This window comes from Inquilinus limosus, assembly GCF_051487185.1.
Taxonomy (GTDB): Bacteria; Pseudomonadota; Alphaproteobacteria; order DSM-16000; family Inquilinaceae; genus Inquilinus; species Inquilinus limosus_F.
The window spans coordinates 1-110,445 of the sequence record NZ_JAHVDK010000029.1 but is presented as its reverse complement, the minus strand read 5'-3'; the positions used below and the strand labels follow the sequence as shown (position 1 = coordinate 110,445).

Sequence of the window (110,445 nt, the reverse complement as noted above, 5' to 3'; positions counted from 1 at the left end):
GAACCGGCCGCGCCCGCCGGCGCCGAGCCGACCCGCCCAGCCGGTCGACCATGCCCATGCGCCCGCCGGGCAGGTCCCGGCCCAGCCGAGCCGTCCGMCGCTGCCCACCCCCGGCCAGCACGGCCCGGCGGCCGCAGTCCAGGCCACGGCACGACCAGGCCATCCGCCGCTGCCCGAGCGCGGTCAGCGGCCGGGCGGCGCACCGGCGACGGCAACCGCTTCCAGGCTGCCCGCGGCCGCGGCGCATCCACCGGCGGCCGGGCAGCACCTGGCCGTCATCCCGCCCCCGGCGCAGCAGCCCCAGCACGAGGCCCCAGCCGCACCGCATCCCGCGCCGCACACCGCCCGGCCGCCGGTCCATGCGGCGCCGCAGGCCCAGCACCGGCCGCCGCCGATACCGCGGCACCCACCACCCGAGAAGCGGCCGCAGCAGGACCAGCCACAGAACTGACGCCGTTCCCGGACCATCACCGCCGGTTATGAGGTCCCGGCGCCGCGGTCCTGGCCTGTCCTTCGATTCCCGCTACACTCGCCGCGACCGTTGGTGAGGAGCCCGCATCGTGGACATCAGGCGCCCGTATCTCCTGTTCCTCGGGGATGCCCCCGACCAGCTCGCGGCCAAGACCGCCTATGGCGTGGCGCAATGGCGCCGCGAGATCTGCGTCGGCCAGCTGCGGCTGGACGGCTGCCGCGCCACCTGCGGCCTGCCCGACCTGACGCTGGAAGAGGCTGCGGCGAATGGGGCGCAGACGCTGATCATCGGCGTCGCCAACCGCGGTGGCCGGATCTCCGAGGCCTGGCAGGACACGATGCTGCGGGCGCTGGAGCTCGGCATGGACATCGCGTCCGGCCTGCACAACCGCATCGCCGATCTGCCGGCGGTGGCGGAGCGGGCGAAGGCGCTGGGCCGCAGCCTGTTCGACGTGCGCCACCCGGACCGCGAGTTCGAGGTCGCCACCGGCGCGCCGCGCAGCGGCCGGCGCCTGCTGACCGTCGGCACCGACTGCTCGGTCGGCAAGATGTTCACGTCACTGGCGCTGGAGCGCGAGATGCGCGCCCGCGGTCTGAAGGCGGATTTCCGCGCCACCGGCCAGACCGGGATCCTGATCGCGGGCGGCGGCGTCTCGGTCGACGCCGTGGTCGCCGACTTCATCTCCGGCGCCACCGAATGGCTGTCGCCGGAGGCCGAGCCGGACCATTGGGACCTGATCGAAGGCCAGGGCTCGCTGTTCCACGCCTCCTATGCCGGGGTGTCGCTGGGCCTGCTGCACGGCGCCCAGGCCGAGGCGCTGGTGATGTGCCACGAGCCCGGGCGGCCGCATATGCGCGGCCTGCCGCATTTCCCCCTGCCCGACCTGGCCGAGTGCATCGCGCTGAACGAGCGCTGCGCCCGCCTGACCAACCCCGACGCCAAGGTGGTCGGCCTCGCCTTCAACACCTCGGCGCTCGACCCGCAGGCGGCGGAGCGGGCGCTGAAGGAGGCCGAGGACCGCTTCGGCCTGCCCGCGGTCGACCCGGTCCGCACCGGCGTCGGCGCCATCGTCGACCGGCTGGTCTGATTGATGACCGGCCGGCAGCTTTCGGTCCGCGAGGCGGTGTGGCCGATCCGCGGAGTCTTCACCATCTCGCGCGGCAGCCGCACCGAGGCGCGGACGCTGATCGCGGAGATCGCCGCCGGCGGCGCGGTCGGCCGCGGCGAATGCACGCCCTATGCCCGCTATGGCGAGAGCCTGGAGAGCGTGCGGGCGCAGATCGAGAGCGTGGCCAATGCTGTCGCCGACGGCGCCGACCGGCCGGGGCTGCAGGCGCTGCTGCCGCCCGGTGCCGCGCGCAACGCGGTCGACTGCGCGCTGTGGGATCTGGAGGCCAAGCTGGCCGGGATCCCGGCCTGGGCCCTGGCCGGGATCCCCGAGCCGGGGCCGGTCGTCACCGCCTACACGCTGAGTCTCAACACGGTCGAACGGATGGGCGAGGCGGCGCGGCAGTCGGCGCACCGGCCGCTGCTGAAGCTGAAGCTGACCGGCGACGGCGACCTGGAGCGGGTGCGGGCGGTGCGCGAGAACGCGCCGGACAGCCGCCTGGTGGTCGACGCCAACGAGGCCTGGTCGATCGGCCATCTGGAGCGCTTCGGCCCGGCCTTGGCCGCGCTCGGCGTCGAGCTGATCGAGCAGCCGCTGAAAGCGTCGGACGACGAGGCGCTGCAGGGCTTCGAGAGCCCGATCCCGCTCTGCGCCGACGAGAGCTGCCACGATACCGCCAGCCTGGACCGCTGCGCCGGGAAATACGCCATGGTCAACATCAAGCTGGACAAGGCCGGCGGGCTGACCGAGGCGCTGCGGCTGCGCGCCGGGGCGCGCGAGCGCGGCTTTGCCGTGATGGTCGGCTGCATGGTCGCCTCCTCCCTCGCCATGGCGCCGGCGACGCTGGTGGCCCAAGGGGCGGAGGTGGTGGATCTTGACGGGCCGCTGCTGCTGGCGCAGGACCACGATCCTGCCCTGCGCTATGATGGCGCCACGGTCTGGCCGCCCGATCCGACGCTCTGGGGCTGAGCAGGTCTGTCGAACGGGCGGCGCGCCCGGCCCTCGAAATCCGGAGACGCCGCACCTAGATGAAGGAGGCTTGCGCTGAGCGAGGGGCGGGACCATGGGCGTCGTGATCGAGAAAGACCACCCGATGACGAGCTGTACCGGCTCACCCACCCTCGACTGGCTGCTCTATGAAGCGCCGACGATCCGCGACACCAGCCAGCTGCTCGAGGAATTCTGCAACCGCCTGGTGGCCGAGGACGTTCCGGTCGCCCGCGTGCTGGCGGTCGTCCCGGCCCTCCACCCGCTCTATTTCGGCACTGCCTATATCTGGCGCGGCACCGGCGCGATCGAGCGCCGCCGCGGCCTGTGGGAGAACCGGAACTCGCCGGAATACCAGGAGAGCCCGATCCGCGCAGTGATCGAGGAGGGGGCGGACGCGCTGCGCCGCCGCCTGGTCGGCCCGAAGGCGCAGCTGGACTTCCCGGTGCTGGTCGAGTTCCGTGACGAGGGGCTGACCGACTACGCCCTGTTCGGCCTCGGCTTCACCGGAGGCCGCCGCTCCGCCATCTCCTTCGCCACGCGGGAGGAGGAAGGCTTCTCCGAGCCGGCGCTGGAAAAGCTCGACCGGCTGATGCCGATCCTGACCCGGCTGGTCGAGATCCACACCCTGCGCGCCACCGCGGTCGACCTCTTGGACACCTATGTCGGTCACGACGCCGGCGCCCGCATCCTGAACGGCCAGATCCGCCGGGGCATGTCGGAATCGCTGCACGCCGCGATCTGGTACTGCGACCTGCGCGACTTCACGGCGATGAGCGAGAGCGTCGGGCGCGAGGAGATCGTCGCCACGCTCGACAGCTATTTCGAGACGATGGCGGCGTCGGTGCAGGAAGCCGGCGGCGAGATCCTGAAGTTCATCGGCGACGCCATGCTGGCGATCTTCCCGGTGGACGAGGAGCAGGGCGTTCGCGACGCCGCGGCCAAGGCCCTGGCTGCGGCGGCGATGGCGGAGCACGGCATGGCCGCGCTCAACGCCAAACGCGTCGAAGCGGGCCGGCCGGCGCTGGACTACGGCCTGTCGTTGCATATCGGCGAGGTGATGTACGGCAATATCGGCGCCGCCGACCGGCTGGACTTCACCGTCATCGGCCCCGCGGTCAACCTGGCCAGCCGGGTCGAGGCGCTGTGCCGGATCACCGGCCGCCGGCCGCTGATGACCGAGGCCTTCCGCCAGGCCGCCGGGGTGGAGGCCGAGCCGATGGGCCGGTTCAGCCTGCGCGGCGTGTCGGAGGAGCAGGAGGTGTTCAGTCCGCTGCGCCTGCCGCTTCCGGCCGAGGCGGCCTAGCCACCCCCTTCCGATCCTGTTTCAGCCCCCGGTCGAGGCCTGCAGCTCGGAGGCCGGAGCCGCCTCGTCGGCCAGGGCGCGCCGGGCTTGGCCGCGCAGCTCCGCGCCCGAGGGCAGGCCGGGCCCGGGATGCAGCAGCCAGTCGGCGATGTCGCGCTGCGGCGTGCGCCGGCCGAGGTCGCGCAGCAGCCAGTGCCAGCCGCGGCTGTAGGAGGCGATGACGACATCCGGCCGCCGCGGCAGGCGGCGCAGCAGCCGGTCGACCGAGGCCGGCGCCAGCACTTGCTCATGCTCGCCCAGCAGCACCAGGGTCGGCTCCGGGATCTCCGCCGCCGCGTCGGAGGCGCGGCCCATCAGGTCGACCAGCCCGTCGATCGCATCGACCCGCGTCGCCCGGATGTAGAGCGGGTCGCGGCCGAGCGCGACCAGCATCGGGATGTTGTCGCTGGCCTGGACGCCGAGGTTGCGCCCGGTGAAGGTCATCGCCGGGATCAGCCGGCGGGTCAGCCACAGCGCCACCCGGGGGATGGCGTCCATGCTCTGCCGCCCCCAGGTGGCCGGGGCGGACAGGATCAGCCCGGCCATCGGCGGATGCTCCGGCCGGGTCGCGGTCAGGATGGCAACGGCGCCGCCCATGCTTTCGCCCAGGAGATAGACCGGCACGCCGGGATAGCGCGCTTCCAGCAGCCGCAGCGCCGTGGCGGCGTCGTCGGCCAGGGTTTCCGCCCCCGGCCAGATGCCGCGCCCGGTCGTGGCGCCGAAGCCGCGCTGGTCGTAGGCGTAGGTGGCGATGCCGAGCTGGCCCCAGAACCGCGCCGGGTCGTCGAACGCCTTGCCGTATTCATTGAAGCCGTGCAGCGCCAGGACCACTGCGCGCGGCTGCTCCGCCGGCCCCCAATGCCGCAGCGGCAGGCGGTATCCGTCGCTGGCGATCACCGCATCGGCGTCCAGCCGCGGGGTTCCATTGAGGGCTCCCATCGGCTGGATCTCCGCCCCGCAGGCGGCGACCAGGAGGAGGGTGAGGCAGGCTAAGAGCCGGGCAAAAGGCCGGTGGAGGAGTAGTCGCCGGCCTGTCCCCCTATCCTCCCCCTCCCCTTGTGGGAGGGGGTAGGGGGAGGGGTTGGTGCCGCCAGGCCCCATGTCGGAAGATCGTCGCAACCTGGCAGCGCTCCCGGATCCCCACACGCCGTCCCCCGTCATCGACACCCCCTCCCCCTGCCCCCTCCCGCGAGGGGAGGGGGAGAATGAAAACCATGGGCGAGCCTGAGCGGAGCGGCTGTCACAGATCGGGTACTCACCAGCATGGCCTCATTTCAGCCGCCGGCCGCGGCGCGATCAAGCCGCCGCGGCCTCCTGCGGCAGACGGCCCTCCAGGACATCGCGGCGCTCGCGGAACAGCGCGACCAGGGAATCCATTACCCGGCGCACCCGCGACAGCGCCCTCAGGTCGCGATGCACCAGCAGCCACTGGTCGACCCCGACCTCCGCCACCACCGGTCCCAGCCGGCGCAGCCCGGGATCCGGGTCGCCGGCATAACAGGGCAGCAGGCCGATCGCCTCGCCGCTGCGCACCACATGCTGCAGCACCAGCCAGTTGTTGACCCGCACCGCCGGCCGGGCGCCCTGCAGCAGCTCCGCCACCCAGGCCTGGCCGGGCATGTAGGCATGCTCCTCGTCGAAGCCGGCCCAGGTGACGCCGCGCAGCCCCTCCGGCGTCGTGTCGGCGACCTCGCGGTCCCGGGCGGCGTAGATCGCATACTCCACCCGGCCCAGCCGCCGCGCCACCAGGCTCGGGATGTCCGGCACCTGCTCGCGGATCAAGAGGTCGGCCTCGCGCCGCGAGAGATTGGCCAGCATGTGGCTCGCCGCCAGCTCGATCTCGATGCATTGCAGTCCGCGCCGCAGCCGCGGCAGATGGTCGGCCAGGAAGCCCGTCATCGCCTCGCCGGCCGAGATCCGGACCGTGCCGTGCGCCGTGTCGCCGAGTCCGGCGCTGCGGCGCTGGATCGACTCGGCCGCGCGCTCCATCGCCTCGGTGTCGGCCAGCAGCTCCTCGCCCGCCGCGGTCAGCACGAAGCGGTCGGGCAGCCGGTCGAACAGCCGGGCGCCGATCGACTCCTCCAGGCTGCGCACCCGGCGGGCCACGGTCGGGTGGCTGACCTGCAGCCGCCGCGCCGCCGCGGTCAGGTTGCCCTCGCGCGCGAGGGTCAGGAACACGCGCAGATCGTCCCAATCGGCGGTCATGGCCGGCGACTCCCGAACGGATATGCCTGAACAGAAACGTACAGCCCCTCCTCGAATTTGTCGAATTCCGTTCACCTGCGTTCACACTATCGTCTGGTCTGGGCCGGCCCGACCCATCCGACGACAGGCGACCGGCGGCGTCTTTTCACCAAAGGGAACACGCGCGATGCATTTCGAACCGCGCCTGTGGCGCTTCACCGAAGGGGTCCGTCTCCGCATCGTCTGGGCCGTGGCGATCGGCGTGGTCTCGGTCGCGCTCGGCGTCGCGCGGCTGGCCCTGCTGGGCTGGCTGATCGGCCAGGTCTTCGCCGGCCGGCCGCTGGCCGAGCTGGTGCCCTCCATCGCCCTGATCGCCGGCGTCATGATGCTGCGCGGCGTCGCCGAATACGCCCGGGTGATGGTGGCGCACGAGACCGCGTCGCGCGTCCAGGCCCGGCTGCGCCGCACCATCTTCGACCGGATCGCGGCGCTGGGGCCCGGCACCGTCGCCCGCCGCCGCTCCGGCGCCCTGACCCTGTCGCTGATCGACGGGGTGGAGCAGCTGGAGGTCTATTTCGGCCAGTTCCTGCCGCAGTTCCTGATCGCACTGCTGACGCCGATCCTGATCTTCGCCGCCATCGCCTTCGTCGACCTGCCGGTGGCGGCGGTGATGCTGGCCTTCGCGCTGATCGCCCTGTTCGGCCCGGCGCTGTGGCACCGGCACGAGACCGGCAGCTCGCTGCAGCTGCGCCAGGTCTATGCCGATTTCGCCGCCGAGTTCCTGGATTCGGTCCAGGGCCTGGCGACGCTGAAAGCCTTCGGCCAGAGCAAGGCCCGCGCCGCGGTGCTGGAGACCAAGGCGCGGTCGCTGTTCCGCAGCACCATGCGGGTGCTGGCGACCAATGTGCTGGCCCGCGGCATCACCGACAGCGCCATCGCCTGCGGCGCCGCCGCGGCCCTGGCGCTGGGCGCCTGGCGGGTCGAATCCGGCGCCATGGCTCTCTCCGCGCTGCTGGTCATCCTGATGCTGGGGGTCGAGATCTTCCGGCCCATGCGCGAGCTGCGGTCGGTGCTGCACCAGGGCATGGTCGGCCTGTCCGCCGCCCAGGGCATCTACCAGGTGCTGGACGACCGGCCGGAAGTGGCGGATGCGACCCCGGCGGCGCTGGACCGGCCGCTGGAGCCGACCATCGCCTTCGACGGCGTGCGCTTCCGCTATCCCGGCACGCGCCGCACCATCCATGAGGCGCTGAGCTTCGAGGCCAAGGCCGGCGAGCGCATCGGCCTGGTCGGCCCGTCCGGCGGCGGCAAGTCGTCGATCGTGCGCCTGCTGCTGCGCTTCTACGATCCGGAGGCCGGGGCCATCCGTCTGGGCGGGCACGACCTGCGCGGCCTGTCCTTCGACCAGATCCGGTCGATGATCTCGGTGGTGAACCAGGACACCTTCCTGTTCCACGGCACGGTCGAGGACAACATCCGCATGGGCCGGCCGGGCGCGACCGAGGCGGAGGTCGAGGCCGCCGCCCGCGCCGCCAATATCCACAGCTTCATCCAGTCGCTGCCGCAGGGCTACCGCACCGTGGTCGGCGAGAAGGGCGTGAAGCTGTCCGGCGGCCAGCGCCAGCGCGTCGCCATCGCCCGGGCGCTCCTGCGCGACACCCCGATCCTGGTGCTGGACGAGGCGCTGTCCGCGGTCGACGCCGAGAACGAGGCGGTGATCCAGGAGGCGCTGGACCGGCTGATGCAGGGCCGCACCACCGTGGTGCTGGCGCATCGTCTGTCGAGCGTGATCGGCTGCGACCGCATCCTGGTGCTGGACCGCGGCCGGGTGGTGGAGAGCGGCACGCACGCCGCGCTGATGCGGCAGGGCGGCGTCTATGCCGGGCTGATGGCCGAGCAGGCGCGCGAATCCGCCGCCGCCACTGTGATCGACGCTCCCATCGCCTCCCGCACCGCCGAGCCGGCCCCGGCCGCGCCGGCCGCCGCGACCAAGGTGGAGACCGAGGGCATCCTCAAGGCCGAAGGGCTGGGCTGGGGCCGGCTGGTGGCCGAGTTGATGAATCTCGCCATGCCCTGGAAGGGCAAGCTGGCCCTGACCTTCGGCTTCGGCGTGCTGCGCGTTGTCGCCTTCATCGGCGTCGGGGTGCTGAGCGCCCTCGTCCTCTTGGCGCTGAAGAACGGCGAGCCCTATGGCGGGCTGCTCTGGGCTCTGGCTGTGGTGGCGCCCCTGTCGGGCGTTCTGCACTGGCTGGAATCCTGGATCGCGCACGACATGGCCTTCCGCCTGCTGGCCGACATGCGCATGGACGTGTTCCGCAAGCTCGACGCCCTGGCCCCGGCCTATCTGGTGCGGCGGCGCACCGGCGACCTGATGGCGCTGGTGACCCACGACATCGAGCTGGTGGAGTATTTCTTCGCCCACACCGTGGCGCCGGCCTTCGTCGCCGTGCTGGTGCCGGCCGCGGTGCTGGCGGTGCTGGTCTGGGCCAGCCCATGGATCGCGCTGGCGCTGCTGCCCTTCCTGCTGGCGGTGGCCGTCAGCCCATTCCTGATGCGCGGCTGGGTCGACCGGCTCGGCTCCGAGTCGCGCGAGGCGGCGGGTGAGCTGGGCGCCTTCGCGGTCGATTCGGTACAGGGTCTGGGCGAGATTGTCGCCTTCCAGCAGGAGAAGGCGCGCGGCGACCGGCTGGACGCGCTGTCGCAGCGCTTCATCCGGCTGCGCCTGCCCTTCTTCGCCGAGCTGACCCGGCAGCAGAGCCTGCTGGAGATCCTGACCGGCCTGGGCGGACTGGCCGTGGTGGTGACCGGCGCTGCCCTTTCCACTGAGGGTGCGATCGATCCGGGCCTGCTGCCGCTGCTGACCATCCTGGCCATGGCCGCCTTCCTGCCGGTGTCGGAGATCGCGCAGATCGGCCGCCAGCTGGCCGACACGCTGGGCGCCACCCGCCGCATCTACGGGTTGAAGGCCGAGCCGGTGCCGGTCACCGACGGGCCGGGCGTGCCGGACCATGCCGGCCCGGCAGCGCTGGCGCTGCAGGGCGTCGGCTTCACCTACCCCGGCCAGGGCCGGCGTGCTTTGGCCGGGGTGACGGTCGAGATCCCCGCCGGCAAGACCGCGGCGCTGGTCGGCACCTCCGGCGCCGGCAAGACCACCACGGCGCAGCTGCTGATGCGGTTCTGGGACCCGGACGAGGGCCGGATCACCCTGAACGGCGCCGATCTGCGCGACTACAATCTCGACGACCTGCGCCGGCGCATCGCGCTGGTGGCGCAGAACACCTACCTGTTCAACGACACGCTGCGCGCCAACATCCGGATCGCCCGGCCGGAGGCGAGCGAAGAGGAGCTAGCGGCGGCGATCGAGCATGCGTCGCTGGCCGAGCTGGTCGAGACCCTGCCCGAGGGGCTCGATTCGCCCGTCGGGGAGCGCGGCACGGCGCTGTCCGGCGGCCAGCGCCAGCGCGTCGCCATCGCCCGCGCCTTCCTGAAGAACGCACCGGTGCTGATCCTGGACGAGGCAACGTCGCATCTCGACACGGTGAACGAGCAGGCGGTGCGCCGGGCGCTGGACCGGCTGCAGGCCGACCGCACCACCATCGTCATCGCCCACCGCCTGTCGACGGTGCGCGACGCCGACTTGATCGTGGTGCTGGACGAGGGACGGGTGGCCGAGACCGGCACCCATGCGGCGCTGCTGGCCCGCGGCGGGCTCTACACCCAACTGGTCTCCCGCCAGCTCGCCTCGGCCCAGGCGGCGCAGTAGATATGAACGGCTGTACCAGCGGCCCTTGAGATCTGCTCTCCGGCCCCTTTCCCGTCAGGGCGAGGCGCGCAGCGCCGTGGCCATCCAGAAGTCGGTGCGGCTGGATGGCCACGCCCCTTCGGGGCTCGCCATGACGGGTCTATATTTCGGCGCCGGTAATGAGATCGTCGCGCCTGCAGAGCTGCTGAGGAGAATCGGATGAGCAAGGCCAACTATGCGCTGCGGCTTCAGCCTTCGCTCAAGAGCGCGGCAGAACGCTTGGCGGCAGCCGAAGGCACCAGCCTGAATCAATTCATCAATGTCGCCGTGGCCGAAAAGCTCTCGGCGCTCGAAACGGAAGAGTTCTTCCGGAAGCGGGCGGCTGCGGGAGACCGGGCAGCGTTTCTGCGCTTTCTCGACGAGGCCGGCGACGAACCCCCGGCCGACGAGGACGCCGGCTGAGACCTACTCCCCTGCCGCCCTCCTTGCCGCCGCGGCGCCCTCGCCAGTGAGCTGCAGGAAGATGTCCTCGAGGTCGGTCTCCTCTGTGGTCAGGTCGGCGATGCGCACGCCGTTCTGGTCCATCAGGTTCAGGAGGTCGCCCAGCCGGGTCTCACTGGGCCGGTACCGCACCACCAGCCGGGTCGCGCCCGCCAGCTCCATGCCGCGCGCGGCGAGGGCCGGCGGCAGCGCCGGCAGGGGCTCGCTCAGCGTCACCACCAGGGTCTTGCTGTCGACGCTGGACAGCAGGTTGGCGGTGCTGTCGCAGGCGACGATGCGGCCGTGATCGATGATCGCGATCCGGTCGCACAGCTCCTCCGCCTCCTCCAGATAATGCGTGGTCAGGACGATGGTGGTGCCGGCCCGGTTCAGGGCCCGGACATGCGCCCACAGGCTGCGCCGGAGCTCGATGTCCACGCCGGCGGTCGGCTCGTCCAGCACCAGCACCGGCGGCGAATGCACCATCGCCTTGGCCACCATCAGCCGCCGCCGCATGCCGCCGGAGAGGGTGCGGGCATAGGCGTCGGCCTTGTCGGCCAGCCCGACCGCCTCAAGCAGCGCCTCGGTGATCCGCTCCGCCTTCGGCACGCCGTAGAGCCCCGCTTGCAGATCCAGGAGCTCGCGCGGGGTGAAGAACGGGTCGATGTTCAGCTCCTGCGGCACCACCCCGATCGCGGCCCGGGCCCGGCGCGGCGACCGGCCGATGTCGAAGCCCCAGACCCAGGCGTCGCCCGCGGTCTTGGTGACCAGCCCGGCCAGGATGTTGATCAGGGTCGACTTGCCGGCGCCGTTCGGGCCCAGCAGGCCGAAGATCGAGCCGGCGGGGATGTCGAGGTCGATCGGGTGCAGGGCCAGCTTGTCCGGCTGCTTGTTGCGCCCGCGATAGGTCTTGGTCAGGCCGCGCAGCCGGATAGCGCTCTCCGGTGCGGCGTTCGGCAACGGCTCGGCGGCCATGATCCTGTGCGAAGTAGTTGATCAGCTGGGCGCCATGGGTATCATCCGGCCGGAATGCGGGCAATCTTTGCCCGCCGATGCCTTTTGCCGCCAGGAACCCCGAGCCATGCAGCCCGCCGCCACCCTTCAGCCGTCCGAAGTGATCGAGGTCGACCGCGATGTCGAGACGGTTGGGTGCGACGGCGGCGGCGGGCCGCTGGGCCACCCGATGGTCTACTACCCGATCGGGCATCAGTCCGAGGTGGTGTGCAACTATTGCGGCCGCCGCTTCGTGCGCAAGGGCAACCGCCACGGCCACTGACCGCCCGGCGCGGGGGATGACGCCCGAGGCGGTCGAGGCCTTCTGCCTGTCGCTGCCCGGCGCGACCTTGAGTGTGCAATGGGGCGGCGCCCATGTGTTCAAGATCGGCGGCAAGATCTTCGCCCTCCTGGCCGGGATGTCGCGCGGCGAACCCGAGGCCTGGTTCAAGGCGTCGGAGTTCTCCTACATCCTGCTGATCGAGCAGCCGGGCATCCGCCCGGCGCCCTATCTGGCCCGCGCCAAATGGGTGGCGGCGGCGCTGGACGCCCTGCCCGAGACGGATCTGCAGGCCTATCTGCGCGAGGCGCATCGCCTGGTGCTGGCCAAGCTGACCCGGGCGGCGCGGGCCGAGATCCTGGGGCCGGGGTGACGGATCCGAGCCCCGGCCCGCATCGCGGCACGACCGCGCGGGGAAGCGCGGCGGGCTTCCGATCGCCGTCCCGCTCCTGTATGAGGCCCGGACCCGCATCCGAGCGCCCGAGGGGCCATGCCGCGCCAGCCGATCTTCAACGTCCCGCCGATCACGCTGTGGCTGAGCGGCGCGATGATCGCGGTCTTCGCCGCCATCCACCTGCTGCCGCAGCAGGTTTGGGCGCCGGTCGTCTACCGCATGGCCGTGGTTCCGGCCTTCTTCCAGTATCTCGGCCAGCTGTCGCCGCTCGATGCGCTGACGGTGATCGCGTCGCTGGTGTTCTACGCCCTGGTGCACTCCGCGCCGATCCACCTGATCGCCAATCTCGGCTTTTTCCTGGCCTTCGGCAGCGTCTGCGAGCGGCAATACGGCCCCCGCCGCTACACCGTGCTGCTGCTGGTGACGACCGTGGTCGCGGCACTGGTCCAGATCGCCGCCACCTGGGGCGAGGAGACCACGCTGATCGGCGCCTCCGGCGCGGTGTCGGGCTGCATCGGCGCCTTCTGCCGGCTGGCGCTGGCGCGGCACGATCCGGCCGGGCGGCGGCTGGCCCTGAACCTGATCGGCTTCACCATCGTCGTGAACGCCGTGTTCGCGCTGCTGGGCGGCGGCCTCATGGGCGTGGACGCCCAGATCGCCTGGCAGGCCCATATCGGCGGCTTCCTGGCCGGCTTCGTCCTGGGCGCGCCCCGGCGAGCGTGACGGGCCGGGCGTGACCCGGCGGCCACAACCTTCCGGGCCGTCACAATCCTGAAGACTCGACGTTGCAGCCCGAGGACGCGCCGCCTATATGACCGGGGAAGCAAAAGCCGCCCCGCGCGGCATGAGATCGATTGGGGGTCCCGGCGGTGCCTCACCGAGGGCCAGCCGCGACCTGCTGAAGGAATGAGGAAGAGATGAGCAAAGTCATCGGTATCGACCTCGGCACCACCAATTCCTGCGTCGCTATCATGGATGGGACGCAGGCGCGGGTGATCGAGAATGCGGAAGGCGCGCGCACCACGCCGTCGATCGTCGCCTTCACCGAGTCGGGTGAGCGGCTGGTCGGCCAGGCGGCGAAGCGCCAGGCGGTGACCAACCCCGAGAACACGATTTTCGCGGTCAAGCGCCTGATCGGCCGCCGCTACGACGACCCGATGACCCAGAAGGACAAGGGCCTCGTCCCCTACCAGATCGTCTCCGGCGACAACGGCGACGCCTGGGTCGAGTCGCGCGGCCAGAAATACGCGCCCAGCCAGATCTCCGCCTTCACCCTGCAGAAGATGAAGGAGACGGCCGAGGCGTTCCTGGGCGAGAAGGTGACGCAGGCCGTCATCACCGTCCCGGCCTATTTCAACGACAGCCAGCGCCAGGCCACCAAGGATGCCGGCAAGATCGCCGGGCTCGAGGTGCTGCGCATCATCAACGAGCCGACGGCGGCCGCCCTGGCCTACGGCCTGGACAAGAAGGCGTCGGGCACGATCGCGGTCTACGACCTCGGCGGCGGCACCTTCGACATCTCGATCCTCGAGATCGGCGACGGCGTGTTCGAGGTGAAGTCGACCAACGGCGACACCTTCCTGGGCGGTGAGGACTTCGACGCCAAGATCATCGACTACCTGGCCGAGGAGTTCAAAAAGGAGCAGGGCATCGATCTGCGCCGCGACCGCCTGGCCCTGCAGCGCCTGAAGGAAGCAGCCGAGAAGGCGAAGATCGAGCTGTCCTCCTCGGTCCAGACCGAGGTGAACCTGCCCTTCATCACCGCCGACGCGTCCGGCCCGAAGCACCTGAACATCAAACTGACCCGGGCGAAGCTCGAGGCGCTGGTCGACGACCTGATCCAGCGCACGGTCGAGCCGTGCCGCGCCGCGCTGCGCGACGCCGGCCTGAAGGCCAGCGAGATCGACGAGGTGATCCTGGTCGGCGGCATGACCCGCATGCCCAAGGTCATCGACACGGTGAAGCAGTTCTTCGGCAAGGACCCGCATCGCGGCGTCAACCCGGATGAGGTCGTGGCCGTCGGCGCCGCGATCCAGGGCGGCGTGCTGCGCGGCGAGGTCAAGGACGTGCTGCTGCTTGACGTCACCCCGCTGTCGCTGGGCATCGAGACGCTGGGTGGCGTGTTCACCCGGCTGATCGAGCGCAACACCACGATCCCGACCAAGAAGAGCCAGACCTTCTCGACCGCCGAGGACAACCAGACCGCGGTGACCATCCGCGTGTTCCAGGGCGAGCGCGAGATGGCGGCCGACAACAAGCTGCTGGGTCAGTTCGACCTGGTCGGCATCCCGCCTGCCCCGCGCGGCATGCCGCAGATCGAGGTGACCTTCGACATCGACGCCAACGGCATCGTCAATGTCGGCGCCAAGGACAAGGCGACGGGCAAGGAGCAGGCGATCCGCATCCAGGCTTCGGGCGGCCTGTCCGATGCCGACATCGACAAGATGGTCAAGGACGCCGAGGCCAACGCCGCCGCCGACAAGAAGCGGCGCGAGACGGTCGAGGCCCGCAACCACGCCGATGCGCTGATCCATTCGACCGAGAAGCAGCTGGCCGAGTTCGGCGACAAGGCCGAAGCGGCCGACAAGGCGGCGGTCGAGAGCGCGATCGCCGATCTGAAGTCGGTCCTGACCAGCGAGGACGCCGAGCAGATCAAGGCCAAGACCCAGGCCCTGGCCCAGGCGGCGATGAAGATCGGCGAGGCCATGTACAAGGCCAGCCAGGAGTCGGGCGCCGCCCCGGGTGGCGAGCAGGCTTCGGCGAAGCCGGATGACGGCGTGGTCGACGCCGATTTCGAGGAAGTCGACGACGACAAGAAGAAGAAGTCGGCGTGATCGCGGGCGCATGACCGCGGTACGACGATAAGGGGCAGACGCCGCCCCCGCGAGGTCCGTGAGGGGCCGCGCGGGGGCGGTTTCATCCGGGCCGGGGCCATCGAGGGCTCTCCCGGTTCGGCACGAGGATCCGCATGGCGAAGCAGGACTTTTACGATCTGTTGGGGGTAGCGCGCGGCGCCGGCGCGGACGAGATCAAGAAGGCCTATCGCAAGCTCGCGATGCAGTACCACCCGGACCGCAATCCGGGCGACAAGACCGCCGAGCAGAAGTTCAAGGAAATCAACGAGGCCTATGACGTCCTGAAGGACGACCAGAAGCGCGCCGCCTATGACCGCTTCGGCCACGCCGCCTTCGACGGCGCCGGGCCGCGCGGCCCGGGCGGGGCAGACTTCTCGGGCGGCTTCGCCGACATCTTCGAGGAGATGTTCGGCGACTTCATGGGCGGCCGCCGCGGCCCGCGCGCCCAGGCCGGGCGCGGCGCCGATGTCCGCTTCAATCTCGAGATCACGCTCGAGGAGGCGTTCCAGGGCAAGCAGGCGACGATCAAGGTGCCGTCCTCGGTCGCCTGCGAGGTCTGCGACGGCTCGGGTGCCGAGCCCGGCAGCCAGCCGGTGACCTGCCCGACCTGCGGCGGCGCCGGCCGGGTCCGCGCCTCCCAGGGCTTCTTCACGGTCGAGCGCACCTGCCCGAGCTGCGGCGGCCAGGGCCGGGTGATCAAAAACCCCTGCCGGAACTGCGGCGGCTCCGGCCGCACGCGCAAGGACAAGACGCTGAAGGTCGACATCCCGCCTGGGGTCGACGACGGCACCCGCATCCGCCTGGCCAATGAGGGCGAGAGCGGCATGCGCGGCGCACCGCCCGGCGACCTCTACATCTTCCTGTCGGTGCGGCCGCACCCGCTGTTCCAGCGCGACGGCGCCGACCTGTTCTGCAAGGCGCCGATCCCGATGACCACGGCGGCGCTGGGCGGGCCGATCGAGATCCCGGCGATCGACGGCGGCCGTGCCAAGATCACGGTGCCGGCCGGCACCCAGTCCGGCGCCCGCTTCCGCCTGCGCGGCAAGGGCATGACGATGCTGCGCTCGGCCGGCCGCGGCGACATGTATGTCGAGCTGCAGGTCGAGACCCCGGTCAACCTGACCAAGCGCCAGCGCGAGCTGCTTGAGGAGTTCGAGCGCGAAGGCGGCGGCGGCACCAGCCCCGAGAGCCAGGGCTTCTTCGCCAAGGTGAAGGAGTTCTTCAAGGAGTAGCGGCGGCCTCTTCGGGTTTCGTCATTGCAGGCCCCGAAGGGGCGTGGCAATCCAGAGGACCTAACCCGTGGATCGGCACGCGCCGCGACCATCTTGGAAGGACCCTGCCGCATGACCGCCGGCGACACCCCCCGCCCCGTGCAAGGCCCCCTCAAGCTTGGCATCACCGGCGTTGCCGGCCGGATGGGCCGGATGCTGGTGCAGACGGTGCTGGACATCGCCGACGGCTCGGTGGTGCTGCACGGCGCGGTCGAGCACGAGGGCAGCGCCGCGGTCGGCCAGGATGCCGGGCTCGTGGCCGGGCGGCCGGCCTGCGGCGTCATCGTCGGCGACGACCCGGTGCAGCTCTTCGCCACCGCCGACGCGGTGGTCGACTTCACCCGGCCCGAGGCCTCGGTCCGCTTCGCCGCGCTGGCGGCGCAGGGCAAGGCGGTGCATGTCGTCGGCACCACCGGCTTCTCCGCCGAGGATCTGGCGGCGCTGGGCCGGGCCGCGCGCCACACCCCGATCATCCAATCCTACAATATGAGCCTGGGCGTGAACCTGCTGGCGGCGCTGGTGCGCCAAGCCGCCCGTGCGCTCGACGCCGCCGGCTGGGACATCGAGGTGGTGGAGATGCACCATCGCCACAAGATCGACGCCCCCTCCGGCACCGCGATCCTGCTGGGCCGCGCCGCCGCCGAGGGCCGCGGAGTCGATTTCGACGCGGCCAAGGCGATCGACCGCGACGGCAAGCGCCCGGACGCCGCCATCGGCTTCGCCACGCTGCGCGGCGGCGACGTGGTCGGCGAGCATACGGTGATCCTGGCCGGCACGGGCGAGCGCATCGAGCTGGCACACCGGGCGACCGACCGCGGCATCTTCGCCCGCGGCGCGGTCAAGGCGGCGCTGTGGGGCCGCGGCCGCGCCCCCGGCCTCTACACCATGGCCGACGTGCTGGGGCTGGGCTGAGATCGTGCAGGTTGGGCTCGCCGGAAGCGAGCCCAACCTGCATCCGATCGGAACAGACGGGCGGCCGGCAACGGACTCTCTCCGCAGACGGTGATGCCACGGCCGGATGGTACGCTGCAGTATGACTTCGACACCGGACGATATTACCGACAGGGCACGCGGCGCGCTGGTCGGCCTCGCGGTTGGTGACGCGCTGGGCACCACGCTCGAATTCAGCGCCCGGGACTCCCAGCCCCACCATCGGGAAATGACCGGCGGCGGACCGTTCGGGCTGGAACCCGGTCAGTGGACCGACGACACCAGCATGGCGCTCGCCTTGGCCGACAGCCTGATTGCGCGCGGCGGATTCGATGCAAACGATGTGATGGACCGCTTTGTCTCGTGGTGGCGGGAGGGCGCCTATTCCTGCACCGGTGCGTGTTTCGATATCGGCATCGCAACGCGACAGGCCCTGGACCACTATCTGCACGGCGGCGGCCCCTTCGCCGGCTCGACCGACCCGACCACAGCCGGGAACGGGTCGCTGATGCGCCTGGCACCTGCTGTCCTCTTTACCCTGCGAGACGCCGAGGCCGGGCGACGTATCGCCGCGGACCAGAGCCGGACCACCCATGGCGCCCGGGAGGCGACGGAAGCCTGCGTCTTCTTCAGTGAGCGCTTGCGATCGGCGATCCTCGGCGCCACCAAACCCGAGGTTCTGGCACCCCGTGTCTGGAACGGTGCGGAGAAGATTCAGGCCATCGCCCGCGGCGATTGGCATGGCCTGCCGCGCCCCCTGATCCAGTCGTCGGGCTACGTCATCCACACGCTGGAAGCGGCGTTATGGGCAGTGGACAGCACGGACAGCTTTGAGGATGCCCTGGTCCTCGCGGTCAATCTCGGGGACGACGCCGATTCGGTGGGTGCCGTCACCGGCCAGCTCGCCGGCGCGCTGTACGGGATGTCCGGCATTCCCCAGCGATGGCTGGATCCACTGGCATGGCGGCAGCGCATCGTGGAGACTGCGGACAGGCTGATTGCCCGAGGCTAGGCCCCGCGCAGCCGGTCGAGCGCCGCCGACAGGTCGCGCGCCAGGTCGGCGCGGTCGGACGGCGCCAGGAAGCCGCCGATGGCGACGCGCTGGCCGTGGCTGGTCAGGGTGACCCGGTTCTGGCCGATCTCGCTGCGGTCGACCTCGACCCGCAGCCAGTAGGGCTGCAGCTCGATCCGGTGCAGCACGCCGCGATGGTCGCCATGCTCGATCACCAGCCGGTCCGCGGTCACGCGCAGGCTTTCCCAGCTGCGCCCCGCCCGGCGCAGATTCGACCGCATCAGGCAATAGAGAAGCACCGCGTCGAGGCCGTAGAAACCGAGCACCGGCCAGGCGCCGAGGATCAGGAACAGGACGCCGTTGAACAGGCTGGTGACGCCGACCACACCGATCACCAGCCAGAAGCCGAAGGGGCCCAGGCTGCGCTTCGGCCGCAGCAGCCGCTCGAACAGGACCGGCGCGCGATCGTCGGCAGCCCCGTGGGCGCCGATCCGGGTGATGCTGCTGCTGCGCATGGAACAAGCATAGGCCGCGGCAGCCGCATGGCAAAGGCCGATGGCGCGCCTCCGTTCGCCCCGCTAGGCTGCGGCGCATGACGCCCGCCGCCATCGATACCTTCTATGCTCGCCTCGCCGCCCGCATGCCAGAGCCCAAGAGCGAGCTGAGCTACCACAACCCCTACACCCTGCTGGTCGCCGTGGTGCTGTCGGCGCAGGCCACCGATGTCGGGGTGAACAAGGCGACCGGGCCGCTTTTCGCCGTCGCCGACACGCCGCAGAAGATGGTGGCGCTGGGGGTGGAGGGGCTGTCGCGCTACATCCGCACCATCGGCCTCTACAACATGAAGGCGAAGAACGTCATCGCCCTGTCGGAGATCCTGCTGCGCGAGCACGGCGGCGAGGTGCCGCGCGACCGGGCGGCGCTGGAGGCGCTGCCGGGAGTCGGCCGAAAGACCGCCAATGTCGTGCTGAACGTCGCCTTCGGCGAGCCGACCATCGCCGTCGACACCCACATCTTCCGGGTCGGGAACCGCACCGGCCTGGCCCCGGGCAAGACGCCGGACGCGGTGGAGCGGGTGCTGGAGCGGGTGACGCCGGACCGCTGGAAGCGGCACGCGCATCACTGGCTGATCCTGCACGGCCGCTACACCTGCAAGGCGCGCAAGCCGCTGTGCCCGGCCTGCCCCGTCGCCGATCTGTGCGAATGGCCGGAGAAGACCGCGTCGGTTCCGGCCTAAACGGTCTGCTTCGCCCGCTCGCCGGCCCGCCGGCTTGGCCCGGCCAGCACCGCGAGATGGGCCCGGGCGATCCCGAGCTTCTTCTCGAAGGACGTGCCGGATTCGATGCGGTGGAACAGGTCCTGCCGGTCCGCCAGGGAGTCGATCATGCGGTCGATGAAGGGATGCCGTGGCCGGGACCGGGCGGTCGCCCGCAGATGGGCCAGCCCGTCCGGGTCGGCCAGGTCGGCGCCGAAGCTGTCCCTGATCTCACCGGCAAGCGCGGCCTCGAACCACGGCAGCAGCCTGGGATGGGTCAGCAGGACACCGAACAGCGAATCCTCGCGATAGCCGTGCCAGCGCGTCGTCAGGCGCCGGGCCTCGTCATCGCCGACGCTGGCGAGATCCTTGAACGAGCTGCCGCCTCCGTGCCGCGTGACGGCGGTGACGCGCTCGCTCGACCGCAGCCCGAGCCGATCCGCTACCCGCTGGCGATAGGCCGCATCCGTCAGCCAGGCGTTGTAGCCGATCAGGGAGAGGCCGGGCACGGCACCTTCGGCATAGGCTTCGAGCCAGTCGCGCTCGGCGAAGAGCTGGCGCAGGATCATCACCAGGTCGAGCCGGACGAGCCGCTTGCGGTGAAGGAGGCTGGCGCAGAGGTTCAGCGGGTCGCGCAGGAACAGCAGGTCCACCATCCGGCCGTCCGCCACGCGCTGTAGCCGCCAGGCGACCTCGAGCCCCAGCCGCGTCACCCCTTCATAGTTGAAGATCACGGCGTCGGGCGCGCTCTTGCCCGGCGCCGGGGGACGGTCGAGGCGCAGCAGGCGCGACCGGATCGGCTCGCCGATCACCAGGTTGTTGGCGAAGGCGGTCGGCGTGTCCCGGTGCTGCCGCAGCCAGCGGACGAAGGCGTGATGGCCGGACCGCTTGGTGGAAATGACGTTGATGAATTCGCGGGTCATCCTTCGCCCTGCTCTCCCGGATTGGACGGATGAAGCTCCCTGCCCTGCGCGTCGTGGGCGGGCGGCGGGGCCGCCGCCGGCGGCGCGGCTCTGTCCGCGGGCTATCCTTTACAGGAAAGTAAGGAGGGACAGAACCGTTCTCTCGTCCGTCGAGGGAGAAGGCGCTCGCCGGTCAGGCCGGGCGGTCGGCGATCTCGTTGTAGCCGCGGTTGAGGAACTCGATCAGGCACAGGCCATGGCCGAAGGGATCGGCCAGCCCGGCCAGCCTGCCCCAGACCGCGGTGCGGATCTCGCCCTCGGCCACGGCGCCGGCCGCGACCGCGCGCTGCAGCGCCGCCGCGATATCGTCCACCACCACGTCGAGATGCACCGGCGTCCAGTGCCGGGCGTAGCTGCGGCGGCTGTCGCCGGCGCCGACCGTGCCGGCCGGTTTGCGCAGCAGGTAGACCGGGGCCGGCCAGCCGGTCAGCTCCACCGCCTCGCCGGCGAAACGGCGCCCGACCGTGAGGCGGAAGGCCGCGGTGTAGAAGGCGACCGCGACGTCGAGATCGGGCACGTCGATATTGACCAAGAGGCTCATGGCGATCCCCTCCCTCTCCCGGCGGTTCCCCTATCCCGACAGCGCCTCCTGCCCGATCGCGCCGAGGGCGGCGGCGAAATCGGTCATGTCGGCGGTCAGCCGGGCCAGGCCCCGGGTCGGCGACAGCGTCGCCTCGTCCATGTACAGCGCCCGGTTCAGCTCAATCTGCAGGGCGTGGATACCGGCGCGCGGCCGGCCGTAATGCCGGGTGGTGAAGCCGCCGGCATAGGGGGTGTTGCGGGTGACGGCATAGCCGCGGCCGGCCAGCCACTGCTCCGCCGCCTCGGTCACCGCCGCGGCGCAGGAGCTGCCGTAGCAGTCGCCCAGCACCACGTCGACCGCGCGGCCACCCGGGGTGCGCGAGGCGCCCTGCGAGGGCATCGAATGGGCGTCGACCAGGATGGCGTGGCCGAACTGGGCACGGGTCTCGTCGATCAGCCGGCGCAGCGCCGCGTGATAGGGGGTGTAATAACGCTCGACCCGCTCCACCGCCTCGGCGAATCTGAGCTTGCCGCGATAGATGTCCTTCCCCTGGGCGACAATGCGGGCGATGGTGCCGAGCCCGGCGACGACCCGCGGCGAACGGGTATTGACCCAGCCCGGCAACGCGTCGTCGAACATCTCGGGGTCGAGCTCGTAGGCCTCGCGGTTGACGTCGAGGAAGGCGCGCGGGAACAGCGCCCGCAACAGCGGCACCCCCCGCCCCGGTACCCCGCCGAAGATCTCGTCGACGAAGCCGTCCTCGGAGCGGCGCAGCGTATGGGGGTCGAGCCGTGCCGCGGCCAGGAACGATGGCGGGTATTCGCGGCCGCTGTGCGGCGACGCGACCACGACCGGGAGGCGCCGACCCGGCGGCAGGGCGATCGCCACCGCGTCGGACGCCGGCGACTGCGAGGCGACTTGACCATCCATGTCACCGTCATATCGCAGCCTCCGGGGGCTGTCGACGGGGCCGATGGGCGTGCTGGCCGGCAGGCTTGGTTTGACGCTTGCGCACCCCGGTCGATGATGCTACATGGGCGCTCCCCGCGGACGACCGGCCTCGGCCGTCCTTCCCGGTAACGGGCGCGTAGCTCAGCGGGAGAGCACTACGTTGACATCGTAGGGGTCACTGGTTCAATCCCAGTCGCGCCCACCACCGGTTTCCAAGAACTTGGCGACGCCGGCGGCTTCTGTCGTGGACAGCCCCGGAGGTGCAGGCATGCCCCGCGGAGCAGTTCGTCAGTGTATGGCGGTGGTACAGCATACCGCCCCTACAGCAGCGCCTCATAGTCGCGCGCCCCGTGCAAAACACGCACCACATGGACCTGCTCCCCATCGACACGGTAGAAAATCTGGTAGTTTCCGTGCACGCGCCGACGGATGCCCTGCTTCTCATAGCGTAGGACAAGCGGGTAGCCCATCGGCATGTCGGCGAGGCTCCGGCAGCTTGCCCGCAGTTCTTGCACGAAGCTCAGGGCTCGAGCCGGATTGTCCTTCGCAATGAAATCGGCAATGGCCTCGAGGTCGCTTTCCGCTTCTACGGAAAGCGCAACGATCATTCCGTTTTCCCCACCATGGCCCGGTACTTGCGCTCAAGCCGCTCGAAGACCTCGTCGGCAGGCGTGGTTCGGCCGGCCTCGATATCGGCCAGGCCGCGTTCAATGGCGGCGTCCAGCAGGGCAAGGCGCTTCTCGCGTTCCTCGACCAAGCGCACGCCTTCGCGCAGCACTTCGCTCTTCGAGCCGTAGCGGCCGGATTCGACCAACTTCTTGACGACGCTTTCGAGCTGCGGCCCAAGATCAGCACTGATCATCGGTCATCCTCCGACACATCAGGCTTTAATAATAGTTATTAGGGCAGGAATTTCCAGTCCCTGGCGCAAAGGGAGATCTAGCCTCCGGCAGCGCTTCACCCCTCCTTCGCCGCCGCCTCCACCTCGACGATCCCCACCCGCGATTCGATCTCCACGGCCGACACCACCGCAGCCGCCTGCTCGATCTCGCGGAAGCAGCGGTACATGCCGTCGTTGAAGCGGATGTCGTCGAAGGCGATGATCCAGCGGCCGGCCAGCCGCGGGATCAGCAGCTCGGCCTGGGCCTGAACGATCTCGCCGACATGGATGCCGTCGATGAAGGCGATGCCCGGCCGGTCGAAGCGGATGTCCGCCGCCTCGAGCCCCGCCTCGAAGGTGTCGGCGACGGCGGTGAAGCGGGGGCTGATCGCGGCCAGGTTGGCCCGGGCGATCTCCTGCCACTGCCGGTTGGGGTCGAAGGTGACCAGCCGGCCGCGGCGGTTGGCCGAGAGCCCGGCCAGCCAGTACATGCCCGAGACGCCGAAGGCGGTGCCGATCTCGACCACCGTCCACGGCCGGAACCGGCGGACCAGCTGGTAGTAGACCCGGCCGTATTTGTGGCTGGTGCGGACGGCGTTGCTGGACCGTTTGAAGCTGTCGTCGGGCGCGGTGAAGTCGCGATAGCCCTCCCACAGATCGAGCGGGCCGATCTCCTGCGTCATCCGGGCGCGCTCGGCGATCAGCCGCTCCTTGGCGAAGCGGCGGGGGCGGACCAGATCCGCCACCCGCGTCTCGTTCAGGAACGCCGTGTCCCGCCTGCGGCGGACCACGGCCTGCGGCATCGCCTGTGCAGGTTCCCCCATCAGGCCGCGAGCGGGAACGGGCAGGCCTCGCGCAGCGCCGCCAGGTCGGGCATCCGCTCCGGCACGTATTGGCACAGCCGCGCGTGGTCGGGCGTGACCGTCCCGATCTCGGCCAGGTCGAAGGGCTCGACATCCTTCAGCCCGACCGAGGCGAAATAGTCCTCGAACTTGGTGTTGCCGCCCGGGATCTGGGTCTCGCTGGTCGACATCACCGCCCAGCCGACCGGGATGCCGTAGGCCTGGGACACGATCAGCCCGTGCAGCGAGGTCGAGATGATGTGCTCGCATTCCGACACCTCGTCGAGGAACGCCTCGATGTCGGCGTAGGAGCTGCGCATGATGTCGATCACCTTGACGTCCGGATGCACCTCGAGCGGCGCCGCCACATGGGTGAAGTGGCGGATCAGGCCGAGCTTATGCTTCTTGGTGCCCTTCGGCTGGTACAGCTGCGGCAGCAGCAGCGCGGCGTCGCCGTAGACCTGCGGGCATTTGCCGCCGCTGTCGAGCACCAGGCGCCGCGTCAGCGGGCCGCGCACCGCCTTGTACACCGCCTGCGGGTGCAGCTTGTCGGTCAGGCGCGGGCTGCCGGTGCCCCAGACCGGCGTGCCCTTCTTGGCGAATTTGATCACCGAACCGATCACGAGGGCGCCGCTGCCCGCGGCCACCCAGCGCGGCGGGCGCCCGGTCAGCTTCTCGACGATGTAGGGGTTCAGGATATCGCCGAAATTGCCGGGATAGGGCTGCTCCATCCACCACAGCTGCGGCCGCTGCTTCGGCTCCAGCCCCCCGGCCTTGGCGCGCTCCTCCAGCCCCAGCCGCAGCATCCGGCCCTGGGCGAAGGCCTTCGCCTTGGCGGTGCCGTGCTGCAGCAGCTCGCCGGCATAGCGCTGGCCCTCCTCCGGCAGGTGGAACTCGATGCAGAAATCGACCACCCGCTGCAACAGCGTGGACAGGCGCTCGCTGTACTCGCCCTCCTGCCGCAGCTGCGAGATCCGCCCCTCATAGAGCGCCAGCGCGGCCTGCTCGCCCTCCTGCCGCCGGGCGACGCGGGCGAGGGTGTTGAGCGGGTCGTCCTGCGACGGGTCGAGGTCGGTCATCTTCTTCAGATAGACCGCGGCGTTCTGCAGCTTGCCGGCCTTCAGCTCCTGCTCGGAGATGGCCTTGAGCACGCGGTACTGGCGCGACGGCTCCAGGATCGGCGCGTCGTGCTGCGCCACCTCCTTGACGAAGTCGCGCACATTGCCGCTGTCGCCGAAGGCGAACCAGGCATCCGCCGCGCCCAGCTTGTCGCCCCAGGCGATCCGCTTCGGCGGCAGCAGCGTGACCTGCAGCTGCTCGGAATGCGCCCGCCAGGCTTCCTCGAAGAAGTAGTCGTCGGTGCCGCGCTCCTTGCTGGTCTTCTCCAGCTCCACCAGCTGCTCCAGCAGCCGCCGCGTCGCCGAGGTGTAGTTGAAGAACAGGAACCCGGGGTGGAACGTCCGCGCGAAGATGAACGGATCATATTCCCGGAAATATTTGAAGTTCCGCAGGAAGGCCGCGAAGTCGCTCTCGCAGCGCAGGAACGGGTCCGGCCGCTTGATGATGCGGGTGTCGATGTCGACCCAGATGATCGGCCGCTTATACTCCTCCAGCTTGCGGGAGTAGTAGTTGACCTTGTAGCGGCAGATGTCGGCCCAGTTGGCGTCCGGGCCGAGCTTCACCTCCTCGAAGTCGTGCTCGATGTCGAGCTTCTTGCAGTCCTCGGCGAGGTTGTAGGCGGAGTCGTAGTAGTACTGCTTTCCGCCGTAGAAGCTGACGACAACGGCTTCCTTATCCATGATTCGCCTCTTCGAGCTGGAGAAGCAGGGTGGTCTCGTCGAGCTGGGCGATCTCGTAGATCGGGCGTTCGACCAGGTCGGAGTCGCCGAAGGTGAAGATGCGCCGGCCTTCGCGGGCGATCTCGGAGCCCAGGAAGGCCTCGATCGCGGCCCTGACCGCCGGCAGGTCGGGCGCCTCGAGGATGACATGCGGCGAGCGCGACCGGATCGCGCGGATGCACTCCGCCCGGTCGCGGGCGATCTGGCCGGACAGGCGCAGCCGCACCAGCTTGGCGTCGTCGCAGGCCTTCGCGACCTGCTTCGGGTCGGTGGCATCGCAGAGCCGGATCGTCGCCCGGTCGGTCTTCTTGCCGTTGAGGGCCTGGTACTGCTTCAGGACCGGCTCGCCCTTGCTCTTCTCATAGGCGACCGACACCGATCCCGCCTTGGAGACGAGGTTGCCGAAGGCGGAGGCGAAATAGAGGAAGCCCGGGTCGAGATCGACCACCTTGTCGCCCGGCTTCAGGATCTTGGCGGCGCAGGCCAGCGTGCTGTTCCGCCAGCGCCGGGCCTCGATCTCCTGCAGCTCGGCCTCGGCGCCGTCGACCGGCACGGCGAGCCGGATGGAGTCGGCCGTGGTGACCACGACGTGGTCCGGCAGCACGATCTCCCGGTTCTCCGGCCGCGCATCGGCCGCGGCGGGGGCGGCGGGCGGCGCGGCGGCAGGCTCCGGCGTCTTCGCCGCGGGCGGGGCCTTTGCGGATGCCGGGGCCGGTTCGGCCGCGACGGCCTCGACCATGATGGCCCCCTTGCGGTCGAACACGGTCGCGAGCAGCGGGATGTTCTCGCGCGCGCCCTCGATCGCCGCCGCCCGCTCCTCCTCGCCGACCGGCTGGACGAACTCGACCGCGTCCGCGATCCGCAGGTTCCGGTTGGCGTTGTCCAAGAGGATCGCGGCGCGGGTCAGCGACGGGAACCGCTCCGCCAGCGCCCGGCCGCTCTTGCTGGTCGGGCCGCAGACCTGGATCAGCGGCGTCCGCCCGATCACCGAGAAGAGCAGCCCGTGGAACCGCGAGCTGACCACGAGGCCGGCGGAGGCGTAGAGGTCCATGATCGCCGAGACGTCGAAATCGGCCGCCTTGACGACCTGGATCTCGCGCCGCTGCCGCAGCCTTTCGTAGATCGCCTCGTCATCGACGGAATGGACCACGCCGACCACCGAGGAATAGGATTTGCCGAGGCCGTCGAGCGTCTCGTCGAGATAGGCGTCGATCGTGCTGTCCCGCTTGGCCAGCCAGCTTTCCAGGCTGTGGCTGAGCGACAGCACGGCGAGGTTCGGGTCGCGCCGGAGGGAGATCCTATCCGGCCCGTCCGCCAGCAGCAGGGCCAGGTCGCCGGTGGTGTGGACGTTCTTCAGCCCCACCGTCTCGGTCAGCAGGGTGGCGTCGCTGCGCTCGCGCACCGTGACCAGCCGCGCCAGGGACAGCGCGTCCTTGTAGGCGGCGGCGCCGAGCGTCGTCCGGATGCCCTGGGTGCCGACGCCGAGGACGGCGCTGGGGATGCCGCGCTCATAGGCGTAGCGGATCGGCGCGGTGTAGTTCGAGACGTTGCTGAAGCTGCTGTCGTAGAGCAGCCCGCCGCCGCCGACCACGAGCATGTCCGCCGTGTCGATGACACCGTAGTCAGGGTTCGGGCCGACCAGATCGACCTCGTCGAAGCCGTTGCGATACAGGACCTCGCGGGCGCCGAAGCTGACCGCGTCGTCGCCGACATTGCCGACGCCGAAGGCCGAGACCACCACCGCCCGCTTCCCCGTCGACGACCGGAGCCGGACGCGGGTGTCGCGCTTGACATATTCGAGAACGGGCTGGCTGTGGCGGCGACGGGTGACGTCGAGCACCGACGGCTTCGCGCCGGCGGCGTGCCTGGCGAACACGACGAACACCTCGTTGGCGTGCTGGATATCGCCATGGATCACCAGCGCCTGCAGGATCTGCCGCGGCAGGCGGGGCATCAGCCCCTTGTGCACGATCGCGCAATCGGGAACCAGCGACTTGAGCTGCGCCGCCGCGCTGTATGGGATGACCCGGGCATTGGTCAAAGCGTTCGACAAGGTCTCGAACAGATAATCCGGAACGAGGACCTCCTCTCCCGACGCGGCCTTCAGCGACGAGATCATGTCCTTGTGGTGCTTATCCACTTTCCCCTCCAAGAGTGGGTTTGAGGGGGGATGACGCGACCGGCCTCCCGCGCTTCCGGAAGGGCCTCTTCCGGAAACGCGGACGCGATTAGCTGCCGACCGCCGGCGCCATGGCCGGGCGGAGAGTGGCTGTCATCGTCGAGAGGCGCGAATCTTCGGCGCTAACGGGCGTCGGGTGTCCGTCTGAGACGCCGGTGGTCGCTGGATTCCATCTGATCCCCCTTCGTCCAAGTCACGCAGCCCGAAATCAGCCATCCGTCAAACGCAGGAACAGCCGATGATCGCGACCTCCTGTCCAGGTTGGCCCCAGATCAGGCACAATGGCGTCGAAGCGCCATTCCCTTCGCAGGCTGCACGCCTGGCGATAGGGTTAGTCGGCCGCAGGCCACCTCTTCTTTTTGGCATCGTTTACGGTGCAGTGCAATAAGTAATTGATCGACTAACTATATTACCAATATACAATCATATTTATAGGATTGTCTGATAATTGTCACTGTATGTATCGAAATTTTTACCTATTGTTGGGTCTCAGCACTGCTCAAGCGTATCAAAGTACCTCTACATGGCAGACGGTTCAACCCCGCGTCAGGCCGTTCCTTCAGCAAAAGCGATTAATGCTGTCTATATTTGTTGAAACATCTTTGTAATAGATGGCCGATGTCCGAGCCGCCCCGGGCCCGGTCGGGCCGGACGGCGGCCCTCGGCCCGTCGCCCGACCGGAACCCCGGCCCGCTGCGCCCCATTGTCCAGGCAGCTTCGAACCAGCCTCGAGGTCGAGATGCGGATCGCCCCCGCCCTGCTGCTCGCGGCCGTGCTGGTCCTTCCCTTCGGCCGCGCCGCCCAGGCCCAGGAAGGCGGCGTGCTGACCGGCACGGAGGGCCAGCATGCGGCCTTCTTCGTGCAGCAGGCGGGGCGCAGCGACATGTTCGAGATCGAGGCCGCGAAGATCGCCCTGCAGCGGACGCAGTCCCCGGAAATCCGCGCTTTCGCCGAGACCATGGCGGCCGACCACGCCCGATCGCGGGAGCAGATCACCAAGGCGGTGAAGGACCACGACCTGTCGACCCCGCTGCCGAAGCGGATCGACCTGCGGCACCAGCAGATCCTCGACCAGCTCCGACGCGCGACCGACGCGGATTTCGACCGTCTCTACGTCAACGGCCAGGTCACCGCCCATCAGGAGGCCCTGAAGGTCTATCAGCATTACGCGCCCACGGCCGAGGAGCCGTCGCTGCGGGCCATCGCGGAGGCCGGCCTGCCGATGACCCAGCACCACCTGGACCGGGCCCTGCAGCTGCAGAAGGGCCTGCAGGCCGCCCGTTGACGCCGGAACCCGCTGCAACGCGACAGGAGGCAACCCGGCGCGGTCCGCTGCGGGTGCTGGGGCTCGGCCTGATCACCGGGGCGGCGGACGACGACCCTTCGGCGATCGGCACCTATGCCAGCGCCGGCGCCGCGCTGGGGCCGTCCTTCCTGTGGACCGCCCCGGCGACGCTGCCGATGATGTTCGCGGTGGTCTATCTCTCCGCCAAGCTCGGCCAGGTCTCGGGCCGCGGCCTGTTCCACGTCATCCGCGACCACTTCCCGCGCTGGGTGCTGTATCCGGCGCTGATCGGCGTGCTGATCGGCAACACCATCGAGGCCGCCGCCGATATCGGCGGCATGGCGGCGGCGATCGGCATCCTGCTGCCGGTCCCCTTCGCCGGGATCGTGGTGACGATCACGGCGGCGATCCTGGCGCTGCAGATCTGGGGCTCCTACGCGCTGATCCGCAACGTGTTCCGCTGGCTGGCCCTGGCGCTGCTGGCCTATGTCGGGGCGGCGATCCTGGCCCGGCCGGACCTGGCGGCGACCCTGGCCGGCACGGTGGTGCCGCGGATCGAGTTCAGCGCCGAGTTCCTGTCGCTGCTGGTGGCCGTGATCGGCACCACGCTTTCCGCCTATCTCTACACCTGGCAGTCGAACGAGGAGGTGGAGGAGGAGATCCAGATGGGCCGCCGCAGCCTGGCCCAGCGCCGGGGGGCGACCGATGCCGAGCTGCGCCGGACCCGCGCCGATGTGCTGGTCGGCATGATCTTCTCGAACCTGATCATGTACTTCATCATCCTGTCGACCGGGGCGACGCTGCACGTGGCCGGGCAGACCGAGATCAGCACCGCCGCCCAGGCGGCGGAAGCGCTGCGCCCCCTGGCCGGCGAGGCCGCCGGCATCCTGTTCGCCGCCGGCGTCATCGGCGTCGGCTTCCTGGCGGTGCCGGTGATGACCACGGGCGCCGCCTACGACCTGGCCCAGACCTTCGGGTGGAAGCACAGCCTGCACGCCCGCCCGGGCGAGGCGAAGGCGTTCTACTTGGCGATCATCGGCTTCACCCTCGTGGCGATGGGGCTGAACTTCCTCGGCTTCAACCCGATGAAGGCGCTGGTCTGGTCCGGAATCGTCCAGGGCTTCTCCACCCCGCCCCTGATGCTGCTGATCATGCTGATGACCGGCAGCCGCCGGATCATGGGCGACCAGGTGAACAGCCGCGGCATCGCCATCCTGGGCTGGGCGACGACCGGGGTGATCTTCGCCGCCAGCGCGGGACTGGTGGCGACCTGGTTCCTCTGAGGCGCCGCCGCATGTTCGTGTTCGGCGACGGGGCACGGATGGAGGAGCCACTGCAGCAGCTCGGCCGTGTCGCGGCGGCGCTGGACCGGGCCCGCGACGCGCGTTCCGGAATCGATCGCCACGATCATCTGGTCGAGGCCCTGATCGAGGCCGGGGAGTTCGCGCAGGGCGCGATCGATGCCGAGTTTGACGCCCTCGGCCGGGATGCACCCTCGCCCCTGCGCGCCGCAGCGACCGCGCTGCTGGTCGCCCTGGCAGCGGCCGTCCGTCGGTCCTGGGCAGCGGGGTTCCCGATCGGTCCGGAGGACCCGGCCCCGCGCCACTGCATCGATGTCCTGACCGCGCTGCCGCTGCCGGCCGCGATCCGCTGCCGTCTGGCCGAGGGCTTCGCCTTCTACGCCCTGTATCCAGAGGCCTATCTGGAGGCGGCGTCCGCCCTGGCCGGGGTCCGGCCGCTCAAGGTGATCGGTATCCGCAGCATCGGCTTGCCGCTCGCCGCCGTGGTGGCGGAAGCCTGCGGCGCGGACGATCTGGTTTCGGTGCGGCCGGTTGGCCACCCGTTCCGGCGCGAGCTCGCCCTCGATCCCGCCCTGACGGCCGAACTGCTGCGCGCCCCCCATGGGGTCTTCGCAATCGTCGACGAGGGGCCGGGCCTGTCCGGCAGCTCCTTCGGCGCGGCTGCGGATCATCTCGAGGCCCACGGCGTCGACCGCGGCCGCATCCGGTTCTTCCCGAGCCACGGCGGCGAACCCGGGCCGCAGGCCTCGCCGGCCCATCGCGAGCGATGGCGGAGCGCGGTCCGGCACTGGGTCGATTTCGACATGCTGGCGCTGAGCCCGCGGCAGCCGTGGCATGCGCTCGGCGCCTGGGTCGAGGATCTCGCCGGCGGTGCGGGCCGGCTGGAGGATTTTTCCGCCGGCAGCTGGCGGGCCGGCCACGGGCAGCCGCCGGCGCACTGGCCACCGGCCCATCGCCAGCAGGAGCGGCGCAAGTTCCGCCTGGACACCGGCGGCGGCCGCTTCCTGCTGAAATTCGCCGGGCTGGGCCGCCACGGGCGCGACAAGCTGCGGCGGGCGCAGGCGCTGCACGCAGCCGGCTTCAGCCCGGAGCCGATCGGCTGCCGGCGCGGTTTCCTGGTGGAGCGCTGGGTCGAAGGCGCCCGGCCGCTCGATCCGGGCGCCCGCGACCACCCGGCCCTGCTGCGGCGGATCGCTGCCTATCTCGGCTTCCGCGCCCGCCGCTTCCCGGCGCCGGCACACAGCGGCGCCAGCCTGGCCACCCTGGCCGAGATGCTGTGCGAGAACACCTCCGAGGCGCTCGGGGAGGAGGCCGGCCGCGCCTTCGATCGCTTCGCCCGCGCCGCCGGCCACCTGGAGGCCCGGATCCGCAGGATCGAGACAGACAATCGGCTGCACCGCTGGGAATGGCTGGTCGACCGGACCGGCACCCTGCTCAAGACCGACGCCCTCGACCATTGCGCGGCGCACGACCTGGTCGGCTGCCAGGACCTGGCGTGGGACGTCGCTGGCGCCGCGATCGAGTTCGACCTCGCCCCCGACGAGGAGGCCGAGTTGCGGGCCCGGGTCCAGCATGAGGCCGGGCGCCCGGTCGACCCTGAGCTGCTGTGCCTCCTCCGCCCCTGTTACGCCGCCTTCCAGCTCGGATCCTGGAGCATGGCGCGCAATGCCGAGGACGACCTGGACGAGGCGGGGCGGCTGGATCGCGAGGTGTCGCGCTACGCCCGGCACCTGCATGGATTTTTGTCCGGTCTGTGAGGCGGCACGGGCCGCAGCGCGGCCAGGGCCCGAAAGTGGAACCGGGTAAGTACCCATCCCGTTGGCCCCTGAGAAGAGCGCCGATTGCGCGCTCGAAACGCCGCAGCGACAGCAGCAGCAACGGGTCCGGATGCAGCATCTCGCACCAGCCCCGGCCGGGCATCCGCGTTCGACATCCGAAAGGAAGGCCGACCCATGGCAGAGACCATCCTGATCACCGGCGGCAAAGGCTTCATCGGCAGCCATGTGGCCGACGCCCTGCTGCGGCGCGGCCACCGGATCCGCATCCTCGACAATCTGCTGGAGCAGGTGCACGGCAGCGCCGGCGGATCCGTCGTGCTGCCGGACGTCGAGCTGCAGGTCGGCGACGTGCGGGACGAGGTCGCCGTCGCCCGGGCGCTGAAGGGCGTCGACGCCGTCGTCCATCTCGCCGCCGAGGTCGGGGTGGGGCAGAGCATGTATGCGGTCGACCGTTACGTCTCGGTCAACGACCTGGGCACCGCGACCCTGCTGCAGCGGCTGATCGCGCATCCGGTGCGCCGGATCGTCGTCGCCTCCTCGATGAGCGTCTATGGCGAGGGGCTGTACCGCACCGTCGAGGGCGAGCCGGTCGAGGACGTGATGCGGCCGGAGCGCCAGCCGGGCGGCTCCTGGGACCCGCTGGACCGGCAGGGCCGGCCGCTGATCCCGGTGCCGACGCCGGAGTGGAAGCGGCAGATGCTGGCCTCGGTCTACGCCCTGACCAAGTACTGCCAGGAGCGGCTGGTGCTGACTGTCGCCGGCGCCTACGGCATCGAGGCCGCGGCGCTGCGCATGTTCAACGTCTATGGTCCTGGCCAGGCGCTGTCCAACCCCTATACCGGCGTGCTGGCGATCTTCGCCTCGCGCATCCTGAACGGCCAGCGGCCGCTGGTGTTCGAGGACGGGCAGCAGCGCCGCGACCTGGTGCATGTCTCCGACGTCGCCAAAGCCTTTGCCCTGGCGCTGGAGCAGCCGAAGGCGGCGGGCGGCGTGTTCAATGTCGGCAGCGGGCGCGAGCGGACGGTGCTGGAGACGGCAAAGGCGTTGGCCGAGGCGATGGGCCGGCCGGAGCTGGAGCCGGAGCTGGTCGGCAAGGCGCGGGCCGGCGATGTGCGGCACTGCTTCGCCGATATCGGCAAGGCGCGGGCGGAGCTGGGCTTCGCCGCGACCAAGGATTTCGCCGAGGGCCTGGCCGAGCTGGCCGAATGGGTCGCCGCCCAACAGGCGGAAGACCGGGTGCCGGAGGCCCGCCAAGAGCTCGAATCGCGGGGGCTGGTGGCATGAGACGATCCCTGTCCGCCCCCGCCAGGATCGGCCTGCGGCCCGTGCTGGTCACCGGCGGGGCCGGCTTCATCGGCTGCAACCTGGCCGACCGTCTGGCCCGCGACGGCCACCCTGTGCTGGTGCTGGACGCGCTGGCGCGGCCGGGGGTGGAGCGCAACCTGGACTGGCTGCGCCGGACCCATCCCGGCCGGATCTCCGTCGTGATCGAAGACCTGCGCGACGGCGATGCCGTAAGCGCCGCGGTGCGGCAGGCGCAGGCGGTGTTTCACCTGGCCGGCCAGGTGGCCGTGACCACCAGTCTGGCCGATCCCCGGACCGATTTCACGGTCAATGTGGAGGGCACGCTGCGCCTGCTGGAGGCGCTGCGCCGGCACAATCCCCGCGCGCCGCTGGTCTTCGCCAGCACCAACAAGGTCTATGGCGACCTGGCCGACATCGGGCTGGAGCGGACCGAGGACGCCTATCGCCCGGCCGACGCGGATCTCCGCGGCCGCGGCATCGGCGAGGACCGTCGCCTCGACTTCCACACGCCCTATGGCTGCTCCAAGGGCGCGGCCGACCAGTATGTGCTGGACTACGCCCGCAGCTTCGGCCTGCCCACGGCGGTGCTGCGCATGAGCTGCATCTACGGCCCGCACCAGATGGGCACCGAGGACCAGGGCTGGGTCGCGCATTTCCTGATCCGCACCTTGGCGGGCGAGCCCATCACCATCTTCGGCGACGGCCGCCAGGTGCGCGACATCCTGTTCGTCGACGATGCGGTCGAGGCCTATGTCGCCGCCTGGAACCGGATCGAAGCGGTGCGCGGCCAGGCCTTCAACCTGGGCGGGGGCCCGGCCAACGCCGTCAGCCTGCTGCAGCTGATCCGCCGGATCGAAACGCTGACCGGTCGTTCGGTCAATGTCGAGTTCCGCGACTGGCGGGCCGGCGACCAGCGCTACTACGTCTCCGACATCGGCCGCGCCCATCGGGATCTCGGCCTGCCGGCGCCCCTGCCGTGGCGCGAGGGGCTGCGGCGCCTGGCCGACTGGCTGCGCCGCAACCCCCTGCCGGCCGACATCCCGTTCACCGCCCATCCCCGCGAACAGCGAGCGGAGGCCGTCCCGTGAAGATCGCCCTGATCAATCCGCCCTGGCGCTACGAGCACAGCATCTATTTCGGGTGCCGGGAACCGCATCTGCCGCTCGAGCTCGGCTATTCCAAGGCGATGCTGGAGGCCGCCGGCCACGAGGTGCTGATGCTGGACGGCCATCTCTGCGGCACGGAGATGCAGGCCCTGGCCGACCAGGCCGCGGCCTTCGGGCCGGAGATGACCGTGGTGACCACCGCGCCGACCTATCTGTTCTGGCGCTGCGCCCCTCCCGAGCTGCGCATCCCGCGCGAGTTCATCCTGGCGCTGGACGGGCGCGGCGGCCGCACCGTCGCGGTCGGCCCGCATGGCTCGGTGACGCCGGACACGACGCTGCGCAAGCTCGATGTCGACATCGTCGTCCGCGGCGAATGCGAGGAGGTGGTGGCGGCGCTGGCCGAAGACCCGGACCTGCGCCGGGTGCCGTCGATCGCCTTCCGCCACGGCGACGCGGTCACCGTGAACGGCGGTCTGAACGCCAGCCGCTTCACCGACCATCCGGCGCTGCGCTGGCCCGACGAGTGGGTCCGGCGCCACGGCCACCACCATCACCGCTTCGGCACCGAGGCGCGCGGCCCCGGCGCCGAGGTCGAGGCATCGCGCGGCTGCCCCTATCACTGCAGCTTCTGCGCCAAGAACGAGTACCGCGACGCCTATCGACGCCGCGAGCTGGCGTTCCTGCTGGAGGAGATCGACGGGCTGATCGCCCAGGGCGTGACCTATCTCTACTTCGTCGACGAGATCTTCCTGCCGCAGAAGCCGCTGCTGGAGGCCCTGGTCGATCGCCCGATCGAGTTCGGCGTGCAGATGCGCATCGACCTGTGGAAGCCGGAGATGCTGGACCTGCTGGGCCGGGCCGGCTGCGTGTCGATCGAGGCCGGGGTCGAGAGCCTGACTCGCGAGGGCCGCGACCTCTTGACCAAGAACTGCAGGATGTCGACCGACGAGCTGGCCGACCGGCTGCTCTACGCCCGCCGCAGCGTGCCCTTCGTCCAGGCCAATCTGATCAAGACCGCCGATGACGACCCCGACATGATCGCCGCCTGGCGCGACCGGCTGCAGCGCCACGGCGTCTGGGCCAACGACCCGGTGCCGCTGTACCCCTATCCCAGCTCGCCCGACTACCGGCGCCTGTGGGGCCAGCCCGACGACCGGGCCTGGGAGCGGGCGCATGAGCACTATCTGCGCCAGTTCGACCATTTCAGCGACATCCAGGACGAACGGCCCCTGCCCCTGAGAGACTTGGAGGCAGCGTGCGGCCCGGCGTGAGCATCCCCCGCCGGCTGCTGATGACGGCGGACGCGGTCGGCGGGGTCTGGTGCTATGCGCTGGACCTCGCTGCGGCCCTCGCCCGCCGGCACGGCATCGAGACCACGCTGGCGGTTCTGGGGCCCCTGCCGGACGAGGACCAGCGCTGGTCCGCCGGCCTGGTGCCGGGGCTGACGCTGGTGGAGACGGCGCTGCCGCTGGACTGGCTGGCCGGGCGGCCGGAGGAGGTCGAGGCAGCCGGCCGCCGGATCGCCGCGCTGGCGGTCGAGACCGGCGCCGAGATCGTGCAGTTGAACAGCCCCGCCCTGGCCGCCCGAGCGGTGTTCCCGGTGCCGACCATCGCCGTCCACCATTCCTGCGTCGCCACTTGGTGGGACACCGTGCGGACCGGGCCGCTGCCCGAGGATTTCGCCTGGCGGGCCGGGCTGGTCCGCCGCGGCCTGCACGCGGCCGATGCGGTGGTGGCGCCCAGCCGCGCCTTTGCCCGAGCAACGCAGTCGGTGTACCGCCTGCCGGCCCTGCCCCATGCGGTCTGGAACGGCCGCACCACCCCGCCCGAGCCGGAGGCGGCCGGGCCGGCGGAGTTCGTGTTCAGCGCCGGCCGGCTGTGGGACGAAGGCAAGAACGTCCGGGCCTTGGACGGCGCCGCGGCGCGTCTGGGCGTCAGACTGCTGCTGGCCGGCCCGCTGACCGGTCCGAACGGCGCCAGCGTCACGCCGCGCCACGCGCTGTGCCTGGGTACGCTGGGCGTCGAGGCGGTGCGCGACTGCCTGGCCCGCCGGCCGGTCTTCGCCTCGACCGCCTTGTTCGAGCCCTTCGGCCTGGCGGTGCTGGAGGCGGCCCAGGCCGGTTGCGCCCTGGTGCTGTCCGACATCCCGACCTTCCGCGAGCTGTGGGCCGACGCCGCGGTGTTCGTGCCGCCGCGCGACGAGGCGGCGATCGCCGCCGCGCTTGACCGGCTGCTGCGCGACCGCGGCCTGCGGGAGCATCTGGGCGAGGCCGCGCGCCGGCGCGCGGCGCGCTACACCATCGCCGCCATGGCCGACCGGATGGCCGGCCTCTATCGCGGCCTGACTGCCAGTGCGGCGCGGCGGCCCGCGCGGGAGGCGGCGGAATGAAGCTGGTCTACTTCACCCATTCCCTGCGCTCCTGCTGGAACCACGGCAACGCCCATTTTCTGCGCGGCGTGCTGCGCGAGCTGGTCCATGCCGGGCACATGGTCGCGGTCTACGAGCCGGCCGGCGCCTGGAGCCTGGCCAATCTGCTGCACGACCATGGCGAGCAGGCCCTCGCCGCCTACCAGGCCGCCTATCCCGAGCTGTCCTCGATCGCCTACGGGTCGGACATCGACCTGGACCGCGCGCTGGACGGCGCCGATGCGGTCATCGTCCACGAATGGAACGACCCCTGGCTGGTCGCCGCCGTCGGCCGCCGGCGCGGCCGGGGGGCGCGGTTCACCGCCCTGTTCCACGACACCCACCACCGCGCCGTCAGCGACCCGGAGGCGATCCATCGCTTCGATCTTGACGGCTATGACGGCGTGCTGGCCTTCGGCGCCGCCCTGGCCGAAGTCTACCGGCGCTGGGGCTGGGGCCGGCGCGCCTTCATCTGGCACGAGGCCGCCGACACCCGGCTGTTCCGGCCCCCGGCCGGGGATGGGCCGCGCGCCGGGCTGGTCTGGATCGGCAACTGGGGCGACGACGAGCGCAGCGCGGAGCTGGAGACCTTCCTGATCCGCCCCGCCCGTGCCGCCGGGCTGCCGCTCGACATCCACGGCGTGCGCTATCCGCCAGAAGCGCTGGCCTGCCTCGCTGCGGAGGGTGCGCGCTATCGCGGCTGGCTGGCCAATGCCGAGGTGCCGGCGGTCTTCGCCCGATCCCTGGCCACGGTGCATGTGCCGCGCCGCTTCTATGTCGAGCGGCTGCCGGGCATCCCGACGATCCGCGTGTTCGAGGCGCTGGCCTGCGGCGTCCCGCTGGTCTGCTCGCCATGGCCCGACACCGAGGGCCTGTTCCGGCCGGGCGAGGACTATCTGGTCGCGCGCGACGGCGCCGAGATGACCCGCCACCTGGCCGCCCTGCGCGACGACCTGGAGCTGCGCCGCAGCCTGGCGGCAAGCGGGCTGGAGACGATCCGCGCCCGGCACGGCTGCGCCCACCGCATGCGCGAGCTGCTGGCGATCCTGGCCCGGCTGCGCACCGATATCCCGATGGAGAGCGTCGCATGAGGATCGCCTTCTACGGATCCAGCCTCTTGTCCTCCTACTGGAACGGCGCCGCCACCTATTACCGCGGCCTGCTGCGCGACCTGGCCGGCCGCGGCCACCGGATCACCTTCTACGAGCCCGACGCCTTCGACCGGCAGGCGCATCGCGACATCGACCCGCCGGGCTGGGCCGAGGTCTGCGTCTATCCGGCGAGCGAGGACGCCGCGCGCGACGTGATCGCCGAGGCCGCCCTGGCCGACGTTGTGGTGAAGGCGAGCGGCGTCGGCGTGTTCGACGAGCTGCTGCTGGACGGCACCATGGCGGCAGCGCGGCCCGATGCGATCCGGATCTTCTGGGATGTCGACGCGCCGGCGACGCTGGCCGAGATGCAGCGCGGCGGCCCCGACTATCCGCTGCGCCGGGCCCTGCCCGGGCTGGACCTGGTCCTGACCTATGGCGGCGGCCCGCCGGTCATCGCGGCCTATGAGGAGTTCGGCGCCCGGCGCTGCGTGCCGATCTACAACGCGCTGGACCCTGAGACGCATTTTCCGGCGCCGCCCGACCCACGCTTCGCCTGCGACCTGGCCTTCCTGGGCAACCGGCTGCCGGACCGCGAGGCGCGGGTGGCCGCCTTCTTCCTGGCCTCGGCGGCGCGGCTGCCCGAACGCCGTTTCCTGATCGGCGGCGCCGGCTGGGAGGGGCGCGCCATGCCGCGGAACGTGCGCTGGATCGGCCATGTCGGCACCGGCGACCACAACGCCTTCAATGCCACGCCGCTGGCGGTGCTGAACATCGCCCGCGACAGCATGGCCGCGACCGGCTTCTCGCCCGCCACCCGGGTGTTCGAGGCCGCCGGCGCCGGCGGCTGCCTGATCACCGACGCCTGGGAAGGCATCGAGCTGTTCCTGACGCCCGACGCCGAGGTGCTGGTCGCCCGCGACGGCGCCGAGGTTGCGGCCCATCTGCAGGCGCTGGACCGCGGGCGGTCGCAGGCCATCGGCGCCGCCGCCCGGGCGCGGATCCTGGCCGAGCACACATATGCTCATCGCGGCGCCCAGGTCGACGCGCTGCTGCGCGAGGCCGCCGCGGCAAAGCGCGAGAGGACCGCCGCATGAACCGCCCGCTCCGCCTCGTCGTCATCGGTCTCAGCCTCTCCTCCTCCTGGGGCAACGGCCACGCCACCACCTACCGGGCCCTGCTGCGCGCCCTGGCGCGGCGCGGCCACGACATCCTGTTCCTGGAGCACGATCAGCCCTGGTACGCCGAGAACCGCGACCTGCCGGAGCCAGATTTCTGCCGGCTGGAGCTGTATTCCGGCCCGGAAGGGCTGACCGCCCATCACGCGGAGGTGGCCGAGGCCGATGTCGTGATCGTCGGATCCTACGTCACGGACGGCGTCGCCGCGGCGGCCTGGGTGCAGAGCGTCGCCACCGGGGTGACCGCCTTCTACGACATCGACACGCCGGTGACGCTGGCCAAGCTGGAGCGCGGCGATTTCGAGTATCTGTCACCGCATCTCATCCCCGGCTTCGACCTGTACCTGTCCTTCACCGGCGGCCCGACTCTGGAGCATCTGGTGCATCGCTACGGCGCCGCGGCGACGCATCCGCTGTACTGTTCCGTCGACCCGGCGGATTACCGGCCCGAGCAGGAACCGGCGCGCTACGACCTGGGCTATCTCGGAACCTACAGCGCCGACCGCCAGCCGGCGCTGGAGAGGCTGCTACTGCAGCCGGCCCGGGCCCTGCCGCAGCTGCACTTCGTCGTCGCCGGCGCGCAGTTCCCGCGCAGCATCCGCTGGCCGGCCAATGTCGTCCACATCGACCATGTGCCGGGGCGCGACCATATCCACTTCTACAACGCCTGCCGTTTTACCCTGAACGTCACCCGCGCCGACATGGTCCGCGCCGGCTACAGCCCGAGCGTGCGGCTGTTCGAAGCGGCCGCCTGCGGCACGCCGGTCATCTCCGATCATTGGGACGGCATCGACACCTTCTTCACCCCCGGGGTCGAGATCTACCTCGCCCGCGACAGTGGCGACGTCGTCGAGCTGCTGACCCGGTGCCCCGAGCCGCAGCGGCTGCGCATCGGCGAGGCGGCGCGCCGGCGCGTGCTGGCCGAGCATTCCTCCGACCGCCGTGCGGCGGAGCTGGAGGAGGTGGTGCGGCGACGGGTGGACGAGCTGGCGGGTCAGCGCCGCAGCCGCGCCGCCGCGACCGGCGGCGGCCGGGGCCGAGATCGCGGGGCCCGCCCGCATCTCCGGCTGGTGAGGTAGCAGCGGGCGTCAAGAAGAGAGGATGGTCATGAGGAACGGCAAACAGCGCACCGCCATCGTCGCCGGAGGTGCCGGCTTCATCGGATCCCATCTCTGCGACGCCCTGCTCGCGGACGGTTACCGGGTGCTCTGCCTCGACAATTTCCGGACCGGACGGCGGGAGAATCTGCGGCATCTGGCGCGCGACCCGCGCTTCGACATCGTCGACGCGGATGTGATCGCGCCGCCGCCCGCCCCGGTCGCGCGAGGGGCGGTCGACCTGGTCTTCAACCTCGCCTGCGCCGCCTCGCCGCCGCAGTACCAGTCCGACCCCGAGCACACGCTGCTGACCAGCGTGCTGGGCACCCGCAACCTGCTGGCCCTCGCCGAGCGCAAGGGGGCGCGCTTCCTGCTGGCCTCGACCAGCGAGGTCTACGGCGACCCGGAGATCCATCCGCAGGTCGAGAGCTACTGGGGCCATGTCAACCCGACCGGTCCGCGCGCCTGCTACGACGAGGGCAAGCGGGCGGCGGAAAGCCTGGCCTTCGATTTCGAGCGCGCCGGCCGCGCCGAGGTGCGGGTGGCGCGGATCTTCAACACCTACGGGCCTCGGATGCGGGCCGATGACGGGCGGGTGGTGTCGAACGTCATCACCCAGGCGCTGGCCGGCGACGACATCACCGTCTACGGCAGCGGCGAGCAGACCCGCTCCTTCTGCTATGTCGACGACCTCGTCGACGGGCTGATCCGGCTGATGGCCTGCCGGGCGTCGCCGGGAGGTCCGGTCAATCTAGGCAATCCGACCGAGCTGACGGTGCGCGAGCTGGTGACGCGGGTGCTGGCCCTGACCGGCTCGCGGTCCCGCATCGTGCGGCGGCCACTGCCGGTGGATGATCCGCAGCGGCGCCGGCCGGACATCGGGCGGGCGAGGAGCCTTCTCGGCTGGTCGCCCCGGGTGGCGCTGGAGGAGGGCCTGTGCCGGACCATCGCCCATTTCGCCGAGGCCGCGGAGCCGCGCCCCGCGATGGCGATCGGCTTCCGGGCCGTCCGGGAGGGCACGAGGCTGCCGGCCAAGGCGGATGTGGTCACGCCGTGAGCCTCACCGGCCCCTGACCAGATGAAAAACAAGCCCGTCCCACAGGGCGAAGGGGCGGGTTCCCGCACGGCGCAGGCGGAAGCCGGTCGCCGCCGCCAGCTCGGCCAGCTCGCGGCGGTCCGCCACCTCATCGCCGCGATAGGAGTGGTTGAGGATGAGGAGATGGCCGCCGGGCCGCAGCACCCGCGCCGCCTCCTCGACATGGCGCCGCACCAGCGCCGGCCCCGCGAGCACGAGATAGGGGAAGCTGTCGGCGGCCAGGATCGTGTCGATGGTCCCGTCGGCAATGCCGGCCAGGTCCCGCCCCGAGCTGCGGCGGATCTCAACATTCGCCCACCCGGCGCAGCGCCGCTGCGCCTCCTCGACCATGCGGGCCGAGATGTCGAGGCCGACGACCCGCCGAACGCATCCGGCGATCGCCGCGGCGAAACGGCCGATGCCGCAGCCGAGATCCAGCACCGTGTGCTCGGGCTGCAGCAGGCCCCATTCGGCCATCCGCCGCACCACCTCGGCCGTCGCCAGCTCCAGCCGGCCGGCATCGCCGAAGGAATGCAGGGCGACGCTGGCCTCGGGCGAGATCCCAGCTGCGCGATCGAAGGCGCGGGCACAGGCCGCCACGGCCTGGGCCTCGTCTCCCGACACCGCGTCGTGCCGGACCTCGCGCAGCACCGCCTGGATCGTCTCCCAGGCCCGGGGGTGCTCGGCCTGCATCCGCCGCAGCGCCTGCAGGCGCCGCCGGGCCGCGATCTCCCCCGCGGCGAGTGCTTTGTCGACCGCCCCCAGCAGCCGCGCCAGCGCCGGGCCGCTTTCGGCCTGGATCAGCAGCCGGGTCAGCGCCGAGGCGACCGGAAGCTCGCCCGCCAGGCAGTCCCGCAGGGCCGGCCGGAGGGCGTCGGGACAGCCCGCCGCCCGGATCGCGTTGTCGACCGTCACGTCGGAGCCCTTCGGAAGCTGCGGCGGCGGTTCCAGCGATCGACCGCGCCCCAGGCGTATTTGTACGCTTCGCGGCCGCGCAGGAAGTGGAACTCGCGCCTGCCCTCGCGAATCGCCTCCGCGATGGCGTGGCCGATCAGGATCGACCCCGGGCTCTCATAGGCGTAATCCGGATCGAAACCGCCGAGGTAGGCATAGGTCCGGTCACGGCCGAGAAGGCCGTAGAACGCACCGACCACCCGTCCCGCGATCCGCAGCCGGGTAAGCCGGGCCAGATCCGCCCGGATGAGACGGGGCAGCGCCTCTCGGTGGAAGCGCTGCACCGCCCCGCCCCGCAGCAGCCCGGGCTGGCCCTGATCGGCCCAGCGGGCGCCGTGCAGCCGCAGCAGATCGTCGAGGAAGCCGTCCGCCGCCTCCGCGACCGGCTCGACCTCGGCGGCGCCGCGCTTCGCGGCCAGCGTCAGCGCCCGCCGCAGCTGCTTCCGGCGGCGGGTCGGGACGCAGCCCGACAGGTCGTCCGGCCCGGCCAGGTCGAGGGTCGGGCAGGCGCTGTGGCCCGCCGCGGTCTCAGTACAATTACATGGGCAGGGCAGCCGCAGCGCCGCGGCGTCGGGCGGCAGCTCCTCCAGCTCCCACGCCTCCCAGTCGATATCCCCGGCCGCCGCCTCGATCGCCGCAGCCGCCGGTTCGGCGTGGTCCGGGTCGAGCAGGACGTCCAGGTAGTCGGTGGTGCCGAGCCCGAGCAGCAGCAGGCGCCGGCCGAGTGCGCCTTCCTCGACATAGAGCGGCGCCAGGCCGACCAAACGCCCGTCACGCCGGACCGCAATCGCCCGCAGCCGCCCCGGCGCGAAACTGTGCCACCAGGGCAACAGCCAGGCCGGGGACTGGAACGGCGTCGCCGCCGGGCAGCGGGACCACAGCTCCCACCATTCCGGCTCGATCGCGGCCAGGGCCGGTTCCTCCGCCAGCAGCTCGGTGCTCATCCCGAGGCTCGCAGCGCCGGGGCCGGGTCCGCATGCGCCGCCAGCCGGCGGTAGGCCGCGAAGTAGCGCCGCACCATCCGCGCCAGCGAGAAGCGGCGTGTGGCCTCGGCCCGGCATTCCGCCGGGTCGAGATCCGCGGCGGCGCGGATCGCCCGCGCCATCTCCTCCGCGTCGCGGACCAGGAAGCCGGTGCGCCCGTGATCAACGATCTCGGGCAGGGCGCCGTTCGGAAAGGCGACGACCGGCGTGCCGCAGGACAGCGCCTCCATCGCCACCAGCGAGCTGGTCTCCGGGCACAGGCTGGGCACCAGCAGGCAGCGGGCCGCCGCCAGGAAGCGCCGCTTGCGCTGGAGGCCGAGCGGCCCGACGAAACGGTGCCGCGCATCGAGCCGCGGCACCACCTCCTCCTCGAAATAGCGCTCATGTGCCTCATAGCGGAACAGCCGCCCGGCGACGATCAGCGGCATGTCCGCCAGCCGGGTGGCGTCGAGGGCGAAATGGATGCCTTTCTCCGGGCAGATCCGGCCGAGCATCAAGGCGAAGCCGCGCTTGGCGTGCGACAGGTGGCCGTCGCCGATCGAAACGCCGTTCGGGATCGGCGGCAGCAGCCGGGCGCCGGGCGGGGCGTCGCGTCCCTGCGCCTCCGACACGCCGTGCAGCCACAGATCGGGGCGCGACGGCCGCAGCGCCTCGGGGCGATACCAGCCGAGCGGCAGATGCAGGGTGACGAGGGTCGGCCCGTCGGCCGGCAGATAGGCGTCGAAATCGATGCCGTGCAGATGCACGACGTCGACCGGCCAGCGGGACCGGCACTCGGCGATGGCCTGGCGATGCGCCGCCCAGGCGCGCTGCCGCGACGCGTCGTCGAGCGGCCCCAGCTCCGCCGGAATCGGGCACAGCGTGCCGGCGACCTCGGAGCCCTCGCACGCCACCACCAGCGACCGGTGCCCGGCCTCGACCAGGGCGCGGTCGAGCGCGGACAGCACCTGCTCGGCCCCGCCGACCGCATCGGGGCCGACCGGCGCCAGCGGATAGGCGACGTTGAGCACGGTCAGGGCCATGGCGGCGGATCCAGCCCCAGCTCGGCAACGGCAGCGGCGGTGAGGCCGGGCCACTCCGCCCCGGCCAGACCCCAGGGATAGGCATCGTAGTGCAGCCGGCCGCCATTCGGCAGGCGCGAGAAGTCGTAGGCGGGCGCCCGCCGGAACCGTTCGACCCAGTCGGTGAAAGGCGCCAGGGTCCGGCGCTGGGTCTCGTGGCAGGCGATCGTCCGCCGCTTGGCCTCCCAATCCGCCTCCTCCAGCTCGAGGACGACCTCCGGCGACGGCCCGTCCGGCGGGAAGCGCTGCAGCACCGGACCGTCCGGGCCGAGGTGATAGAAGGTCATCTCGGCGACGATGGGCGCAGCCGCCCCCTCCCGCTGCAGCAGGCGGCAGGCGGCATGGACGGCGAAGCAGACGGCGTCGTGGTCCGGGTGGCCGCCCTCATAGGGGTGGGTCAGCACCAGCCGCGTTCCACGCTCCTCGAACCGGCCGGCCAAGGCGCGGGCGATGGCGGCGAGCCGCCGGCATGCCTGCTGGTCCGGAACGCCGAGGCTGAGCAGCATATCGGCCGGAACCCCGGCCACCTCCATCGCCGCTTCGAGCTCACGCCGCCGGGCCACCGCATAGGCCTGCCAGCTGTCGAAGCCGTAGACCCGTGCGTCCTCGAGCCCGCGCGGCGCGCCGTCGGTGACGTGCAGCACGGCGATGCCCGGCAGGCGGCGCAGCTGCCCGCCGATGCCGATGGTCTCGTCGTCGGGATGGGCGACCACCACCATCGCCTCGGCCGGGGCCACCGGGGTCCCGGCCAGGGCGGACAGCAGCGTGGAGGCCGCCGCGCCCATCGCCTCAGCCGAGCGCCATCCGCGCGGCGTGGATCTCGTCCCGGCGCGCCGTGCCGTAGCGGCGGATCATGTCGGCGCAGAAGGCGGCGAACTCCTCCTTCTCCACCGGCGGGCTGGTGTGGTGGGGCATCAGGCCGCGATGCTCCGGCGTGAAGCAGAAGGTGACGGTGACGTCGAAATCGGCCAGCGCCTCCATCTGCCGGTCGAACCAGGCCAGCGCGTCGGGGCGGAAGCTGTCGGCCCAGGACAGACCGGTGCGCAGATAGGTCACGCCGAGCCGCTTCATCCAGGCCACGGCGTCGTCCAGCCGGTGATCCTGGTAGTGGAACCACTGGCACAGGCCCAGCGCCGGGGTGTGCCGGGCGAAGCGCTCCAGCGCCGGCTTGGGCGTGCCGTCCTCGCGCAGCAGGCCCATGTAGAAGTGGCGGTAATAGGACGAGCCCTCCGCCTCCTTGTGCCGGGTCGTCGCCTCCCAGGTGCGGGGCAGGTCGTAGAGGCTGTACCAATGGAGGCGCGGCGACCGGCCGGTCAGGAGCCCGGCGGTGCGGTCGAGGCCCCAGGCCTGCACCTCCTCCGCCCCGAAGCTGGAGACCCCGACCTCGCTGACCCAGACCGGCAGGTCGGTGACGGCGCGGATCTCCTCCAGCTTGTCCGGCCATTCCTGGATCTGCCACAGGTTCCAGTCGAGCGGGAAACCGTGCACAGCGACCGCGTCGACATGGTCGAGCATGCCGCGGGCCTTCATGTTCTCCATGAACACCGGGTCGATCGGCGAGATGCCGCCCAGCACCCTGGTCACGGCCGGGTTCTCGGCGGCGATGGCGTCCGCCGCGGCGACCGCCATGTCGGCGTACAGCGTCCAGTCCGGATCGAGCTCACGGTCCCAATGCGACTTGTTGTTCGGCTCGTTCCAGATCATCGCCGCTTCGATCATGCGCTCCTCCCGCGGTTCGGATAGACGGCGCCCTCGCCCCCCGGCCGGCCGGCGGGACGGCAGAGATAGACCTCGTCCTCGGGATGCCCGACGACGGCGAAGCCGGCGCTGCGCAGCATCGCCTCGACGCAGGCGCGGTTCGGCACCCACCAGTTGGTCGGGTCGTCGGCGTAGCGGTGCTCGATGAAATGCAGCTTCGGGAAATCCGGCCGGTCGAACAGCGCCGCGTCCCAGAACGGATAGTTCGGCTCCAGCGCCGCGACGTCGCCGCTGCCGCGCTGCATCGACTGGAACACCATCAGGTCGCGGACGACGTGCTCGCGCACCAGGTCGAGCGCCAGCAGCGGGTGGCGCAGGTGGTACAGCACGCCCATGAACAGCACGATGTCGAAGCGCTCGCCCAGCGCCGCGACGTCGTAGACCGAGAGGTGCCGGAACTCGATGTCGAGACCGGCGATCTCGGCGGCGAAGCGCGCCTGGGCTAGATAGCTGTCGTCGAAGTCGATGCCGAGCACGCGGTCGGCGCCGCGGCGCTTCATCTCCAGCGAGTAGAAGCCGCCGTTGCAGCCGATGTCGAGCACGGTGCGGCCGGCGAGGTCCCGCGGAATGGCGTCGGCGAAGGCCTGCCATTTCACCGCCGGATAGTCGCCCAGATAATGGTCGGGCGCGGTGGCGATGCCGTCGAGGTCGATATTGTGGAACCACGGGCCGAGCGCCTCGACCCGGCGGCGGATCTCCTCACCGGACAGGCGTCCCATGCCTTCCGCCTCCGTCACTGGTGGTTGCGAGGGGAGCGCCGAACGGGCGGCCCGCCGGCCGGCCGATGGCGATGCGGGCGTCGACTGCGGCCGCCTCGCTGAGCAGCCCGATCGCCGACCGGTAGCCGTTCAGCGTGCCGACATCGACATAGGACAGCCCGGACCTGACGCCGACCGCCCGGCCGCCTTCCGCCAGCCAGGCATTGACCAGCGTGCCGATGTATTCGTCCTCCTGGCTGCGCCGCAGCCACAGCGCGTGCAGCCGCTGCAGCACCGCCCCCGGCATCTTGAAGGCACCCCAGATCCAGCGGCTCTCGGCATCCGCCCGCTTCACCTGGATCTCGCGCACCGAACCGTCCCCGTCGAGCACCACGGCGTCGAAGAATTCGGGGTGGTCGACCGGGAACAGCAGGAAGGACAGGCCGTCCCCCGGCAGGTCGGCGAAGCCGTCCTTCGGGAACCAGACCGTGTCGGGCAGGCCGATCAGCACCGCCTCCTCCGGGCGGATCAGCGGCAGCGCCCTGAAGATCGCGTCACACAGCCCGGCGGGCTGCGGCTGCACCACATAGGCGGCGGCCGCGCCGCCGTAGTCGCTGCCGTAATATTCCAGGATGTCCGATTTCCCCGGGGCGATGACGAAGCAGATCTTGTCCACCCCGGCCTCGATCATGCGCTCGAGCAGATATTCGCTGACGGCGCAGGGCCGCTCCTCGCCGCCGTCGATGCGGCTGCCGACGGGCAGCAGCTCCTTGGAGAAGGCCAAGGGCTGGATCCGGCTGCCGCGTCCCGCGGCGGGCACGATGCCCCACATCGGTCAAGCCTCCATGGCGGTGGGGGTGGCTGCGGCCGGCCGTGCGGCGGCGAGCAGCGCCTCGAGCTCGGCGGCGCGGCGGGCCGAGGTGTGCTCGTCCAGCACCCGCTGGCGGGCGGCGGCGCCGATCCGGCGCAGCTCGGGTTCCGACAGGGCCAGCGCCGCCAGCGCGTCGTCGGTGCCGCGGGCCAGCAGGATCTCCCGGCCGGGGGTGAAGAACTCCTCCAGCCCCGGCCAGGCATCGCTCAGCACCGGGGCGCCGCAGGCCGCGGCCTCGAACAGCCGCCCCGACGGGCACCAGCCCATCCGGGCCATGGCGGCGCGGGTGACGTTCAGGGTCAGCCGCGACGAGGCGTAGAAGGCCGGGTGGTCGCCGGGCGCCAGGTGGCGCAGGAAGAAGATGTTGCCGGTCCAGGGGAAGGCGTCGGGGTATTGCGCGCCGGCGATGACGAAGCGCAGATCGGGCCGCTGCCGCGCCGGCTCGACCAGCAGCGCCTCCAGCGCCGCCTGCCGGTCCGGGGCATAGGTGCCGATATAGGAGAGGTCGCCGGCGAAGTCGGATCGCGGCGCCGCCGGGCGGTGGATGTCCGGATCGACATGGCCGTAGAGCGGCACGGCGATGCGGGCGCCGAGATGGTGGCGCAGCGCGTCCAGCGCGCCGCCGCCGGTGTAGCTGAGGACGAGGTCGAAATCGGCGAGGCCGCGCGGGCCGATATAGGTCAGGGCCTGGCCCTGCCCCAGCCGTTCCAGCGTCACCGGCGTGTCCATGTCGTAGAAGACGTGCAGCGGCCGCGGCGCCGCTAGCACCAGCTCGCTTGCCGCGACCCCGTCCGGGCAGAAGGAGGTGACCATGGCGGCATCCGCCTCCGCCACATGGCGGGCGGCGAGGTCCCGCGCCTGTGCCCAGTCCGGGTACAGCACCAGCTCGCCCCCCTCCAGGGACCAGAGGTCGCGGGCGCCGGCGTAGTAGGGCACGTCGCGCTCGAAGAACACCACCCGCCAGCCGCGGCGCGACAGCGCCCGGATCAGCCCGCGCCAGAGCGTGGCATGGCCGTTGCCCCAGGAGGAGCTGACGGTGAGGCCGAACACGACCAGCTTCATCGCGGCCTCCTAGCCGACGGTCTCGTTCAGGCCCAGGATCTGTGCCCACCCGTCGCCCACCGCAAGGCGGGAGACCGAGGCCGGCGCGATGTCCAGGCGCGGCCAGGCATCGACGTCCAGGCCGAGATGGTGCAGCACCGCCGCCTTGATCACGTCGGCATGGCTGACGAAGACGGCGGCGCGGCCGTCGAAGGACGGGGTCAGGCGCTCCATCAGCCCCAGCACGCGCCGCTGGACGTCCAGCATCGTCTCGCCGCCCGGGGTACGGGTCAGGCTGCGGGTACAGTTCCAGCGCTGCCACAGCGGGTCCTGCTGCAGGGCCGTGAAATCCTGCCCGGACCAGCGGCCGAAATCGATCTCATCCAGCTCCGGCGCCGTCTCCACCGTCAGGGCGGCGGCCACGGCGATCGCCTGGGCGGTCTGCTGCGCCCGCTCACGCGGGCTGGCGAAGATCGCATCGAACCGCTCCAGCCGCAGCCGCTGGGCCAGACGCTCGGCCTGCGCCCGGCCGGCCTCGCCCAGCATCACGCCGGCCGTGCGGCCGGCCAGGAAGCCGCCGAGATTGTCGTGCGCAGCATGGCGCACCAGCAGGAAGACGGCGGTCATGACGGCACCTGCCCGGCGCCATCCCCGGCGATGAAGCGCAGCGTCCGCTCCCGCGCCACGGCGTCGGTGAACTGCTGCGGTGGCGATTTCATGAAGTAGCTGGAGGGGCCGATCAGCGCGCCGCCGATGCCGCGGTCGAGGCCGAGCCGGGCGCAGCGCACCGCATCGATCACGATGCCGGCCGAGTTCGGCGAATCCCAGACCTCCAGCTTCACCTCGGCGTTGAGCGGCACGCCGCCGAAGGTGGTGCCTTCGAGCCGGATATAGGCCCATTTCCGGTCGCTGAGCCAGGGCACGTAGTCGCTAGGGCCGACATGCACGTTCTCGGCGGCCAGCGGGATGTCGAGCTGGCTCATCACCGATTGGGTCTTGGAGATCTTCTTCGATTCCAGCCGCTCGCGCTCGAGCATGTTCTCGAAATCGGTGTTGCCGCCGAAGTTGAGCTGATAGGTGCGGTCCAGCCGCACGCCGCGCTCGCGGAACAGGTTGGTGAGCATGCGGTGGACGATGGTGGCCCCGACCTGGCTCTTGATGTCGTCGCCGATGATGGGCAGGCACCGGTCCTCGAAGCGCTGCCGCCATTCGGGGCGGGAGGCGATGAAGACCGGCATGCAGTTGACGAAGGCGCAGCCCGCCTCCAGCGCCCGCTCGGCATACCATTCGGCGGCGCGCTGCGACCCGACCGGGAGATAGGAGACGAGGACGTCGGTCCGCGTCCGCCGTAGCACCGCGGTGACGTCGGCCACCGGCTCGTCCGATTCCGTGATCCGGTCGCGCAGGTAGCGGCCGAGGCCGTCCAGGGTGTTGCCGCGCTCGACCTTGACGCCGGTCGGCGGCACCTCGGCGAAACGATGTGTGTTGTTCGGCGCGGCGTAGATCGCCTCGGCCACATCCCGCCCGACCTTGCCGGCGGCGACGTCGAAGGCTGAGGCGACTGCGATGTCGCCGACATGGTAGCCGCCGAGCTCGACATTCATCAGGCCGGGCGGGGGCTCGTTGCCGCTGGGGATATCGCGGTAGTAGGTCAGTCCCTGAACAAGGGACGAGGCGCAGTTGCCGACGCCCACGATCCCCAGGCGGATGGGTTTCGAGCTCACGCTTTCGACTCCCCTGCGTTGCGGCACGGGCCGGGGCGGAAAGGGTCGGGCCGGGGCGGAGGCCCAAGGAACGTAAGTTCCTGCAAGGCCAACGGCCCGAGCGGAGAGCCGGTTCCGGCGAAGGTGCGCCGATCGCGAATTCAGCCCGGCCGGACGGTCACCAGACGATGCCGGTCTCGTGGCGGAGATATTCGCGGGCGCGGCCGAGGCGGGAGCGGACGGTCCCGATCGGGATGTGAAGGGCGTGCGCCGCCTCCTCGTAGGAATCGCCGTTGATCGCGACCGCCTCGACCAGCTCACGGTGGCGGCGGTGCAGCCGGTCGATGGCGCTGCCCAGCCGGGCGAGGTCGAGGACGTCGTCCTGGCTTGGCGGCTGCGGTCCGTCGAACTCCTCGGCCGGCACGGCGACCATGCGCCCGCGGCGCTCGAACTGCGACAGGAACACCCGCTTCATCACGACGCAGAGCCAGCCGGCGATGTTGGTGCCCGGCTGCCACAGGTGGAACTTGTTGTAGGCGCGCAACAGGGTGTCCTGCAGCAGGTCTTCCGCATCCGCACGGTTGCGGGTGAGGGAGCGCGCATAGCGCCTGAGCTCGCACAGCACCGGGGCGACAACGGCGGTGAATTCGGCACGATCCGTAGCACGACGTTGGTCCGGCATGGGCCTTCCCCTTTGCGGCATGATCGTCGCCCTCTCGTTCAACGAAACGACTCGGGACGACAATATTCGGAGAGGAACACTAGAACCAACTTGCCTGCGAAAACTTGGTTCCATTATCAAATGATAAGATCGATCTTTGGATAAACAAATGTTCGCCCAGGCAAGGTCAAGACGAAGCCAAGCGCGACTTCTTTATTCGAGCGGAACCGCGATCGACATCCCGCCATTCAGAAGAGGGTCACGCATTGCTCGATGGATCGGAGCGTCATGACAGTCGTCCGCCTGCAGCCTGCCGACCGCCGCCCCCCCGATGCCGCGCATGTGTCCTGCGACCAATGGGGGCGCCCGATGTTCCGCTTCGCGGTCGAGTACCCGCATCTGACGACACCATCCGGCCGCGAACGGGTGTGGACGGCCACGATCTGGGCCTATGACCCGGAGGATGCGGAAGCCCGGCTCGACGCCATCCGCCGGGGCGGCCGGCTGGTCGGCCAGGTGCTCGAAACCGGATCATGGTGACGGACGGAGGGTCCGGTCAGGCCGCCGCCTTGCGCCGGTCCAGGCGCCGGATCGCGTCGGCGAGCGGCCGGGCGGCGTCGTCATAGCCGTCCCAGGCGGCGCCCTTCGCCAAGAGGTCGGACGCGGTGCGCAGGGTATAGCGCTTCGGGTCGAGGCCGCGCCGCACCGCGTCCCAGGTCAGCGGCATCGACACCGTGGCACCCGGCCGGGCCCGCGGCGACAGCGGCGCCACTGCGGTCGACATCCGGTCGTTGCGCAGATAGTCGAGGAAGATCCGGCCCTGGCGCTTGGCCTTGGCCATGTTGATGACATAGCGGTCCGGCGCGTCGCCGGCCATGCGCTGGCAGATCTCCTTGGCGAAGGCCTTCGCTTCCGGCCAGCCCGGCCCGCCGCCGCGGGCGGCGGCGAGCGGGGTCACGACATGCAGTCCCTTGCCGCCGGTGGTCTTGCAGAAGGGGACGAAGCCGACCGACTCCAGCCGCTCCTTCAGCTCCCGCGCCGCCTCGATCACCGCGGCGAAATCGATGCCGGGTCCAGGGTCGAGGTCGAACACCAGCCGGCCCGGCCGGTCGGGCATGCCGGGCCGGCAGTTCCAGGGATGCAGCTCCAATGCGCCGAGCTGCGCCACCGCCGCCAGCGCCTCGATCCGGTCGATCTGGATGTAGGGCTTGCGGTCCCCCGACACCCGGGCGAGGGAGATCAGGCTCGATGTGCCCGGCATGGCGTGGCGCTGGAAGAAGATCTCGCCGCCGATCCCGTCCGGCGCGCGCAGGATCGAGCAGGGGCGGCCCTGGATATGCGGCAGCATCCACGGTCCGACCGCCTCCAGATACAGCGCCAGGTCGTGCTTGGTGACCGGCTCGCCGTCGCCGGCATCGGGCCACAGCGCCTTGTCGGCCTTGGACAGGGCCACGCCCATCACCGTCGCCTTGGCCGCGGCGGCGCGGCGCCGCGCCGGCTTGGCTGCCTCGGCCGGGGCCGGCTCCTGCAGCTCGGTCTCGGCCGCCGGCGCCGGGATCTCGGCCTCGACCTCCTCGGCCGGCTTGTCCTCGCGCAGCCCCTTGAACGAGGCCTGGCGCACCATGCCCGAGCCGGTCCAGCCCGCGAATTCGATCTCGGCCACCAGCTCCGGCCGGGCCCAGTGGACGTTGCGCTCCTTCCGCGGCGCGCCCGGGCCGGTGAAGGGCGAGGTCTCGGCCTCCACCGCCTTCAGCCGCGGCACCAGCCGCGTCACCTTGGCGGCGCCGAAGCCGGTGCCGACCCGGCCGATATAGACCAGGTGGTCGCCGCGCCGGACCCCGACCAGCAGCGAGCGGAAGTGGTTGCCGGTGGTCGACCAGCCGCCGATCACGACCTCATGGCCGCCGCGGCATTTGGCCTTGGTCCAGCGGTCGCTGCGGCCGGGCTGGTAGGCGGCGTCGAGGCGCTTGGAGATGATGCCTTCGAGCTCGAGCCGGCAGGCGGAGCGCAGCACGGCGTCGCCCGGCTCCTCGAAATGCTCGACGTAGCGGATCATGGAGGTGGCGTCGCAGCCCTGCTCCTCCAGCAGCTCGCGCAGCCTCGCCTTGCGCTGCGACAGCGGCTCGGGGCGCCAGTCGCGGTCGCCCTCGAACAGCAGGTCGAAGGCGAAGAAGATCAGGTCGCGGCTGCGCCCTTCCGACAGCGCCACCTGCAGCGCCGCGAAGTCGGGATGGCCGCGCTCGTCCAGCGCCACCGCCTCGCCGTCGATGATGCAGTCGGGCCAGTCCGCCGCCGCATCGGCGATGGCCTGGAAGCGCGCCGTCCAGTCCAGCCCCTTGCGGGTCTTCAGCGTGGCCGCGCCGCCCGCGATCCTGAGCTGCAGGCGGTAGCCGTCGAACTTGATCTCGTGCCCCCAGCCGCCGCCGGCCGGCGGCCGGTCGACAGAGAGGCAGAGCTGCGGCGGGACGAAATCGGGCATCGCCGAGGCGGCGACCCGGGCCTTCCGGCGGCGCGGCGCGAGCGCCTTGGCCGCCGCCTTCTCCGGCTTCGCGGCTGAATCCCAGACGGCGTCCGCCCGGGCCGGCCTGCCGCCGACCCGCATGAACGGCCGCGGCCCGCGGCCCCGCCCGGCGGCGATTTCGGCCATCGACCTGCCGGAGGCGACGGAGCGGTCCTCGGCCAGAACCGCATCGCCGTCCTCGTCGACCGCATGCGCATCGCGATGCTTGATCAGGAGCCAGTTGCTGCGCTTGCCACCCATGCGGTCGCGCTTCAGCCGCACCAGCACCCAGCCGCCCCGCAGGCGCTCGCCATCCAGGGTGAATTTCAGCTCGCCCCTCGCCAGGGCCCGGTCCGGCGGCATGCGGCCCTCCGGCTGCCAGTACCCACGATCCCAGAGCTGGACCGTGCCGCCGCCATATTGGCCCTTCGGGATCGTGCCCTCGAAATCGCCATAGGCCAGCGGATGGTCCTCGACCTCCACCGCCAGGCGCTTGTCATGCGGGTCGAGCGACGGCCCCTTGGTCACCGCCCAGGATTTGAACACGCCGTCGAGCTCGAGCCGCAGGTCGTAGTGCAGGCGGGTGGCGGCATGCTTCTGGATGACGAAGCGCGGCCGGTCCGACGGCACCACGCCGCCGGCTTCGCTGGGCTCGGCGGTGCGGGTGAAGTCGCGCTTGCGCCGATAGGTCGACAGGCTGTCCTTGGCCATCGCCTTCGCCCGGTTGGTCTGCTGCCTTGGTGAAACGATGCCGGCGAAGCGGCGGTTCCGGAAGACCCGCGGCTACAGGGCGGACCAGATGACTTCCTGCACGCCGGGCGCGGCGAACAGCCCCTCGACCGCCGACGGCACGGTCATGTCGTGCGGGTACCCCATCCATCGCAGCTCATAGCTCATGATCCTGGATCGGGTGTCCGGCCGGTATGTGATCGAGCTGGTGGCGATGCGGAAGCCCGCCTTCCGCAGCGCGGCGTCGAGGTCGCCGGAATCGAAGCGGTCGAGATCGACGGTCAGGGTCAGGGTCGCCTTGCGTTCCTGCTTCACCCGGTCTTCGAGCCATTTCAGCCCCGTCAGCACGACCATGCCGATGGCGAAGGCGATGCCGCCCAGGATCAGCTCGCCGGCGCCGAAGCACAGCCCCATCACGGTGACGAACCACAGCGTCGCCGCCGTGGTGACGCCCATCACCAGATCGCCGCGATGCAGGATGGCGCCGCCGCCGATGAAGCCGATGCCGGACAGGATGCCCAGCGGCAGGCGCATCACGTCGAGCTGGGTGAAGGAGTCGCCGGTCTTGCCGGTGGTGGGGAGGAGAAGATTGGCCAGCACCATCGCGAAAGCGGCCGCCAGGCAGACCAGCAGATGCGTGCGCAGCCCCGCCGGACGGCCATGGGTGCCGCGGTTCCAGCCGATGGCCGCGCCGGCCAGGGCGGCGAAAGCAAGCCGTAGCAGGAGGTCGGGCCAGGTCGGGAACAGCGGCATGGTCGAAGCCCTCACGGGCGGCGCCAAAGCGATGTGGAGCGCCCGCGCGGATTCAACATCGCGGCCCGGCCGGCGTTCCGCCGCCGGCGGCCGGGCAGGAACCCGTCGCCGATTGCGGCCGTTCCGTCAAAGGAACCGACCGATCGGCGACGAGGACGGCATGGCGCCCCGCGCGAACTGGAAAGGCACGCTGAAGCTGGGCTTCCTCACCTGCCCGGTGGCGCTGTACACGGCCGTCGGCGAGGGCGAGGAGATCCATTTCAACATGGTCAACCGCCGCACCGGCCATCGGCTGCGGCGCCTGTTCGTCGATTCCGAGACCGGCGAGCCGGTGGAGCGCGAGCATCAGGTGAAAGGCTATCCGGTGGATGCCGACCGCCACATCGTGCTGACCGAAGAGGAGATCGAGGCCGCGATCCCCGACGGCAGCAAGACGATCGAGATCGAGGCCTTCGTCCCGCGCGACCAGGTCGACCGCGTCGCCATCGACCGGCCCTACTTCCTGGCCCCGACCGATGCGGTGGCGGCGGACGCTTTCGCGGTGATCCGGGCGGGCTGCGAGAAGGCCGGGATGGTGGCGATCGGCCGCACCGTGCTGTTCCGGCGCGACCGGGTGCTGATGCTGTGCCCGGAAGGGCCGGGCTTCCTGGCCAATCTGCTGCATTTCGAATACGAGATGCGCGACGAGGACCAGGCCTTCGCCGAGATCCCGGAGCTCAGGATCGCCGGCGAGATGATGGACTTAGCCAAGCACATCATCGGCCAGAAGATGGGCAGCTTCGACCCCGCGCGCTTCGAGGACCGGTACGAGGCCGCGCTGATGGAGCTGATCCAGGCCAAGCAGCGGGGCGAGGCGATCAAGCCGCCGCCGGCGCCGAAGCGCGGCCAGGTGGTCGATCTGATGGCCGCCCTGCGGGAGAGCGCCGGCGTCTCCCCGGCGAAGGGAAGGGCCGCGCCGAAGGGCGGGACCGCAGCCAAGGGCCGGGCGAAGACCGGCACCAAGCGCAAGGCGGCGCCGGGCGCTCGTACGGCACGCCGGAAGGCCGGCTGATCACCGTTTTCGCTTCTCGGACTCCAGGCTCTTGCGCAGGGCGGCCATCAGGTCGATCACCTTGCCCGTCTCCTCCCTGGCTTCCGGCTTAGGCGCCTCGACCTTCCGGCCCTTCTTCTTGCGGGCGATGATCTTCTGCAGCGCGGCCTGGACCCGGTCGCCGAGCAGTTCCTCGCTCCAGTCGGTCCGCCGCTCCTCGATCAGCGACAGGGCCAGCTTCATCGCGTCCTTCGGCGGCTCGACCGCCTCGATGCCGCCGAACACGGCGGCCTCGTCCCGCACCTCGTCGGCCTGGCGCAGGGTCCAGACCACCATGCCCAGGCCGCGCGGCTCGATCATGATCGGCCGCTCGCGGCGATACAGCACCAGCTTCGACAGGCCGACGGTCTTCGTCGCCGCCATCGCCTCGCGGATCACGCTGAACGCCTCGACGCCGACCGGTTCGCTCGGCACCAGGTAGTGCGGCCGCTCGCGCCAGACCAGACCGACCGATGCGCGCGGCACGAAGCTCTCGATATCGATCGTCCGGGTCGTCTCCAGCGCGACCGCGGCGAATTCCTCGTCGGTCAGGATGACGTAGTCGTCCTCGCCGACCGGATAGCCGCGCACCCGGTCATTGTCGGCCACCGGCTTGCCGGAGACCGAGTCGACATACTGGCTGACCACGCGGTTGCCGGTCGCCTCGTTCAGCGTGTGGAAGCGCACCCGCTCCGCCTGGGTGACGGCCGGCATCATCTCCACCGGGCAGGTCACCAGGCTGAGCTTGAGGTAGCCCGACCAGAAGCTGCGCGCCGCCATCGGCCGTCTCCACGACGGTTTCTCCTGCCGAAGAAAGCGGCGCGGCCGAGCGGCAGTTCCCTGCCGACCCGGCCGGGTCGGCGTGCGGCCCCTACTTCGCCTTCCGGCCGCGCGCCGACTTCGCCGGCTGCGGCGCCGGCGCTGGCGCTTCCGCCGGGCGGCGGGTGCCGAGGCCGATGCTCTTCGCCAGCGTGCTGCGCTGCTTGGCGTAGTTCGGCGCGACCATCGGATAGTCGGCCGGCAGACCCCAGCGCTCGCGGTACTCGTCGGGGGTCATGTTGTACGCCGCCTGCAGATGCCGCTTCAGCATCTTCAGCTTCTTGCCGTCTTCGAGGCAGACGATGTAGTCGGGCGTCACCGATTTGCGGATCGGCACCGCCGGTTCCGGCCGGGTCGGCGCCGGCGTCGACGGCTTGCCCAGGCCGGTCAGCGCGCCGTAGACCTGCTCGATCAGCGCCGGCAGGTCGCTGGGCGCGACGCTGTTGTGCGAGACGTGGGCGGCCACGATCTGAACGGTGTGCTTGCGCGTCTCATCTGTCGAAATCGGCTTCAAATCATCGGCGACGTCTGCACCCATAAAAACTCTCCCTGTGGATGGATTGGAAATAGATATCGCATTTCGGCGACAGGTCCAGACTTATTTGAACAAGTCGAGACCGCTGGCATCCGAAGACTTTCGCCAGAATGCATCGCGGCGGCATCGTGGAAGGATGGGGACTGCGACGCCATGGCCCGCGCAGCCGGGCTGGCCGTCGCCCCAAACCCGGTTACAATCGCCCCGGCTCGCTCGCGACGACAGGATCCCGATCGATGGCGCAGCACGGTCAATTCCCGGGTTTCCGGCGCACCGCCGGCCTCGCCGCCGCCCTCTGGCTCGGTCTCCTGTCCGCGGCCCGTGCGGAGCCGACCTTCACCGATCCCTGGCCCGCGGTCGGCGACGCCGCCGGGCGGATCGTGGCGGTGCCGAGCCGCAGCCCCTTCGCCCCGACCGATATCGGCCCCGACGCCCCGACCACCCAGGCGCGCGTCACCTATTACCCGCCCGCCGGCGCCGACGCGGCGCACAAGGCCCCGGCCGTGGTGCTGCTGCACGGCGCCGCCGGCGTCGACGAGAACCGCGAGCCGACCTATGCCCGGCAGTTGGCGGCGATGGGCATCGGCGCCGCCGTGGTCGACGTGTTCGGGGCGCGGCGCGACCTGGCCACCAGCTTCACCGACCGGGTGATCCAGATCACCGAGACCATGGCGCTCGCCGACGCCTACGCCACCCTGGCCTGGCTGAAGGCGCGGCCGGAGATCGACGGCAGCCGGGTCGCGGTCTGGGGCTTCTCCTACGGCGCCATGGCCAGCGTCGTCGCCGCCAATGCCGCGATCGCCGACCGGCTGGCCGCGCTGTACGATCTGGGCGACACCCGCTTCGCCGCCCATGTCGCCTTCTACGGGCCCTGCATCATCGATTTCGAGGAGCCGCGCACCACCGGCGCGCCGGTGCTGATGGCCTGGGGCGACGGCGACGCCATCATGGATCCGGAGCGCTGCCAGACCACCGCGGCGGCGCTGCGCCAGGGCGGGTCGCGGGTCCAGACCATCGTCTATCCCGGCGCCGTGCACCAATGGGACGGCAGCAGGCCCGGACCGCGGCCGATCGGACGGCTGCTGAACGACTGCGCCTTTCACGTGGAGCGCGACCTGACGGTGCGCGACGGCAGTCTCGGCATCGCTATGGCGGGGTCCTTCACCCGCAAGCTGATCCTGGCCAACTGCGTCGGCAGCGAGGGCTATCTGATCGGCCGCGACGATGCGGTGCGGGCGCGGTCGGACCGCGACGTGGCCGCCTTCCTGTCGGCCGCCTTCGGGCTGGCCGGCCGCAGCTGACCTATGATGTCCGGCCTGCGCCGGTTCATGGCTGCCCTGGCGCCGCTGGTGCCGGCGCTGCGCGCCCTGGCGCCGCGGCCGGTGACGGCCGCGGAGCGGCTGGCCGCCTTCCCGACCCGCGGCCTGCCCCTGGCGCGGCCGGTCGAGATCCGCTGGAACGCCCACCAGATCCCCTTCATCGAGGCGGAGACCGATGGCGACCTGGCGGTGGCGCTGGGCCTGGTCCACGCCCATCTGCGCGGTGGCCAGATCGCGCTGATGAAGCGGGTGGCGCAGGGCCGGCTGTCGGAGATCGCCGGTCCGGTGGCGCGCGACATCGACCATGCGCTGCGCATCCTCGATTACGGCCACGCCGCCGACACGGCGATCGACCGGATGCCGGCCGACAGCCGGACCTTCGCCGAGGCCTTCGTCACCGGGGTGAACGCCTATCACGCGCTGGAGCGGGCGCCGCCGCCGGAATTCCCGCTCTTGGGGCTGCGGCACGAGCCCTACACGCTGCGCGACATGTGGACGATCGGCCGGCTGGCCGGCAGCGACATCAACTGGGTGGCCTATTTCGGCCTGCTGCGTGAGCGCGGCAAGCCCGGCTTCGCCGAGGCCTGGGCCCGTACCCTGAAGGCCGGCGCCAACGCCGCCACCAGCTTCCCGACGGACGGACGGCAGGCGGCGCTGGCGACGCTGCTGACCGCTACCGGCCGGAGCGGCAGCAACAGCGTCGCCGTGGCGGCATCGCGCAGCGCCACCGGCGGGGCAATGATCGCCAGCGACCCGCACCTGTCGCTGTCGCTGCCCAATCTCTGGGTCGCCGCCGGGATGCGCTCGCCCGGCTTCCACATGGCCGGGCTGATGGTGCCGGGGCTGCCCTTCGTCGCGGTCGGCCGCAGCCCGCACATCGCCTGGGGCGGCACCAACATGCGGGCGGCGTCGAGCGATCTGTACGACGTCAGGGCGCTGCCGGCGGAGGAGATCGAGGCGCGCGAGACGGTGATCCGCGCCCGTTTCTGGCGGCCGGTCCGGCGCCGGATGCGGCGCAGCCGCTTCGGCCCGATCGTCAGCGATGCCAAGGTGACGCGCAGCCGGCCGGGCGACACGATCGCCCTGCGCTGGATCGGGCACGAGCCGACCGACGAGATCACCGCCCTGCTGCGCGCCAGCCGCGCCACCGCACCGGAAGAGTTCCGCGCCGCCTTCGCCGGGTTCGGCGTCTCGGCCCAGAACATGCTGGTGGCGGGGGCGGACGGGCGGATCGGCCAGTTCATGGCCGCGACGCTGCCGGTGCGCACCCGCTTCCCGCCGGCGGACCCGGTGCTGGATGCAAGCGATCCCGACACCCATTGGCAGGGTCTGGTCGACGCCCCGGCCCTGCCCTGGGCGGCCGACCCGCCGGACGGGGTGCTGGCCACCGCCAACAACCGGCCGACCGACACGGCGCTGCCGGTCGGGTTCTTCTTCTCCGCCGATGAGCGGGTGCGGCGGCTCTATACCGTCCTGCGTGGCAAGGAACGGCTGACGACCGACGATCTGGTCGCGCTGCAGGCCGATACGGTGTCGCCGGATGCCGGCGCCCTGGCGCGGCGTCTGGTGGAGACGATCCGGCAGGCGGGGCTGGGCGGCGAGCAGGCGGCCTTCCTCGACCGCCTGACCGGATGGGACGGCGACTATGCCGACGATTCGACCGGCGCCCCGGCCTTCGAGGCGCTGCTGTACCATCTGGTGCCGCGGGTCTACGGCGTCGAGTCGATCGACGCCATGCCGCGGCTGATGGCGCAGTGGAACGCGATCACCGCCTTCCTGGCCGACGACCTGGCGGCGCTGGCGCCCGACCGGCGCCGCAAGGCGCTGGCCGAAGCGGTCGGCCTTGCCGCGATCGATGCCGCCCCGATCACCACCTGGGGCGAAATGCACCGGATGCGGGTGGCGCATATCCTGGCCAACCTGCCGGTGCTGGGGCGCTTTTTCGTGCTCGGCGAATACCCGACCGGCGGGTCGCGCGAGACGCCGATGAAGGCGGCGCACGGGCTGGTGCGCGGCCGGCACGTTGCGACTTACGGCTCGATGGCCCGGCACATCGCCGACATGTCCGACCCGGATGCCAGCTGGGTCACGCTGTTCGGCGGCCAGGACGGCTGGCTGGGCAGCGAAGGCCTGACCGACCAGATTGCGCTGTGGCGCGAGCGCCGATCGATCCGGCTGCCGCTGCGGCCCGAGACGGTGACGCGGGAGTTCCCGATCCTCATGCGCCTCTCGCCCTCATGATCGACGCCACCCCGGCCTTCCGGCTGGCTGCGGCGCTGCGGCGCCGGCGGCTGCGAGGGCTGGATCCGGTCGAGAGCCAGCGCCGGACCCTGCTGCGGCTGCTGCGCCGGGCCGCCGGCACGCGCTTCGGCCGCGACCACGGCTTCGACCGCATCGCCGATGTCACGGCATTCCAGGCGGCCGTGCCTCCGCGCCGCTACGAGGAGATGTGGCGAGACTATTGGCAGCCCGCCTTCCCGGTGCTGCAGGACGTGTCCTGGCCCGGCCGGGTCCCGTTCTTCGCCGTCACCTCCGGCACCAGCAGCGGCCGCAGCAAATACATCCCGGTGACCGACGCGATGCGCCGGTCCACCGTCCGCGCCGCCTTCGACCTGACTGCCTGGCATCTCGGGGCCAAGCCGCACAGCCGGATGTTCGGCGGCCGCAGCCTGATGCTGGGCGGCAGCACGTCGCTGACCGAGGAGGCGCCGGGGGTGTTCAGCGGCGACCTCAGCGGCATCGCCGCCCGCACCCTGCCGGTCTGGGCGCGGCCCTTCGTCTTCCCGGGGCCGGAACTGGCCTTGCTGACCGATTGGGAGGAGAAGCTGGACCGCATCGCCCGCGGCTCGCTCGAGCTGCCGATCCGCTGCGTCACCGGCACCACCAGCTGGCTCTTGATCCTGCTGCAGCGGGTGCGCGAGCTGCGCCGCGCCCGCGGCGATGCCCCCGACCCGCCCTACCCCTCGCTCGACCTGCTGGTGCCCGGCGGCGTCGCGCTGGCGCCCTACCGACCGCGGCTGGAGCGGCTGATCGCCGGCACCGGGGCCGAGATCCGCGAGGGCTATGCCGCCAGCGAGGGCTTCATCGCGGTGCAGGATGCGGGGCCGGAGGACGGGCTGCGGCTCTGCCTCGACCACGGGCTGTTCCTGGAGTTCGTGCCGGTCGAGGAGCTGGAGTCGCCCCGGCCGACCCGGCACTGGATCGCCGATGCCGAGCCGGGGGTGAACTATGCGGTCGTGGTGACCACCTGCGCCGGCGCCTGGGCCTATGTGCTGGGCGACACCGTACGCCTGGTCGGCCGCGACCCGCCGCGGCTGCTGGTCACCGGCCGCATCAGCTACGGCCTGTCGGCTTTCGGCGAACATCTGATCGCCGAGGAGGTGGAACACGCCGCCGCCGACGCGGCCGCCGCGATCGGCGCCGACATCGCCGATTTCGCGGTGACGCCGGTGTTCCCGGACGAGGCCGCGCCGGTCGGCCGGCACCGCTGGTTCGTCGAATTCGCGGCGATGCCGGACGAGGCCGCGGTCGCCCGCTTCGCCGCGACGCTCGATGCCCGGCTGTCGGCCCTGAACGACGACTACGCCGCCCACCGCGCCGGCGGCACCGGCATGGGCGCGCCGGAGGTGGTGGCGGTGCCGCCCGGCCGCTTCGCCGACTGGATGAAGGCGCGCGGCCGCCTGGGCGGCCAGAACAAGGTGCCGCGGACGATCGCCGACCCGGAGCTGGCGGCCGAGCTGGCCGCATTCATGGTGAGGGAGCAATAGGGTCAGCGCCCGGATCGACCGATTGCCCCTGTCTGCGCCAGGTCGCCGGAGGCACCCCGAATTCCCGCTTGAAGGCGCGGATGAACGCCGCCTCCGCCTCGTACCCGACCTCATAGGCGATCTGCGCGATCGGCTTGCGTCCCTCGCGCAGCTTGTCCTTGGCGGCCTGCATGCGCCAGAAGGTGAGATACCGCTTCGGCGGCATGCCTACGAGCGCCGTGAAGCGATCGGCGAAGGCCGAGCGGGAGAGCGCGACGTGTCTCGCCAGGCTCTCCGCCGTGCACCGTCGGTCGATGCTGCCGTGCACCAGGGCCAGCGCCCGCCCGACGACCGGGTCCCGGATGCCGGCGAGCCAGCCTCTCTGCTCGGCCGGGAGTCCCGCCGCGTAGCAGCGCACCGCCTCGACGAACATCAGCTCCGAAAGCCTGGACACCACCGTCGAGGTTCCGATCGCCCCCTGCTGCAGGCCCTGAATGGCGAACCGAAGCGAGGATTCGATCCACTCGCTCGATCTCGCCCGGCCCATATCCACCGTCAGGATGCGGGGAAGCGTCGCGATCAGCGGGTTCCGGTCCTGGTCACTGCCGAGAAAGCCGCAGATGATGCGGGTGACCTCGCCCCCGCCGCCGTGGACGATTTGCAGGAGCCCGCCCGGATCCCCGGCCTGGATGAGCTCATGGGCGTAGATCGGCCTGAGGCCCATCGAGCCCATCGAGCTGCACAGGACATGCGGATCGTTGCGAGGAAGCAGCACCGTCTCGCCGGCGCAGACCTCCACCGGGCTCTGTCCCTCGAGCCCCACGAGCATCCGGCCTTCCACGACGTAGTGATAGGCGATCACCTGCAGGGGAGGATTGGCGAGGGACGGCTGGCAATCCTCGGGATCGACCTTGGACAGGACGCACCAGGGCGCGGTGAAGCGTGCCTCGAGGAACATGCCCCCGGTCAGCCGCACGGCCCGAAGCACCTCCGACAGCGGGTCGGTGCCGGCCGGACGGTCAATTGATCCGGCGGGTCGATCATTCACCCCGGGCGATCCGCGCTTCATCTTAGCGTCGCAGCCGCAGTGATGCCGCATCGCCCGCGGCGAAGCCGATCTGCGGCCCTCTCGCTGCCGAACAAGCACAGGGGAAGCTCATGGACGCCCCCACGCTGGCAGGGCGCATCGGTGCGCCTGCCGACGGTAAGACTGTACACCGCGGAACGGGCTGGATCACTGCGATTGCGATCAGGCTCGTCGCTCCGCTGACCCGGGAGGCGCATGCCCGGCGCGCCGCCGAGGCTCTGACGCGGCTCAACAATCACATGCTGCGCGACATCGGCTTCACCCGAGCCGGAGTCGTGGAAACGGTTCTCTTCTGGCGCGGACCCGCCAACGCCCTCCAACCCTCCGAAACACGGAAGGAGCTGTGATCATGACGAAGTACAGATCCCGCCTGCCGCAGCTGCAGGGCGGCCTGTTCCTCACCGACGGCGGCATAGAGACCAGCCTGATCTTCCAAGAGGGGATCGATCTGCCCTATTTCGCCGCGTTCCACATCTTGCAGGACCAGACCGGCCGGACAGCCCTGCGGCGGTACTACACGCGCTATATCGAGATCGCCCGGAAGGAAGGCACCGGCTTCATCCTGGAGAGTCCGACCTGGCGCGCCAGTCCGGACTGGGGCCGGAAGCTCGGCTACTCCGACGAGGCGCTGGACCGGGCCAACCGGGACTCGATCGCGTTGATGCAGGAGCTGCGTGACGAGTTCGAGACCGGACAGACGCCGATCGTCATCAGCGGCTGCGTCGGCCCGCGCGGGGACGGCTACGACCCTGGTCAAGTGATGAGCCCGGAGGAGGCGGCCGCCTATCACGGAAGGCAGATCCGCACTTTCGGCGAGGCCGGGGTCGACATGGTGGCGGCCATCACCATGACCAATGCGAACGAGGCCATCGGCGTGACGCGCGCCGCGCAGGAGGCCGGGCTGCCGGTGGCGATCTCCTTCACCGTCGAGACCGACGGGCGGCTGCCGACGGGCCAGGGCCTGATGGATGCGATCGAGGAGGTGGATGGAGCGACCTCCGGCGGGCCTGCCTACTACATGATCAACTGCGCCCATCCGACCCATTTCGACGGGACGCTTGCCGTCCGTGACGCCCGGGTCGAGCGGGTACGGGGCATTCGTGCGAACGCGTCCAGGCAGAGCCATCAGGAACTCAACGAGGCGCCCGACCTCGACGACGGGGATCCGGTGGAGCTCGGGCGGCAGTACGGCGACCTGCTGAGGCGCCATCCGCAGATCAATGTGCTCGGCGGCTGCTGCGGCACCGACCATCGCCATGTCGAGCAGATCGGCACGGCGTGCAAGATGGTCGCCTGAGCCGCCGCTCAGGCCGCCCCGGTCCATCAGCGTCGAGTCGCCACGGGAAGCCGATCTTGGCTGACCGGGCCACCGGCACCAGCTATAGTAGGTAATATACCTACTTGTGGATCCGGGGATGGACAGGACCGTTTCAGCCGCCGAAGCCAATCGGAATTTCTCGCGGCTCCTGCGCGACGTCCGCGAAGGCCGGAGCTATGTCGTCACCGCGCACGGCAAGCCGGTGGCCCGGATCGTCCCGACGTCGGGTCCCTCAGCCGTCACGGCGGGAGCCCGAGCCGCCCTTCTGACACGCCTCGCCGCCCAGCCGCCGGCCGATATCGGGCGCTGGTCGCGCGACGAGCTCTACGAGCGCGATCGGTGAGGATCGCGCTCGACACCAACATCCTGGCCTATGCCGAGGGAGTGAACGGAGCCGACCGCGCGGCCGCGGCACGGGATCTCGTCCAGAGACTACCATCCGATGCCCTGGCCTTGCCGGTCCAAGTCCTGGGCGAGCTGTTCCACGTATTGGTTCGGAAGGCCAAATGGACACCGGACGCCGCCCGGACGGCCATTCTCAGCTGGCATGACGCCTTCGCCGTCATCGAGACGTCGATGGCGATCATGGCTGCAGCCGCCGATTTGGCCCACGACCACCAGCTCGGCATCTGGGATGCCGTGATCCTCGCCGCGACCGCCGAAGGCGGCTGTCGGCTGCTGCTGTCGGAAGACCTTCAGGACGGCTTCACCTGGCATGGCGTCACTGTCGCCAATCCGTTCGCGCCGACGCGGAACGCCCTCCTGGAGGCATTTCTGGCAGAGTAATGGCCGCTCAGGCCGCCCGGTCCATCAGCGTCGGGTCGTCGTTGCGCACGGCGTTGACGCGGACCGAGACCGGATAGGCCTCGACCGGCAGGTCGGCCGGCGGCGCCAGCAGCGCCTGCAGCCGCCCGGGCGGCGTCTCGACCTCGCCGAGCCAAGCGGGCCAGTGCTCCGGCTCCAGCATCACCGGCATGCGGTGGTGGATCGGCCGCAGCCGCGCGATCGCCTCGGCGGTGACGATGGTGAAGGTGCGGACCCATTCCCCGGATGCCGGATCCTTCCACCCCTCCCACAGCCCGGCGAAGAGCATCGGCCGACCGTCCAGGCGGCGGACGAAATGGGGCGTGCGGTCCGGCGCCCATTCGTAGAAGCCGTCGGCCGGGACCAGGCAGCGCCGGACCTGGAGCGCCTTGGCGAAGCTGCGCCGCTCGGCCAGCGATTCGGAGCGGGCGTTGATCAGCTTGGCGCCGCCCTTGAGGTCCTTCTCCCAGTTCGGCACCAGTCCCCAGCGCAGCAGGTCGATCGCCCGCCGCCCGGTCTTGGGGTTGAATCGGACCACGGCAAGGTCCTGGGTCGGCGCCGCATTGTAGCGCGCCGGGACATTCGGGATCGGGCCTTCGGCGCCGGTGATCCCGGCCAGCTCCTCCGGTGGCAGCTTCTGGACGAATCGCCCGCACATGCCGGGTAGCCTACGACACCTAGGCCGGCACCGGCAGGATGTAGGGCCCGAGCAGCAGGCCGAACAGCATCATCAGCACCACCAGCGTCACCAGGGTCAGGCCGAAATGGGCGCCGCGCTGCTCCTGCGGTACGCCGAGCACGAGGCCGGTGCCGCGATAGAGGATCGCCAGCGCATAGCCGACCGCGAGCAGCACCAACAGCACCGCCGCCGGGCCGGACATCAGCAGCTGCACGCCCGGCCCCAGCATCTCGGCGACATAGACCGGCGTCATCGCCAGCGCCACGAGGACGAAGGCGGCATCGAAGCCGGCGGTGGCGCCGAACATCCCGGCATAGAAGCGGACCACGGCGGCCATGACGAACAGCCCGGCCAGGTTGACCACCACCCGCCCGGCCAGGAACAGCACCAGCAGGCCGATCGGGGTTCCGGTCTCGGACGTCGAGAGGAGCAGGGACAGCAGCAGGAAGGCACCGATCGAAGTCAGGATCAGCACCGGCAGCGCATGCTCGCGCACCACGACGCGCCAGCTCGGCGCCGGTACGCCGTGGCTGGCCAGCGTGGCGTCCGGCTCGAACAGCATGCCGCGCACGCGGCCCAGCACAGCGGCGAGATCCAAGACCGTCTCCAGCAACTCATCACGGCCGCGCAGGACCGTCCCCCTATGCCAGGGATATGGCCCTGCCGGCGAAGCGCATGCAACCCCGTGCCTTGCAAGGCCGGGCGGCGCATGCCATGCCTGCCACCATGAAACGGCAGATGCGACGGAGCAAGCCCGCGGCCCCGGGGTCGCGGCGCGAGATCGAGTTCTTGGTCGAACGCCTGGGCGGCGGCGGCGACGGAATCGGCACGGTCGAGGAGCACCGCATCTACGTGCCCTTCGCCGCGCCCGGCGACCGGGTGCGCGCCCGGCTGGGCCGCCCGGAGGGCCAAGCCTATCGCGGCGAGTTCATCGAACTGGTGCAGCCCGGCCCGAATCACCGCGAGCCGCCCTGCCCCCATTTCGGCCCCTGCGGCGGCTGCCAGGTGCAGCATCTGGCGCCGCCGGTCTACACCGACTGGAAGCGCGGCCTGCTGGTCGCCGCCCTGGCCCGCCACGGCCTGGAGACCGAGGTGCCGGCGCTGGTCGAGACCCCGCCGCGCAGCCGCCGGCGGGCCAGCCTGGCGGCGCGGCACGGCCGGTCGGGCGTGTTCCTGGGCTTCAACGAGGCGGGGTCGAGCCGGATCGTTGACCTGACCGATTGCGTGGTGCTGCGGCCGGAGATCACGGCCCTGCTGCCGCCGCTGCGCGCGGTGCTGGCCGCGATCCTGCCGGAGAATGCCGGCGCAGACGTCGCCGTGACCCTGCTGGACGACGGAATCGACCTGGTGGTCGTGGCCGAGACCGGGCTGGATCTGGAGCGGCGGGAAAAGCTGGCCGCGTTCGCCGCAACCCAGGACCTGGCGCGACTGTCCTGGCAGGGCCCCGACGGCTTCACCGACCCGGTGGCGCATCGCCGCCCCGGGGTGGTGCGTTTCGACGGCGTGCCGGTGGCGGTGCCGCCCGGCGGCTTCCTGCAGGCCAGCGCCGAGGGCGAGGCGGCGCTGACCAAGCTGGTGCGCGAGGGCGTCGGCCAGGCCAGGCGGATCGCCGACCTGTTCTGCGGCGCCGGCACCTTCGCCCTGCCGCTGGCCCGCGGCGCCCAGGTGACGGCGATCGACGGCGAGGCCGCGGCGGTCGAGGCGCTGGCGGCTGCCGCCCGGCGCGGCGGGCGGGGCGAGCGGATCACGGCGCAGCGCCGCGACCTGTTCCGCCAGCCGCTGACCGCGGCGGAGCTGCGCGGCTTCGACGCCGTGGTGTTCGACCCGCCGCGGGCCGGGGCCCGTGATCAAGCGCAGATGCTGGCGGCCTCCGCCGTGCCGGTGGTGGTCGCGGTCTCCTGCAACCCGTCCAGCCTGGCGCGCGACGCCCGGATCCTGGTCGATGGCGGCTACCGGCTGGAGCGGGCGACGCCGGTCGACCAGTTCCTGTGGTCGCCGCATCTCGAGGCGGTGGCGGTGTTCCGTCGGTGAGGTGCCGGACTCAGCCGATCAGGTCGCGCAGCGGCACCAGAGGCCGCGGGCCGACATGGCTGATCACCTCGGCGGCGGCGATGCTGCCGATGCGGCCGCATTCGGCCAGGCCGAAACCGCGGGTGAAGCCGTAGAGGAAACCGGAGGCATAGAGGTCACCGGCGCCGGTGGTGTCGACCAGCTGGGCCAGCGGCGCGGCCTCGACCATATGGCTCTCGCCGTCGGTGACGATCACCGAGCCCTTCTCGCTGCGGGTGATCGCCGCGACCTCGCAGCGCCCGCGCACCGCGGCGACGGCGGTCTCGAAATCCTCGACCTGGTACAGCGCCTTGATCTCCGCCTCATTGGCGAACAGCACGTCGACATGGCTGTCGATCAGCGACAGGAAGCTGTCGCGGTGCCGCTCGACGCAGAAGCTATCGGACAGGGTCAGCGACACCTTGCGGCCGGCGGCATGGGCGACCTGGGCGGCCTTGATGAAGGCTTCCTTCGCCTTGGGCCGGTCCCATAGATAGCCTTCGAGATAGGTCACCTGCGAGCCGGAGATCACCGCCTCGTCGACGTCGTCCGGCGTCAGCTCGACGCAGGCGCCGAGATAGGTGTTCATCGTCCGCTGTGCGTCCGGCGTGACGATGATCAGGCTGCGCGCGGTCGGCGGCGTGCCCGGAACGGCCGGGTCGAGCGGCGCCGAGTCGAAATCGACGCCGACGGCGCGAATGTCGTGGCGGTAGACGGCGCCGAGCTGGTCGGCCGTCACCTTGCCGATGAAGGCGGCCTTGCCGCCGAGCGAGGCCAGCCCCGCCGCGGTGTTGCCGGCGGAGCCGCCCGAGGCCTCGAGCCCCGGCCCCATGGCGGCGTAGAGCGTCTCCGCCCGCTCCGCGTCGATCAGCGTCATCGCCCCCTTCACCAAGCCGTGCCGGGCGAGGAAGGCGTCGTCATTCTTGGTGATGACATCGACGATGGCGTTGCCGATGCAGGTGGCGTCGTAGCGGGCGCTCATGGGTCTCGCTGGTTGCGGCCGAGGATGCGACCCGCAAGGGGTCCCCGACCCTCTAGGCTGCGGCCGCCCCCGAGTCAACCGACGCCGCCGGCTCGCGGCCTGCTTTCTTCGGATGGGGCAGGCCGTAGCGCGCCGCGATCCGGTCGATCCACAGCCCCGGCGTGCCGTTCGGCCGCTCATGCGGGGCGAAGGGCGTGATCACGGCGTCGAGCCGGGCCATCGCCGCCGTCACCGCCGACGCCTCGGCCGGGGTCAGGGCCGGCTTCGTCCCCTCCGCGGTCAGGGCGCGGATGCGGCTGCGCTCGACCAGCTTCGTCACCAGGTGAGGACCGTCGAAACGGCGCAGGCAGACGGCATAGGCGCCGCCGAGCCAGTTCTCCTCCCAGATCTCGTCCAGCGTCCGGGCGAAGGCCGCCTCGTCGATCGCCCCCGCGGCGTCGAACAGCCCGGTCCAGCCATAGGCCCGGCCCTCGGAGGCGAGCAGCGCCCGACGGAAATCGGCCGCGAAATCCCGCCGCAGCCGGTCCGCCAATTCGGACAGCGGCAGCATCGACTCCGCGGCGCGGCGGGCCCAGGGCAGCACGGCGGCGCCGAACCATTCCTCCGCCTGCGGCGCCAGCGCCTCGGAGCGGATCGCGCTGCGCACAGTCAGCGCCGGGGAAAGGACATAGGTCGGCCCCGGCAGGTAGCGGGCTGCGATCAGCTCGCGCAGGCGGGCCTCGGCCAGCCCGGCGGCCTGCGCCAGTGCGGACGGCTGCAGGCAGTGGCGGCGAACATAGTCGAGGATCGCATAGGTGTCGGTCATGGTCGGCTCTCCCTGCGGAAGGCCCCAGTCGACATCCGGCCACGGCGCTTGACCAGCAGCAATAAATCGATCACCATCGAAATATGAAGGAAGGCCTTGATCTGGCGAGCTTATCCTCGCTGATCGGCGATCCCAGCCGGGCGCTGATCCTGTCGGCGCTGTTCGGCGGCGAGGCGCTGCCGGCCGGCGAGCTGGCCTGGCGCGCCCGGGTCACGCCGCAGACCGCCTCAAGCCATCTGGCCAAGCTGACCGAGGCCGGGCTGGTTACCGTCCGGCGGCTCGGGCGGCACCGCTATTACGCCCTCGCCGGGGCGGAGATCGGGACGCTGCTGGAGACAATGCTGACTCTCGCCTCGCCGCCTCCCGCCGCAGGCCCGCGCTCGAAGGTGCCGGCGCCGCTGCGCGACGGGCGCATGTGCTACGACCACCTCGCCGGCCGGCTCGGAGTCGCGATCACCAATGCGCTGGTGGCACAAGGCGTGCTGCAGTCGGATGACCACGGCTTCGCGCTGTCCGACGCCGCGCCGGGCTGGCTCGCCGCCCTCGACATCGATGTCGACCGGCTGCGTCAGGGGCGCCGCGCCGTTACCCGCCAATGTCAGGATTGGAGTGAGCGCCGGCCGCATCTGGCGGGTGCGCTGGGTGCCGCCATCGCCGACCGCTTTCTGGAGCAGGGCTGGATCCGGCGTGACCGCGACAGCCGCGCCGTGGCCCTGACCGAATCCGGCCGTGCCGCCCTGGCCCGCATCTTCGGGCCGGAGATCCTGGCGGAAACAGCCCATATGCCCACCTGAATCCCGACCGCAAGATCCGCAAAGACACCGTACCGAAGCCCCTGTAGAACGGGGTCGTTTCCATCGCACGCATCGGGAGGATGGAGGCGATGCCGGGCTCTGCCACGCCCCTCACCGGCGGCTGCGGCTGCGGCGCCGTTCGCTATGCCGTTTCGGGGGCGCCGAGATGGGTGGCGGGCTGCCACTGCCACGACTGCCGGCGGATCACCGGCGCCCCCTATTCCGTTTATGCCGGCTTCGAACGCGCACAGGTGAGCTGGAGCGGCGAGGCGCCGCGGAGCTTCCACTCCTCGCCGGGCGCCGTGCGTTTCTTCTGCGGCCGCTGCGGCACGCCGCTGGCCTATGAGGGCGCGCGCTGGCCGGACGAGGTGCATCTCCTGGTGACGACGCTGGACGACCCCGCCGCCTTGCCGCCGCAGGGGCATGTCTATGTCGGCCAGAAGCTGCCCTGGGTGCATCTCGCCGACGGCCTGCCGCGCTATCGCACCACCGCCGGCGAAGGCGGCCCGGTGGCGGACGACGAATAAGAGATTTCTCTCTTGCGCCGCGGCCCTCGCCGCCCCAGGTGAACGGCCGCGACACCAACTGCCGAGCCCCGATGCCGAACGCCCTCCGCCTCGCCCTGCAGCAGATGACGTCCGATCCGGCGATCCGCCGGGTGCTGTGGGTCAGCTTCGCCGCCACCATCGCCCTGGTGCTGACCCTGCCGGCCCTGGCCGGCTGGGGCCTGTCCTATGTGCACATCGCCAACTGGTCCTGGGTCGACACCACGCTCGACGTGCTGGGCGGTGTCGCCGTGCTGGCGCTCGCCATCCTGCTGTTTCCCGCCATCGTCGGCCTCGTCGCCGGCCTGTTCCTCGACGACGTCGCCCAGGCGGTGGAGGCCCACCACTACCCCGCCCTGCCGCCGCCGCGGCGGCAGCGGATCGGCGAGATCATCTGGGGCGCCGCCCGCTTCTTCTTCGCCCTGGTGGCGGTCAACCTGGTCGCGGTCGGCATCGTGCTGGTGGTGCCGGGGGTGAACCTGCTGGTATTCTGGCTGGTGAACGGCTACCTGCTGGGCCGCGAGTATTTCGAGCTGGTGGCGGCGCGGCGGTTCGAGCCCGCGGCGGTGCGGGCGGCGTGGCGCGAGCGCCAGGGCCGCTTCATCGTCGCCGGGCTGGTGCTGGCCGCGATCATGATGGTGCCGGTGGTCAATCTGGTGGTGCCGGTGCTGGGCGCCGCCTTCATGACCCATGTCTTCCATCGCACCGTCGGCGCCGCGGCCGGCATGCCCGCGGGCCGCGCGGCCGGATAATTCATTTGACCGAAATGCATCACAATGGCTCCTGTGCCGGAACGGGACTGACCGCGGCGGGTTGATCCGCGGATATGCATCCATGCTAGAGTCCCGGCCCCATCGCCGATGGGGCCTCGAGCCCGGAACCACAACAAGCAGGGGGACACCCGCGTGTTTCGTCGACGCAACCCCGCTGGCGGAGGATCGGATGGCGGCGCCGAGCGGCCAGGCTATTCCGCTGCCACGGACACGTCCGTAGTTCGGCCCACCGCCCCGAGCGCGCCTCAAGGAGAGCCCATGTCCACCGCCAAACCCGCCACCAGCTACAAGACCGAGCTGCCGCGCCGGGTCGACCTGCCCGGCACCGGGGCCGGTGCGATCGGCGGCGTCCGCCGCCCGGCGGACCAGCCGGCCGCGATCGGCCGCGAATCGCCGCGCAAGCTGATCGTCGGCAGCGAGATCTCGCTGGCCGGCGAGATCACCGCCTGCGACCACCTGGTGGTCGAGGGCCGGATCGAAGCCAAGATCAAGGACTGCCAGACCATCGAGATCGCCGAGCAGGGCGTGTTCAAGGGTTCGGCCGAGATCCGCGACGGCGACATCGCCGGCCGGTTCGAGGGCGATCTCTCGGTGTCCGGCCTGCTGCGGCTGCGAGCCAGCGGCGTCGTCACCGGCACCATCAAATATGGTGAGCTGCAGGTCGAGACCGGCGGCAAGCTGATTGGTTCGCTGCAGCCCCTGGGCGGTGACGCGGGACACGAGATCCCGGCCCCGGCCGCCGCCCCGCAGCCGGCCCCGACGCCGCTGTTCGACGACGCCAAGGCCGAGGCCGGCGGCGAGGCCTGAGCCCGCCACATCTCGATCGGAGGTCACGGAGCGGCCGGGGCGACCCGGCCGTTTCGCTGTCTGGGCCCGGACGATTCGGAAGCGGCAGCCGCCGCCGGCGGCATCGGGGTCGAGCGGCCTCCGGGGCCGGTCCGGCCGCCACAAAGAAAAAGGGCCGCAGCGAACTGCGGCCCGAGTTTAGGGAGGAAACGCCCAAGAAGTGCGTTACGACAGCAGCAGCGCTGCATGTCGCAATGCACAATTTAGTGAGTTCGCCGGACATTTCAAGAGGAAAATGAATTTCCTTTGTGGAACAGCTACTTAGAACGCATTCGTGCCTAAAATATGTGCATTTAGCACCACATATGTGCTGCAATGCACAAGCGGGCGCCGAATCCGACCGCGCGATACGGCCCGACTCGGGATCGGCGGTGCGACGCTTCGGGCTTGCCCCCGGCCGCCGCATGAGGGAACCATGGCCGGTCCCGAACAGCCGGCCCGCCATGCCTGAGCCTCTCGCCCTCATCGCCGATCTCGGCGGCACCAATGCCCGCTTCGCCCTGGCCGATTCCAGCGGCACGCGCGACACCAAGATCCTGCACGCGGCCGATTATCCGACCCTGGCCGACGCCGCCCACGCCTATCTCAACATGGTCCGGCCCGCGGCCGTTCCGCGCCAGGCGGCGATCGACGTCGCCAGCCCGGTCACCGGCGATCGGGTGCAGCTGACCAACGCCGCCTGGTCCTTCTCGATCGCGGCCCTGAAGTCGGATCTGGGGCTGGAGCGGCTGGAGGTGATCAACGACTTCACCGCCGTCGCGCTCGCCGTGCCCTATCTCGACGAGGCCGACCGCAGCCAGATCGGCGGCGGCGCGCCGGTGGCGGAGGCGCCGATCGGCGTGCTCGGCCCCGGCACCGGCCTCGGCGTCTCCGGCCTGGTGCCGAGCGCCGGGCGCTGGGCCGCCCTGGCCGGCGAGGGCGGGCACGTCACCATGGCGGCGGCGACCGAGCGCGAGGCCGCGGTGCTGGACCGGCTGCGCCACCGCTTCCAGCACGTCTCGGCCGAGCGGGTGCTGTCCGGCATGGGGCTGGTCAACCTGTACGAGACGCTGTCGCAGCTCGACGGCGTCGACCCGGCGGCGCGGGACGCGGCGGCAGTGACCGAGGGCGCCCGGACCGGCGACCCGCACTGTGCCGAAGCGGTGTCGATGTTCGCCTCGATGCTCGGCACCATCGCCGGCAACCTGGCGCTGACCCTCGGGTCGCGCGGCGGCGTCTACATCGCCGGCGGCATCGTGCCCAAGCTGGGGCCGCTGTTCGACCAGGCGCTGTTCCGGCAGCGCTTCGAGGCCAAGGGCCGGCTGCGCAGCTTCGTCGTCGGCATCCCGACCTATCTGGTCACCCATCCGCTGCCGGCCTTCATCGGGCTGCGCTCGGTTCTCGGCCTGACCTAGGATCATGGCGCTCGACCTCGACCGGCTGCGCGCCGACACGCCGGGCTGCGCCCGCGTGCTGCATCTCGACAATGCCGGCTCGGCCCTGCCGCCGCAGCCGGTCCTGGACGCGATGCTCAACCACCTCCAGCTGGAGGCCGAGATCGGCGGCTATGCCGCCGCGGCCGAGGCCGAGCCGCGGCTGGAGGCCGCCTATCGCTCGATCGCGCGGCTGATCGGGGCCGAGCCGGACGAGATCGCGATGATGGAGAACGCCACCCGGGCCTGGGACATGGCGTTCTACGGCCTGGCGTTCCGGCCGGGCGACCGGATCCTGACCGCCAAGGCCGAATACGCTTCCAACACCATCTCCTACCTGCAGGTGGCGCGGCGGACCGGCGCGGTGGTCGAGGTGGTGCCCGACGACGACACCGGCCAACTCGACGTGGCAGCGCTGGAACGGGCAGTCGCGGCGGCCGATCGCGGGCCGGTGCGGCTGATCGCGGTCAGCCACATCCCGACCAACGGCGGGCTGGTGAACCCGGCAGCGGCGATCGGCCGGATCGCACGCGCGCATAGCATTCCCTATCTGCTCGACGCCTGTCAGGCGGTCGGCCAGATGCCGGTCGACGTCGAGGCGATCGGCTGCGACATGCTGTCGGCCACCGCCCGCAAGTTCCTGCGCGGGCCGCGCGCGGTCGGCTTCCTCTATGTCCGGCGATCGATGCTGGAGCGAATCGACCCGCCCTTCCTCGATCTCTACGCGGCGGAGATGGTGGCGTCCGACCGCTACGTGATCCGCCCCGACGCCCGGCGGTTCGAGAATTTCGAGCGCAACTTCGTCGGCATCGTCGGCATGGGCGCCGCAGTCGACTATGCCCTCGCCCTCGACCTCGACGCCATCCGCGACCGCGCCCGAGCCCTGGCCGACCGGCTGCGCGACGGCCTCTCGGCCCTGCCCGGCGTCACCGTGCGCGACAAGGGCGCCGAGCGCTCAGCCATCGTCAGCTTCACCAAAGCGGATGAGCCGGCGGAGGTGCTGCACAAGCGGCTGCGCGCCGCCGGTATCAACACCAGCGTCACCCGCCGCCGCTCGACCATGTTCGATATGACGGACCGCGGCTTGGACGCGATGCTGCGCGCCTCGCCGCACTATTATAACAGCGAGGACGAGATCGACCGCTTCCTCGCGGCGATCGCGACGGGCTGAGGCCGCCGCCAAGGCTGCCTTACTCGCCCAGCAGATGCAGCACGATCTCGCGTCGATGCGGGCGGCGCCGATGCTCGAACAGGTAGATCCCCTGCCAGGTGCCGAGTGCGAGCCGCCCCGAGGCGACCGGGATCGAGAGCTGCACCTGGGTCAACGCCGTGCGGATATGCGCCGGCATGTCGTCCGGCCCCTCGGAATCGTGGATGTAGTGGCCGCCTTCAGGTGCGACCCGCTCGAAGAACGCCTCCAGATCCGCCCGGACATCCGGGTCGGCGTTCTCCTGGATCAGGAGCGAGGCCGAGGTGTGCCGGCAGAACACGGTCAGGAGACCGGTGCCGATCCGCTGCGCCTCGACCCAGGGCCGGACCTGTGGCGTGATCTCGACCAGCCCCTTGCCGCCGGTGGTCACCTGAAGGGTGTGGAGGAACTGGTGCATGGGCCTACCATCCGCCGGTCGACGTCCCCGATCAACGCCCGCAACAGGGCGACGGATCCCGCGGCGCCTTCCCGATCCCTGCCCGATCGGCGAGAATGCGCCATGGCCGAGGATGAGTTCTACCCGCAGGTTCCGGTGTTCGATGGCTTCGCCCGGCTGACCGACACCGCGCTGTACCGGCCGCTGCCGGAGGATTGGGTGATCGGCCTGTCCGACGTCGTCGCCTCCACCGCCGCGATCCGGGCCGGGCGGTACAAGAGCGTCAATGTCGCCGGCGCGGCGCTGATTGCCGCCGTGTCCAACGCGCTCCAGCAGCGCGACTTCCCCTTCGCCTTCGGCGGCGACGGAGCCGCCTTCACCCTGCCGCCCGGCGATGCCGAGACCGCCCGCACCGCACTCGCCGCCACCGCCGCCTGGGTGCGCGACGAGCTGGGCCTGACCCTGCGGGTCGGGCTGGTGCCGGTGACCGCGATCCGCGCCGCCGGCTGGGACGTGCGGATCGCCCGCTACGCGCCGTCGCCGAACGTCACCTATGCCATGTTCATGGGCGGGGGTCTGGCCTGGGCCGGGCGCGAGCTGAAGGCCGGCGCCTTCGCCGTCCAGCCGGCGCCGCCCGGCATCCGGCCCGACCTGACCGGCCTGTCCTGCCGCTGGCAGGAGTTCCCGGCGCGGCACGGTGTGGTGGTGTCACTGATCGCCACCCCGGCGGTGGCCGAAAGCGAGGCCGGGTTCCGCGAGCTGGTCGGCGACATCCTGCGCATGACCGGGCGCGAGAGCGAGGCCGAGCACCCGATGATCGATCTCGGCCAAGGCCCGGCCTGGCCGCCGCCAGGGCTGGATCTCGAGGCACGGGCGTCGCGTGTGCCCGGCCAGCCGCTGCTGTGGCGCAAGCTGATCGTGGGGCTGCACAGCCTGGCCGCCTGGGCGGTGTTCCGCTTCGGCATCCCGGTCGGCCGCTTCCGGCCCGGGCGCTACATGCGCGAGATGGTCGCCAATGCCGATTACCGCAAATATGACGACGGGCTGCGCATGACGCTGGACTGCACCCCGGCACTGGCCGACCGGCTGGAGGCGCGGCTGCTGGCCGCGGAGCAGGCCGGCATCGCCCGCTTCGGCCTGCACCGGCAGGAGTCGGCGATCGTGACCTGCTTCACGCCGTCGCCGCTGCGCCACGACCACATCCATTTCGTCGACGGCGCCGCCGGCGGCTATGCCGCGGCCGCCTCCCGGCTGAAGCTATGACGGGCCCGCAGTCCGGCAACCTGTTCGACGCCCTGCCGCGGGACGCGGCGGAGGAGCAGTTCACCGTCCTGCTGCAGGCCGCAGGCTTCGTGCTGGAGCGCATCGTCTCCACCGGCCAGGCCAGCCCGCCCGGCTTCTGGTACGACCAGGCGCGGGCGGAATGGGTGGTGCTGCTGAAGGGATCGGCCGGTCTGGAGTTCGAGGGTGAGCCGACGCCGCGCATCCTGAGCCCTGGCGACTGGGTGCACATCCCGGCCCATGTCCGCCACCGCGTCGCCTGGACCGACCCGGACCAGTCGACGGTCTGGCTGGCACTGCATCACGATTAGCTGCGGCTACGCCGCGATCAACTCGAACCGGTCCACATCCACCAGGCCGCGGTCCGTGATCTTGAGGTGCGGGATCACCGGCAGCGGCAGGAAGGCCAGCTGGATGAAAGGCTCGGGCAGCGGGCAGCCCATCGCCCGCACCGCCCGGCGCAGCGCCTGCAGATCCTCCGCCACCCGCTCGAAGGGCGCGAGGCTCATCAACCCGGCCACCGGCAGCGCGATCTCGCCGGCCACCTGCCCGTTCCGCACCGCGACGAAGCCGCCCTGCAGCTCGATCAACCGGTTCACCGCAACCGCCATGTCGGCGTCGTCGTCGCCGACCACGCAGATGTTGTGGCTGTCATGCCCGACCGAGGAGGCCAGGGCGCCGCCGCGGAAGCCGAAGCCCTTGACGAAGGCGCGGCCGACATTGCGGTTCACCCCGTGCCGGGCGAAGACGCAAATTTTGAGGATGTCCTGGTCGGGGTCGGGGTGGCGGCAGCCGTCGCGCCAGGGCAGGGTCGCGGTCAGCGCCGCGGTGATGATCTTGCCCGGGATCAGCCCGATCACCGGGCCGGTCGGGCCGGACGCCAGGGCGTTGAAATCATCCGCCGAGACCGGGTCGAGCCGGACCGAGCCGAGGCCGACCGGGGCCGGCGCGGTCCGGCCCTCGAAGATCCCCGGCCCGACGATCCGGCCGGCGCTGACCACCTGCGACACGGCGCAGCTTTCGAGATCGTCGAGCAGCACCAGATCGGCGCGGCGGCCGGGGGCCACCAGGCCGCGGTCGCGCAGGCCAAAGCCCTGGGCCGCCGACCAGGTGGCGGCGCGGTAGACATGGGCGACCGGCGCGCCGCTGCGGATCGCGGACCGGATCAGATGGTCGAGATGGCCCTCCTCGGCGATATCGAGCGGGTTGCGGTCGTCGGTGCAGAAGCCGAGCAGCGGCGATGTCTCCGCCGAGATGATCGGCGCCAGCGCGTGCACGTCCTTGCTGACCGAGCCGTCGCGGATCAGGATCTGCATGCCCTTGCGCAGCTTCTCCAGCGCCTCCTCCAGCCCGGTCGTCTCATGGCAGTTGCGGATGCCGCAGGCGAGGTAGGCGTTGAGCGGCTTGCCGGTCAGCAGCGGCGAATGGCCGTCGATATGACCGTCCTGGAAGGCGGCCAGCTTCTCCAGCACGCCCGCGTCCTTGGCCAGCAGGCCGGGGAAGTTCATGAACTCGGCCAGGCCGATCACCTTGGGGTGGCCGCGGTGGCGCATCAGATCGGCGGCCTCGAGCCGCGCCCCGGCGGTCTCCAGCTCCGTCGCCGGCACGCAGGAGGAGAGCTGGACCCGGAGGTCCATGGCCGTGCCGAGGGCGGCGTCGAGGAAATAGCGCAGCCCCGTCTCACCCAGCACGTTGCAGATCTCATGCGGATCGCAGATCGCGGTGGTGGTGCCGCGCGGCAGCACGCAGCGGTCGAATTCCGCCGGCGTCACCAGGGTCGATTCGCAATGCACATGGGTGTCGATGAAGCCGGGCACCACCACCTTGCCGCGCCCGTCGATCTCGACCGCACCGGAATAGTCGGCGCAGGTGCCGACGATGCGGTCGCCGCAGATCGCGACATCGCCCTCCAGCAGCGCGCCGGTGATCACATCGAGGGTGCGCGCGCCCTTGATCACCAGATCCGCCGGCGCATGGCCCAGCGCCTGGTCGATTCGCTTCCCGAGCTTCGCCGTCCCGCCCATGCCGTTCTCTCCTGCCAGGGCCGTAGCGTAGCAGGATCGGAGGCGGTCGCGCCTGGCTTTCGTGCTGTCGCCCGATGGCGTCAGGCCGCCTCGACCACCTCGATCTCCGACGTGATCTCGGCCACCTTGCCCAGCATGATCGAGGCCGAGCAGTACTTCTCCTTCGACAGCGCCACGGCGCGCTCGGCCTTGGTGCGGTCGAGGCCGCGACCGGAGACGACGTAGCGCAGATGGATGCGGGTGAAGACCTTGGGGTCGGTCTCGGCGCGCTCGGCCTCGACCTCGACCCGGCAGTCGGTCACCGGCTCACGTCCCTTCTCCAGGATCATCACCACGTCGAAGGCGGTGCAGCCGCCAAGGCCGAGCAGCAGCATCTCCATCGGCCGCACGCCGAGGTTGCGGCCGCCATGCTCCGGCGCGCCGTCCATGACCACGGCGTGGCCGCTGCCGGATTCGCCGAGGAAGGTGCGGCCTTCGACCCAGGTGACGCGGGCTTTCATCTGCTGTGCTCCAGGAACCGATTCGAAGCCGCACCCTAGCAGCGGCGCGGAGGCGCGTCAGCCGGGCGGCATGGCCGTTGCATCCGCCGGCTGTTCGGCGATCTCCAGGATCAGCTTGCGCACGACCGCCTCGGTGAAGCGGGCATCGGCGTCGGCGGTGATGACGAAGGCGCCGGGGCCGCCGATCACCTGGTCGCGGAAGAAGTCCTCGAGCGCCCCGCCCCAGCCCGGACGGCCGCCGCGCGACAGCACGGCGAGGCCGTTGATGGTGATGCCGGCGGCCAGCGCCTCGGCCCGCACCTCGGGCAGCGGCCGCCCGCCGCGCTGCCCGGCATCGGCCGAGACGTCGATCACGCGGCGCAGGCCCTGGTGGCTGTTGCCCTCGATCAGCCGCTTCGACAGGTCGATGGCGTTGCTGATCGAGTTCCAGCCGACGGCGCGCCGCGGCGCCGCCAGCAGCGCTGCGCCGAAGGCGGCGGCGCTGTCGGGCCCGTCGATCACGGTCCAGTCGACGATGACATGCTGCGACTCCGCCCCGCCCCATTCGACGAAGGCGACCGCGATCCGGCCGGTGGCGCCGCCGCGGATCGCCTGCTGCACCCGGGGGTCGGCCAGGGCCTTGGCATAGCCTTCGCGCTGCAACCGCAGCTCCTCGTCGTCGATCGAGCCGGAGCCGTCGGTGGCGAAGACCAGCTCGACATCGACGTCGACCTCCTGCGCCGCGGCCGGGGCCGCGCACAGCGCCAGGGTCAGGGCGAGACCGCGATGCAGCACCGGCGCCTCCCGCATGGACAGGATCGCGCCAGCATCCCGGCTCGCCGCCCGACTGTCAAACAGCGCGGCCGGGCGGCGCCTCTCCGTCCCGCCACGCCGCCAGCAGCATCTGGTGGAATTTCTGAGCCGCCGGCGCCAGCTGCGAGCCGCGGCGGCGGATGATGCCGATAGTGCGATGGATCTCCGGCCCCACGATCGGGCGGCGGATCAGCAGCGGGTGGTCCTCCGCCGGAGTCGCCAGGCGCGGCAGCACGGAGATGCCGAGCCCCGCTTCGACCAGACCGAGCGAGGTCGAGAGATGCATCACCTCGTAGAACCAGTCGAGGCGCTGCCCGGCCTTGCCCAGCGCGGCGTCGATGATCATCCGGTTGCCGCTGCTGCGCCCCACCGTGATCAGGCGGTAGGGCGCGAGATCCGCCCAGGTCACCGTCTCGCGCCGGGCCAGGTCGTGGTCGCGCCGGCAGGCGAGGACGAAGGGGTCGTCGGCCAGCGGCTGGAACTCGATATCGGGATGGGTCGAGCCGAGCATGCTGATGCCGAACTCGACCTCACCCCGCGCCACGCTCTCCAGCCCCTCATTGGCGCCGTGGTCGATGATGCGGAACCGGATCTTCGGGAACTCGCCGTTGAAGCGCCGGATCACCGACGGCAGGAAGTAGAAGGCCGCGGTCGGGATGCAGGCGATCGTCACCAGGCCGGACTGGCGTTCGCCGATGTCGCGGATGCGCAGCACCGAGGATTCGAACTCGTCCAGCAGGCGCCGGGCGTTCGGCAGGAATTCGCGGCCGACCGCGGTCAACGCCACGTGGCGGGTGGTCCGCTCGAGCAGCGGCACGCCCAGCATCTCCTCCAGCTTCTGCAGCCGCCGGCTGAGCGCGGATTGCGACAGGTGCAGCGCGTCGGCCGCCTTGTTGAAGCTGCCCATATCGGCGATCGCCATGAAGGCGCGCAGGTCCTGGAGATCGAGATTCATCTCATTTCCGCATCAATTGCGCCGATCTTTGCAATTCACCGATCGATTGATTGATCGCAGTATCGCATCAGATCGGCCGACTGATGCAAGTTCTGCGCGCCGGCCGCCTCTTCGGAGCGATGCGGATCATGAGCGACTACTGGCGCATCCCCTGCGTTCTGATGCGCGGCGGCACCTCCCGCGGGCCGTTCTTCCTGGCCAGCGACCTGCCGGCCGACCCGCAGGCGCGCGACCGCCTCTTGATCCATGTCATGGGCGCCGGCCATCCGCTGGAGATCGACGGCATCGGCGGCGGCCATCCCCTGACCAGCAAGGTCGCGATCATCGGCCGGCCGACCCGGCCGGGCGCCGATGTCGACTACCTGTTCGCCCAGGTGAAGGTGCGCGAGGCCCAGGTCGATACCGGGCCGAACTGCGGCAACATGCTGGCCGGCGTCGCCCCCTTCGCCATCGAGGCCGGGCTGGTCCCGGCGCAGCCGGGCCGGACCGCGGTCCGCATCCACAACGTCAACACCGGCACGCTGATCGAGGCCAGCGTGGAGACGCCGCGCGGTGTCCCGGCCTATGACGGCGACACCCGGATCGACGGGGTGCCCGGCACCGCGGCGCCGATCCGGCTGACCTTCCTGGACGCGGCCGGCGCCCTGACCGGCCGGCTGTTCCCGACCGGCCGGCATGCCGAGGAGATCGACGGCGTCCGCGTCACCTGCATCGACATGGCGATGCCGCTGGTGCTGATCGAGGCGGCCGCCCTGGGCAGGGCGGGGGACGAATCGCCGGCCGCCCTGGACGCCGACCGGGAGCTGCTGCAGCGGCTGGAGGCGATCCGGCGCGAGGCCGGGCGGCGCATGGGCCTCGGCGACGTCGCCGGACGGGTGGTGCCGAAGCCGGTCCTGCTGTCGCCGCCCCGGCGCGGCGGGGCGCTGACCGCCCGCTACTTCATGCCGGCGAGCTGCCATACCGCCCTGGCCGCGACCGGCGGCGTCGGCATCGCCACCGCCTGCGCCATCGAAGGCACCGTCGCGGCGGAGATCGCCCGGCCGGCGCGCCTCCCGGTCTCGATCGAGATCGAGCACCCGTCGGGCCGGCTGTCGGTCGCCCTCTCCGAGGGCGACGCGCCACAACGCCCCCGCGCCTCGGTCATCCGCACCGCGCGGCGGCTGTTCGAGGGGCATGTCTGCGTCCTGAGATCGGTGCTGGCCGAGACGCCGCGCCTGACCGCCATCGCCTGATACGATCAAATCCAAACCGGCCCCGATCCGGGACCGGCGACCATAGGGAGGATGAGATGAGACGAGCGCTTTTCGCGGCCGTCGCCGGCCTTCTGGCCGCGGCCACCCTGCACGGCCCGGCCCCGGCGGAGGAAGTCCGCATCAGCGTCGGGTCGTTCAACATGAACAACCTGCCGTTCCCGCTGACCCGCAGCCTCGGCTTCTATGAGGCGGAGGGCCTCGACGTCACCACCGAGAACTTCAGCTCGGGCGGGTCGAAGGTGCTGCAGGCGCTGGTCGCCGGATCGACCGACATCGCCGTCGGCTTCTACGACCACACGATCCAGATGCAGGCGCAGAACAAGGATGTCGTCGCGGTCGTGCTGCTGGCCCGCAACTCCGGCCTGGTGCTGGCGGCCGGGAAGGAGGCCACGTTCGACCCGGCGAAGCCGGAGACGATCAAAGGGGCGAAGATCGGCATCACTGCCCCCGGCTCCTCCTCCGACTTCTTCGTCCGCTACTATCTCGACCATCACGGCCTCAGCGCCGGCGACGTCAGCATCATCGGCGTCGGCTCCGGCGCCTCGGCGGTTGCGGCGCTGGAACGCGGCACGGTCGACCTCCTGGTCAATTACGACCCGGCGGCGACGCTGATCGAGGCACGCGGCGCCGGGCGCATCGTCATCGACTCGCGCACCGATGCCGGGGCCGAGACGGTCTATGGCGGCATCTACCCGACCTCCGCCCTCTACACCACGCGGCAGTTCCTGGAGCAGCACCCCGAGACCGTCCAGAAGGTGGTGAACGCGACGGTGCGGACGCTGCGCTGGATGGCCGCCCATTCGCCCGAGGAGATCTACGACAAGGTGCCGAGCGACTACGTGGTCGGCGACCGCGCCAGCTACGTCGCCGCGATCGCCCATGCCAGGACGCTGTTCTCGCCCGACGGCCGGTTCGACCCGGCGACCCTGGAGACGCCGCTGCGCGTGCTGCGCCAGTTCAACGAGGCGGTGCAGGCGGCCCCGATCGACCTGTCGAAGACCTACACCAACGCCTTCGTCGACAAGGCGCTGGCCCAGTACACGCAGTGAGGGAGCGATGAGCGTGCAGACCCTGGCCCGGATCGGGCCCATCTCCGAGCCCGACCGCGGCGCCGCGGCGGTGCGGATCGACCGCCTGACCATGGCCTTCGGCCGCTTCACCGCGGTCGAGGACCTGTCGCTGGAGGTCGCGGACGGCGAGTTCCTGGCCATCGTCGGCCCGACCGGCTGCGGCAAGTCGACGGTGCTGAACGCCGTGGCCGGGCTTTTGACCCCGGCCGCCGGCACGATCACCATCCAGGGCGAGCCGGTCCGCGGCATCGACCGGCGCATCGGCTACCTGTTCCAGCAGGACGCGCTGATGCCGTGGAAGACGGCGCTGGAGAATGTCGAGCTGGGCCCGGTGCTGCGCGGCGGCGACCGTGCCGAGGCACGGGCCCGGGCGCGGGACTGGCTGGCCAAGGTCGGGCTGGCCGGCTTCGAGCAGCGCTATCCCCACCAGCTGTCCGGCGGACAGAAGAAGCGCGTGCAGCTGGCGCAGGCCCTGATCTATGAGCCCGACGTGATCCTGATGGACGAGCCGTTCTCGGCGCTCGACATCCACACCCGCCATCTGATGCAGACCGAGCTGCTGCGGCTGTGGCAGGAGCGGCGGCGCGCGGTGGTGCTGATCACCCACGACCTGGAGGAAGCGATCGCGCTGGGCGATCGGGTGGCGGTGCTGTCGGCCGGCCCGTCGAGCCGGCTGGTCGGCACCTTCGACATCCCGCTGAAGCGGCCGCGCAACGTCGCCGAGATCAAGCTGGAGCCCCGGTTCCTCGACCTCTACCGGCAGATCTGGACCTGCCTGAAGGGCGAAGTGGAGAAGAGCTATGCCCAGACCCGCTGACCGGCTGATTCAGCTGGCCATCCTGGCCGTCCTGCTCGGCGCCTGGGAGGCCGCGACCCGCACCGGGCTTCTCGACGTCTTCTTCTTCCCGGCGCCCTCGGCGATCGGCGCCAAGATCGCCGAATGGGTGTCCGATGCCGGTTTCCTGCGCCATGTCTCGATCACTCTGACCGAGACCGTTCTGGGCTATCTGATCGGCACGGCGCTGGGCATCGCGCTCGGCATCACCCTGGGGCTGAGCCCCCGGCTGGCGACCATCCTCGACCCGTTCATCAAGGTGCTGAACTCGGTGCCGCGAGTGGTGCTGGCGCCGCTCTTCGTGCTGTGGTTCGGGCTCGGCCTGTGGTCGAAGGTGGCGCTGGCGGTGACGCTGGTGTTCTTCATCACCTTCTTCAACGCCTATCAGGGCGTGCGCGAGGTCAACCGCGCGGTGCTGAACAACGCCCGGATCCTCGGCGCCGGCCGCGGCCAGCTGCTGCGCCACGTCTACCTGCCAACGGCGGCGAGCTGGATCCTGTCCTCGCTGCGCACTTCGGTCGGCTTCGCCGTGGTCGGGGCGATCATCGGCGAGTATCTCGGCTCCTCCGCCGGGCTGGGCCATCTGATCGCGCAGGCCGAGGGCGTGTTCGACGCGACCGGGGTGTTCGCCGGCATCGTCGTCCTCTCCGTCTTCGTGCTGCTGCTCGACCGCGTCCTCGACTGGACCGAGAAGCGGCTGATCACCTGGCGCCCGAACCAGGAGGCGGAGGCCACGACCTGAGGATCCGGCACTTTGCGGCTCCTCTCATCCGGCGGAGGGGAGCCGAACGAATCCGGGCTTTGCATCGCCGCCGCTTTGCAGTATGGTCCGCGCCGCTCCGGGCCCTTCGGCCCCGAGTCCAAGGCTGCACTCGTAGCTCAGCTGGATAGAGCGTCGCCCTCCGGAGGCGAAGGTCACAGGTTCGAATCCTGTCGAGTGCGCCATTCTTTTCAATCACTTGGCTGATCGACTCGCAACGCGCCGTGCGGCTGTGGGAGCAATTTCCTGCCGCGTGCAGCAGCGGAGGCCGGCGAACATCGCGCCTGCGAGCCGCGCCCTACTGAGGCTCGCAACCGCGAGGAATTGATCATCCGGGCGAAATTCGAGGCAGACTGCCTTCTCGGCTGGCCCGAGATGGTCCTGCCTTAGGGGGATCCGCCCCCCTTTGCCGGCCATCTCCCGTGGGATCTAATGCACCAGGCGCTCACGTGGGCAGACAGCGGCGCTCGTCCGGCCCGGGGCGGGTTTCTCCTCCGCTACTGCCCCGGGGCCGGGCTGAGTTCGCACCGCTCGATCAGCCGACCAGCCCGACCGGAACGCACCAGCCCGACAGCCCATTGAGCACTGCGGGAATTATCCGCAGTGCTCTCTCTCACTCGGCCCCGCCAAGGCAGGGGCCTCCTGTTACCGGCGTCACAGCCTCGTGTGCTCCAAATAGGGGTGCAGACGCCCCTGTTCTTCTACTTACGATTGAACGCGTATTGTGCCCCGAGCGCCTTGGCCAACAGCAGCGCTCAGGCCCGACCCGGTTCCGTCCCCACCACGTTCCGGGTCGGGCTCCACACGCCCTTGCATCTGTGCCGACACCCGCACCGAACCCCCTTTCCGTTGCCGCTGAGCCACGCACGACAGTGCCCCTGCCGCGCATGCGTGTGCTGATCATTGTGCCGAATTCATTTCACTTTTTAGGAAATATGGTTATCCAGGCGCATACATAGATATTCACTCAGAGAAACGACTATGATTACGGTCGCTTATGAGTTGCAGTATAGCGAGGTGCCCGTGGCGGAAGCGGGCAAGCCAGCAGAGCGGCGGTTGTTGCCCTCGAAGCCCACCGACAAGATGATCGCCGCTGGGAGCAAGGCGGGGCCGGTCAGTATGGATGTCGCCTGGAAGATATATCGAGCGATGTTCGAGGCGGCCCAGACCAGTTCGCCCTAAAGCCCGCAGCGAAGCCCCAATCCGGCTCGCGCTCAGGCGGGCTCTTCAGCTCCAGCTGCACAGCCCCGCGATTCGGGACGGGGGCATCGCCACCCCTTCCAGGGTCACCCAAATTCATATTGCAGTATGCGCCGAGCGCTCATCGTCTCCGCTAGGTGCGCTCGGCCCGGCCCGGATCCATCCCCTCCACGTCCGGGCCGGGCTCTCTGCCGCGCCGTGCCGCCGCATCTGATCGCGCGGGAGCGGCTGGTGATGATGCGCGAGGCCGGGTCGTTGACGCAGGCCTCCGGGCGCGGCGCGGGGCGGCCGCGCCCGGAAAGCGGCTAAGTCTGACTGAATCCGGCGGCGGCGTGCTGAAATCGACCAGCGGGCGCACCTCGACGAAGCCGATCCTGGCCAGGGGGTGCCCGGCCGCGACCTCGGCCGCCTCATCGATGTCCCGCGCCTCGATCACGACGAAACCGCCCAGGATCTCCTTGGTCTCCATGAAGGGGCCGTCGACGGCTGCCATCTTGCCCTCGCGCACCTTCACGGTGCGGGCGCCGTCCGGCAGCTCCAGCGCCTCGCCTGCCACGAAATGGCCGCTGGCCTTCAGCGTCTCGTCATGGGTGGAGCACTGTTCGAGCGCCGCATTGGCCTCGGGGCTGCCACCGAACAGCCGCTGCGGATCGTAGTAGATTAGGCAGGCATAGCGCATGACGGTTTCCTTCTGTTTGCGCCGTGAATGCCCCTTGTCGTCCGGCGCCGCCCGGATTCGACAACGTCCGCAATCAGCCCTTCGGGCCGCGCTCGATCCGCACGCGCCAGCGCGTCTGGCCTTCATCCTCGGGCTCGATCGACAGCACGCGATGTCCGCTTTCCGTCGCCGAGCGAGGAACATTGATCAGTGGCTCGCCGGCATTCAGCCGTATTTCCGCCACTTCCCCGGGCTCCATATCTTCCAGCAGCAGCTTGGTTTTGACGAAAGTGAAAGGGCAGACTTCCGCCGTTACATCGAGAGTCCGGACCGTCGGCTGGTTGCTCATGACACTTTCTCGGATTTCATGTCGATTCGTGTTGCAGTCCAATAGTGGGCGACTTATATACCCAACAATCGTGCCGCGGGAGTGTGAACATGAGCAATGAAACGCCGTCCAACGATTTGATGAACCTTACGACTCAAATCGTCGCGGCACATGTAGGAAACAATACCGTTGCGATCTCCGACCTGCCGGGCTTGATCGAGCAAGTCTATCGCGCGCTGAACGGTCTCGGAACTGAACCGGCGCCGGTGGCGGAAAAGCCGCAGCCGGCGGTTCCGATCAAGAAGTCGGTCACGCCGGACTACATCATCTGTCTCGAGGACGGCAAGCAGCTGAAGATGCTGAAGCGGCATCTGAAGACGGCCTACAACATGACGCCCGACGAGTATCGCGAGCGTTGGGGCCTGCCGGCCGACTACCCGATGGTGGCGCCGAACTACGCCAAGCAGCGCAGCAAGCTGGCCAAGCAGATCGGCCTCGGCACCCGCGCCCGGCGGGACTGATCCGGCCCGAATCGCGGCGGTCCGTCGCCCGACGGACCGCCCGATTTTCGGCCCTGACCGGGGCACGGCGCCCTTGTCCGCGAAATCAGCGCACATTTGTAACCGTTCTGCTTTATAATTGGGCGAGCGCTTTGTGCGGTGACGCAGAATCGCCGCGGGCGCCTCGGGAGAATCGGAGCGGACGGACGCAGCATGGCAGTCACAACCTTCGTCGATGACCACGGATTCAGCCTGCGTGCGGGCAATCTCGAGGTCCGGCTGGCGGAGACGGAGGAGGAGATCTGGGCGGCCCAGGAGCTGCGCTACGCCGTCTTCTATGAGGAGATGGCGGCCCGCCCCACCGCCGAGATGGCGGCCGCCCGCCGCGACTTCGACGCTTATGACGAGGTGGCCGACCACCTGCTGGTGATTGACCATGCGCGCGGCAAGGGCATCGAGGGCGTGGTCGGCACCTACCGCCTGATCCGGCGCGAGGCCGCGGCCCGCATCGGCGCCTTCTACTCCACCAGCGAATACGGCATCGCCAAGATCGAGGCCCATCCCGGCCAGATCCTGGAGCTGGGACGGTCCTGCGTCGGCGGGCCCTACCGGTCCGGCCAGACCATGCAACTGCTGTGGCGCGGCATCGCCGCCTACGTCTTCCAGCACGACATCGAGATCATGTTCGGCTGCGCCAGCCTGCCCGGGACCGACCCGGACGCGCTGCGGCTGCCGCTGTCCTATCTCTACCATTATCACCTGGCGCCGCCGGCGCTGCGGCCTGTCGCCTTGCCGGAGCGCTACACCGACATGCGCCGCCTGCCGCTGGCCGAGATCGACCAGCGCGTGGCGATCGCGGCGCTGCCGCCGCTGATCAAGGGCTATCTCCGCCTCGGCGGCCATGTCGGCGACGGCGCGGTGATCGACGAGCAGTTCGGCACCACTGACGTCGCCATCGTGGTCAAGACCGACCTGGTGACCGAGAAGTATTTCAAGCACTACGAGCGCAGGCGCGACCAGGGGCCGGTCCTGGCCTTCCGCAAGGACTGACCGGCGCGATGGCGGGCACCCGTCTCGGATCGAAGCTCCGGGCGCTGAAGCGGCTCGCCCTCTATGTGCCCTGGACCGTCATGCTGATGCCGGTGCAGGCACTGGCCGTGCGCTTCGGCTGGCCGCTGCAGACCAGCCTGCCTGTGTTCTACCACCGGACCTGCTGCCGCATTCTCGGCCTCGACGTCGAGACCCGGGGCACCATGTCGACCGCGGCGCCGACGCTGTTCGTCTCCAACCACCTCTCCTATCTCGACATCGAGGTGCTGGGGTCGCTGATCCCCGGCAGCTTCGTCGCCAAGACCGAGGTCGGCACCTGGCCGTTCTTCGGCGCCCTGGCGCGGTTGCAGCGCACCGTCTTCGTCGACCGCAGCAAGCGGGGATCGGCCGACGCCCAGCGCGACAGCCTGCAGGCGCGGCTCGAGGCCGGCGACAACCTGGTGCTGTTCCCGGAAGGCACCTCGAGCGACGGCAACCGCACCCTGCCGTTCAAGAGCGCGCTGTTCGCCGCCGCCGGGCTCCGCATCGACGGCAAACCGCTGACGGTGCAGCCGGTGTCGCTGGCCTGCACCGCGCTCGACGGCATCCCGCTGGGGCGCCGGCTGCGGCCGATCTACGCCTGGTACGGCGACATGGACCTGGCGCCGCATCTGTGGAACGTGGTGAAGCAGGGCCGCCTGACGATCACCGTGATCTTCCATCCGCCGGTGACGCTGGAGGATGTCCGGTCGCGCAAGGCGCTGGCGGATCATTGCTGGCGGGCCATCGCCGCCGGCGTGTCCGACGCCAATGCCGGCCGGCTGCCGGAGCCGGCAGGCCAGAGCATACCCGATCAGCGCCACGCCGCATGACCGAAGGCTTGATTTCCGACGAGCGCGCCGTGATCTATCATCGCAACTCCATCGAGATCCGGACCGGACCCGCGCGCGTGACCACAGCCGCCACCAACCCGCATCGGGTTAAGAAGCTGTTCATCAAGACCTGGGGCTGCCAGATGAACGTCTACGACAGCGGTCGGATGGCGGATATCCTGGCGCCGCTCGGCTACACCATGGCCGACAGGCCGGAGGAGGCCGACATGGTCATCCTCAACACCTGCCACATCCGCGAGAAGGCGACGGAGAAGGTGTTCTCCGACCTCGGCCGGCTGCGCCCGCTGAAGGAGGCGAAGACCGGGGACGAGCCGATGATCGTCGCCGTGGCCGGCTGCGTCGCCCAGGCCGAGGGCGAGGAGATCGCGCATCGCGCCCCCTGGGTCGACATGGTGTTCGGGCCCCAGACCTATCATCAGCTGCCGGAGATGGTGGCCCGCGCCCATCGCCGGGCCGGACGGCCGCTGGTCAATACCGACTTCCCGGTCGAGAGCAAGTTCGACCACCTGCCGGCCGAAGCCGGACTCCAGGGCGCCTCGGCCTTCCTGTCGGTGCAGGAGGGCTGCGACAAGTTCTGCACCTTCTGCGTCGTGCCCTACACCCGCGGCGCCGAATATTCCCGCGACGTCGCCGGCATCCTGGCCGAGGCGCGCCGCCTGGTCGGCCAGGGCGTCCGCGAGATCACGCTGCTGGGCCAGAACGTCAACGCCTTCCACGGCGACGGGCCGGACGGGACCGTTTGGGGCCTGGGCCGGCTGATCCGTGCTTTGGCCGAGATCGACGGCCTCGACCGCATCCGCTACACCACCAGCCATCCGTGCGATGTCGACGACGAGCTGGTGGCGGCGCATCGCGACGTGCCGCAGCTGATGCCCTTCCTGCACCTGCCGGTGCAGAGCGGGTCGGACCGCATCCTGGCGGCGATGAACCGCAAGCACGACGCCGAGGCCTATCGCCGCATCATCGACCGGCTGCGCGCGGCGCGGCCGGATCTGGCGCTGTCCTCCGACTTCATCGTCGGCTTCCCGGGCGAGACGGACCGCGACTTCGCCGACACGCTGCGCCTCGTCACCGAGATGGGCTTCGCCCAGGCCTACAGCTTCAAATACAGCGCCCGCCCCGGCACCCCGGCCGCGGCTTTGGAGGACCAACTGCCCGAGGCGGTGAAGGACGAGCGGCTGCAGGCGCTGCAGCAGCTTCTGTTCGCGCAGCAGGCCGCCTTCAACCAGCGCATGGCCGGCCGCATCGTACCGGTGCTGCTGGACCGCCGCGGCCGCCGGCCGGGCCAGCTGCACGGCCGCAGCCCGTGGATGCAATCGGTCCATCTCGACGCGCCGGCGCGGCTGCTCGGCACGATTCAGCCGGTACATATCACCGAAGCCAAGCCGCTGAGCCTGACCGGCACCGTCGTGCCGGCGGCAGCGGAGGAGGCCGCGTGACCGCATCCGCTTCCGACGGATCGGGCCTCATGCCCGCCAGGTCCAAGCCCGCGCCCAACCGCGCCGAGATCAGCTTCGACGACAACCGGCTTCTGCCCCTGCTCTACGGTGAGCACGACACGCATCTGCTGCGGATCGAGCACCAGCTCGGCGTGTCGCTGGCCTCGCGCGGCAACACCGTCACCATCAAGGGCCCGGCCGAAGCGGTGGAGCTGGCCCGGCTGGTGCTGGAGACGCTGTGGCAGCGCCTGTCGCAGGGCCAGGGTGTGACCAACGCCGACATCGACGGGGTGATCCGGCTGGTGCGCGACGCGCCCGCGCCCGAGGGGGCGCCGCTGCGCACGCTGCTGAAATCCGACGCCGCCATCGTCACCCGGCGCAAGCGGATCGGCCCGCGCTCGCCGACCCAGGCGGATTACATCGAGGCGCTGGCGCAGAGCGAGATGGTGTTCGGCGTCGGCCCGGCCGGCACCGGCAAGACCTATCTCGCCGTCGCCCAGGCGGTGGCGATGCTGATCGCCGGGCGGGTCGACCGGATCGTGCTGTCGCGCCCGGCGGTCGAGGCCGGCGAGCGGCTGGGCTTCCTGCCCGGCGACATGAAGGAGAAGGTCGACCCCTATCTCCGCCCGCTCTATGACGCGCTCTACGACCTGCTGCCGGCCGAGCAGGTGGCCAAGCACATGGAGACCGGCGTGATCGAGATCGCGCCCCTGGCCTTCATGCGCGGCCGCACCCTGGCGCATGCCTTCGTCATCCTGGACGAGGCGCAGAACACCACGGTGATGCAGATGCGCATGGCCCTGACCCGGATGGGCGAGGCCAGCCGCATGGTGGTCACCGGCGACATCAGCCAGGTCGACCTGCCGCGCGGCGAGAAATCCGGCCTGATCGACGCGCTGGAGATCCTTGAGGGGGTCGAGGGCATCCGCATCGTCCGCTTCGGCGACCGCGACGTGGTGCGCCACCCGCTGGTCGCGCGCATCGTGCGCGCCTATGAGACGGCGGACCGCGCCCGGAAGACCAAGCCGTGATCGACCTGACCGTCAGCATCGACGCGCCCGGCTGGTCGGCGCTCGGCCCCGATTTCGCCGATGAGGAGGCGCTGGCCGCCGCCCTCGGCCCGCTGGTCGAGGCCGCGGTCGCGGCCGGAGCCGGCCCCGGCGTGGCGCTGGAGGCCGGCCGCCCGGCCGAGCTGTCGATCGTGTTCGCCGACGACGCCACGGTGCAGCGGCTGAACCGCGAGTATCGCGGCAAGGACGCCCCGACCAATGTGCTGTCCTTCGCCCTGACCGAGGCCGAGGAGCCGGATTTTCCGGGCGCGCCGCTGGTGCTGGGCGACGTCTTCCTGGCCCTCGAGACGGTGCTGGCCGAGGCCGGGCGGGACCGCAAGGCCCCGGCCGACCATGCCCGGCACCTGGTCGTTCATGGTATCCTGCACCTGCTGGGCCACGACCACATGACCGAGGCCGAGGCCGAGGCGATGGAGCGGATCGAGACCGCCGTCCTGGCCCGCTTCGGCATCGCCGACCCCTATTCCGACCCGCCCAATTGAGGCCATGTCTGACACCTCTTCCGGCCGACCTTCCCGCTCCTCCGACGTCAAGCCGCTCCGCAACTGGCTGCGCAGCCTGTTGCGCGGCAAGAGCGAGGAGGACTGGCGCGAGACCATCGAGGAGCTGATCGAGGACGGCGACGAGGGCGAGGACGAGACCTCGATCGCCCGGCACGAGCGGATGCTGCTGAGCAACATCCTGCGGCTGCGCGACCGCACCGCGATCGACGTGATGGTGCCGCGCGCCGACATCGTCGGGGTCGAGGTCGACACGCCGCTGCCCGGCGTGCTCGACATCCTGGCGCGCGAGGCGCACAGCCGCATGCCGGTCTATCGCGACAACCTGGACGACGCCCTGGGCATGATCCACGTCAAGGACGTGGTCGCGGCGCTGAGCCGGGCCCGGGCCGGCGACGCCGAGGCGCCGAAATCGCTGACCGAGATCCTGCGGCCGGTCCAGATCGTCGCACCATCGATGCCGGTGCTCGACCTCCTGCTGCAGATGCGCGAGAAGCGCCAGCACATGGCGCTGGTGATCGACGAATTCGGCGGCATCGACGGGCTGATCACGATCGAGGATCTGGTCGAGGAGATCGTCGGCGAGATCGAGGACGAGCACGACATCGACGAGCCGCCGCAGCTGGTCGAGAAGCCGGACGGCACGCTGATCGCCGACGCCCGCCTGCCGATCGAGGCCTTCGAGGCCAAGGTCGGAACGGTGCTGGAAGAGGACGAGCGCGACGACATCGACACGCTCGGCGGTCTCGTCTTCGCGCTCGCCGGCCGGATCCCGGCGCGGGGCGAGCTGTTGACCCACCCCAAGGGGTTCGAGTTCGAGGTGATCGATGCCGATCCGCGCCGGATCAAACGCCTCCGCATCCGCCGCAAGGACGGCGCCAACGCTGCGTGAGACGGCGGTCGGGCCGCTGCCTGGCCACGGTATCGAGCGTCTCGCCGCCCGCATCGCCGGGCTGGATCGTTGGCGGCGCTTCAGCGCCGCCGTGGCGCTCGGCGTGCTGGCCAGCCTGTCGGTGCCGCCGCTCTATGCCGCGCCGGTGCTGTGGCTGGCCTTTCCCGGCCTGTTCTGGCTGCTGGCCGGCACATCCACCGGCCGATCGGCCTTCCTGACCGGCTGGGCCTTCGGCTTCGGCTTCTTCGTGCCCGGCCTGTACTGGGTGTCCTGGGCGCTGACCGTCGACCTGCCGCGCTTCTTCTGGATAATTCCCTTCGCCCTGGCCGGGCTGCCGGCGCTGCTGGCGATCTTCACCGGCCTCGCCGGGCTCGGCTTCCATTGGCTGCGCCGCGCCGGCTGGGGCGGGCCGCTGGCCCTGGCCGCCGCCTGGGGCCTGGCGGAATGGCTGCGCGGCCATGTCCTGACCGGCTTTCCCTGGAACCTGATCGGCTACGCTTGGGTCGGCTGGCTGCCGGTGCTGCAGGGCGTCTCGGTGATCGGCATCTACGGGCTGAGCGTCCTGACCGTGGCTGCCGCCACCCTGCCGGCCACCTTGGCCGGATCGCGTCGGCAGGGTCTGGTCGCGACCATCGCCGGCATCCTGCTGTTCGCGGCGATCGCCGGTTGGGGCGCCTGGCGCCTGTCCGGCGATGACGGCGCCGTGGTTCCCGGCGTGACACTGCGTCTGGTGCAGCCGAACATCTCCCAGGCCGACAAATGGTCCGGCGAGAAACTGCGGGAGAATTTCGAACGCCAGATACAAATGTCGAAGGCGCCGGGGATCGACCGCGTCACCGCCGTGATCTGGTCCGAGACCGCAGTGCCTTTTACCCTGTCCTGGGAGCCTGAGGCGCAGCGCATGCTGGGCGAGATGCTGCCCCCTGGGGCCCTGGCCCTGGTCGGCGCCACCCGGGCCACGCCTTACGGCACCCAGCCGCTGGAGGCGTGGAACAGCATCTATGTGCTGGACCGCGCCGGCACCATCCTCACCGCCTATGACAAGGCGCATCTGGTGCCGTTCGGCGAATACGTGCCGCTGCGCAGCCTGCTGGCGCCCTTCGGTATCGAGAAGATCACCGCCGGGTCGGTCGACTTCTCGCCCGGCCCCGGGCCGCGCACCATCGCGCTGCCCGGCCTGCCGCCGGTCAGCCCGCTGATCTGCTACGAGGCGATCTTTCCCGGCGCGGTGCTGGACCCCGCCGGCTCGCGGCCGGGCTGGCTGCTGAACGTCACCAATGACGGCTGGTACGGCATGACCAGCGGTCCGTACCAGCATTTCGCCATCGCCCGGACCCGCGCGGTCGAGGAGGGGCTGCCGCTGGTGCGCGCCGCCAACACCGGCATCAGTGGCGTGGTCGACGCCTATGGCCGGGTCAGGGGCGAGATCGCCCTGGGCGAGGCCGGAATCCTCGACGTCGCCCTGCCCGCGGCGCTGCCGGAGACGCCCTATGCCCGGTGGGGCGAGACCGGCTTCTGGCTTCTCCTGCTGCTGGGGCTGCTGGCCGGCCGAATCGGGCGTCCGGCGCGATAGGCCGCGCCGCCGACGCCGAGGGCCCGGTCGATTCCGCCGGACTGCCTTGAAGTTGCCCGGTTCGGCGCATTAGGATGCGCGCCTCGTGAAACGATCTCACCCGGCCCCTTGCAAATTGCTGCGGAGTGATGTGTGGCCGCATCCGATGCACCGAAACGGCCCCGCGGTCGTCCTCGGAATGACGAACCCAGCCCGCTCGACGTGCATATCGGCGGCCGCATCCGACTGCGGCGGACTCTTCTCGGGTACAGCCAGGCCAAGCTGGCGGCGGCGATCGGCCTCACCTTCCAGCAGATCCAGAAATACGAGCACGGCTCGAACCGCATCGGCGCCAGCCGGCTGCACCAGCTGAGCCGGGTGCTGGAGGTGCCGGTTGACTTCTTCTTCGAGGATGCGCCCGCGGCGGCCGGAACGCCGGTGCCGGGCCTGGCCGAGGAGGCCGAGCCCTATGACGCCGGGCCCGACCCGATGCAGCGGCGCGAGACGCTGGAGCTGATCCGCGCCTATTACCGGGTCGAGGATCCGGCGACCCGCCGGCGCGTCCTGGACCTGCTCAAGGCCATGTCGGGCAGCCGCTCGGACGAGGGCGGTAGCGAAGAAGGCTGATCCCGAGGCGGCCGCACTTGACCGCGCCCGTGCCCCCTGCGAAAAAGCCCGGTCGCCGCCGCATCATTTCGACGCAATCCTTCATCGCAGCCAGGGGTTCGACGTGGCCAAAGGCAATTACATCTTCACCAGCGAATCGGTCTCGGAAGGACACCCCGACAAGGTCTGCGACCGGATTTCCGATTCCATCGTCGACCTCTATCTCGGCGCCGACCCGGAGGCGCGGGTCGCGGTCGAGACTCTGTGCACCACCAACCGGATCGTGATCGCCGGCGAGGTTCGCGGCCCGGCCTCGATCACCCCCGACCTGCTGGAGAGCACGGCGCGGCAGGCCGTGCGCGAGATCGGCTACGAGCAGGAAGGCTTCCACTGGCGCGACGCCAAGTGCGAGGTGCTGGTGCATCAGCAGTCGGCCGACATCGCCGTCGGCGTCGACGCCGCCGGCAACAAGGATGAAGGCGCCGGCGACCAGGGCATCATGTTCGGCTATGCCTGCCGCGAGACCGAGGCGCTGATGCCGGCGCCGATCCAGTTCTCGCACCAGATCCTGAAGAGCCTGGCCGACGCCCGCCATGCCGGGCGCGCGCCGCAGCTGGGCCCGGACGCCAAGGCGCAGGTGTCGCTGCGCTACGAGAACGGCCGTCCTGTCGCCGCCACCTCGGTGGTGGTCTCGACCCAGCACGCCGACGGCCTGGACCAGGCCGAGGTGCGCGAGATCGTGCGCCCCTATGTGCTGTCGGTCCTGCCCGACGGCTGGATGTGCGACGAGCCGCATTTCTATGTCAACCCGACCGGCCGCTTCGTCATCGGCGGCCCGGACGGCGATGCCGGCCTGACCGGCCGCAAGATCATCGTCGACACCTATGGCGGTGCGGCCCCGCATGGCGGCGGCGCCTTCTCCGGCAAGGACCCGACCAAGGTCGACCGCTCGGCCGCTTATGCTGCCCGCTACCTGGCCAAGAACGTGGTTGCCGCCGGCCTGGCCGAGCGCTGCGTGATCCAGCTCAGCTACGCCATCGGCGTGGCCCATCCGCTGTCGGTCTACATCGACACCCAGGGCACCGGCCAGGTCGACGAGGACAGGCTGTCCGACGTGCTGCAGCAGCTGGTCAACCTCAGCCCGCGCGGCATCCGCACCCATCTCGGCCTGAACCGGCCGATCTACGCCCGCACCTCCTCCTACGGCCATTTCGGCCGCACGCCGGAGGCCGATGGCGGCTTCTCCTGGGAGCGGACCGACCTGGTGGACGACCTGCGCTCGGCCTTCGCCTGAACCAATGACCGAACCGAACGGCGGCGCCGAGAAGCGCCGCCATTTCCACGGCCGGCGCCATGGGCGAAAGCTCCGCGCCGGCCGCGCCGCTTTGATCGATACCCTTCTGCCGCGGCTGACCGTGGCGCTGCCGGAGCACGGCGGCGCGCTGGACCCTGCCGCCCTGTTCCCGCGCCCGCCGAGCGACCTGTGGGTCGAGATCGGCTTCGGCGCCGGCGAGCACCTGGCCTGGCAGGCCGCGCATCACCGCGATGTCGGTTTCATCGGCTGCGAGCCCTTCATCAACGGCATGGCGACGCTGCTGTCGCTGGTGGAGCGCGACAAGCTCGACATGGTGCGGGTCTGGCCCGACGACGCGCGGCCGCTCTTGGACCGGCTGCCGGACGCCTCGGTGGGCCGCGTCTTCCTGCTGTTCGCCGATCCCTGGCCGAAGCTGCGCCACCACAACCGCCGCTTCATCCAGCACGACACCGTGGCCGATCTGGCCCGCCTCCTGAAGGACGGCGGCGAGCTGCGCATCGCCACCGACGACGCGCCGCTGCTGGACTGGTCGCTCGACCATGTCCGCCGCAACCCGGCCTTCGCCTGGACCGCCGAGGGGCCGCGGGACTGGCGCGAGCGAACCGCCGACTGGCCGCCGACCCGCTACGAGGAGAAGGCGCTGCACGGCCGGCCCTACTATCTGCGCTTCCGCCGCCGGCCGAGAGGCTGAGCGCTACTCCTTGGTCGCCCCCGCCATCATGCCGCTCATGAAGAAGCGCTGCAGGGCGATGAACAGCACCAGGATCGGCAGGCTGGACAGCACCGCCATGGCGAGGAGGCGTGGCCAGTCGATGTCCCACTGGCCGACATAGTTGGCCAGCGCCAGCTGAACGGTCCAGCGCGACTGGTCGTTCACCACCAGGAACGGCCACAGATAATCGTTCCAGCGCCAGACGAAGGTGAAGGCGGCGAGCGTCGCGATCGCCGGCCTGCACAGCGGCACGACGATGCGCCACAGGATGCGCCATTCGCTGGTGCCGTCGATCCGCGCCGCCTCCAACAGGCTGTCCGGGATGCCGCGCATGTATTGCCGCATCAGGAACACGCCGGTCGGCGTCGCCGCGGGCGGGATGATCAGCCCCCACAGGCTGTCCAGCAGCCCGAGCCCCTTCAGCACCATGAACATCGGGATCAGCACGACCTGCAGCGGGATCATCATCGTCGCCATGATCAGCAGAAAGCACAGCCCGTCGCCCGGGAACCGGTACTTGGACAGGGCGAAGCCGGCCATGATGCTGATCACCACCGACAGGATGCTGGACCCGATCGCGACGACCGCCGAGTTGGTGAAGAACAGGTCGAACCGCGCCGCGCCGAGGGCGCTGGCAAAGTTGGCGAGGGTCCACTCGTTCGGCAGCAGCGTCGGCGGCCAAGCGAAGATCTCCATCGGCGGCTTCAGCGAGCTCGCCACGATCCACAAGGGCGGGAACAGGAAGAACAGCAGGACCAGCAGGACGAGGCCGGTCTTCAGACCTTGCTTCGCGTCCATCGTCACCGCTCCTTCGCCATGCGCAGCTGCAGGATCGTCAGCGCCATCAGGATGGCGAACAGCGCCATCGACTGGGCGGCCGCGAAGCCGGCGGAGGCCGGCTTGGTGAAGCCGGTCTCGTAGATCGCCTGGATCAGGTAGACCGTCGCCCGGCCGGGCCCGCCGGCGGTCAGCGACACCACCACCTCATAGACCTTGAACGCCTCGACCGAGGCCAGGACCACGGCGATCAGCATGGTCGGGCGCAGCAGCGGCAGGGTGATGCGGACGAACATCCGCCACGGCGTCGCGGCGTCGATCGCCGCGGCCTCGTAATAGTCGCCGGGGATCATCATCAGCCCGGCGATGAAAATCATCATGTAAAAGCCGGCATTGGCCCAGACCCAGACGAAGACCAGCGCCGCCTGGGCCAGCAGCTCGTTCTCCAGCCACGGCACGGGGGCGATGCCGGCGAGGTCGAGCATGAAATTGACCAGGCCGGAGTTGTAGCCGAGCAGCCATTTCCAGACGATGCCGACGATCAAGAGGCTGGTCATGTAGGGGAAGAACACGACGGCGCGGATCGCCCCGACGCCGCGGAACGGCCTGGCCAGCAGCAGCGCGAGGGCGAGCGAGACCACGATCACCAGCGGCACCGCGACGCAGACGAAGCCCACCGTCTTGATCAGCGTTCCCGTGAATTCCGGGTCGGTCGCCAGCGCCAGGTAGTTGTCGAGCCCGACGAAGACCGGCCAGGTGGCGGGGGCCTTCGGCGCCACCACCAGCCCGCGCTTAAAGAAGGAGGTCCAGAAGCCTTCGACCAGCGGGAACAGGGTGAAGACGGCGAGGAGCAGCAGCGTCGGCGCCACCAGCGCATAGGGGAACAGCCGCGCCCCCAGCCCCCGGCCGGCGACACCGGACCGGTCGGGATGCGCCGCACCCCGACCGGCCGTGCCGGTCACGCTGGTCACTGCTCCGCCTTCAGCGAGTCCTCGGCCGCCTTGGCGATGATGTCCATCGCCTGGGCCGAGGTGATCTGCCCGGCCACGCGCTGGATCACCGCCTGCTTGATCGGGTCCCAGACATACTGCATCGCCGGGTTGCCCTGGTCGGTGCCGGCGTAGAGCGGGCTGTCGGCCAGCTCCTTCTGCAGCGCCGCCAGCGCAGCGCTGGCCTTGGCGTCGCCGTAGTCGACCGGGCCGGTCTTCAGGCTGGCCGGGATCATCATCAAGGGCGCCGCATACTTCGCCTGCACCTCCGGCGTCGAGAACCAGCGCAGCACCTCCAGCGCCTCGTCGACATGCTCGCCGGTGTTGAAGGCGACGATGTAGTCGCCGCCGACGACGCTGGAGGCCACTTCGCCATGCGGTGTCGGCCCGGCCTGCCAGTCGAAGCCGGCGTCCGAGACCAGGCTGCTGATCTGCCAGCTGCCCGACATCCAGGCCACGGCCTGGCCGTGCAGGAACAGCTGCTTCGGGTTCTCGGCGCTCGAGCCCTTCCACAATCCGGGCGGCATGTGGGTCTCGGTGATCTTGACGAAGTCGTCGAGGATCTGGGCGCCGCGCGCCTTGTCCAGCACCACCTTGTACGGCGGCGCCTCGGTGAAGATGTGCTGGCCGTTGTGGTAGAGATAGGTGATCCAGCGGCTGGCCGAGACGTCCCAGACCAGCGGATAACGGACGCCCGCCTTCTCCGACACCGTCTTGATCGCGGCCAGGAACTCGTCCCAGGTCCAGCCCTTCGCCGGGTCCGGAATGGCGACGCCGGCCTTCTTGAAGGCGTCGGCATTCAGGAAGATGCCGGTCGCGGTGACGTCGAGCGGTGCTGCGATGATCTGGTCGCCGAGCTGAGCGCCGGTGGCCCAGGCCTTCACGAACTGGTCGAGATAATCCTTGCCGAAGGTCGGGGCTAGATCGGTCAGGAAGGGCCGGACCACCGGCCGCATGCTGGTGGTCTTGGCGAGGTCCGGCGCGGTGCCGGAGGCCGCGCCCTGGGCCAGCTTCTGGTCGTAGCCGTCATAGGGGACGATCTGCAGCTTGAAGGTGGTGTCGGGATGCTGGGCCGTGTATTCGGCGAGCAGGCCGCGCAGCACCTGCTCCTCCTTGTCGCTGTTGACGGTCCACATCACCGTCAGCTCCGCCGCCGCGGCCGAGGCGGCCATGGCCGTCAGCGCGGCGCCGGCCAGGAGCGCGGTGCGGATGGTCGTTGCGAGCGTCATGTCGAGTGCCTCCCGTTGCGGCCGGTTCACGGCCCTTGGTGATCGGATTCCCCCGCCTGTCCGGCGAGGACCTGCGAGGCGAATTCCAGCGCCACCCCGGCCGGCCCGCCGCTCCACCCCTGCAGCAGCGAGCCGCGGCCGAAGGGCGGGCTGAAATACTCGACGGCGCCGAGCCAGCCATTCGCGAGGCAGCTCTCCCACCAGCGCAGCAGCGGGTAGCGCCAGCCCGGCAGGTCGCGGCGCAGCAGCTCGCGCGCCAGCACGCCGTCCCAATAGGGCCAGTCGGCGCCGTTGTGGTAGCGGAAGGCGAAGGCCGACTTGGCCCTGGTGTCGCGCCGCCGCTTGTAGGGCGGGAAGGCGCAGAGCACGCCCCAATCGCCATAGGGCTGGTCGGCATTGGCGCCGCTGTAGAGCCAGCGCTGCATCGCCCGCAGCGTCGCTTCGGCCCGGTCCGGCGGCAGCGCGTCGGAGCGCAGCAGGGTCAGGCTGTCGATGGCGAGATGGTCTTCCGTGAAGCCGTCGTCGTTGCGGTATTCGGCGCACCAGCCGCGGTCGGGGAGCCAGAGCCGGCGGCCGATCGCCTCGCGCGCCCGGACGGCGACTTCCGCCGCCTCGGCGGCGAGATCCGGCTCGCGGTCGCGGCCGAGCCGGGCGATGGCGTCGAGCGCGCCGACCCACAGGCCGAGGTCGTAGGCGACCAGCCCCTGGCGATACACGTTGTCGGCCCAGTCGCGCTCATGGTTCGGCTTGACCGGCAGCCCGTCCCCGGCCTCATCGAAGCCGCGGTAGCGGCGGTAGATCATGCGGATCATCGGCCAGTGCCGCTCCGCCGGCGCTGCGTCGCCAGTGGCGCGGACATAGTCGGCGATCATCAGGATGAAGCAGAGCGGGCTGTCGAAATGGTCGCTCCACCAGTCGCCCGGCCGCAGATGCTCGCGCGAGATGAAGGGGTCGGTGCGCCGGAACACCTCCCAGGCCGCCGATTGCTGCGGCCCGGACAGGATCACGGCGCTCGGCGCCTCGCCGTCCGGCTGGAGGCCGCCGGCGAGCATGTCGATCTCGTCCCGCACCGCCTCCGGCGCCAGGGCCAGCAGCGGCTGCACCGTCCAATAGCCGTCGCGGTAATAGGTCCGGGCCGGGGCGGAATAGGCCTGGCCGGCGGCGAGCCCGGCGAAGCGGCCGGCCGGATCGCGGCGGATGCTGGACAGCGCGGCGTGAGCGCCCTGCTGCACCATGCTGCGCAGGACCGGCCCGGCCGCGGGCAGGCGGTCGGTGGCGCGGACATAAGCCTCGGCCTCGGCCACGATCGAGGGGACCGGCAGCGTCAGCGCCGCCTCGGCCTCCGCCCAATCGGTGCCGGCGGCGACGACCAGGTCGCCGCCCCGTGGCTCCAGCACCACGCAGCCCCAGGGGACGTCGACGATCCGGCGCCTGCCCTCGCGCCGCACCGTTCCCGGCCGGCCGGAATCGCGGTGCCACCAGGCGCAGCGCGGGGCGGGCGTGACCCGCACGCCGTCGGGAACGCCGCGCAGCACCAGCGCCGGCGCGCTCTGCGCCACATGCAGCGACCAGCCGGCGCCCTCCGCCCGGTTCGGGCCGTAGGTCACCGGCCCGGGCAGCGCCCCGAGCGACAGGGTGGCGAGATGGCCGGCGCCCCAGATCGAGACGCTGAGCCGGCCGTCGGGCAGCAGGTCGCCCTGCAGCCGTGGCGCCATGAAGGGCAGATGCACCGGCGCCTCGGCCCGCAGCAGTCCGCTGGGCAGCGGCGCCAGGGGGGCGGCCGGACGGTCGAGTTCCACGGCGACCATGATCACGCCGCCTCCGCCAGCGGGGCGAGCGCGCGGCCGTCATCCTCGCGGAAGACGTGGCAGCGCTCCGGCGGCAAGGACAGCGGCAGCACCGAGCCGATGGCGACAGAGAGCTGGTCCGGCACGTGCAGGATGGTGCCGTCCGCGGCGCCTTCGACCGCGCCGTAGACATAGGTCTCGGTGCCGACATTCTCGCTGTGCTGGACCAAGAGGCGCACCGGACCGCGGTCGCCGAGGCGCAGATGCGACGGCCGGATGCCGACCGAGACCGCGGCGCCCGGCGCCAGCCCGCCGGCATCGACCGGCAGCGTCACGGTGCCGAGGCCGGGCGCCTCGATCACCGCCCCCGCCTCCGACCGCCCGGTCAGGGTGCCGGCGAACATGTTGATCCGCGGCGAGCCGATGAAGCCGGCCACGAACTTGTTCGCGGGGCGGTTGAACAGCTCGAGCGGCGGTCCGAACTGCTCCAGCCTTCCGTCGCGCAGCACGGCGATACGCCCGGCCATGGTCATCGCCTCCACTTGGTCGTGGGTAACGTAGATCATGGTCGTGCCCAGCTCGCGGTGCAGCTTGCTGATCTCGGCCCGGGTCTGCACGCGCAGCGCCGCGTCGAGATTCGACAGCGGCTCGTCGAACAGGAACAGAGACGGGTCGCGGACGATCGACCGGCCGATGGCGACGCGCTGGCGCTGGCCGCCCGACAGCTCCTTCGGCCGGCGGTCGAGATAGGGCTCGATCGCCAGCATCTTCGCCGCCGCCAGGATGCGCCGCTCGATCTCCGCCCGCGGCATGCGCAGATTCTCCAGCCCGAAGGACAGGTTTTGGCGCACCGTCATATGCGGATAGAGCGCGTAGGACTGGAACACCATGGCGATGCCGCGCGCCGCCGGGCTGGTCGCGGTGACGTCCTTGCCGCCGATGCGGATGGTGCCCTCGGTCGGCATCTCCAGCCCTGCGATCAGCCGCAGCAGGGTGGACTTGCCGCAGCCCGAGGGGCCGACGAAGACCACGAACTCGCCGTCGCGGATCTCGAGATCCATGCCGTGGATCACCGGCACCGGGCCGAAGGACTTCTTGATGCGCTCGAGGATCAGGGAGGCCATTCCGTCTGCTCCGGCGTTCAGGGGGCCAGGTCCGGCGCGAACACGACATGCCGCAGCACCACCGCGCTCCGGTTCCAGCCGGGCGGCAGCGGCTCGGGGCGCCGCAGCCGGAGCTGGGCGAGGCCCAGCCCGTCGACATGGCGAGCGTAGAGCCCCGGCATGCCGCCGTCATAGGGCATGAGGCCGACGATCCGCCCGTCGGCGCCGCGCACCCAGGCGTTCTTGCGCCCCTCCTGCCCCGGCTCGGGCGCGAGATCCGCCGTGGTGGGGCGCAGGTCGTAGTGCCCGATGGGGTCGAGACTCCCCGCCACCTGCCGCAGGTCGACGCCGGCCAGGGTGACCGGGCCGACCGGCCGGTCGGGCAGGCCGACCAGGACCACGGCGCCTTCGGCCCGCCCGGACAGGCCGGTGATCGCCACGTCGCGCACCGCGCCCGGCTCGACCCCCGGGTGCCGGCGCGCGATGGTGATCGTCACCGGCTCGCCGCAGCCCCAGAAGCCTTCCGGGGTCTGGCGGCAGTCGACCGTCACGCCGTCGAGGCGGATGCGCTCGATCACCCCGCCGTCGCGCGAGAAGATGCCGAAGGCCCGGTTCGAGGCCGCGACCACGCAGTCGGCGAACACCACGTCGCGGATGTCGGCCCAGGTCTCGGTGCCGATCTTCAGCGCGCAGCTCTCGCTCTCGATCACGCAGCCGGTGACGACGATCCGTTCGCAGGGGCGCAGCCGGGCGCGGCGGGTCGTCTTCAGGCAGATGCCGTCATCCGCGGCGCTGATGAAGCAGCCCTCGATCCGCGAGTCCGAGCAGCCGTCGAGATTGATGCCGTCGGTGTTGGGCATGCGCTTGTCGTTGCGGAGCTCGACATTGCGCACCACCGCCCGGCGGCAGCCGACCAGATGGATCGTCCACATCGGCGAATCCGCGATGCCGATATCGGCGATCTCGACCCGCTCGCAATCCTCGAACACGACCATGCGCGGCCGGCGGTCGACCGGCAGATGCGTGCCCAGGCTGCCGGCACCGGGGACGCGCCAGTGCCGGCTGTCGCCCACCAGCAGGCCCCGGCCGCCGATGCCGATGTCGCGGGCGCCCGAGGCGATGATGAAGCCGCGGTCGGACTCCTCGGCGACGCTGTCCACAGTGGTCTCGGCGTAGCGGTCCCAACCCGGCGCCGCCGCCAGCCGGGCGCCCGCCGCGAGATGCAGTTGCACGCCGTCAAGCAGGCGCAGGCCGCCGCTGACCCAGTCGCCGGGCGGCACGACCACCGTCCCGCCGCCCCGGGCATGCGCTGCGGCGATGGCGGCGCAGATCGCCCCGGTGAGGTCGTTGCCCGTCTCGGGCATGACGATTGCGACGGAGCCGTGGGCGGGATCAGGCGGCGGCATCGGTCGTCATTCTCAGCGTGACGGGCAGCGGCAGCTCGCCCGGCAGGTCATGGGCTCCGAACAGAGCATTGTGCAGGCGGTTCAGCCCGACCGCGAGCGCGCCGACCAGGGTGGCGCGGTTGCCCAGGCTGCTGCACTCCACCGGCGGCGGGTCGATCATGCAGCGGCGCAGCGCCGGCTCGATCAGGTCCCGCATCTCCGGCCGGATGCCGATGCTGCCGCCGAGCACGACCCGTTCCGGATCGACCACGGCGCAGATCGAAGCGATGGCGAGCGCCAGCAGGCGCGCTGTCTCGGCCAGCGCGGCCAGGGCCGGCGGGTCACCGGCGGCGCGGCGGTCAAAGATGTCGCGGACCGAGAGGCCCGGCGCCCCGCCCGCCGCCTCATAGCGGGCGACGATGCCGGCGGCGGCTGCGGCGGTCTCGAACACCCCCTTCGCCTTCAGCTCCGGATCGAAGGGGTCGCCGCCCAGCGGCAGGTAGGAGACTTCGCCGGCCGCCCCGCGGGCACCGCGCAGCAGCTTGCCGTCGACCAGCACCCCGGCGCCGATGCCGGTGCCGATCGCCATGAACACCAGGGTGGCGGCGTCACGGCCGCGGCCCTGCCAGTGCTCGCCGATGACGCCGAGATTGACGTCGTTCTCGATCCTGACCGCGCAGCCCAGCGCAGCCTCGAGCCCGCCGCGCACGTCGAAGCCGTCGAAGCCCGGGATATTGGGGGCGAGGCGGATGCTGCCCGAGGCCGGGTCGAGCACGCCGGGGCTGCCCAGCACCGCGACCTTGATGCGGCTGCCGTCGATGCCGCTGCGGGCGACCAGCCGGTCCCGCAGCGCGACGATCTGGGCCAGGATGGCTTGGCCGCCGGAGAGGTCGGTCGGCTCGACGACCTCGTCGACGATGCTGCAGGCGAGATCGGCCAGAGCGACGATCACCTTGCTGCCGCCGAGGTCGATGCCGAGGACGAAGGCGGCGTCGGGCCGGACCTCGTAGGTGACGGCGGCGCGGCCGATCGCGCCGTGCGTCCGGCCGGTCTCGCGCACCCAGCCCGCCTCCTCCAGGACCCGCATCACCTCCGAGATCGTCTGCTTCGACAGCCCCGTCTCCCGCGCGATCTGCGACCGCGAGATCGGCCCGCGATGGAGGACCGTCTCCATCACGGCGCGGAGGCTGAGCTGGCGTGTCAGCGGCACGGGATTGTCGAGGCGCTGCATTGTCCCCGTTTGTTCGGCAGGTTGACGAACTAAGCCTGACGCGGAAATCCGGCTGCTGTCAACCGCGGATCGAAACCGGTCGGGAAACGGACGAATCGGGGCGCCCCGGCGGCCGAATCGAATCAGCGGCGCCATTCAGGCGAATCAAGTTGCTTATCGCTGGCGGATGGCTATATATCAGCGCAGTTACCCATAGCGTTCGACTTGACTCTGGTCTGGTCGAATGATTGAGAGGGTGGGCTGCGGCCCGCCTTTTTTCGTTGTGGTGACGGCTTTCCAAGGCTCTGGACGCGGGGAATGCCGGAGAGGATGACGCAAGTGGATCAGGTGCGCGCGATCGTGGCGCCGTCGCTGGAGGCGATGGGCTATGAGGTCGTGCGCGTCCTCATGACCGGCGGCGAGTACCGGCCGCAGCTTCAGATCATGGCCGAGCGGATCGACCGCCGCGGCATGACCGTGGACGACTGCGCCGAGATCAGCCGCGCGGTGTCGGCGATCCTCGATGTCGAGGATCCGATCCCGACGGCCTACACGCTCGAGGTCTCCTCCCCCGGCATCGACCGCCCGCTGACCCGGCTCGCCGACTACGAACGCTTCCTCGGCCACGAGGCGCGGATCGAGACGCGGGTCCCGGTCGACGGCCGCAAGCGCTTCCGCGGCGTCCTGGCCGGGCTCGACGGGGAAACGGTGCTGCTGCGCTCCGAGGAGATCGGGGAGGAGCCGGTGCGGCTGCCCTTCGCCGAGATCCAGCGGGCGAAGCTGGTCCTGACCGACGCCCTGATCGAAGCCGCCGCCGCAGAGGTCGAGCAGGCCGAGGCTGCCGCCGCTGCCTCCCAGCCCGACACCCAAGACGCATAGGAACGCCCGAGGCATGGAACTTCTGCACGTTGCCGATGTCGTGGCCCGCGAGAAGAGCATCGATCGCGACGAGGTGCTGACCGCGATGGAGCAGGCCATCCAGAAGGCCGGCCGCTCCAAATACGGCCACGAGCACGACATCCGCGCCCATATCAACCGCAAGTCGGGCGAGATCGAGCTGCGCCGCTATCGCCAGATCGTCGAGACGGTCGAGGACGAAGCGACCCAGATCGACGCGGCCACCGCAGCCAAGCGCTGGCCGCATCTGAAGCTCGGCGATTTCGTCATCGATGACCTGCCGCCGATCGATTTCGGCCGCATCGCCGCCCAGACGGCCAAGCAGGTGATCGTGCAGAAGGTGCGGGAGGCCGAGCGCCACCGCCAGTTCGAGGAGTACAAGGACCGGGTCGACGAGATCGTCAACGGCTCGGTCAAGCGCGTCGAATACGGCAACGTCACGGTCGACCTCGGCCGTGCCGAAGGCGTCATCCGCCGCGACGAGCTGCTGCCGCGCGAGCATTTCAAGGTCGGCGACCGCGTCCGCGCCTATATCTACGATGTGCGCGAGGAGCCGCGCGGGCCGCAGATCTTCCTGTCCCGCAGCCACCCGCAGTTCATGGCCAAGCTGTTCGCCATGGAGGTGCCGGAGATCTATGACGGCATCATCGAGATCAGGGCGGTCGCCCGCGACCCGGGCAGCCGCGCCAAGATCGCGGTGATCTCGAAGGACAGCTCGATCGACCCGGTCGGCGCCTGCGTCGGCATGCGCGGCAGCCGTGTCCAGGCCGTGGTCGGCGAGCTGCAGGGCGAGAAGATCGACATCATCCCCTGGTCCTCGGACGCCGCCACCTTCGTGGTCAACGCCCTGGCCCCGGCCGAGGTGGCGAAGGTAGTACTGGACGACACCCAGAACCGGATCGAGGTGGTGGTGCCGGACGACCAGCTGTCGCTGGCGATCGGCCGCCGCGGCCAGAATGTCCGCCTCGCCTCGATGCTGACCGGCTGGGACATCGACATCCTGACCGAGGCCGAGGAGAGCGAGCGCCGCCAGGAAGAGACCAAGCAGCGCAGCGAATTGTTTATGGAGGCCCTGGACGTCGACGACGTCATTGCCCATCTCCTGGTTGCCGAAGGCTTCCGTCAGGTCGAGGAGATCGCCTACACGCCGCTCGAGGAGCTGGCGGAGATCGAGGGCTTCGACGAGGGCGTCGCCGGCGAGCTGCAGGAGCGCGCACTGCGCTGGCTCGAGGAGCGCGACCGGCAGCTGACCGAGCGTTATAAGGAGCTCGGTGTGGCCGACGACTTGGCGGCGCTGGAAGCATTGACCCCGGCGATCCTGGTCAAGCTCGGCGAAAGCGGGGTCAAGACCCTGGACGATTTGGCGGATCTGGCCGGCGACGAGCTGGTCGAGATCCTCGGTGAGAAGACGATTTCCCTCGACGATGCCAACGCCCTGATCATGCAGGCGCGGGCCCATTGGTTCGAGGAGGAGGAGAAGGCCTGAGCGACCCGACTGCCATTTTCCCCGAGAATTCGGATCAGCCCGAGGCCGGCGGGCCCGAGCGGCGCTGCATCGCGACCGGAGCCGTGCGTCCGAAGGCGGAGCTGATTCGTTTCGTCATCGGCCCCGACGGGCAGGTCGTGCCCGATCTGGCGGAGCGGCTGCCGGGCCGCGGCCTGTGGGTGTCCGCGGATCGCGAGGCGCTGCGCCGGGCCCAGGCCAAGGGCCTGTTCGCCAAGGCGGCCCGCCAGCCGGTCCGCGCGCCGGAGGATCTGGTCGATCGAGTCGAAGCGCTCTTGCACCAGAGCTGCATCGATCTTATCGGGATGGCACGCCGCGCGGGACAGGCGGTGGCCGGATATGAGAAAGTGAAGGCGTGGCTGGCCGAGGGCCGCGCCGCGGTGCTGTTGGCAGCATCGGACGGCGCGGCGGATGGGCGAGCCAAGCTGGCGGCCCTGGCCGCCGCGGTCCGGCCGGCTCCGGCGATTTTGGAGATCTTCTCCGCCGACGCGCTCGGGATGGCCTTCGCCCGGGACCGGATGGTACACGCTGCGGTCGCCCGCGGCGGGCTGGCGGAACGGCTGGTCGCGGAAGCGGTACGGCTGGAAGGAGTTCGTGGTCGAGCCGACCGGGTCGGACCGGCTGGACGTGGTGTGGTCGACGGGGCAGCGAATGCCGCGCCGGCCTTCTCTGTGCAGGGATAGCGGCGGATCACGCTGGACGATATGACGGATAGCAAGGAACAGGATCGCAAGACGCTGTCGCTGGGCAGTGCGAAACCCAAGCTCACCCTGGGTGGGAAGCCGGGGGATTCCGGCCAGGTGCGCCAGCAGTTCAGCCATGGCCGCTCCAAGGCGGTGACCGTCGAGGTCAAGCGCCAGCGCGGCACCAACACTGCCCTCGCCGACGGCGGCGCTGCGGCACGCCGGGCGGCCGAAGGCCAGCTTGGGCGCGGCCCTCGCGGCGGCGGCGGCGTCCTCGGCGGCCGGGTGTTGTCCCAGGCCGAGCGCGAGGCGCGGCAGCGCGCCCTGCAGGAAGCCCTGCGCGAGGAGGAGGCCCGCCGGCACCAGCCGGCGCCGGCGCAGCCCGCCCCGCAGCCGGAGCCCGAGGCCATCGAGCCGACGCCGGAGCCGCAGGCCCCGCTGGACCCCGAGGCGCTGCGCCGGCGCGAGCTGGAGGAGCTGGCCGCGATCGAGAGCGAGGCCAAGCGCAAGGCCGACGAGGAGCGCTTCCTGCTCGAAGAGGAGCAGAAGCGCCGCGAGACCGAGCGCGCCGCCGAGGAGGCCCGCCGCAAGGCGGCCGCCGACCGCTCCGGCCAGGCCGCGGCCGCCAGGGGCTTGGTCGAGCCGGCCAGTCTGCGCGGCGGTGCCGCCCCGGTCGTGGCCGATGACGAGGAGGACAGTCGCCGTCGCGGCGGCGGCCGCGGCCCGGGCCGTGG

At 70.7% G+C, this 110,445-nt stretch carries 109 protein-coding genes and 2 tRNA genes; 64 read left to right on the top strand and 47 right to left on the bottom strand.

Annotation, left to right across the window (positions count from 1 at the left end; all coding sequences use genetic code 11):
- Nucleotides 1-406 (bottom strand): hypothetical protein (locus KXR53_RS28020; protein ID WP_437378601.1); only part of this gene is annotated, 406 nt, incomplete at its 3' end.
- 154 nt (nt 407-560) lie between these two features.
- Here KXR53_RS28020 and dgcN point away from each other — a divergent pair.
- The 3 genes from dgcN to KXR53_RS28005 all read left to right on the top strand — a co-directional run bounded on the left by dgcN (nt 561) and on the right by KXR53_RS28005 (nt 3,873).
- Entirely contained in the window at nt 561-1,559 is a 999-nt protein-coding gene (gene dgcN, locus KXR53_RS28015) for an N-acetyltransferase DgcN (RefSeq protein ID WP_437378600.1), read from the top strand.
- A 3-nt stretch (nt 1,560-1,562) separates the two neighbouring features.
- The gene (gene dgcA, locus KXR53_RS28010) at nt 1,563-2,549 is read left to right on the top strand and encodes an N-acetyl-D-Glu racemase DgcA (protein ID WP_437378599.1); all 987 of its coding nucleotides are present in this window, start codon (nt 1,563-1,565) and stop codon (nt 2,547-2,549) included.
- A 94-nt stretch (nt 2,550-2,643) separates the two neighbouring features.
- On the top strand, nt 2,644-3,873 hold the full coding sequence (locus KXR53_RS28005) for an adenylate/guanylate cyclase domain-containing protein (protein WP_437378598.1): 1,230 nt from the start codon (nt 2,644-2,646) through the stop codon (nt 3,871-3,873).
- 21 nt (nt 3,874-3,894) lie between these two features.
- Here KXR53_RS28005 and KXR53_RS28000 read toward each other — a convergent pair whose 3' ends face one another.
- Together KXR53_RS28000 and KXR53_RS27995 are read right to left on the bottom strand one after the other, a co-directional pair.
- Nucleotides 3,895-4,851 carry an alpha/beta fold hydrolase gene (locus tag KXR53_RS28000; RefSeq protein ID WP_437378597.1) on the bottom strand — a complete coding sequence of 319 codons (957 nt, stop codon included), beginning with the start codon at nt 4,849-4,851 and terminating at the stop codon, nt 3,895-3,897.
- A 357-nt stretch (nt 4,852-5,208) separates the two neighbouring features.
- Nucleotides 5,209-6,117 carry a LysR family transcriptional regulator gene (locus KXR53_RS27995; protein ID WP_437378596.1) on the bottom strand — a complete coding sequence of 303 codons (909 nt, stop codon included), beginning with the start codon at nt 6,115-6,117 and terminating at the stop codon, nt 5,209-5,211.
- Between the two features lie 166 nt (nt 6,118-6,283).
- On the opposite strand from KXR53_RS27995, the gene KXR53_RS27990 reads away from it, so the two are divergent.
- Together KXR53_RS27990 and KXR53_RS27985 are read left to right on the top strand one after the other, a co-directional pair.
- Nucleotides 6,284-9,859, top strand: coding sequence for an ABC transporter ATP-binding protein (locus KXR53_RS27990; protein WP_437378595.1), 3,576 nt, complete (start codon nt 6,284-6,286; stop codon nt 9,857-9,859).
- 198 nt (nt 9,860-10,057) lie between these two features.
- Nucleotides 10,058-10,300, top strand: coding sequence for a toxin-antitoxin system HicB family antitoxin (locus KXR53_RS27985; protein ID WP_437378594.1), 243 nt, complete (start codon nt 10,058-10,060; stop codon nt 10,298-10,300).
- Between the two features lie 3 nt (nt 10,301-10,303).
- On the opposite strand, the gene KXR53_RS27980 is transcribed toward KXR53_RS27985, so the two are convergent.
- A complete protein-coding gene (locus tag KXR53_RS27980; RefSeq protein WP_437378593.1) occupies nt 10,304-11,293 on the bottom strand; it encodes an ABC transporter ATP-binding protein in 990 nt (329 codons plus the stop codon).
- Here KXR53_RS27980 and KXR53_RS27975 point away from each other — a divergent pair.
- From KXR53_RS27975 to KXR53_RS27945, 7 genes are all read left to right on the top strand, one after another.
- Entirely contained in the window at nt 11,292-11,594 is a 303-nt protein-coding gene (locus KXR53_RS27975) for a zinc-finger domain-containing protein (protein ID WP_437378592.1), read from the top strand. The genes KXR53_RS27980 and KXR53_RS27975 overlap by 2 nt on opposite strands.
- A gap of 16 nt (nt 11,595-11,610) precedes the next feature.
- Nucleotides 11,611-11,964, top strand: coding sequence for an MmcQ/YjbR family DNA-binding protein (locus KXR53_RS27970; protein ID WP_437378591.1), 354 nt, complete (start codon nt 11,611-11,613; stop codon nt 11,962-11,964).
- A gap of 117 nt (nt 11,965-12,081) precedes the next feature.
- Nucleotides 12,082-12,708 carry a rhomboid family intramembrane serine protease gene (locus tag KXR53_RS27965; RefSeq protein WP_437378590.1) on the top strand — a complete coding sequence of 209 codons (627 nt, stop codon included), beginning with the start codon at nt 12,082-12,084 and terminating at the stop codon, nt 12,706-12,708.
- Between the two features lie 194 nt (nt 12,709-12,902).
- Nucleotides 12,903-14,819, top strand: coding sequence for a molecular chaperone DnaK (gene dnaK / locus KXR53_RS27960; RefSeq protein ID WP_437378589.1), 1,917 nt, complete (start codon nt 12,903-12,905; stop codon nt 14,817-14,819).
- Between the two features lie 134 nt (nt 14,820-14,953).
- Nucleotides 14,954-16,072 carry a molecular chaperone DnaJ gene (gene dnaJ / locus KXR53_RS27955; protein WP_437378588.1) on the top strand — a complete coding sequence of 373 codons (1,119 nt, stop codon included), beginning with the start codon at nt 14,954-14,956 and terminating at the stop codon, nt 16,070-16,072.
- A 111-nt stretch (nt 16,073-16,183) separates the two neighbouring features.
- Nucleotides 16,184-17,023, top strand: coding sequence for a 4-hydroxy-tetrahydrodipicolinate reductase (dapB, locus tag KXR53_RS27950; protein WP_437378587.1), 840 nt, complete (start codon nt 16,184-16,186; stop codon nt 17,021-17,023).
- A 121-nt stretch (nt 17,024-17,144) separates the two neighbouring features.
- Entirely contained in the window at nt 17,145-18,053 is a 909-nt protein-coding gene (locus tag KXR53_RS27945; protein WP_437378586.1) for an ADP-ribosylglycohydrolase family protein, read from the top strand.
- Here KXR53_RS27945 and KXR53_RS27940 read toward each other — a convergent pair.
- Nucleotides 18,050-18,568, bottom strand: coding sequence for a DUF2244 domain-containing protein (locus KXR53_RS27940; RefSeq protein WP_437378585.1), 519 nt, complete (start codon nt 18,566-18,568; stop codon nt 18,050-18,052). The genes KXR53_RS27945 and KXR53_RS27940 overlap by 4 nt on opposite strands.
- Nucleotides 18,569-18,645: 77 nt before the next feature.
- Between KXR53_RS27940 and nth the strand changes: the two genes are divergently transcribed.
- The gene (gene nth, locus KXR53_RS27935) at nt 18,646-19,290 is read left to right on the top strand and encodes an endonuclease III (RefSeq protein ID WP_437378584.1); all 645 of its coding nucleotides are present in this window, start codon (nt 18,646-18,648) and stop codon (nt 19,288-19,290) included.
- Here the strand turns inward: nth and KXR53_RS27930 are convergent.
- From KXR53_RS27930 to KXR53_RS27920, 3 genes are all read right to left on the bottom strand, one after another.
- The gene (locus KXR53_RS27930) at nt 19,287-20,231 is read right to left on the bottom strand and encodes a hypothetical protein (RefSeq protein WP_437378583.1); all 945 of its coding nucleotides are present in this window, start codon (nt 20,229-20,231) and stop codon (nt 19,287-19,289) included. The two genes, nth and KXR53_RS27930, sit on opposite strands and share 4 nt — an antisense overlap.
- Before the next feature lie 172 nt (nt 20,232-20,403).
- The gene (locus tag KXR53_RS27925) at nt 20,404-20,811 is read right to left on the bottom strand and encodes a VOC family protein (RefSeq protein ID WP_437378582.1); all 408 of its coding nucleotides are present in this window, start codon (nt 20,809-20,811) and stop codon (nt 20,404-20,406) included.
- A 30-nt stretch (nt 20,812-20,841) separates the two neighbouring features.
- Entirely contained in the window at nt 20,842-21,723 is an 882-nt protein-coding gene (locus KXR53_RS27920) for an N-formylglutamate amidohydrolase (protein WP_437378581.1), read from the bottom strand.
- A gap of 151 nt (nt 21,724-21,874) precedes the next feature.
- Between KXR53_RS27920 and KXR53_RS27915 the strand changes: the two genes are divergently transcribed.
- Nucleotides 21,875-21,949: transfer RNA gene (locus KXR53_RS27915), tRNA-Val, on the top strand.
- Nucleotides 21,950-22,064: 115 nt separating this feature from the next.
- Here KXR53_RS27915 and KXR53_RS27910 read toward each other — a convergent pair.
- The 5 genes from KXR53_RS27910 to KXR53_RS27890 form a co-directional block, all read right to left on the bottom strand.
- Nucleotides 22,065-22,352, bottom strand: coding sequence for a type II toxin-antitoxin system RelE/ParE family toxin (locus tag KXR53_RS27910; RefSeq protein ID WP_437378580.1), 288 nt, complete (start codon nt 22,350-22,352; stop codon nt 22,065-22,067).
- Nucleotides 22,349-22,606, bottom strand: coding sequence for a type II toxin-antitoxin system ParD family antitoxin (locus KXR53_RS27905; RefSeq protein ID WP_437378579.1), 258 nt, complete (start codon nt 22,604-22,606; stop codon nt 22,349-22,351). Before KXR53_RS27905 ends, KXR53_RS27910 begins: the two co-directional genes overlap by 4 nt.
- A 95-nt stretch (nt 22,607-22,701) precedes the next feature.
- Entirely contained in the window at nt 22,702-23,448 is a 747-nt protein-coding gene (locus KXR53_RS27900; protein ID WP_437378578.1) for a class I SAM-dependent methyltransferase, read from the bottom strand.
- Nucleotides 23,448-25,265, bottom strand: a complete 1,818-nt coding sequence (locus KXR53_RS27895) for a polysaccharide pyruvyl transferase family protein (RefSeq protein ID WP_437378577.1) — start codon at nt 25,263-25,265, stop codon at nt 23,448-23,450. Before KXR53_RS27895 ends, KXR53_RS27900 begins: the two co-directional genes overlap by 1 nt.
- On the bottom strand, nt 25,258-27,444 hold the full coding sequence (locus tag KXR53_RS27890; RefSeq protein ID WP_437378576.1) for a polysaccharide pyruvyl transferase family protein: 2,187 nt from the start codon (nt 27,442-27,444) through the stop codon (nt 25,258-25,260). The genes KXR53_RS27895 and KXR53_RS27890 overlap by 8 nt, the downstream gene beginning before the upstream one ends.
- Before the next feature lie 778 nt (nt 27,445-28,222).
- On the opposite strand from KXR53_RS27890, the gene KXR53_RS27885 reads away from it, so the two are divergent.
- The 11 genes from KXR53_RS27885 to KXR53_RS27835 all read left to right on the top strand — a co-directional run bounded on the left by KXR53_RS27885 (nt 28,223) and on the right by KXR53_RS27835 (nt 41,085).
- A complete protein-coding gene (locus tag KXR53_RS27885) occupies nt 28,223-28,768 on the top strand; it encodes a DUF4142 domain-containing protein (protein WP_437378575.1) in 546 nt (181 codons plus the stop codon).
- Nucleotides 28,765-30,051: an NRAMP family divalent metal transporter gene (locus tag KXR53_RS27880; RefSeq protein ID WP_437378574.1), complete on the top strand. Its 1,287-nt coding sequence runs from the start codon at nt 28,765-28,767 to the stop codon at nt 30,049-30,051. Before KXR53_RS27885 ends, KXR53_RS27880 begins: the two co-directional genes overlap by 4 nt.
- An 11-nt stretch (nt 30,052-30,062) precedes the next feature.
- Nucleotides 30,063-31,826, top strand: coding sequence for a hypothetical protein (locus KXR53_RS27875; RefSeq protein WP_437378573.1), 1,764 nt, complete (start codon nt 30,063-30,065; stop codon nt 31,824-31,826).
- 195 nt (nt 31,827-32,021) lie between these two features.
- A complete protein-coding gene (locus tag KXR53_RS27870; RefSeq protein ID WP_437378572.1) occupies nt 32,022-33,131 on the top strand; it encodes an NAD-dependent epimerase/dehydratase family protein in 1,110 nt (369 codons plus the stop codon).
- Complete coding sequence (locus KXR53_RS27865; protein WP_437378571.1) at nt 33,128-34,240, top strand: NAD-dependent epimerase/dehydratase family protein; 1,113 nt, start codon at nt 33,128-33,130, stop codon at nt 34,238-34,240. The genes KXR53_RS27870 and KXR53_RS27865 overlap by 4 nt, the downstream gene beginning before the upstream one ends.
- Nucleotides 34,237-35,529, top strand: a complete 1,293-nt coding sequence (locus KXR53_RS27860; protein WP_437378570.1) for a TIGR04295 family B12-binding domain-containing radical SAM protein — start codon at nt 34,237-34,239, stop codon at nt 35,527-35,529. The genes KXR53_RS27865 and KXR53_RS27860 overlap by 4 nt, the downstream gene beginning before the upstream one ends.
- The gene (locus KXR53_RS27855) at nt 35,526-36,647 is read left to right on the top strand and encodes a glycosyltransferase family 4 protein (RefSeq protein WP_437378569.1); all 1,122 of its coding nucleotides are present in this window, start codon (nt 35,526-35,528) and stop codon (nt 36,645-36,647) included. Before KXR53_RS27860 ends, KXR53_RS27855 begins: the two co-directional genes overlap by 4 nt.
- A complete protein-coding gene (locus KXR53_RS27850; protein WP_437378568.1) occupies nt 36,644-37,756 on the top strand; it encodes a CgeB family protein in 1,113 nt (370 codons plus the stop codon). Before KXR53_RS27855 ends, KXR53_RS27850 begins: the two co-directional genes overlap by 4 nt.
- Nucleotides 37,753-38,850: a CgeB family protein gene (locus tag KXR53_RS27845; RefSeq protein WP_437378567.1), complete on the top strand. Its 1,098-nt coding sequence runs from the start codon at nt 37,753-37,755 to the stop codon at nt 38,848-38,850. The genes KXR53_RS27850 and KXR53_RS27845 overlap by 4 nt, the downstream gene beginning before the upstream one ends.
- On the top strand, nt 38,847-40,010 hold the full coding sequence (locus tag KXR53_RS27840) for a CgeB family protein (RefSeq protein WP_437378566.1): 1,164 nt from the start codon (nt 38,847-38,849) through the stop codon (nt 40,008-40,010). Before KXR53_RS27845 ends, KXR53_RS27840 begins: the two co-directional genes overlap by 4 nt.
- Nucleotides 40,011-40,038: 28 nt before the next feature.
- Nucleotides 40,039-41,085: a UDP-glucuronic acid decarboxylase family protein gene (locus tag KXR53_RS27835; RefSeq protein WP_437378565.1), complete on the top strand. Its 1,047-nt coding sequence runs from the start codon at nt 40,039-40,041 to the stop codon at nt 41,083-41,085.
- 3 nt (nt 41,086-41,088) lie between these two features.
- Here the strand turns inward: KXR53_RS27835 and KXR53_RS27830 are convergent, their stop codons facing one another.
- The 11 genes from KXR53_RS27830 to KXR53_RS27780 form a co-directional block, all read right to left on the bottom strand.
- Entirely contained in the window at nt 41,089-42,018 is a 930-nt protein-coding gene (locus tag KXR53_RS27830; RefSeq protein WP_437378564.1) for a class I SAM-dependent methyltransferase, read from the bottom strand.
- Nucleotides 42,015-43,001 carry a GNAT family N-acetyltransferase gene (locus KXR53_RS27825; protein WP_437378563.1) on the bottom strand — a complete coding sequence of 329 codons (987 nt, stop codon included), beginning with the start codon at nt 42,999-43,001 and terminating at the stop codon, nt 42,015-42,017. The genes KXR53_RS27830 and KXR53_RS27825 overlap by 4 nt, the downstream gene beginning before the upstream one ends.
- Nucleotides 42,998-44,062 (bottom strand): glycosyltransferase family 4 protein, encoded by a 1,065-nt coding sequence (locus KXR53_RS27820; RefSeq protein ID WP_437378562.1) that lies wholly within the window; start codon nt 44,060-44,062, stop codon nt 42,998-43,000. The genes KXR53_RS27825 and KXR53_RS27820 overlap by 4 nt, the downstream gene beginning before the upstream one ends.
- Nucleotides 44,053-44,886 carry a PIG-L deacetylase family protein gene (locus KXR53_RS27815; protein ID WP_437378561.1) on the bottom strand — a complete coding sequence of 278 codons (834 nt, stop codon included), beginning with the start codon at nt 44,884-44,886 and terminating at the stop codon, nt 44,053-44,055. Before KXR53_RS27815 ends, KXR53_RS27820 begins: the two co-directional genes overlap by 10 nt.
- Nucleotides 44,887-44,890: 4 nt before the next feature.
- Nucleotides 44,891-45,820, bottom strand: a complete 930-nt coding sequence (locus KXR53_RS27810) for a beta-xylosidase (RefSeq protein ID WP_437378560.1) — start codon at nt 45,818-45,820, stop codon at nt 44,891-44,893.
- A complete protein-coding gene (locus tag KXR53_RS27805) occupies nt 45,817-46,578 on the bottom strand; it encodes a TIGR04290 family methyltransferase (RefSeq protein WP_437378559.1) in 762 nt (253 codons plus the stop codon). Before KXR53_RS27805 ends, KXR53_RS27810 begins: the two co-directional genes overlap by 4 nt.
- Nucleotides 46,559-47,389 (bottom strand): nucleotidyltransferase family protein, encoded by an 831-nt coding sequence (locus tag KXR53_RS27800; RefSeq protein WP_437378558.1) that lies wholly within the window; start codon nt 47,387-47,389, stop codon nt 46,559-46,561. The genes KXR53_RS27805 and KXR53_RS27800 overlap by 20 nt, the downstream gene beginning before the upstream one ends.
- Before the next feature lie 3 nt (nt 47,390-47,392).
- Nucleotides 47,393-48,490 carry a CgeB family protein gene (locus KXR53_RS27795; RefSeq protein ID WP_437378557.1) on the bottom strand — a complete coding sequence of 366 codons (1,098 nt, stop codon included), beginning with the start codon at nt 48,488-48,490 and terminating at the stop codon, nt 47,393-47,395.
- Between the two features lie 9 nt (nt 48,491-48,499).
- Entirely contained in the window at nt 48,500-49,096 is a 597-nt protein-coding gene (locus KXR53_RS27790) for a histidine phosphatase family protein (protein WP_437378556.1), read from the bottom strand.
- Complete coding sequence (locus tag KXR53_RS27785) at nt 49,093-50,193, bottom strand: inositol-3-phosphate synthase (RefSeq protein ID WP_437378555.1); 1,101 nt, start codon at nt 50,191-50,193, stop codon at nt 49,093-49,095. The genes KXR53_RS27790 and KXR53_RS27785 overlap by 4 nt, the downstream gene beginning before the upstream one ends.
- Nucleotides 50,194-50,350: 157 nt before the next feature.
- Entirely contained in the window at nt 50,351-50,854 is a 504-nt protein-coding gene (locus tag KXR53_RS27780) for a sigma-70 family RNA polymerase sigma factor (protein ID WP_437378554.1), read from the bottom strand.
- A gap of 267 nt (nt 50,855-51,121) precedes the next feature.
- On the opposite strand from KXR53_RS27780, the gene KXR53_RS27775 reads away from it, so the two are divergent.
- Nucleotides 51,122-51,373 (top strand): hypothetical protein, encoded by a 252-nt coding sequence (locus KXR53_RS27775; protein ID WP_437378553.1) that lies wholly within the window; start codon nt 51,122-51,124, stop codon nt 51,371-51,373.
- A 16-nt stretch (nt 51,374-51,389) separates the two neighbouring features.
- Here the strand turns inward: KXR53_RS27775 and ligD are convergent, their stop codons facing one another.
- Nucleotides 51,390-54,044, bottom strand: coding sequence for a DNA ligase D (gene ligD, locus KXR53_RS27770; RefSeq protein ID WP_437378552.1), 2,655 nt, complete (start codon nt 54,042-54,044; stop codon nt 51,390-51,392).
- A 72-nt stretch (nt 54,045-54,116) separates the two neighbouring features.
- A complete protein-coding gene (locus KXR53_RS27765) occupies nt 54,117-54,815 on the bottom strand; it encodes an MgtC/SapB family protein (protein ID WP_437378551.1) in 699 nt (232 codons plus the stop codon).
- A gap of 160 nt (nt 54,816-54,975) precedes the next feature.
- On the opposite strand from KXR53_RS27765, the gene KXR53_RS27760 reads away from it, so the two are divergent.
- Nucleotides 54,976-55,866 carry a Ku protein gene (locus tag KXR53_RS27760; protein ID WP_437378550.1) on the top strand — a complete coding sequence of 297 codons (891 nt, stop codon included), beginning with the start codon at nt 54,976-54,978 and terminating at the stop codon, nt 55,864-55,866.
- Here KXR53_RS27760 and KXR53_RS27755 read toward each other — a convergent pair whose 3' ends face one another.
- Nucleotides 55,867-56,664 carry a Ku protein gene (locus KXR53_RS27755; protein ID WP_437378549.1) on the bottom strand — a complete coding sequence of 266 codons (798 nt, stop codon included), beginning with the start codon at nt 56,662-56,664 and terminating at the stop codon, nt 55,867-55,869.
- Nucleotides 56,665-56,755: 91 nt separating this feature from the next.
- Nucleotides 56,756-57,241, bottom strand: a complete 486-nt coding sequence (locus KXR53_RS27750) for a MucR family transcriptional regulator (protein ID WP_437378548.1) — start codon at nt 57,239-57,241, stop codon at nt 56,756-56,758.
- Between the two features lie 233 nt (nt 57,242-57,474).
- On the opposite strand from KXR53_RS27750, the gene KXR53_RS27745 reads away from it, so the two are divergent.
- From KXR53_RS27745 to KXR53_RS27735, 3 genes are read left to right on the top strand one after another with little or no spacing between them, the layout of a single operon-like run.
- Nucleotides 57,475-58,539 (top strand): dienelactone hydrolase family protein, encoded by a 1,065-nt coding sequence (locus KXR53_RS27745; protein ID WP_437378547.1) that lies wholly within the window; start codon nt 57,475-57,477, stop codon nt 58,537-58,539.
- A gap of 3 nt (nt 58,540-58,542) precedes the next feature.
- Nucleotides 58,543-60,798 (top strand): penicillin acylase family protein, encoded by a 2,256-nt coding sequence (locus tag KXR53_RS27740; protein ID WP_437378546.1) that lies wholly within the window; start codon nt 58,543-58,545, stop codon nt 60,796-60,798.
- A complete protein-coding gene (locus tag KXR53_RS27735) occupies nt 60,795-62,324 on the top strand; it encodes a GH3 family domain-containing protein (RefSeq protein ID WP_437378545.1) in 1,530 nt (509 codons plus the stop codon). The genes KXR53_RS27740 and KXR53_RS27735 overlap by 4 nt, the downstream gene beginning before the upstream one ends.
- Here KXR53_RS27735 and KXR53_RS27730 read toward each other — a convergent pair.
- Nucleotides 62,305-63,351 (bottom strand): AraC family transcriptional regulator, encoded by a 1,047-nt coding sequence (locus KXR53_RS27730; protein ID WP_437378544.1) that lies wholly within the window; start codon nt 63,349-63,351, stop codon nt 62,305-62,307. The genes KXR53_RS27735 and KXR53_RS27730 overlap by 20 nt on opposite strands.
- 110 nt (nt 63,352-63,461) lie before the next feature.
- Here KXR53_RS27730 and KXR53_RS27725 point away from each other — a divergent pair, with 110 nt between their 5' ends.
- The 4 genes from KXR53_RS27725 to KXR53_RS27710 all read left to right on the top strand — a co-directional run bounded on the left by KXR53_RS27725 (nt 63,462) and on the right by KXR53_RS27710 (nt 65,494).
- Nucleotides 63,462-63,737, top strand: coding sequence for a DUF1127 domain-containing protein (locus tag KXR53_RS27725; protein WP_437378543.1), 276 nt, complete (start codon nt 63,462-63,464; stop codon nt 63,735-63,737).
- A gap of 2 nt (nt 63,738-63,739) precedes the next feature.
- Nucleotides 63,740-64,687 carry a homocysteine S-methyltransferase family protein gene (locus KXR53_RS27720; protein WP_437378542.1) on the top strand — a complete coding sequence of 316 codons (948 nt, stop codon included), beginning with the start codon at nt 63,740-63,742 and terminating at the stop codon, nt 64,685-64,687.
- Nucleotides 64,688-64,805: 118 nt separating this feature from the next.
- Nucleotides 64,806-65,051, top strand: coding sequence for a type II toxin-antitoxin system Phd/YefM family antitoxin (locus tag KXR53_RS27715; RefSeq protein ID WP_437378541.1), 246 nt, complete (start codon nt 64,806-64,808; stop codon nt 65,049-65,051).
- A complete protein-coding gene (locus KXR53_RS27710; RefSeq protein ID WP_437378540.1) occupies nt 65,048-65,494 on the top strand; it encodes a PIN domain-containing protein in 447 nt (148 codons plus the stop codon). The genes KXR53_RS27715 and KXR53_RS27710 overlap by 4 nt, the downstream gene beginning before the upstream one ends.
- 7 nt (nt 65,495-65,501) lie before the next feature.
- Here the strand turns inward: KXR53_RS27710 and KXR53_RS27705 are convergent, their stop codons facing one another.
- Nucleotides 65,502-66,170, bottom strand: coding sequence for an SOS response-associated peptidase (locus KXR53_RS27705; protein WP_437378539.1), 669 nt, complete (start codon nt 66,168-66,170; stop codon nt 65,502-65,504).
- Nucleotides 66,171-66,189: 19 nt separating this feature from the next.
- Nucleotides 66,190-66,789, bottom strand: coding sequence for a YIP1 family protein (locus tag KXR53_RS27700; protein WP_437378538.1), 600 nt, complete (start codon nt 66,787-66,789; stop codon nt 66,190-66,192).
- Between the two features lie 140 nt (nt 66,790-66,929).
- Between KXR53_RS27700 and KXR53_RS27695 the strand changes: the two genes are divergently transcribed.
- Complete coding sequence (locus KXR53_RS27695) at nt 66,930-68,222, top strand: class I SAM-dependent RNA methyltransferase (RefSeq protein ID WP_437378537.1); 1,293 nt, start codon at nt 66,930-66,932, stop codon at nt 68,220-68,222.
- Between the two features lie 10 nt (nt 68,223-68,232).
- On the opposite strand, the gene KXR53_RS27690 is transcribed toward KXR53_RS27695, so the two are convergent.
- Both KXR53_RS27690 and KXR53_RS27685 read right to left on the bottom strand, forming a co-directional pair.
- Entirely contained in the window at nt 68,233-69,222 is a 990-nt protein-coding gene (locus KXR53_RS27690) for an adenosine kinase (RefSeq protein WP_437378536.1), read from the bottom strand.
- A gap of 52 nt (nt 69,223-69,274) precedes the next feature.
- A complete protein-coding gene (locus KXR53_RS27685; RefSeq protein ID WP_437378535.1) occupies nt 69,275-70,027 on the bottom strand; it encodes a DUF6058 family natural product biosynthesis protein in 753 nt (250 codons plus the stop codon).
- An 83-nt stretch (nt 70,028-70,110) separates the two neighbouring features.
- Here KXR53_RS27685 and KXR53_RS27680 point away from each other — a divergent pair, with 83 nt between their 5' ends.
- The 6 genes from KXR53_RS27680 (at nt 70,111) to KXR53_RS27655 (ending at nt 75,568) form a co-directional block, all read left to right on the top strand.
- A complete protein-coding gene (locus KXR53_RS27680) occupies nt 70,111-70,821 on the top strand; it encodes an ArsR/SmtB family transcription factor (RefSeq protein WP_437378534.1) in 711 nt (236 codons plus the stop codon).
- An 89-nt stretch (nt 70,822-70,910) separates the two neighbouring features.
- Nucleotides 70,911-71,348 carry a GFA family protein gene (locus KXR53_RS27675; RefSeq protein ID WP_437378533.1) on the top strand — a complete coding sequence of 146 codons (438 nt, stop codon included), beginning with the start codon at nt 70,911-70,913 and terminating at the stop codon, nt 71,346-71,348.
- Nucleotides 71,349-71,419: 71 nt separating this feature from the next.
- On the top strand, nt 71,420-72,118 hold the full coding sequence (locus KXR53_RS27670) for an EI24 domain-containing protein (RefSeq protein WP_437378532.1): 699 nt from the start codon (nt 71,420-71,422) through the stop codon (nt 72,116-72,118).
- A 279-nt stretch (nt 72,119-72,397) separates the two neighbouring features.
- On the top strand, nt 72,398-72,946 hold the full coding sequence (locus tag KXR53_RS27665) for a bactofilin family protein (RefSeq protein ID WP_437378531.1): 549 nt from the start codon (nt 72,398-72,400) through the stop codon (nt 72,944-72,946).
- Nucleotides 72,947-73,428: 482 nt separating this feature from the next.
- Nucleotides 73,429-74,379: a glucokinase gene (glk, locus tag KXR53_RS27660; RefSeq protein ID WP_437378530.1), complete on the top strand. Its 951-nt coding sequence runs from the start codon at nt 73,429-73,431 to the stop codon at nt 74,377-74,379.
- 4 nt (nt 74,380-74,383) lie between these two features.
- Nucleotides 74,384-75,568: an aminotransferase class V-fold PLP-dependent enzyme gene (locus KXR53_RS27655; RefSeq protein WP_437378529.1), complete on the top strand. Its 1,185-nt coding sequence runs from the start codon at nt 74,384-74,386 to the stop codon at nt 75,566-75,568.
- 19 nt (nt 75,569-75,587) lie between these two features.
- Here the strand turns inward: KXR53_RS27655 and KXR53_RS27650 are convergent, their stop codons facing one another.
- Nucleotides 75,588-76,004, bottom strand: coding sequence for a secondary thiamine-phosphate synthase enzyme YjbQ (locus tag KXR53_RS27650; RefSeq protein ID WP_437378528.1), 417 nt, complete (start codon nt 76,002-76,004; stop codon nt 75,588-75,590).
- A 102-nt stretch (nt 76,005-76,106) separates the two neighbouring features.
- Here KXR53_RS27650 and KXR53_RS27645 point away from each other — a divergent pair, with 102 nt between their 5' ends.
- The gene (locus tag KXR53_RS27645) at nt 76,107-77,246 is read left to right on the top strand and encodes a DUF3095 domain-containing protein (protein ID WP_437378527.1); all 1,140 of its coding nucleotides are present in this window, start codon (nt 76,107-76,109) and stop codon (nt 77,244-77,246) included.
- On the top strand, nt 77,243-77,575 hold the full coding sequence (locus KXR53_RS27640; RefSeq protein ID WP_437378526.1) for a cupin domain-containing protein: 333 nt from the start codon (nt 77,243-77,245) through the stop codon (nt 77,573-77,575). Before KXR53_RS27645 ends, KXR53_RS27640 begins: the two co-directional genes overlap by 4 nt.
- Before the next feature lie 6 nt (nt 77,576-77,581).
- Here KXR53_RS27640 and ade read toward each other — a convergent pair whose 3' ends face one another.
- The 4 genes from ade to KXR53_RS27620 form a co-directional block, all read right to left on the bottom strand.
- Complete coding sequence (gene ade, locus KXR53_RS27635) at nt 77,582-79,288, bottom strand: adenine deaminase (protein ID WP_437378525.1); 1,707 nt, start codon at nt 79,286-79,288, stop codon at nt 77,582-77,584.
- A gap of 80 nt (nt 79,289-79,368) precedes the next feature.
- Nucleotides 79,369-79,788: an OsmC family protein gene (locus KXR53_RS27630; RefSeq protein WP_437378524.1), complete on the bottom strand. Its 420-nt coding sequence runs from the start codon at nt 79,786-79,788 to the stop codon at nt 79,369-79,371.
- A 57-nt stretch (nt 79,789-79,845) separates the two neighbouring features.
- Nucleotides 79,846-80,577: a DUF1194 domain-containing protein gene (locus KXR53_RS27625; protein ID WP_437378523.1), complete on the bottom strand. Its 732-nt coding sequence runs from the start codon at nt 80,575-80,577 to the stop codon at nt 79,846-79,848.
- A 40-nt stretch (nt 80,578-80,617) separates the two neighbouring features.
- Nucleotides 80,618-81,535 carry a LysR family transcriptional regulator gene (locus KXR53_RS27620; RefSeq protein WP_437378522.1) on the bottom strand — a complete coding sequence of 306 codons (918 nt, stop codon included), beginning with the start codon at nt 81,533-81,535 and terminating at the stop codon, nt 80,618-80,620.
- A gap of 128 nt (nt 81,536-81,663) precedes the next feature.
- Here KXR53_RS27620 and KXR53_RS27615 point away from each other — a divergent pair, with 128 nt between their 5' ends.
- The 6 genes from KXR53_RS27615 (at nt 81,664) to KXR53_RS27590 (ending at nt 86,635) form a co-directional block, all read left to right on the top strand.
- Entirely contained in the window at nt 81,664-82,767 is a 1,104-nt protein-coding gene (locus KXR53_RS27615) for a 4-oxalomesaconate tautomerase (RefSeq protein WP_437378521.1), read from the top strand.
- Between the two features lie 56 nt (nt 82,768-82,823).
- Nucleotides 82,824-83,837, top strand: coding sequence for an ABC transporter substrate-binding protein (locus KXR53_RS27610; protein WP_437378520.1), 1,014 nt, complete (start codon nt 82,824-82,826; stop codon nt 83,835-83,837).
- 7 nt (nt 83,838-83,844) lie between these two features.
- A complete protein-coding gene (locus tag KXR53_RS27605; protein WP_437378519.1) occupies nt 83,845-84,675 on the top strand; it encodes an ABC transporter ATP-binding protein in 831 nt (276 codons plus the stop codon).
- Nucleotides 84,659-85,435 carry an ABC transporter permease gene (locus KXR53_RS27600; protein WP_437378518.1) on the top strand — a complete coding sequence of 259 codons (777 nt, stop codon included), beginning with the start codon at nt 84,659-84,661 and terminating at the stop codon, nt 85,433-85,435. The genes KXR53_RS27605 and KXR53_RS27600 overlap by 17 nt, the downstream gene beginning before the upstream one ends.
- Nucleotides 85,436-85,561: 126 nt before the next feature.
- Nucleotides 85,562-85,638, top strand: a tRNA-Arg gene (locus KXR53_RS27595).
- A 796-nt stretch (nt 85,639-86,434) separates the two neighbouring features.
- Nucleotides 86,435-86,635: a hypothetical protein gene (locus KXR53_RS27590; protein WP_437378517.1), complete on the top strand. Its 201-nt coding sequence runs from the start codon at nt 86,435-86,437 to the stop codon at nt 86,633-86,635.
- 151 nt (nt 86,636-86,786) lie between these two features.
- Here the strand turns inward: KXR53_RS27590 and KXR53_RS27585 are convergent, their stop codons facing one another.
- Nucleotides 86,787-87,332 carry a YciI family protein gene (locus KXR53_RS27585; protein ID WP_437378516.1) on the bottom strand — a complete coding sequence of 182 codons (546 nt, stop codon included), beginning with the start codon at nt 87,330-87,332 and terminating at the stop codon, nt 86,787-86,789.
- A 73-nt stretch (nt 87,333-87,405) separates the two neighbouring features.
- Nucleotides 87,406-87,660 carry a sulfurtransferase TusA family protein gene (locus KXR53_RS27580; protein ID WP_437378515.1) on the bottom strand — a complete coding sequence of 85 codons (255 nt, stop codon included), beginning with the start codon at nt 87,658-87,660 and terminating at the stop codon, nt 87,406-87,408.
- An 89-nt stretch (nt 87,661-87,749) separates the two neighbouring features.
- Here KXR53_RS27580 and KXR53_RS27575 point away from each other — a divergent pair, with 89 nt between their 5' ends.
- The 11 genes from KXR53_RS27575 (at nt 87,750) to trmB (ending at nt 98,126) form a co-directional block, all read left to right on the top strand.
- Nucleotides 87,750-88,160: a MucR family transcriptional regulator gene (locus KXR53_RS27575; protein ID WP_437378514.1), complete on the top strand. Its 411-nt coding sequence runs from the start codon at nt 87,750-87,752 to the stop codon at nt 88,158-88,160.
- Between the two features lie 192 nt (nt 88,161-88,352).
- Complete coding sequence (locus KXR53_RS27570; RefSeq protein WP_437378513.1) at nt 88,353-89,189, top strand: GNAT family N-acetyltransferase; 837 nt, start codon at nt 88,353-88,355, stop codon at nt 89,187-89,189.
- A gap of 8 nt (nt 89,190-89,197) precedes the next feature.
- Nucleotides 89,198-90,040: a lysophospholipid acyltransferase family protein gene (locus KXR53_RS27565; protein ID WP_437378512.1), complete on the top strand. Its 843-nt coding sequence runs from the start codon at nt 89,198-89,200 to the stop codon at nt 90,038-90,040.
- Nucleotides 90,041-90,117: 77 nt separating this feature from the next.
- Entirely contained in the window at nt 90,118-91,500 is a 1,383-nt protein-coding gene (gene miaB, locus KXR53_RS27560; RefSeq protein WP_437378511.1) for a tRNA (N6-isopentenyl adenosine(37)-C2)-methylthiotransferase MiaB, read from the top strand.
- Nucleotides 91,501-91,529: 29 nt separating this feature from the next.
- Complete coding sequence (locus KXR53_RS27555; protein ID WP_437378510.1) at nt 91,530-92,531, top strand: PhoH family protein; 1,002 nt, start codon at nt 91,530-91,532, stop codon at nt 92,529-92,531.
- On the top strand, nt 92,528-93,052 hold the full coding sequence (gene ybeY, locus KXR53_RS27550; protein WP_437378509.1) for an rRNA maturation RNase YbeY: 525 nt from the start codon (nt 92,528-92,530) through the stop codon (nt 93,050-93,052). The genes KXR53_RS27555 and ybeY overlap by 4 nt, the downstream gene beginning before the upstream one ends.
- 4 nt (nt 93,053-93,056) lie before the next feature.
- Nucleotides 93,057-93,962, top strand: a complete 906-nt coding sequence (locus KXR53_RS27545; protein ID WP_437378508.1) for a hemolysin family protein — start codon at nt 93,057-93,059, stop codon at nt 93,960-93,962.
- Nucleotides 93,898-95,535, top strand: a complete 1,638-nt coding sequence (gene lnt / locus KXR53_RS27540; protein ID WP_437378507.1) for an apolipoprotein N-acyltransferase — start codon at nt 93,898-93,900, stop codon at nt 95,533-95,535. The genes KXR53_RS27545 and lnt overlap by 65 nt, the downstream gene beginning before the upstream one ends.
- 132 nt (nt 95,536-95,667) lie before the next feature.
- A complete protein-coding gene (locus KXR53_RS27535; protein WP_437378506.1) occupies nt 95,668-96,141 on the top strand; it encodes a helix-turn-helix domain-containing protein in 474 nt (157 codons plus the stop codon).
- A 103-nt stretch (nt 96,142-96,244) separates the two neighbouring features.
- On the top strand, nt 96,245-97,414 hold the full coding sequence (gene metK, locus KXR53_RS27530) for a methionine adenosyltransferase (RefSeq protein ID WP_437378505.1): 1,170 nt from the start codon (nt 96,245-96,247) through the stop codon (nt 97,412-97,414).
- Between the two features lie 4 nt (nt 97,415-97,418).
- Complete coding sequence (gene trmB / locus KXR53_RS27525) at nt 97,419-98,126, top strand: tRNA (guanine(46)-N(7))-methyltransferase TrmB (protein ID WP_437378504.1); 708 nt, start codon at nt 97,419-97,421, stop codon at nt 98,124-98,126.
- 3 nt (nt 98,127-98,129) lie between these two features.
- Here the strand turns inward: trmB and KXR53_RS27520 are convergent, their stop codons facing one another.
- From KXR53_RS27520 to KXR53_RS27490, 7 genes are read right to left on the bottom strand one after another with little or no spacing between them, the layout of a single operon-like run.
- Nucleotides 98,130-98,945 carry a carbohydrate ABC transporter permease gene (locus KXR53_RS27520; protein ID WP_437378503.1) on the bottom strand — a complete coding sequence of 272 codons (816 nt, stop codon included), beginning with the start codon at nt 98,943-98,945 and terminating at the stop codon, nt 98,130-98,132.
- A 2-nt stretch (nt 98,946-98,947) separates the two neighbouring features.
- Complete coding sequence (locus KXR53_RS27515; RefSeq protein WP_437378502.1) at nt 98,948-99,895, bottom strand: carbohydrate ABC transporter permease; 948 nt, start codon at nt 99,893-99,895, stop codon at nt 98,948-98,950.
- Nucleotides 99,892-101,142 (bottom strand): ABC transporter substrate-binding protein, encoded by a 1,251-nt coding sequence (locus KXR53_RS27510; protein ID WP_437378501.1) that lies wholly within the window; start codon nt 101,140-101,142, stop codon nt 99,892-99,894. Before KXR53_RS27510 ends, KXR53_RS27515 begins: the two co-directional genes overlap by 4 nt.
- A gap of 26 nt (nt 101,143-101,168) precedes the next feature.
- The gene (locus KXR53_RS27505) at nt 101,169-102,950 is read right to left on the bottom strand and encodes a GH116 family glycosyl hydrolase (protein WP_437378500.1); all 1,782 of its coding nucleotides are present in this window, start codon (nt 102,948-102,950) and stop codon (nt 101,169-101,171) included.
- Nucleotides 102,951-102,952: 2 nt separating this feature from the next.
- The gene (locus KXR53_RS27500; protein ID WP_437378499.1) at nt 102,953-104,053 is read right to left on the bottom strand and encodes an ABC transporter ATP-binding protein; all 1,101 of its coding nucleotides are present in this window, start codon (nt 104,051-104,053) and stop codon (nt 102,953-102,955) included.
- A gap of 17 nt (nt 104,054-104,070) precedes the next feature.
- The gene (locus tag KXR53_RS27495) at nt 104,071-105,438 is read right to left on the bottom strand and encodes a glycosyl hydrolase family 28 protein (protein ID WP_437378498.1); all 1,368 of its coding nucleotides are present in this window, start codon (nt 105,436-105,438) and stop codon (nt 104,071-104,073) included.
- The gene (locus tag KXR53_RS27490; protein WP_437378497.1) at nt 105,425-106,648 is read right to left on the bottom strand and encodes an ROK family transcriptional regulator; all 1,224 of its coding nucleotides are present in this window, start codon (nt 106,646-106,648) and stop codon (nt 105,425-105,427) included. The genes KXR53_RS27495 and KXR53_RS27490 overlap by 14 nt, the downstream gene beginning before the upstream one ends.
- Before the next feature lie 309 nt (nt 106,649-106,957).
- Between KXR53_RS27490 and rimP the strand changes: the two genes are divergently transcribed.
- The 4 genes from rimP to KXR53_RS27470 form a co-directional block, all read left to right on the top strand.
- The gene (rimP, locus tag KXR53_RS27485; RefSeq protein ID WP_437378496.1) at nt 106,958-107,506 is read left to right on the top strand and encodes a ribosome maturation factor RimP; all 549 of its coding nucleotides are present in this window, start codon (nt 106,958-106,960) and stop codon (nt 107,504-107,506) included.
- A gap of 13 nt (nt 107,507-107,519) precedes the next feature.
- A complete protein-coding gene (nusA, locus tag KXR53_RS27480; protein ID WP_437378495.1) occupies nt 107,520-109,010 on the top strand; it encodes a transcription termination factor NusA in 1,491 nt (496 codons plus the stop codon).
- Nucleotides 108,983-109,711 (top strand): RNA-binding protein, encoded by a 729-nt coding sequence (locus KXR53_RS27475; protein ID WP_437378494.1) that lies wholly within the window; start codon nt 108,983-108,985, stop codon nt 109,709-109,711. The genes nusA and KXR53_RS27475 overlap by 28 nt, the downstream gene beginning before the upstream one ends.
- Before the next feature lie 21 nt (nt 109,712-109,732).
- Nucleotides 109,733-110,445, top strand: a 713-nt coding sequence (locus tag KXR53_RS27470; protein WP_437378493.1) for a translation initiation factor IF-2 associated domain-containing protein, incomplete at its 3' end; no start/stop codon positions are given.

What these genes read in the sequence shown, in the direction of transcription:
- KXR53_RS27575 (WP_437378514.1), top strand. Translation starts at nt 87,750, where the DNA reads ATGAGCAATGAAACGCCGTCCAACGATTTGATGAACCTTACGACTCAA.
- KXR53_RS27800 (WP_437378558.1), bottom strand. Translation starts at nt 47,389, where the DNA reads ATGTGGGGCATCGTGCCCGCCGCGGGACGCGGCAGCCGGATCCAGCCC.
- KXR53_RS27585 (WP_437378516.1), bottom strand. Translation starts at nt 87,332, where the DNA reads ATGCGCTATGCCTGCCTAATCTACTACGATCCGCAGCGGCTGTTCGGT.
- KXR53_RS27505 (WP_437378500.1), bottom strand. Translation starts at nt 102,950, where the DNA reads ATGGTCGCCGTGGAACTCGACCGTCCGGCCGCCCCCCTGGCGCCGCTG.
- KXR53_RS27605 (WP_437378519.1), top strand. Translation starts at nt 83,845, where the DNA reads ATGAGCGTGCAGACCCTGGCCCGGATCGGGCCCATCTCCGAGCCCGAC.
- KXR53_RS27620 (WP_437378522.1), bottom strand. Translation starts at nt 81,535, where the DNA reads ATGAATCTCGATCTCCAGGACCTGCGCGCCTTCATGGCGATCGCCGAT.
- KXR53_RS27750 (WP_437378548.1), bottom strand. Translation starts at nt 57,241, where the DNA reads ATGGGTGCAGACGTCGCCGATGATTTGAAGCCGATTTCGACAGATGAG.
- nth (WP_437378584.1), top strand. Translation starts at nt 18,646, where the DNA reads ATGACGCCCGCCGCCATCGATACCTTCTATGCTCGCCTCGCCGCCCGC.
- KXR53_RS27865 (WP_437378571.1), top strand. Translation starts at nt 33,128, where the DNA reads ATGAGACGATCCCTGTCCGCCCCCGCCAGGATCGGCCTGCGGCCCGTG.
- KXR53_RS27625 (WP_437378523.1), bottom strand. Translation starts at nt 80,577, where the DNA reads ATGCGGGAGGCGCCGGTGCTGCATCGCGGTCTCGCCCTGACCCTGGCG.
- KXR53_RS27615 (WP_437378521.1), top strand. Translation starts at nt 81,664, where the DNA reads ATGAGCGACTACTGGCGCATCCCCTGCGTTCTGATGCGCGGCGGCACC.
- KXR53_RS27995 (WP_437378596.1), bottom strand. Translation starts at nt 6,117, where the DNA reads ATGACCGCCGATTGGGACGATCTGCGCGTGTTCCTGACCCTCGCGCGC.
- KXR53_RS27695 (WP_437378537.1), top strand. Translation starts at nt 66,930, where the DNA reads ATGCGACGGAGCAAGCCCGCGGCCCCGGGGTCGCGGCGCGAGATCGAG.
- KXR53_RS27900 (WP_437378578.1), bottom strand. Translation starts at nt 23,448, where the DNA reads ATGGGGGAACCTGCACAGGCGATGCCGCAGGCCGTGGTCCGCCGCAGG.
- KXR53_RS27875 (WP_437378573.1), top strand. Translation starts at nt 30,063, where the DNA reads ATGTTCGTGTTCGGCGACGGGGCACGGATGGAGGAGCCACTGCAGCAG.
- KXR53_RS27665 (WP_437378531.1), top strand. Translation starts at nt 72,398, where the DNA reads ATGTCCACCGCCAAACCCGCCACCAGCTACAAGACCGAGCTGCCGCGC.
- KXR53_RS27645 (WP_437378527.1), top strand. Translation starts at nt 76,107, where the DNA reads ATGGCCGAGGATGAGTTCTACCCGCAGGTTCCGGTGTTCGATGGCTTC.
- KXR53_RS27570 (WP_437378513.1), top strand. Translation starts at nt 88,353, where the DNA reads ATGGCAGTCACAACCTTCGTCGATGACCACGGATTCAGCCTGCGTGCG.
- KXR53_RS27985 (WP_437378594.1), top strand. Translation starts at nt 10,058, where the DNA reads ATGAGCAAGGCCAACTATGCGCTGCGGCTTCAGCCTTCGCTCAAGAGC.
- KXR53_RS27590 (WP_437378517.1), top strand. Translation starts at nt 86,435, where the DNA reads ATGATTACGGTCGCTTATGAGTTGCAGTATAGCGAGGTGCCCGTGGCG.
- KXR53_RS27820 (WP_437378562.1), bottom strand. Translation starts at nt 44,062, where the DNA reads ATGGCCCTGACCGTGCTCAACGTCGCCTATCCGCTGGCGCCGGTCGGC.
- KXR53_RS27780 (WP_437378554.1), bottom strand. Translation starts at nt 50,854, where the DNA reads ATGCCGGACCAACGTCGTGCTACGGATCGTGCCGAATTCACCGCCGTT.
- ade (WP_437378525.1), bottom strand. Translation starts at nt 79,288, where the DNA reads ATGGGCGGGACGGCGAAGCTCGGGAAGCGAATCGACCAGGCGCTGGGC.
- dgcA (WP_437378599.1), top strand. Translation starts at nt 1,563, where the DNA reads ATGACCGGCCGGCAGCTTTCGGTCCGCGAGGCGGTGTGGCCGATCCGC.
- nusA (WP_437378495.1), top strand. Translation starts at nt 107,520, where the DNA reads ATGGAACTTCTGCACGTTGCCGATGTCGTGGCCCGCGAGAAGAGCATC.
- KXR53_RS27610 (WP_437378520.1), top strand. Translation starts at nt 82,824, where the DNA reads ATGAGACGAGCGCTTTTCGCGGCCGTCGCCGGCCTTCTGGCCGCGGCC.
- KXR53_RS27500 (WP_437378499.1), bottom strand. Translation starts at nt 104,053, where the DNA reads ATGGCCTCCCTGATCCTCGAGCGCATCAAGAAGTCCTTCGGCCCGGTG.
- KXR53_RS27760 (WP_437378550.1), top strand. Translation starts at nt 54,976, where the DNA reads ATGGCGCCCCGCGCGAACTGGAAAGGCACGCTGAAGCTGGGCTTCCTC.
- KXR53_RS27765 (WP_437378551.1), bottom strand. Translation starts at nt 54,815, where the DNA reads ATGCCGCTGTTCCCGACCTGGCCCGACCTCCTGCTACGGCTTGCTTTC.
- KXR53_RS27510 (WP_437378501.1), bottom strand. Translation starts at nt 101,142, where the DNA reads ATGACGCTCGCAACGACCATCCGCACCGCGCTCCTGGCCGGCGCCGCG.
- KXR53_RS27565 (WP_437378512.1), top strand. Translation starts at nt 89,198, where the DNA reads ATGGCGGGCACCCGTCTCGGATCGAAGCTCCGGGCGCTGAAGCGGCTC.
- KXR53_RS27685 (WP_437378535.1), bottom strand. Translation starts at nt 70,027, where the DNA reads ATGACCGACACCTATGCGATCCTCGACTATGTTCGCCGCCACTGCCTG.
- KXR53_RS27495 (WP_437378498.1), bottom strand. Translation starts at nt 105,438, where the DNA reads ATGCCGCCGCCTGATCCCGCCCACGGCTCCGTCGCAATCGTCATGCCC.
- KXR53_RS27940 (WP_437378585.1), bottom strand. Translation starts at nt 18,568, where the DNA reads ATGCGCAGCAGCAGCATCACCCGGATCGGCGCCCACGGGGCTGCCGAC.
- KXR53_RS27825 (WP_437378563.1), bottom strand. Translation starts at nt 43,001, where the DNA reads ATGAGCACCGAGCTGCTGGCGGAGGAACCGGCCCTGGCCGCGATCGAG.
- KXR53_RS27925 (WP_437378582.1), bottom strand. Translation starts at nt 20,811, where the DNA reads ATGAGCCTCTTGGTCAATATCGACGTGCCCGATCTCGACGTCGCGGTC.
- KXR53_RS27545 (WP_437378508.1), top strand. Translation starts at nt 93,057, where the DNA reads ATGTCTGACACCTCTTCCGGCCGACCTTCCCGCTCCTCCGACGTCAAG.
- KXR53_RS27715 (WP_437378541.1), top strand. Translation starts at nt 64,806, where the DNA reads ATGGACAGGACCGTTTCAGCCGCCGAAGCCAATCGGAATTTCTCGCGG.
- KXR53_RS27680 (WP_437378534.1), top strand. Translation starts at nt 70,111, where the DNA reads ATGAAGGAAGGCCTTGATCTGGCGAGCTTATCCTCGCTGATCGGCGAT.
- KXR53_RS27810 (WP_437378560.1), bottom strand. Translation starts at nt 45,820, where the DNA reads ATGATCGAAGCGGCGATGATCTGGAACGAGCCGAACAACAAGTCGCAT.
- KXR53_RS27795 (WP_437378557.1), bottom strand. Translation starts at nt 48,490, where the DNA reads ATGAAGCTGGTCGTGTTCGGCCTCACCGTCAGCTCCTCCTGGGGCAAC.
- KXR53_RS27555 (WP_437378510.1), top strand. Translation starts at nt 91,530, where the DNA reads ATGCCCGCCAGGTCCAAGCCCGCGCCCAACCGCGCCGAGATCAGCTTC.
- KXR53_RS27755 (WP_437378549.1), bottom strand. Translation starts at nt 56,664, where the DNA reads ATGGCGGCGCGCAGCTTCTGGTCGGGCTACCTCAAGCTCAGCCTGGTG.
- KXR53_RS27850 (WP_437378568.1), top strand. Translation starts at nt 36,644, where the DNA reads ATGAAGCTGGTCTACTTCACCCATTCCCTGCGCTCCTGCTGGAACCAC.
- dapB (WP_437378587.1), top strand. Translation starts at nt 16,184, where the DNA reads ATGACCGCCGGCGACACCCCCCGCCCCGTGCAAGGCCCCCTCAAGCTT.
- KXR53_RS27735 (WP_437378545.1), top strand. Translation starts at nt 60,795, where the DNA reads ATGATCGACGCCACCCCGGCCTTCCGGCTGGCTGCGGCGCTGCGGCGC.
- KXR53_RS27970 (WP_437378591.1), top strand. Translation starts at nt 11,611, where the DNA reads ATGACGCCCGAGGCGGTCGAGGCCTTCTGCCTGTCGCTGCCCGGCGCG.
- KXR53_RS27790 (WP_437378556.1), bottom strand. Translation starts at nt 49,096, where the DNA reads ATGACCGCCGTCTTCCTGCTGGTGCGCCATGCTGCGCACGACAATCTC.
- KXR53_RS27520 (WP_437378503.1), bottom strand. Translation starts at nt 98,945, where the DNA reads ATGGACGCGAAGCAAGGTCTGAAGACCGGCCTCGTCCTGCTGGTCCTG.
- KXR53_RS27580 (WP_437378515.1), bottom strand. Translation starts at nt 87,660, where the DNA reads ATGAGCAACCAGCCGACGGTCCGGACTCTCGATGTAACGGCGGAAGTC.
- KXR53_RS27920 (WP_437378581.1), bottom strand. Translation starts at nt 21,723, where the DNA reads ATGGATGGTCAAGTCGCCTCGCAGTCGCCGGCGTCCGACGCGGTGGCG.
- KXR53_RS27640 (WP_437378526.1), top strand. Translation starts at nt 77,243, where the DNA reads ATGACGGGCCCGCAGTCCGGCAACCTGTTCGACGCCCTGCCGCGGGAC.
- KXR53_RS27775 (WP_437378553.1), top strand. Translation starts at nt 51,122, where the DNA reads ATGACAGTCGTCCGCCTGCAGCCTGCCGACCGCCGCCCCCCCGATGCC.
- KXR53_RS27835 (WP_437378565.1), top strand. Translation starts at nt 40,039, where the DNA reads ATGAGGAACGGCAAACAGCGCACCGCCATCGTCGCCGGAGGTGCCGGC.
- KXR53_RS27910 (WP_437378580.1), bottom strand. Translation starts at nt 22,352, where the DNA reads ATGATCGTTGCGCTTTCCGTAGAAGCGGAAAGCGACCTCGAGGCCATT.
- rimP (WP_437378496.1), top strand. Translation starts at nt 106,958, where the DNA reads ATGACGCAAGTGGATCAGGTGCGCGCGATCGTGGCGCCGTCGCTGGAG.
- KXR53_RS28005 (WP_437378598.1), top strand. Translation starts at nt 2,644, where the DNA reads ATGGGCGTCGTGATCGAGAAAGACCACCCGATGACGAGCTGTACCGGC.
- KXR53_RS27630 (WP_437378524.1), bottom strand. Translation starts at nt 79,788, where the DNA reads ATGAAAGCCCGCGTCACCTGGGTCGAAGGCCGCACCTTCCTCGGCGAA.
- KXR53_RS27980 (WP_437378593.1), bottom strand. Translation starts at nt 11,293, where the DNA reads ATGGCCGCCGAGCCGTTGCCGAACGCCGCACCGGAGAGCGCTATCCGG.
- KXR53_RS27965 (WP_437378590.1), top strand. Translation starts at nt 12,082, where the DNA reads ATGCCGCGCCAGCCGATCTTCAACGTCCCGCCGATCACGCTGTGGCTG.
- KXR53_RS27840 (WP_437378566.1), top strand. Translation starts at nt 38,847, where the DNA reads ATGAACCGCCCGCTCCGCCTCGTCGTCATCGGTCTCAGCCTCTCCTCC.
- lnt (WP_437378507.1), top strand. Translation starts at nt 93,898, where the DNA reads ATGCCGATCCGCGCCGGATCAAACGCCTCCGCATCCGCCGCAAGGACG.
- KXR53_RS27905 (WP_437378579.1), bottom strand. Translation starts at nt 22,606, where the DNA reads ATGATCAGTGCTGATCTTGGGCCGCAGCTCGAAAGCGTCGTCAAGAAG.
- dnaK (WP_437378589.1), top strand. Translation starts at nt 12,903, where the DNA reads ATGAGCAAAGTCATCGGTATCGACCTCGGCACCACCAATTCCTGCGTC.
- KXR53_RS27655 (WP_437378529.1), top strand. Translation starts at nt 74,384, where the DNA reads ATGGCGCTCGACCTCGACCGGCTGCGCGCCGACACGCCGGGCTGCGCC.
- KXR53_RS27895 (WP_437378577.1), bottom strand. Translation starts at nt 25,265, where the DNA reads ATGGATAAGGAAGCCGTTGTCGTCAGCTTCTACGGCGGAAAGCAGTAC.
- KXR53_RS27670 (WP_437378532.1), top strand. Translation starts at nt 71,420, where the DNA reads ATGCCGAACGCCCTCCGCCTCGCCCTGCAGCAGATGACGTCCGATCCG.
- KXR53_RS27490 (WP_437378497.1), bottom strand. Translation starts at nt 106,648, where the DNA reads ATGCAGCGCCTCGACAATCCCGTGCCGCTGACACGCCAGCTCAGCCTC.
- KXR53_RS27675 (WP_437378533.1), top strand. Translation starts at nt 70,911, where the DNA reads ATGCCGGGCTCTGCCACGCCCCTCACCGGCGGCTGCGGCTGCGGCGCC.
- ligD (WP_437378552.1), bottom strand. Translation starts at nt 54,044, where the DNA reads ATGGCCAAGGACAGCCTGTCGACCTATCGGCGCAAGCGCGACTTCACC.
- KXR53_RS27705 (WP_437378539.1), bottom strand. Translation starts at nt 66,170, where the DNA reads ATGTGCGGGCGATTCGTCCAGAAGCTGCCACCGGAGGAGCTGGCCGGG.
- KXR53_RS27690 (WP_437378536.1), bottom strand. Translation starts at nt 69,222, where the DNA reads ATGAGCGCCCGCTACGACGCCACCTGCATCGGCAACGCCATCGTCGAT.
- KXR53_RS27600 (WP_437378518.1), top strand. Translation starts at nt 84,659, where the DNA reads ATGCCCAGACCCGCTGACCGGCTGATTCAGCTGGCCATCCTGGCCGTC.
- KXR53_RS27930 (WP_437378583.1), bottom strand. Translation starts at nt 20,231, where the DNA reads ATGACCCGCGAATTCATCAACGTCATTTCCACCAAGCGGTCCGGCCAT.
- KXR53_RS27815 (WP_437378561.1), bottom strand. Translation starts at nt 44,886, where the DNA reads ATGGGCGCGGCGGCCTCCACGCTGCTGTCCGCCCTGGCCGGGACCCCG.
- KXR53_RS27745 (WP_437378547.1), top strand. Translation starts at nt 57,475, where the DNA reads ATGGCGCAGCACGGTCAATTCCCGGGTTTCCGGCGCACCGCCGGCCTC.
- dnaJ (WP_437378588.1), top strand. Translation starts at nt 14,954, where the DNA reads ATGGCGAAGCAGGACTTTTACGATCTGTTGGGGGTAGCGCGCGGCGCC.
- trmB (WP_437378504.1), top strand. Translation starts at nt 97,419, where the DNA reads ATGACCGAACCGAACGGCGGCGCCGAGAAGCGCCGCCATTTCCACGGC.
- KXR53_RS27740 (WP_437378546.1), top strand. Translation starts at nt 58,543, where the DNA reads ATGATGTCCGGCCTGCGCCGGTTCATGGCTGCCCTGGCGCCGCTGGTG.
- KXR53_RS27990 (WP_437378595.1), top strand. Translation starts at nt 6,284, where the DNA reads ATGCATTTCGAACCGCGCCTGTGGCGCTTCACCGAAGGGGTCCGTCTC.
- KXR53_RS27720 (WP_437378542.1), top strand. Translation starts at nt 63,740, where the DNA reads ATGACGAAGTACAGATCCCGCCTGCCGCAGCTGCAGGGCGGCCTGTTC.
- KXR53_RS27725 (WP_437378543.1), top strand. Translation starts at nt 63,462, where the DNA reads ATGGACGCCCCCACGCTGGCAGGGCGCATCGGTGCGCCTGCCGACGGT.
- KXR53_RS28000 (WP_437378597.1), bottom strand. Translation starts at nt 4,851, where the DNA reads ATGGGAGCCCTCAATGGAACCCCGCGGCTGGACGCCGATGCGGTGATC.
- KXR53_RS27845 (WP_437378567.1), top strand. Translation starts at nt 37,753, where the DNA reads ATGAGGATCGCCTTCTACGGATCCAGCCTCTTGTCCTCCTACTGGAAC.
- glk (WP_437378530.1), top strand. Translation starts at nt 73,429, where the DNA reads ATGCCTGAGCCTCTCGCCCTCATCGCCGATCTCGGCGGCACCAATGCC.
- KXR53_RS27945 (WP_437378586.1), top strand. Translation starts at nt 17,145, where the DNA reads ATGACTTCGACACCGGACGATATTACCGACAGGGCACGCGGCGCGCTG.
- KXR53_RS27805 (WP_437378559.1), bottom strand. Translation starts at nt 46,578, where the DNA reads ATGGGACGCCTGTCCGGTGAGGAGATCCGCCGCCGGGTCGAGGCGCTC.
- KXR53_RS27975 (WP_437378592.1), top strand. Translation starts at nt 11,292, where the DNA reads ATGATCCTGTGCGAAGTAGTTGATCAGCTGGGCGCCATGGGTATCATC.
- KXR53_RS27870 (WP_437378572.1), top strand. Translation starts at nt 32,022, where the DNA reads ATGGCAGAGACCATCCTGATCACCGGCGGCAAAGGCTTCATCGGCAGC.
- KXR53_RS27885 (WP_437378575.1), top strand. Translation starts at nt 28,223, where the DNA reads ATGCGGATCGCCCCCGCCCTGCTGCTCGCGGCCGTGCTGGTCCTTCCC.
- KXR53_RS27650 (WP_437378528.1), bottom strand. Translation starts at nt 76,004, where the DNA reads ATGCACCAGTTCCTCCACACCCTTCAGGTGACCACCGGCGGCAAGGGG.